Annotated in this window: 108 protein-coding genes and 1 riboswitch (2 of these 109 running past the window's edge); of the genes, 68 read left to right on the top strand and 40 right to left on the bottom strand. The window is 71.3% G+C overall.

Annotated features, from left to right (window positions below):
* Positions 1-272 carry the 3' end of a PrsW family intramembrane metalloprotease gene (locus ABZ463_RS18535; RefSeq protein ID WP_352013183.1) on the top strand. Its footprint begins 955 nt before the window's first position, so the window shows 272 of its 1,227 coding nt (coding positions 956-1,227); its start codon lies beyond the left edge, outside the window; its stop codon occupies positions 270-272.
* Here the strand turns inward: ABZ463_RS18535 and ABZ463_RS18540 are convergent.
* Both ABZ463_RS18540 and ABZ463_RS18545 read right to left on the bottom strand, forming a co-directional pair.
* A complete protein-coding gene (locus ABZ463_RS18540) occupies positions 254-967 on the bottom strand; it encodes an ElyC/SanA/YdcF family protein (RefSeq protein ID WP_352013182.1) in 714 nt (237 codons plus the stop codon). The genes ABZ463_RS18535 and ABZ463_RS18540 overlap by 19 nt on opposite strands.
* Before the next feature lie 49 nt (positions 968-1,016).
* Positions 1,017-1,985: a COX15/CtaA family protein gene (locus ABZ463_RS18545; protein WP_352013181.1), complete on the bottom strand. Its 969-nt coding sequence runs from the start codon at positions 1,983-1,985 to the stop codon at positions 1,017-1,019.
* 182 nt (positions 1,986-2,167) lie between these two features.
* Between ABZ463_RS18545 and ABZ463_RS18550 the strand changes: the two genes are divergently transcribed.
* The 6 genes from ABZ463_RS18550 (at position 2,168) to ABZ463_RS18575 (ending at position 7,993) form a co-directional block, all read left to right on the top strand.
* A complete protein-coding gene (locus ABZ463_RS18550) occupies positions 2,168-3,328 on the top strand; it encodes an FAD-binding oxidoreductase (RefSeq protein WP_362777330.1) in 1,161 nt (386 codons plus the stop codon).
* A complete protein-coding gene (locus ABZ463_RS18555) occupies positions 3,325-3,633 on the top strand; it encodes a (2Fe-2S)-binding protein (protein WP_352013179.1) in 309 nt (102 codons plus the stop codon). Before ABZ463_RS18550 ends, ABZ463_RS18555 begins: the two co-directional genes overlap by 4 nt.
* The gene (locus ABZ463_RS18560) at positions 3,630-4,997 is read left to right on the top strand and encodes an FAD/NAD(P)-binding oxidoreductase (protein WP_362777332.1); all 1,368 of its coding nucleotides are present in this window, start codon (positions 3,630-3,632) and stop codon (positions 4,995-4,997) included. Before ABZ463_RS18555 ends, ABZ463_RS18560 begins: the two co-directional genes overlap by 4 nt.
* An 8-nt stretch (positions 4,998-5,005) precedes the next feature.
* Positions 5,006-5,941, top strand: coding sequence for a dihydrodipicolinate synthase family protein (locus ABZ463_RS18565; RefSeq protein WP_362777335.1), 936 nt, complete (start codon positions 5,006-5,008; stop codon positions 5,939-5,941).
* The gene (locus tag ABZ463_RS18570; protein WP_362777338.1) at positions 5,938-6,939 is read left to right on the top strand and encodes a proline racemase family protein; all 1,002 of its coding nucleotides are present in this window, start codon (positions 5,938-5,940) and stop codon (positions 6,937-6,939) included. Before ABZ463_RS18565 ends, ABZ463_RS18570 begins: the two co-directional genes overlap by 4 nt.
* A 370-nt stretch (positions 6,940-7,309) precedes the next feature.
* Positions 7,310-7,993, top strand: a complete 684-nt coding sequence (locus ABZ463_RS18575; RefSeq protein WP_362777341.1) for a GntR family transcriptional regulator — start codon at positions 7,310-7,312, stop codon at positions 7,991-7,993.
* A gap of 6 nt (positions 7,994-7,999) precedes the next feature.
* Here the strand turns inward: ABZ463_RS18575 and ABZ463_RS18580 are convergent, their stop codons facing one another.
* From ABZ463_RS18580 to ABZ463_RS18590, 3 genes are all read right to left on the bottom strand, one after another.
* Positions 8,000-8,929 (bottom strand): EamA family transporter, encoded by a 930-nt coding sequence (locus ABZ463_RS18580; RefSeq protein WP_352013174.1) that lies wholly within the window; start codon positions 8,927-8,929, stop codon positions 8,000-8,002.
* A 55-nt stretch (positions 8,930-8,984) separates the two neighbouring features.
* A complete protein-coding gene (locus tag ABZ463_RS18585; protein WP_362777669.1) occupies positions 8,985-9,701 on the bottom strand; it encodes an ABC transporter permease in 717 nt (238 codons plus the stop codon).
* A 94-nt stretch (positions 9,702-9,795) separates the two neighbouring features.
* Complete coding sequence (locus ABZ463_RS18590; RefSeq protein ID WP_352013173.1) at positions 9,796-10,704, bottom strand: ABC transporter ATP-binding protein; 909 nt, start codon at positions 10,702-10,704, stop codon at positions 9,796-9,798.
* A 600-nt stretch (positions 10,705-11,304) separates the two neighbouring features.
* Between ABZ463_RS18590 and ABZ463_RS18595 the strand changes: the two genes are divergently transcribed.
* The 12 genes from ABZ463_RS18595 (at position 11,305) to ABZ463_RS18650 (ending at position 21,674) form a co-directional block, all read left to right on the top strand.
* On the top strand, positions 11,305-12,096 hold the full coding sequence (locus ABZ463_RS18595; protein WP_352013238.1) for a helix-turn-helix domain-containing protein: 792 nt from the start codon (positions 11,305-11,307) through the stop codon (positions 12,094-12,096).
* Positions 12,093-13,505 (top strand): Fe-S cluster assembly protein SufB, encoded by a 1,413-nt coding sequence (gene sufB / locus ABZ463_RS18600; protein ID WP_352013172.1) that lies wholly within the window; start codon positions 12,093-12,095, stop codon positions 13,503-13,505. Before ABZ463_RS18595 ends, sufB begins: the two co-directional genes overlap by 4 nt.
* Positions 13,505-14,623: a Fe-S cluster assembly protein SufD gene (gene sufD, locus ABZ463_RS18605; RefSeq protein WP_352013171.1), complete on the top strand. Its 1,119-nt coding sequence runs from the start codon at positions 13,505-13,507 to the stop codon at positions 14,621-14,623. Before sufB ends, sufD begins: the two co-directional genes overlap by 1 nt.
* Positions 14,620-14,937 (top strand): non-heme iron oxygenase ferredoxin subunit, encoded by a 318-nt coding sequence (locus tag ABZ463_RS18610; RefSeq protein ID WP_352013170.1) that lies wholly within the window; start codon positions 14,620-14,622, stop codon positions 14,935-14,937. Before sufD ends, ABZ463_RS18610 begins: the two co-directional genes overlap by 4 nt.
* A 44-nt stretch (positions 14,938-14,981) precedes the next feature.
* Positions 14,982-15,713 (top strand): Fe-S cluster assembly ATPase SufC, encoded by a 732-nt coding sequence (sufC, locus tag ABZ463_RS18615; RefSeq protein WP_352013237.1) that lies wholly within the window; start codon positions 14,982-14,984, stop codon positions 15,711-15,713.
* Positions 15,713-16,972, top strand: coding sequence for a cysteine desulfurase (locus ABZ463_RS18620; protein WP_362777347.1), 1,260 nt, complete (start codon positions 15,713-15,715; stop codon positions 16,970-16,972). Before sufC ends, ABZ463_RS18620 begins: the two co-directional genes overlap by 1 nt.
* 19 nt (positions 16,973-16,991) lie before the next feature.
* Positions 16,992-17,429 (top strand): Fe-S cluster assembly sulfur transfer protein SufU, encoded by a 438-nt coding sequence (gene sufU, locus ABZ463_RS18625; RefSeq protein WP_352013168.1) that lies wholly within the window; start codon positions 16,992-16,994, stop codon positions 17,427-17,429.
* Entirely contained in the window at positions 17,426-17,791 is a 366-nt protein-coding gene (locus ABZ463_RS18630) for a metal-sulfur cluster assembly factor (RefSeq protein WP_352013167.1), read from the top strand. The genes sufU and ABZ463_RS18630 overlap by 4 nt, the downstream gene beginning before the upstream one ends.
* A 368-nt stretch (positions 17,792-18,159) precedes the next feature.
* Positions 18,160-19,923: a DEAD/DEAH box helicase gene (locus tag ABZ463_RS18635; protein ID WP_362777351.1), complete on the top strand. Its 1,764-nt coding sequence runs from the start codon at positions 18,160-18,162 to the stop codon at positions 19,921-19,923.
* Between the two features lie 192 nt (positions 19,924-20,115).
* Positions 20,116-20,379 (top strand): phosphoribosyl-ATP diphosphatase, encoded by a 264-nt coding sequence (locus tag ABZ463_RS18640; protein ID WP_352013165.1) that lies wholly within the window; start codon positions 20,116-20,118, stop codon positions 20,377-20,379.
* Between the two features lie 58 nt (positions 20,380-20,437).
* The gene (gene hisG / locus ABZ463_RS18645) at positions 20,438-21,283 is read left to right on the top strand and encodes an ATP phosphoribosyltransferase (protein WP_352013164.1); all 846 of its coding nucleotides are present in this window, start codon (positions 20,438-20,440) and stop codon (positions 21,281-21,283) included.
* 163 nt (positions 21,284-21,446) lie between these two features.
* Positions 21,447-21,674, top strand: coding sequence for a hypothetical protein (locus ABZ463_RS18650; protein WP_352013163.1), 228 nt, complete (start codon positions 21,447-21,449; stop codon positions 21,672-21,674).
* Positions 21,675-21,847: 173 nt separating this feature from the next.
* On the opposite strand, the gene ABZ463_RS18655 is transcribed toward ABZ463_RS18650, so the two are convergent.
* Entirely contained in the window at positions 21,848-22,690 is an 843-nt protein-coding gene (locus ABZ463_RS18655; RefSeq protein ID WP_362777357.1) for a siderophore-interacting protein, read from the bottom strand.
* A gap of 249 nt (positions 22,691-22,939) precedes the next feature.
* Between ABZ463_RS18655 and ABZ463_RS18660 the strand changes: the two genes are divergently transcribed.
* Positions 22,940-23,323, top strand: a complete 384-nt coding sequence (locus tag ABZ463_RS18660) for a nuclear transport factor 2 family protein (RefSeq protein ID WP_352013161.1) — start codon at positions 22,940-22,942, stop codon at positions 23,321-23,323.
* 20 nt (positions 23,324-23,343) lie between these two features.
* Here ABZ463_RS18660 and ABZ463_RS18665 read toward each other — a convergent pair whose 3' ends face one another.
* Positions 23,344-24,477: an EAL domain-containing protein gene (locus ABZ463_RS18665; RefSeq protein ID WP_352013160.1), complete on the bottom strand. Its 1,134-nt coding sequence runs from the start codon at positions 24,475-24,477 to the stop codon at positions 23,344-23,346.
* 117 nt (positions 24,478-24,594) lie between these two features.
* Here ABZ463_RS18665 and ABZ463_RS18670 point away from each other — a divergent pair, with 117 nt between their 5' ends.
* From ABZ463_RS18670 to ABZ463_RS18690, 5 genes are all read left to right on the top strand, one after another.
* Positions 24,595-25,251 carry an acVLRF1 family peptidyl-tRNA hydrolase gene (locus ABZ463_RS18670; protein WP_352013159.1) on the top strand — a complete coding sequence of 219 codons (657 nt, stop codon included), beginning with the start codon at positions 24,595-24,597 and terminating at the stop codon, positions 25,249-25,251.
* A 228-nt stretch (positions 25,252-25,479) separates the two neighbouring features.
* Positions 25,480-27,078 carry an ABC-F family ATP-binding cassette domain-containing protein gene (locus ABZ463_RS18675; RefSeq protein ID WP_362777362.1) on the top strand — a complete coding sequence of 533 codons (1,599 nt, stop codon included), beginning with the start codon at positions 25,480-25,482 and terminating at the stop codon, positions 27,076-27,078.
* A gap of 114 nt (positions 27,079-27,192) precedes the next feature.
* On the top strand, positions 27,193-27,408 hold the full coding sequence (locus tag ABZ463_RS18680) for a helix-turn-helix domain-containing protein (protein ID WP_030507271.1): 216 nt from the start codon (positions 27,193-27,195) through the stop codon (positions 27,406-27,408).
* 129 nt (positions 27,409-27,537) lie between these two features.
* Positions 27,538-28,347, top strand: coding sequence for an enoyl-CoA hydratase/isomerase family protein (locus ABZ463_RS18685; RefSeq protein WP_362777364.1), 810 nt, complete (start codon positions 27,538-27,540; stop codon positions 28,345-28,347).
* A gap of 51 nt (positions 28,348-28,398) precedes the next feature.
* Entirely contained in the window at positions 28,399-30,285 is a 1,887-nt protein-coding gene (locus ABZ463_RS18690) for an ABC transporter ATP-binding protein (protein ID WP_352013156.1), read from the top strand.
* 4 nt (positions 30,286-30,289) lie between these two features.
* Here the strand turns inward: ABZ463_RS18690 and ABZ463_RS18695 are convergent, their stop codons facing one another.
* Complete coding sequence (locus ABZ463_RS18695) at positions 30,290-31,171, bottom strand: sulfotransferase (protein WP_352013155.1); 882 nt, start codon at positions 31,169-31,171, stop codon at positions 30,290-30,292.
* Positions 31,172-31,252: 81 nt separating this feature from the next.
* Here ABZ463_RS18695 and ABZ463_RS18700 point away from each other — a divergent pair, with 81 nt between their 5' ends.
* The 3 genes from ABZ463_RS18700 (at position 31,253) to ABZ463_RS18710 (ending at position 35,862) form a co-directional block, all read left to right on the top strand.
* On the top strand, positions 31,253-32,170 hold the full coding sequence (locus ABZ463_RS18700; RefSeq protein ID WP_362777367.1) for an LD-carboxypeptidase: 918 nt from the start codon (positions 31,253-31,255) through the stop codon (positions 32,168-32,170).
* Between the two features lie 38 nt (positions 32,171-32,208).
* The gene (locus ABZ463_RS18705) at positions 32,209-33,147 is read left to right on the top strand and encodes a hypothetical protein (RefSeq protein WP_362777369.1); all 939 of its coding nucleotides are present in this window, start codon (positions 32,209-32,211) and stop codon (positions 33,145-33,147) included.
* A 207-nt stretch (positions 33,148-33,354) separates the two neighbouring features.
* Complete coding sequence (locus tag ABZ463_RS18710) at positions 33,355-35,862, top strand: Hsp70 family protein (RefSeq protein WP_352013152.1); 2,508 nt, start codon at positions 33,355-33,357, stop codon at positions 35,860-35,862.
* A gap of 69 nt (positions 35,863-35,931) precedes the next feature.
* On the opposite strand, the gene ABZ463_RS18715 is transcribed toward ABZ463_RS18710, so the two are convergent.
* Positions 35,932-37,839 (bottom strand): dynamin family protein, encoded by a 1,908-nt coding sequence (locus tag ABZ463_RS18715; RefSeq protein WP_352013151.1) that lies wholly within the window; start codon positions 37,837-37,839, stop codon positions 35,932-35,934.
* Complete coding sequence (locus tag ABZ463_RS18720) at positions 37,836-39,716, bottom strand: dynamin family protein (protein WP_352013150.1); 1,881 nt, start codon at positions 39,714-39,716, stop codon at positions 37,836-37,838. The genes ABZ463_RS18715 and ABZ463_RS18720 overlap by 4 nt, the downstream gene beginning before the upstream one ends.
* Before the next feature lie 259 nt (positions 39,717-39,975).
* Between ABZ463_RS18720 and ABZ463_RS18725 the strand changes: the two genes are divergently transcribed.
* Positions 39,976-40,548: a sigma-70 family RNA polymerase sigma factor gene (locus ABZ463_RS18725; protein WP_352013149.1), complete on the top strand. Its 573-nt coding sequence runs from the start codon at positions 39,976-39,978 to the stop codon at positions 40,546-40,548.
* A gap of 5 nt (positions 40,549-40,553) precedes the next feature.
* On the opposite strand, the gene grpE is transcribed toward ABZ463_RS18725, so the two are convergent.
* The 4 genes from grpE to ABZ463_RS18745 form a co-directional block, all read right to left on the bottom strand.
* Positions 40,554-41,414: a nucleotide exchange factor GrpE gene (gene grpE / locus ABZ463_RS18730; RefSeq protein WP_362777376.1), complete on the bottom strand. Its 861-nt coding sequence runs from the start codon at positions 41,412-41,414 to the stop codon at positions 40,554-40,556.
* Positions 41,415-41,496: 82 nt separating this feature from the next.
* Positions 41,497-41,745, bottom strand: coding sequence for a hypothetical protein (locus ABZ463_RS18735; RefSeq protein WP_352013147.1), 249 nt, complete (start codon positions 41,743-41,745; stop codon positions 41,497-41,499).
* Positions 41,746-41,911: 166 nt separating this feature from the next.
* On the bottom strand, positions 41,912-43,672 hold the full coding sequence (locus ABZ463_RS18740; protein ID WP_352013146.1) for a glycoside hydrolase family 15 protein: 1,761 nt from the start codon (positions 43,670-43,672) through the stop codon (positions 41,912-41,914).
* Between the two features lie 33 nt (positions 43,673-43,705).
* On the bottom strand, positions 43,706-44,311 hold the full coding sequence (locus tag ABZ463_RS18745) for a hypothetical protein (RefSeq protein WP_352013145.1): 606 nt from the start codon (positions 44,309-44,311) through the stop codon (positions 43,706-43,708).
* 75 nt (positions 44,312-44,386) lie between these two features.
* Here ABZ463_RS18745 and ABZ463_RS18750 point away from each other — a divergent pair, with 75 nt between their 5' ends.
* A complete protein-coding gene (locus ABZ463_RS18750; RefSeq protein WP_352013144.1) occupies positions 44,387-45,820 on the top strand; it encodes a PLP-dependent aminotransferase family protein in 1,434 nt (477 codons plus the stop codon).
* A 3-nt stretch (positions 45,821-45,823) separates the two neighbouring features.
* Here the strand turns inward: ABZ463_RS18750 and ABZ463_RS18755 are convergent, their stop codons facing one another.
* The 3 genes from ABZ463_RS18755 to ABZ463_RS18765 form a co-directional block, all read right to left on the bottom strand.
* Positions 45,824-46,069 (bottom strand): hypothetical protein, encoded by a 246-nt coding sequence (locus ABZ463_RS18755; RefSeq protein ID WP_352013143.1) that lies wholly within the window; start codon positions 46,067-46,069, stop codon positions 45,824-45,826.
* 86 nt (positions 46,070-46,155) lie between these two features.
* Complete coding sequence (locus ABZ463_RS18760) at positions 46,156-46,767, bottom strand: TRIC cation channel family protein (protein WP_352013142.1); 612 nt, start codon at positions 46,765-46,767, stop codon at positions 46,156-46,158.
* A gap of 38 nt (positions 46,768-46,805) precedes the next feature.
* The gene (locus ABZ463_RS18765; RefSeq protein ID WP_352013141.1) at positions 46,806-48,308 is read right to left on the bottom strand and encodes an oligopeptide:H+ symporter; all 1,503 of its coding nucleotides are present in this window, start codon (positions 48,306-48,308) and stop codon (positions 46,806-46,808) included.
* Positions 48,309-48,487: 179 nt separating this feature from the next.
* On the opposite strand from ABZ463_RS18765, the gene ABZ463_RS18770 reads away from it, so the two are divergent.
* The 3 genes from ABZ463_RS18770 (at position 48,488) to ABZ463_RS18780 (ending at position 51,828) form a co-directional block, all read left to right on the top strand.
* Entirely contained in the window at positions 48,488-50,323 is a 1,836-nt protein-coding gene (locus tag ABZ463_RS18770) for an AMP-dependent synthetase/ligase (RefSeq protein WP_362777381.1), read from the top strand.
* Positions 50,324-50,400: 77 nt separating this feature from the next.
* The gene (locus tag ABZ463_RS18775) at positions 50,401-51,171 is read left to right on the top strand and encodes a hypothetical protein (protein WP_362777383.1); all 771 of its coding nucleotides are present in this window, start codon (positions 50,401-50,403) and stop codon (positions 51,169-51,171) included.
* Positions 51,172-51,321: 150 nt separating this feature from the next.
* Entirely contained in the window at positions 51,322-51,828 is a 507-nt protein-coding gene (locus ABZ463_RS18780; RefSeq protein ID WP_362777385.1) for a hypothetical protein, read from the top strand.
* Positions 51,829-51,908: 80 nt separating this feature from the next.
* Here the strand turns inward: ABZ463_RS18780 and ABZ463_RS18785 are convergent, their stop codons facing one another.
* From ABZ463_RS18785 to ABZ463_RS18795, 3 genes are read right to left on the bottom strand one after another with little or no spacing between them, the layout of a single operon-like run.
* Positions 51,909-52,922: an NAD(P)/FAD-dependent oxidoreductase gene (locus tag ABZ463_RS18785; protein ID WP_362777388.1), complete on the bottom strand. Its 1,014-nt coding sequence runs from the start codon at positions 52,920-52,922 to the stop codon at positions 51,909-51,911.
* The gene (locus ABZ463_RS18790) at positions 52,919-53,464 is read right to left on the bottom strand and encodes an isoprenylcysteine carboxyl methyltransferase family protein (protein ID WP_362777390.1); all 546 of its coding nucleotides are present in this window, start codon (positions 53,462-53,464) and stop codon (positions 52,919-52,921) included. The genes ABZ463_RS18785 and ABZ463_RS18790 overlap by 4 nt, the downstream gene beginning before the upstream one ends.
* A gap of 15 nt (positions 53,465-53,479) precedes the next feature.
* The gene (locus ABZ463_RS18795) at positions 53,480-54,544 is read right to left on the bottom strand and encodes a 3-oxoacyl-[acyl-carrier-protein] synthase III C-terminal domain-containing protein (protein WP_362777392.1); all 1,065 of its coding nucleotides are present in this window, start codon (positions 54,542-54,544) and stop codon (positions 53,480-53,482) included.
* A gap of 113 nt (positions 54,545-54,657) precedes the next feature.
* Between ABZ463_RS18795 and ABZ463_RS18800 the strand changes: the two genes are divergently transcribed.
* Positions 54,658-55,542, top strand: coding sequence for a UbiA family prenyltransferase (locus ABZ463_RS18800; RefSeq protein ID WP_362777394.1), 885 nt, complete (start codon positions 54,658-54,660; stop codon positions 55,540-55,542).
* A gap of 83 nt (positions 55,543-55,625) precedes the next feature.
* On the opposite strand, the gene ABZ463_RS18805 is transcribed toward ABZ463_RS18800, so the two are convergent.
* Both ABZ463_RS18805 and ABZ463_RS18810 read right to left on the bottom strand, forming a co-directional pair.
* Complete coding sequence (locus ABZ463_RS18805; protein ID WP_352013133.1) at positions 55,626-56,780, bottom strand: RtcB family protein; 1,155 nt, start codon at positions 56,778-56,780, stop codon at positions 55,626-55,628.
* 116 nt (positions 56,781-56,896) lie between these two features.
* Positions 56,897-57,145 (bottom strand): hypothetical protein, encoded by a 249-nt coding sequence (locus ABZ463_RS18810; RefSeq protein WP_362777397.1) that lies wholly within the window; start codon positions 57,143-57,145, stop codon positions 56,897-56,899.
* A gap of 648 nt (positions 57,146-57,793) precedes the next feature.
* Between ABZ463_RS18810 and moaA the strand changes: the two genes are divergently transcribed.
* Positions 57,794-58,783, top strand: a complete 990-nt coding sequence (moaA, locus tag ABZ463_RS18815) for a GTP 3',8-cyclase MoaA (protein WP_352013131.1) — start codon at positions 57,794-57,796, stop codon at positions 58,781-58,783.
* A 5-nt stretch (positions 58,784-58,788) separates the two neighbouring features.
* Positions 58,789-59,631, top strand: a complete 843-nt coding sequence (locus tag ABZ463_RS18820) for an NTP transferase domain-containing protein (protein ID WP_362777400.1) — start codon at positions 58,789-58,791, stop codon at positions 59,629-59,631.
* 169 nt (positions 59,632-59,800) lie between these two features.
* Here the strand turns inward: ABZ463_RS18820 and ABZ463_RS18825 are convergent, their stop codons facing one another.
* The gene (locus tag ABZ463_RS18825; RefSeq protein ID WP_352013129.1) at positions 59,801-60,076 is read right to left on the bottom strand and encodes a DUF3099 domain-containing protein; all 276 of its coding nucleotides are present in this window, start codon (positions 60,074-60,076) and stop codon (positions 59,801-59,803) included.
* A gap of 139 nt (positions 60,077-60,215) precedes the next feature.
* Between ABZ463_RS18825 and ABZ463_RS18830 the strand changes: the two genes are divergently transcribed.
* Positions 60,216-60,431: a dodecin gene (locus ABZ463_RS18830; RefSeq protein ID WP_352013128.1), complete on the top strand. Its 216-nt coding sequence runs from the start codon at positions 60,216-60,218 to the stop codon at positions 60,429-60,431.
* 57 nt (positions 60,432-60,488) lie between these two features.
* On the opposite strand, the gene ABZ463_RS18835 is transcribed toward ABZ463_RS18830, so the two are convergent.
* Positions 60,489-61,856, bottom strand: coding sequence for a metallopeptidase TldD-related protein (locus tag ABZ463_RS18835; RefSeq protein WP_362777403.1), 1,368 nt, complete (start codon positions 61,854-61,856; stop codon positions 60,489-60,491).
* A gap of 121 nt (positions 61,857-61,977) precedes the next feature.
* Positions 61,978-63,477: a TldD/PmbA family protein gene (locus ABZ463_RS18840; RefSeq protein WP_352013126.1), complete on the bottom strand. Its 1,500-nt coding sequence runs from the start codon at positions 63,475-63,477 to the stop codon at positions 61,978-61,980.
* Positions 63,478-63,554: 77 nt separating this feature from the next.
* Between ABZ463_RS18840 and ABZ463_RS18845 the strand changes: the two genes are divergently transcribed.
* Positions 63,555-64,259, top strand: coding sequence for a beta-ketoacyl-ACP reductase (locus tag ABZ463_RS18845; RefSeq protein ID WP_352013125.1), 705 nt, complete (start codon positions 63,555-63,557; stop codon positions 64,257-64,259).
* A 2-nt stretch (positions 64,260-64,261) separates the two neighbouring features.
* Positions 64,262-65,023 (top strand): enoyl-ACP reductase FabI, encoded by a 762-nt coding sequence (fabI, locus tag ABZ463_RS18850; RefSeq protein WP_352013124.1) that lies wholly within the window; start codon positions 64,262-64,264, stop codon positions 65,021-65,023.
* A gap of 8 nt (positions 65,024-65,031) precedes the next feature.
* Here fabI and ABZ463_RS18855 read toward each other — a convergent pair whose 3' ends face one another.
* Both ABZ463_RS18855 and ABZ463_RS18860 read right to left on the bottom strand, forming a co-directional pair.
* Complete coding sequence (locus tag ABZ463_RS18855; protein WP_362777406.1) at positions 65,032-66,243, bottom strand: hypothetical protein; 1,212 nt, start codon at positions 66,241-66,243, stop codon at positions 65,032-65,034.
* A 180-nt stretch (positions 66,244-66,423) separates the two neighbouring features.
* Positions 66,424-67,368 (bottom strand): aldo/keto reductase, encoded by a 945-nt coding sequence (locus tag ABZ463_RS18860; RefSeq protein WP_352013122.1) that lies wholly within the window; start codon positions 67,366-67,368, stop codon positions 66,424-66,426.
* A 65-nt stretch (positions 67,369-67,433) separates the two neighbouring features.
* Between ABZ463_RS18860 and ABZ463_RS18865 the strand changes: the two genes are divergently transcribed.
* From ABZ463_RS18865 to mshC, 5 genes are all read left to right on the top strand, one after another.
* The gene (locus ABZ463_RS18865; RefSeq protein ID WP_352013121.1) at positions 67,434-68,144 is read left to right on the top strand and encodes a histidine phosphatase family protein; all 711 of its coding nucleotides are present in this window, start codon (positions 67,434-67,436) and stop codon (positions 68,142-68,144) included.
* 10 nt (positions 68,145-68,154) lie between these two features.
* Positions 68,155-68,727 (top strand): DUF3090 domain-containing protein, encoded by a 573-nt coding sequence (locus ABZ463_RS18870; RefSeq protein ID WP_352013120.1) that lies wholly within the window; start codon positions 68,155-68,157, stop codon positions 68,725-68,727.
* Complete coding sequence (locus ABZ463_RS18875) at positions 68,724-69,485, top strand: SCO1664 family protein (RefSeq protein WP_352013119.1); 762 nt, start codon at positions 68,724-68,726, stop codon at positions 69,483-69,485. The genes ABZ463_RS18870 and ABZ463_RS18875 overlap by 4 nt, the downstream gene beginning before the upstream one ends.
* Positions 69,486-69,560: 75 nt before the next feature.
* Complete coding sequence (locus ABZ463_RS18880; protein WP_362777410.1) at positions 69,561-70,277, top strand: NRDE family protein; 717 nt, start codon at positions 69,561-69,563, stop codon at positions 70,275-70,277.
* Between the two features lie 92 nt (positions 70,278-70,369).
* Positions 70,370-71,593: a cysteine--1-D-myo-inosityl 2-amino-2-deoxy-alpha-D-glucopyranoside ligase gene (gene mshC / locus ABZ463_RS18885; RefSeq protein WP_352013117.1), complete on the top strand. Its 1,224-nt coding sequence runs from the start codon at positions 70,370-70,372 to the stop codon at positions 71,591-71,593.
* Positions 71,594-71,692: 99 nt separating this feature from the next.
* On the opposite strand, the gene ABZ463_RS18890 is transcribed toward mshC, so the two are convergent.
* From ABZ463_RS18890 to ABZ463_RS18905, 4 genes are all read right to left on the bottom strand, one after another.
* Positions 71,693-71,896, bottom strand: coding sequence for a cold-shock protein (locus ABZ463_RS18890; RefSeq protein WP_352013116.1), 204 nt, complete (start codon positions 71,894-71,896; stop codon positions 71,693-71,695).
* A gap of 210 nt (positions 71,897-72,106) precedes the next feature.
* Positions 72,107-72,583: a peptide deformylase gene (gene def / locus ABZ463_RS18895; RefSeq protein ID WP_352013115.1), complete on the bottom strand. Its 477-nt coding sequence runs from the start codon at positions 72,581-72,583 to the stop codon at positions 72,107-72,109.
* Positions 72,584-72,710: 127 nt separating this feature from the next.
* Positions 72,711-73,361, bottom strand: coding sequence for a hypothetical protein (locus tag ABZ463_RS18900; RefSeq protein ID WP_362777413.1), 651 nt, complete (start codon positions 73,359-73,361; stop codon positions 72,711-72,713).
* 191 nt (positions 73,362-73,552) lie between these two features.
* The gene (locus ABZ463_RS18905) at positions 73,553-74,407 is read right to left on the bottom strand and encodes a PAC2 family protein (RefSeq protein ID WP_352013113.1); all 855 of its coding nucleotides are present in this window, start codon (positions 74,405-74,407) and stop codon (positions 73,553-73,555) included.
* Between the two features lie 190 nt (positions 74,408-74,597).
* Between ABZ463_RS18905 and metH the strand changes: the two genes are divergently transcribed.
* The 8 genes from metH to ABZ463_RS18945 all read left to right on the top strand — a co-directional run bounded on the left by metH (position 74,598) and on the right by ABZ463_RS18945 (position 85,759).
* Positions 74,598-78,062: a methionine synthase gene (gene metH, locus ABZ463_RS18910; RefSeq protein ID WP_362777417.1), complete on the top strand. Its 3,465-nt coding sequence runs from the start codon at positions 74,598-74,600 to the stop codon at positions 78,060-78,062.
* A 21-nt stretch (positions 78,063-78,083) separates the two neighbouring features.
* Positions 78,084-78,734, top strand: a complete 651-nt coding sequence (locus tag ABZ463_RS18915) for an HAD family phosphatase (RefSeq protein ID WP_362777420.1) — start codon at positions 78,084-78,086, stop codon at positions 78,732-78,734.
* A gap of 131 nt (positions 78,735-78,865) precedes the next feature.
* Complete coding sequence (locus tag ABZ463_RS18920) at positions 78,866-79,396, top strand: cellulose synthase (protein ID WP_362777422.1); 531 nt, start codon at positions 78,866-78,868, stop codon at positions 79,394-79,396.
* A 263-nt stretch (positions 79,397-79,659) separates the two neighbouring features.
* Positions 79,660-80,670, top strand: coding sequence for an ABC transporter permease (locus ABZ463_RS18925; protein ID WP_352013109.1), 1,011 nt, complete (start codon positions 79,660-79,662; stop codon positions 80,668-80,670).
* A gap of 58 nt (positions 80,671-80,728) precedes the next feature.
* Positions 80,729-82,513 carry an ABC transporter substrate-binding protein gene (locus ABZ463_RS18930; RefSeq protein ID WP_352013108.1) on the top strand — a complete coding sequence of 595 codons (1,785 nt, stop codon included), beginning with the start codon at positions 80,729-80,731 and terminating at the stop codon, positions 82,511-82,513.
* A gap of 81 nt (positions 82,514-82,594) precedes the next feature.
* A complete protein-coding gene (locus tag ABZ463_RS18935) occupies positions 82,595-83,608 on the top strand; it encodes an ABC transporter permease (protein ID WP_352013236.1) in 1,014 nt (337 codons plus the stop codon).
* A complete protein-coding gene (locus ABZ463_RS18940; RefSeq protein ID WP_352013107.1) occupies positions 83,605-84,648 on the top strand; it encodes an ABC transporter ATP-binding protein in 1,044 nt (347 codons plus the stop codon). The genes ABZ463_RS18935 and ABZ463_RS18940 overlap by 4 nt, the downstream gene beginning before the upstream one ends.
* Before the next feature lie 61 nt (positions 84,649-84,709).
* Positions 84,710-85,759 (top strand): dipeptide ABC transporter ATP-binding protein, encoded by a 1,050-nt coding sequence (locus tag ABZ463_RS18945; protein WP_352013106.1) that lies wholly within the window; start codon positions 84,710-84,712, stop codon positions 85,757-85,759.
* A 76-nt stretch (positions 85,760-85,835) separates the two neighbouring features.
* On the opposite strand, the gene ABZ463_RS18950 is transcribed toward ABZ463_RS18945, so the two are convergent.
* Together ABZ463_RS18950 and ABZ463_RS18955 are read right to left on the bottom strand one after the other, a co-directional pair.
* Positions 85,836-86,126, bottom strand: a complete 291-nt coding sequence (locus ABZ463_RS18950) for a hypothetical protein (RefSeq protein ID WP_352013105.1) — start codon at positions 86,124-86,126, stop codon at positions 85,836-85,838.
* A complete protein-coding gene (locus ABZ463_RS18955) occupies positions 86,123-86,899 on the bottom strand; it encodes an AzlC family ABC transporter permease (protein WP_362777428.1) in 777 nt (258 codons plus the stop codon). Before ABZ463_RS18955 ends, ABZ463_RS18950 begins: the two co-directional genes overlap by 4 nt.
* Before the next feature lie 79 nt (positions 86,900-86,978).
* On the opposite strand from ABZ463_RS18955, the gene ABZ463_RS18960 reads away from it, so the two are divergent.
* Positions 86,979-87,857: a LysR family transcriptional regulator gene (locus tag ABZ463_RS18960; protein ID WP_362777431.1), complete on the top strand. Its 879-nt coding sequence runs from the start codon at positions 86,979-86,981 to the stop codon at positions 87,855-87,857.
* Here the strand turns inward: ABZ463_RS18960 and ABZ463_RS18965 are convergent.
* From ABZ463_RS18965 to ABZ463_RS18975, 3 genes are all read right to left on the bottom strand, one after another.
* Positions 87,835-88,518, bottom strand: coding sequence for a response regulator transcription factor (locus tag ABZ463_RS18965; RefSeq protein WP_352013102.1), 684 nt, complete (start codon positions 88,516-88,518; stop codon positions 87,835-87,837). The two genes, ABZ463_RS18960 and ABZ463_RS18965, sit on opposite strands and share 23 nt — an antisense overlap.
* Positions 88,518-89,696 carry a sensor histidine kinase gene (locus ABZ463_RS18970; protein ID WP_362777435.1) on the bottom strand — a complete coding sequence of 393 codons (1,179 nt, stop codon included), beginning with the start codon at positions 89,694-89,696 and terminating at the stop codon, positions 88,518-88,520. Before ABZ463_RS18970 ends, ABZ463_RS18965 begins: the two co-directional genes overlap by 1 nt.
* A gap of 104 nt (positions 89,697-89,800) precedes the next feature.
* Positions 89,801-90,673 carry a RecB family exonuclease gene (locus tag ABZ463_RS18975; RefSeq protein ID WP_362777438.1) on the bottom strand — a complete coding sequence of 291 codons (873 nt, stop codon included), beginning with the start codon at positions 90,671-90,673 and terminating at the stop codon, positions 89,801-89,803.
* 260 nt (positions 90,674-90,933) lie between these two features.
* On the opposite strand from ABZ463_RS18975, the gene ABZ463_RS18980 reads away from it, so the two are divergent.
* On the top strand, positions 90,934-92,025 hold the full coding sequence (locus tag ABZ463_RS18980; RefSeq protein WP_352013235.1) for a site-2 protease family protein: 1,092 nt from the start codon (positions 90,934-90,936) through the stop codon (positions 92,023-92,025).
* A 243-nt stretch (positions 92,026-92,268) separates the two neighbouring features.
* On the top strand, positions 92,269-93,708 hold the full coding sequence (locus tag ABZ463_RS18985) for an FHA domain-containing protein (RefSeq protein WP_352013099.1): 1,440 nt from the start codon (positions 92,269-92,271) through the stop codon (positions 93,706-93,708).
* Between the two features lie 19 nt (positions 93,709-93,727).
* On the opposite strand, the gene ABZ463_RS18990 is transcribed toward ABZ463_RS18985, so the two are convergent.
* Complete coding sequence (locus ABZ463_RS18990; RefSeq protein WP_362777442.1) at positions 93,728-95,770, bottom strand: cation:proton antiporter; 2,043 nt, start codon at positions 95,768-95,770, stop codon at positions 93,728-93,730.
* A 118-nt stretch (positions 95,771-95,888) separates the two neighbouring features.
* Here ABZ463_RS18990 and ABZ463_RS18995 point away from each other — a divergent pair, with 118 nt between their 5' ends.
* Positions 95,889-96,677: a protein kinase gene (locus tag ABZ463_RS18995; RefSeq protein ID WP_362777444.1), complete on the top strand. Its 789-nt coding sequence runs from the start codon at positions 95,889-95,891 to the stop codon at positions 96,675-96,677.
* A gap of 11 nt (positions 96,678-96,688) precedes the next feature.
* Here the strand turns inward: ABZ463_RS18995 and ABZ463_RS19000 are convergent, their stop codons facing one another.
* Positions 96,689-97,771 carry a GNAT family N-acetyltransferase gene (locus tag ABZ463_RS19000; protein ID WP_362777446.1) on the bottom strand — a complete coding sequence of 361 codons (1,083 nt, stop codon included), beginning with the start codon at positions 97,769-97,771 and terminating at the stop codon, positions 96,689-96,691.
* A 162-nt stretch (positions 97,772-97,933) separates the two neighbouring features.
* Here ABZ463_RS19000 and ABZ463_RS19005 point away from each other — a divergent pair, with 162 nt between their 5' ends.
* The 10 genes from ABZ463_RS19005 (at position 97,934) to ABZ463_RS19050 (ending at position 109,512) form a co-directional block, all read left to right on the top strand.
* Positions 97,934-98,803: a tRNA (adenine-N1)-methyltransferase gene (locus ABZ463_RS19005; RefSeq protein ID WP_352013095.1), complete on the top strand. Its 870-nt coding sequence runs from the start codon at positions 97,934-97,936 to the stop codon at positions 98,801-98,803.
* Positions 98,804-99,008: 205 nt separating this feature from the next.
* A complete protein-coding gene (arc, locus tag ABZ463_RS19010; RefSeq protein ID WP_352013094.1) occupies positions 99,009-100,772 on the top strand; it encodes a proteasome ATPase in 1,764 nt (587 codons plus the stop codon).
* A 200-nt stretch (positions 100,773-100,972) separates the two neighbouring features.
* Complete coding sequence (locus tag ABZ463_RS19015) at positions 100,973-102,139, top strand: acyltransferase (protein ID WP_352013093.1); 1,167 nt, start codon at positions 100,973-100,975, stop codon at positions 102,137-102,139.
* Between the two features lie 85 nt (positions 102,140-102,224).
* Positions 102,225-103,742: a depupylase/deamidase Dop gene (gene dop, locus ABZ463_RS19020; RefSeq protein WP_352013092.1), complete on the top strand. Its 1,518-nt coding sequence runs from the start codon at positions 102,225-102,227 to the stop codon at positions 103,740-103,742.
* Positions 103,743-103,820: 78 nt separating this feature from the next.
* Positions 103,821-104,020, top strand: a riboswitch (cobalamin riboswitch).
* On the top strand, positions 103,985-104,179 hold the full coding sequence (locus ABZ463_RS19025) for a CbtB domain-containing protein (protein WP_352013091.1): 195 nt from the start codon (positions 103,985-103,987) through the stop codon (positions 104,177-104,179). (Overlaps the previous riboswitch by 36 nt.)
* Before the next feature lie 16 nt (positions 104,180-104,195).
* Entirely contained in the window at positions 104,196-104,936 is a 741-nt protein-coding gene (locus ABZ463_RS19030; RefSeq protein WP_352013090.1) for a CbtA family protein, read from the top strand.
* Positions 104,933-105,496, top strand: coding sequence for a histidine phosphatase family protein (locus ABZ463_RS19035; protein WP_352013089.1), 564 nt, complete (start codon positions 104,933-104,935; stop codon positions 105,494-105,496). The genes ABZ463_RS19030 and ABZ463_RS19035 overlap by 4 nt, the downstream gene beginning before the upstream one ends.
* A complete protein-coding gene (locus tag ABZ463_RS19040; RefSeq protein WP_362777451.1) occupies positions 105,493-107,553 on the top strand; it encodes a putative cobaltochelatase in 2,061 nt (686 codons plus the stop codon). The genes ABZ463_RS19035 and ABZ463_RS19040 overlap by 4 nt, the downstream gene beginning before the upstream one ends.
* Before the next feature lie 43 nt (positions 107,554-107,596).
* Positions 107,597-108,199 carry a cob(I)yrinic acid a,c-diamide adenosyltransferase gene (cobO, locus tag ABZ463_RS19045; RefSeq protein WP_352013234.1) on the top strand — a complete coding sequence of 201 codons (603 nt, stop codon included), beginning with the start codon at positions 107,597-107,599 and terminating at the stop codon, positions 108,197-108,199.
* Positions 108,193-109,512, top strand: a complete 1,320-nt coding sequence (locus ABZ463_RS19050) for a cobyrinate a,c-diamide synthase (protein WP_362777453.1) — start codon at positions 108,193-108,195, stop codon at positions 109,510-109,512. Before cobO ends, ABZ463_RS19050 begins: the two co-directional genes overlap by 7 nt.
* A gap of 75 nt (positions 109,513-109,587) precedes the next feature.
* Here ABZ463_RS19050 and ABZ463_RS19055 read toward each other — a convergent pair whose 3' ends face one another.
* Both ABZ463_RS19055 and ABZ463_RS19060 read right to left on the bottom strand, forming a co-directional pair.
* The gene (locus tag ABZ463_RS19055; protein WP_352013086.1) at positions 109,588-110,382 is read right to left on the bottom strand and encodes a serine/threonine-protein kinase; all 795 of its coding nucleotides are present in this window, start codon (positions 110,380-110,382) and stop codon (positions 109,588-109,590) included.
* Between the two features lie 67 nt (positions 110,383-110,449).
* Complete coding sequence (locus ABZ463_RS19060; RefSeq protein WP_352013085.1) at positions 110,450-110,854, bottom strand: hypothetical protein; 405 nt, start codon at positions 110,852-110,854, stop codon at positions 110,450-110,452.
* 214 nt (positions 110,855-111,068) lie between these two features.
* On the opposite strand from ABZ463_RS19060, the gene ABZ463_RS19065 reads away from it, so the two are divergent.
* The gene (locus ABZ463_RS19065) at positions 111,069-111,278 is read left to right on the top strand and encodes a ubiquitin-like protein Pup (RefSeq protein ID WP_352013084.1); all 210 of its coding nucleotides are present in this window, start codon (positions 111,069-111,071) and stop codon (positions 111,276-111,278) included.
* Positions 111,279-111,865: 587 nt separating this feature from the next.
* Positions 111,866-112,597 carry the 5' portion of a proteasome subunit beta gene (gene prcB, locus ABZ463_RS19070; protein WP_352013233.1) on the top strand. The gene runs 87 nt beyond the window's last position, so only the first 732 of its 819 coding nucleotides appear in the window; the start codon lies at positions 111,866-111,868; its stop codon lies beyond the right edge, outside the window.

A 112,597-nucleotide genomic window follows, 5' to 3' on the forward strand; every position in this document is an offset into this window, starting at 1 on the left:
GCGGCGCGGGGCTGCGGGCGATGCGCGACTACCAGCTCGCCGCCACCGAGCTGGGCCTGCTGCACGAGCGGGCCAGACGACACGTGATCGACGAGCACACGTTCAACGAGGAGCAGCAGGCCCTGCTGCAGTGCATGGCCGACGCCCGCTCGGCGTTCCCGCCGCCGAGCGCCCCCGGCGGTGCCGGGCCGTACGGCGCGCAGGCGCAGCCCTGGGGGCCCACGCCGTACTCACCGCACCCCCGGCAGGCCCCCTACCCGCGTCCCGACTGAGCCGCCGTGCGGAGCGCGGTGTCCAGGGTGGTCTCGCGCGGCCCCGGGAAGACGGGGGAGGAGCGCAGCACGACCGCGTCCAGGAAGCCCTTCGCGGCGGCGCCGAACTCGCGGACGGCGCCGGCGTAGGTGGTCGCGGCCCATCGGGTGGCCGAGTCGTCGCCGACGCCGAACGTCTCCAGGCCCGCGGCGCGGCACAGCGTCACGGCCCTGGGCAGGTGGAAGAGCTGCGTCACCACGGTGACCTTGGTCGCCCCGAACACCTGGCGGGCCCGTACACACGAGTCCCAGGTGTCGAAGCCCGCGTAGTCGAGCACGAGGGCGCGTGGGGGGACGCCGCGGGCGATCAGGTAGTCGCGCATGGCGGTCGGCTCGTCGTAGTCCCTCCTGCTGTTGTCGCCGGACAGCAGCAGGGTCCGCACCCTGCCCGACCGGTACAGCTCGGCGGAGACGTCCAGCCGCCTGGCCAGCATCGGGGAGGGACGGCCACCGGGGGCGGCGGCGCCGAGGACCAGCGCCGTGGGGGCAGGGGGGACGCCCGTGGTCCAGGTGGGGGAGGAGTCGGCGACCGCCGTGTGCCCGGAGCTGGACAGCCGGGCCCAGGTCGGCGGGGCGAGCGCCAGCACGCTCAGCAGGACGAGTCCCTGGTAGAGGCGTCGCATGGTGGGGCGTGACAGTGCCAATAAGCCGGTCATACGGCCATTTTTGCCGATATTTCCGGGCTATTTGTGATCTTTGGGTGGATCAGGAGGACGCGAGGCGCTCGGCCCCGAACGGCCCCCGCGAACGCAGCGTGAACCCCACCCGCAGCGCGTAGATCCACACCAGCGTCGAGCCGAAGACGTGCAGGCCGACCAGGAAGGCGGGCAGGGCCAGGAAGTACTGGACGTACCCGATGACGCCCTGGGCCAGCTCCACGCCCAGCAGCGTCAGCGCCGCGCGCCGGGCCGCGGCGGGTGCCCCGGTGACGTACAGCGCGAACAGCAGGGCGAAGGTGAGCCCGACCACGACGTAGACCACGTCGGCGTGGATCCTGGCCACGGTCTCGATGTCGAAGGCGAAGCGGGAGGCGGCCTCGTCCCCCGAGTGCGGCCCGGTGCCGGTCACCACGACACCCGCGACGAGCAGGACGGCCACCGCGGGCACAAGCGCGAGACCGAGCGTGCGGATGGCCGGATGGACCAGCGGTTCGGGCGCCGCGTCTCCCTCCTGGGCACGGGCGAGGAAGACGACGGCGGCGGCGAGCATGCCGATGGAGAGCAGGAAGTGCACGCTCACGGTCACCGGGTTGAGCATGGTGCGCACGACCAGGCCGCCCCACAGCGCCTGCGCGGCCACCCCGGCCGGCTGGATCCAGGCCAGCGTCGTCAGGTCGCGGCGCCGGGGACGCAGCCGCGCGGCCGAGACCAGGCAGGCCAGCCCCACGATCAGGACCACGAAGCTCAGCAGCCGGTTGCCGAACTCCACGGCCATGTTGATCGGGGAGATGTCGGCGTGGGCGACCGGGATGAAGCTGTCGGCGGTGCACCGGGGCCAGGTGGGGCAGCCGAGGCCGGAGCCGGTGACCCGTACGACGGCGCCGGTCACCACGATGCCCACGTTGACGACGACGGTCGCCAGTGCCCAACGGCGCAGGATCGCGGGCGTGGGGGACAACACCCCGGGCAGGAAGCCAAGGGCACGTGGACGTGCCTGGTCGAGGAGGTGGTTCACGGCTCACATGCTAGGTGGCGTGGGCGGTGGTCCCGCCGCTGCCCCACGCGCTCGGGCCGGGACACGGCAGGGCGGGTGGACCGCGCGGCGGAGATCGGCTGAACTGGAGGGTGGCGGCCGATTGATCCCCCGAAAAGCATGTGACATGTTACTGGTGGGCCGATCCGGGAACGAGGTGGATCATGCCGGACGTCGTGGTGATCGGCGCGGGAGCCGTCGGGGCCGCCTGCGCCTACTACGCGGCGCGCGCGGGCCTGGACACCCTCGTCGTCGACCGGGGATCGGTCGCGGCGGGCACCACGGGGGCCGGGGAGGGAAACGTCCTCGTCTCGGACAAGGCGCCGGGACCCGAGCTCGCCCTGGCCCTGCTCTCCCGCGACCTCTGGCTCGGCCTGGCCGCCGAAGGCGGTGACGGGGGGTTCGAGTACGAGCCGAAGGGCGGCCTGGTGGTCGCCAGGACCTCCCGGGAGCTCACCGCCCTCACCGCTCTGGCCACGGCGCAGGCGGGGCAGGGAGCCGAGCACGTCGTCGTCCCCCCGGACGCGCTCGGAGACCACGAACCCCACCTGGCGGACGGCATGGCCGGAGGCGTGCTCTACCCGCAGGACGCCCAGGTCCAGCCCGCGCTGGCGGCGGCCGGGCTGATCCGGCGCGGCGCCGAACGCTTCGGCGGGGGCACCCTGATGCTGCGTACCGGCGTCACCGTCACCGGCCTGCTGCGCGCCGGGAGCCGGGTCACCGGCGTCGCGACCGACCACGGCGACATTCTCGCCGGAGCCGTCGTCAACGCCGCGGGCACCTGGAGCGGTGAGATCGCCGCCATGGCGGGCACCGGCCTGCCGATCCTGCCCAGGAGGGGGTTCGTGCTGGTCACGGAGCCGATCCCGGAGCCGCTGATCAGGCACAAGGTCTACACCGCCGCCTACGTCACCGACGTGGCCAGCGACTCGGAGAACCTGGAGACCTCGGCCGTCGTCGAGGCGACCCCCTCGGGGCCCGTGCTCGTCGGCGCCAGCCGGGAACGCGTCGGCTTCGACCGCACGACCTCGATCCCGGTGCTGGAACGCCTGGCCCGCCAGGCCGTCGAGTTGTTCCCCGTGCTGGCCGGGCGCAGGGCGATCCGGGCCTACTGCGGCTTCCGCCCCTACAGCCCCGACCACCTGCCCGTGATCGGGGAGGACCCCGCGGCTCCGGGCCTGCACCACGCCTGCGGCCACGAGGGCGCAGGCATCGGCCTGGCCCCCGCGACCGGTCACCTGCTCGCCCAGACCCTGGCCGGCGTCACCCCCGACCTGGATCTGAGCCCCTTCCGGCCAGGACGCTTCGAGGAGGCACGCCGATGAGACCCGAGGACCGCGGACGGCCGTACGACCTGGTGGGGGCCCGTCCCGAGGCGGAGTTCGAGATCAGCGTGGACGGCGTTCCCGTCCCCGTCGTCCCCGGGCAGACCGTCGGCGCGGCCCTGCACGGCGCGGGCGTGCGCTCCTGGCGGCTCACCCGCCGGGAGGGCAGGCCACGCGGGCTGTTCTGCGGCATCGGCGTCTGCTTCGACTGCCTGGTCACGGTCAACGGCGTCCCGTCCCTGCGGGCCTGCCTGACCGAGGCGCGGCCCGGCGACCGGATCACCACCGGGGAGGGCGACCGGTGAGCGGCGGATACGACCTCGCCGTCGTCGGAGCGGGCCCGGCCGGGGTCGCCGGTGCGCTCAGCGCCTGCCTGGCCGGGCTGGACGTCGTGCTGATCGACGGCGCTCCGCGTCCCGGCGGCCAGTACTTCCGCCATCTGCCCGAGGGGTTCCACGCCACCCGTCAGGAGACGCTCCACCACGGGCTCGGCAGGTTCGCCAGGCAGTGGGAGACGCTCACCTCCCGCGCGGCCGTACTGCTCGGGCACCGCGTCTGGGCGGTTGAGGACACCGGCGACGGGTTCGCCGTGCGCTGCCTCGAAGGCGACCGCGAGGAACGGCCCCGCACGGTCACCGCCAGGAGGCTGCTGTTGGCCACCGGCGCCCACGACAGGCCGCTGCCCTTCCCCGGCTGGGACCTGCCCGGCGTGCTCACGGCGGGCGGGGCGCAGGCCCTGCTCAAAGGCGACCTCGTCGTCGCGGGGGACAGGGTCGTGGTCGCCGGGACCGGGCCGTTCCTGCTGCCGGTGGCCGCCGGCCTGGCCAGGGCGGGAGCGGACGTGCGCGGCGTCTACGAGGCCAACGGCCGCCTCGGCCTCGCCAGGCACCCGCTGCTCGCCGCGGGCAGGGCCGCCGAGGCCCTCGGGTACGGCGTGAGCCTGGCCGGGCACCGCGTTCCCTACCTCGGCCGTCACGCGGTGATCGAGGCGCACGGCCGCGACGCCCTGACCCATGTCACGGTGGCGAGACTGGACGCACGCTGGCGCCCCCTGGCCACCAGAACCGTCGAGTGCGACACCCTGGCCTGCGGATACGGCTTCGTCCCCCAGATCGAGCTGCCCGTCCAGCTCGGTTGCCTGACCCGCCAGGAGGCCGACGGCACCCCCGTCGTGGCGGTCGACGCGGGCATGCGCACGAGCGTGTCCGGCGTCTACGCGGCCGGGGAGACGACCGGGGTGGGCGGGGCGCTGCTCGCCGAGGCCGAGGGGCGTGTGGCGGGCCGGGCGGCCGCCGCGGACCTGGGCCGCCGCGTCCCGCCGCTGCCCGCTCTCTCCAGACGCGTGGCCCGTCTGTCCGCCTTCGCCCGCGCGCTGGCCCGGGCCTACCCCGTACGGCCCGGCTGGCAGGGCTGGCTGCGCGAGGACACCCTGATCTGCCGGTGCGAGGAGGTGCCCCTCTCCGCCGTGCGCGAGGCGCGTTCCCTGGGCGCCCGCGACGCCCGCGCCGTGAAACTCCTGGCCCGGCCCGGCATGGGCTGGTGCCAGGGCCGGATGTGCGGACACGCCGTCGCCGCCCTCGCCGGCGACGGCCCCGAGCCGCCCCGGCGCCCGATCGCCCAGCCGGTACGGCTCGGCGACCTGGCGAACCCTCCCCCCGCGACCCCCTGAGGAGTCTGATGACGACGGACCGGGACAGGCCCTGGCACGGCGTGACGGTGGCCACCGCGCTTCCCCTGACGGACGACCTTTCCATCGATCTGGACGGCTACGCCGCTCACTGCCGGGGGCTGCTCGACGGAGGTTGCGACGGTGTGGTGCCGAACGGCTCACTGGGCGAGTACCAGACGCTGACCCCGCAGGAACGGGCCCGGGTGGTCGAGACGGCGGTCGCGGCCGTCGGCGGAGACCGGGTCATGCCGGGAGTGGCCGCCTACGGGGCGACCGAGGCGCGCCGCTGGGCCGAGCAGGCACGCGAGGCCGGATGCGGCGCGGTGATGCTGCTGCCGCCGACCGTCTACCGGGCCGACGAACGGGCCGTGGTCGAGCACTACCGCGAGGTCGCCGCGGCGGGCCTGCCCGTCGTGGCCTACAACAATCCCCACGACACCAGGGTGGACCTCACCCCGGACCTGCTGGCCAGGCTGTACGGCGAGGGCCTGATCGTCGCGGTCAAGGAGTTCAGCGGCGACGTCCGCAGGGCCTACCGGATCGCCGAACTCGCCCCCGGCCTCGACCTGCTCGCGGGCGCCGACGACGTGCTGCTCGAACTGGCCGTCGCGGGCGCGGTGGGCTGGGTCGCCGGATTCCCCAACGCGCTTCCCGGCCCCTGCGCCGCCCTGTACCGGGCGGCCGTCGCGGGAGACCTGGCCACGGCGCTGCCGCTGTACCGCGCGTTGCACCCGCTGCTCCGCTGGGACTCGGCGACCGTGTTCGTCCAGGCCGTCAAGCTGTCCATGGACCTGGCCGGGCTGCGGGGCGGGCCGTGCCGTCCGCCGAGGCTGCCGCTGTCACCGGAGCAGGAGGCCGCCGTGCGCGAGGCGACGCTGCGGGCCCTTACGGTCACGGGGGCCCTTACGGTTACGGGGGAGGGAACCGAGAAGGAGGGCCGATGAGGACGAGACGGGTCTTTCACGCGGTCGACTCCCACACCGAGGGCATGCCGACCCGCGTGATCACCGGGGGAGTCGGCGTCGTTCCCGGCGCGACAATGGCCGAGCGCCGCCTGCGCTTCATGGCGGAGATGGACCACGTCAGGACCCTGCTCATGTACGAGCCGCGCGGCCACTCGGCGATGAGCGGGGCGATCCTGCAGCCGCCGGCCCGTCCCGACGCCGACTTCGGGGTCCTCTACATCGAGGTCTCCGGCTGCCTGCCCATGTGCGGGCACGGCACCATCGGCGTGGCGACCGTCCTGGTCGAGACCGGGATGGTCGAGGTCGCCGAACCGGTGACGGTCGTGCGCCTGGACACCCCCGCCGGGCTGGTCGTCGCCGAGGTGCGGGTCGAGGACGGCGCGGCGACCTCGGTGACCATCACCAACGTGCCCTCCTTCGTGGTCGGCCTCGACCGTACGGTCCGGGTCGACGGCCTGGGCGAGGTCGTCTACGACCTGGCCTACGGCGGCAACCACTACGCGATCCTGCCGATCGAGTCCGTCGGCCTGCCGTTCGAACGTTCGCACGGGCGGCGCATTCTCGACGCGGGCCTGGCGATCATGGAGGCGATCAACGAACAGGACGAGCCGGCCCACCCGCTCGACCCCGCGATCAGGGGCTGCCACCACGTGCAGTTCACCGCCCCCGGCTCGGACGCCCGCCACTCGCGGCACGCGATGGCCATCCACCCCGGCTGGTTCGACCGCTCGCCGTGCGGCACGGGAACCAGCGCCAGGATGGCCCAGCTGCACGCCAGGGGTGAGCTCGCCCCCGGCGCCGACTTCGTGAACGAGTCGTTCATCGGCACCCGCTTCGTCGGCAGGATCGCCGGGGAGACGAGCGTCGCCGGGCTGCCCGCGGTGATCCCGGCCATCACCGGCAGGGCGTGGATCACCGGGACCGCGCAGTACTTCCTCGACCCCCGCGACCCCTTCCCCGAGGGGTTCCTGCTGTGAACCCGGGGGCGTCCCGGCGAGCACGCCGTACGCCCCCGGGATTCCCCTCCACGGGAGTAGGCTGACCCGCGACGGCCTACCGTGGTCACGGCCGCCCCCTCCCGAGCCGTCCGCCGGGTACGGCGGCGCGCACCGGGCGTCGGAAGCCGTCGGAGCCCGCGGAGTGGTCCCCCGAGTGCGGAGGATCGGCCCATCCCCTCTGCGGAGCGCTATGATCACCACCGGTCATCCGGCCGGGAACCCGGGAACCTGTCGCCGGTGCCTCACGGCACGGGACCCGGGCGTTCGAGAAAGTGGGCACGGAGCGGGGAGGCCTCGACGGCGTCCGCCGCCTGCAAGAGTCGACGAGTGCGAGACGAGAGGCACGGGAATGGCTCCTTCGGCGCAGGACCGGCTCGACCTGCCGGCCGTGGGCGAGCGGCAGAGCCTGCGCGAGCAGGTGGCCCACGCGTTACGGGCCGCTCTGATCACCGGTGAGATGCGGCCCGGTGTCGTCTACTCGGCGCCGGTGCTGGCCGCCCAGTTCGGGGTCTCCGCGACCCCGGTGCGCGAGGCGATGCTCGACCTGGCCAAGGAGGGCCTGGTCGAGGCGGTGCGCAACAAGGGCTTCCGGGTCACCGAGCTGTCGGAACGCGACCTGGACGAGATCACCGAGATCCGCAAACTCATCGAGGTGCCCACGGTCGCGAGGCTGGCCGACACGGGCCTGGCCGAGAGATTCGAGGCGCTGCGGCCCGTGGCCCAGGAGATCGTCGGCGCGGCCGAGCGCGGTGACCTGCTCGCCTACGTGGACGCCGACGTCCGTTTCCACGTGGACCTGCTGGCGCTCGCGGGCAACACCCACCTCGTGGACGTGGTGCGCGACCTGCGTAAGCGCGCCCGCCTCTACGGCCTGTCCGCCCTGTCGGCCCGGGGCGCGCTGGTCGGTTCCGCCCGTGAGCACCTCCAGCTCCTGGACCTGCTCGCGGCCGGTGACAGCCAGGGCTCGGAACGGCTGATGGACGAGCACATCCGGCACGTCAGGGGCATCTGGGCCAAACCCGGGCCCGAGTAGGACGGCTCAGCCCGGCGTGCCCCTGGAGGTCCGGGTGGCGCCGACACTGGCGATGACCACGCAGCCGATGGCCGCCCACTCACGCGCCTGGAGCACCTCACCGAGCACCAGCAGTCCGACCAGCGCGGCGACCGCGGGCTCCAGGCTCATCAGGATGCCGAAGACCCGCTTCGGCATCCTGCGCAGCGCCTCCATCTCGATCGAGTACGGGATCACCGAGGACAGCAGGCCGACCCCGAGCCCGATCAGCAGTATCTCGGGACGCAGCAGGTCGGCGCCCCCCGCCGCGATCCCCGCGGGGGCGGCCAGCAGAACCGAGACGATCATCGCGAAGGACAGTCCGGTCGCGCCGGGGAAACGACGTCCCGCGGCGGCGGCCAGCAGGATGTAGCCCGCCCAGCAGACCGCCGCGATCAGGGCGAACCCGATGCCCGCCCAGCCGATGCGCGAGCCGGAGGTCCCCCACGGCGCCAGCAGCACCACGCCGGAGCCCGCGAGGACGACCCACAGCAGGTCGAGACGGCGGCGAGAGGCGGCCACCGCGACCCCGAGCGGGCCGAGGAACTCGATCGCGACCGCGATGCCCATGGGCAGTTCGGCGAGCGCCTGGTAGAACGACAGGTTCATCACGCCCAGCGTCACGCCGAAGCCGATCCCGATCCCGAGGTCGGAGCGGCTGAGCCCCCGCAGCCTGGGCCGCGCGACCAGGCCGATGATCAGCGCGCCCGTCGCGATCCGCAGGAAGACCACCGCGCTCGGCGGGAGCTGGGCGAACAGGTTCTTGGCGAAACCCGCTCCCACCTGGACGGACAGGATCGCCAGCAGCACCAGCCCGGACGGCGGGATGGCGTCGGAGGCGGACCGCAGCAGCATCCCCGGCCTGGGCATGCCGGACTTGTACGGCTCGGCGGGCCCCTGCAGGGCTTCGGCGGTCATGGAACTCCTCGTGTCACGAACCACATAGGCGTTCACACCTTACCTATCCGGTGGGTCACTCCCAGCGGAATGTCCGGGATGCGAGACCGAGGGTCAGCGCGGCCCACACGGCCAGGACGAGCACCGCTCCCAGCGGCAGCCCGGCGCCCGAGGTGAGGACCGAGCGGAGCCCGCCGGTCAGCGCGCTGATCGGCAGCAGCCGCAGCGCGGGCTCGACCGAGTCGGGGAAGACCGACAGCGGGAAGACGACCCCGCCGCAGCCGAGCAGGACCAGGTAGACCAGATTGGCCCCGGCGAGCGTCGCCTCGGCGCGCAGCGTGCCCGCCATCAGCAGCCCGAGCCCGCTGAAGGCCGCGGTGCCCAGCAGGAGCAGCAGCAGCGCGGCGAACGGGGAACCCGTGGGACGCCAGCCGAGGGCGAGGGCCACCAGGCACAGGACCACGATCTGGAGGGCCTCGACGGCGACGACGGAGAGCGTCTTGGCCAGCATCAGGCCGGTCCGCGACAGCGGGGTGGCGCCCAGCCGCTTCAGCACGCCGTACCTGCGCTCGAAGCCGGTCGCGATGGCCTGCCCGGTGAAGGCCGTCGACATCACCGCCAGCGCGAGCACCCCGGGGGTGACGAAGTCGACCCGGGAGCCGCCGCCGACGTTCACCAGCGGGGCGGCGGAGAAGCCGACGAGCAGCAGCACCGGGATGACCAGCGTCAGCAGGAGCTGCTCCCCGTTGCGGAGCGTGGCTCTGATCTCCGCCCCGGTCTGCGCGAGCACCATCCGGCTCAGCGGCGCGGCGCCGGGGGCGGGGGTGAGGTCCAGGGTGGTCACTGCGTTCTCCTGCGGGTCCGACACGGGCCGTGCTCGGGAGGGGTCACCGCAGCTCACGTCCCGTCAGTTCGAGAAAGACGTCCTCCAGGGTGCGGCGCTCGATGCTCAGATCGTCCGCGGTGACCCCCTCCGCGGCGCACCAGGTCGTCACGGTCGCCAGCAGCTCGGGCACGACCTGTCCCTCGATGATGTAGTGCCCGGAGGGCGACTCCTTGGCCGCGCTGCCCGCGGGCAGCGCGGTGAGCAGCTCGTCCAGGGCGAGGCCGGGGCGGGCGCGGAAGCGCAACTGCCGTTCGGCACCGGTGAGCGAGGCGGGGGTGCCGTCGGCCACGACCCGGCCGCGGTCGATGATCACGACCCGGTCGGAGAGCTTCTCCGCCTCGTCCATGTGGTGGGTGGTGAGCACCACGGAGACCCCGGCGGCGCGCAGGTCGCCGACCAGCTCCCAGCAGGCGTGCCGCGCCTGCGGGTCGAGGCCCGCGGTCGGCTCGTCGAGGAAGACCAGCTCGGGGCGGCCGATCACGGCCGCGGCCAGCGAGACGCGCTGCTGCTGGCCGCCCGACATCCTGCGGTACGGCGTGCGGACGTGTTCGGACAGGCCGAGCCGCTCCAGCAGCGCCGGGGGATCCAGCGGACGGGCGTGGAAACGGGACATCAGGCGCAGCCACTCACCGCAGCGCGCCGCCGGGGGCACCCCTCCGGCCTGCGGCATCACCCCGACCCTGGCACGCAGCTCCGGCCTGGACGGGTCGAGCCCGAGCACCCGGACCGTGCCGCCGTCGGCCCTGCGGAACCCCTCGCAGATCTCGATGGTCGAGGTCTTGCCCGCGCCGTTCGGGCCGAGGATCGCGGTCACCGCGCCACGGTCCGCGCTCAGCGTGAGACCGTCGATCGCGGTCGCGCGGCCGTATCTCTTGACCAGATCGCTGATCTCGACGGCTGGGGATTCCATGGGCACGAGTTTAGGGACTCACCGGGGCGGTCACGCTGGCGGACCTGAGCCGGGGAACACGGCGGCGCCCGCGGGGGCGTCCCGGCCACGCCCGGCCGGAGACCCGGGGAGGATCGCGCCGAAGCTCCGGCCCCGTGACCTCGTGCGCCGCACGCGCTGACACGCCCTCCTGCCCGCCCGGGGGACGGTCGTCCGGGCCGTCCTCGATCCGGGGCGTCAAGGACGCCGGACACATGGCGTGCCGTACACGTGACGGTGCCGTACGGCGCCGCCGCCACGGCGTCACGGAGCCGGGTCCCGCGGAGAGGCTCGGCCGGGTAAAAACTTCTTTGCCGAGACTTCTCGTGACGGGGAATCGGGAGGCCCCCGGCCCGGGTTGGGAGTCCCGGGCGTTGGAGAGGACCGGGACGGTGGGCGCCGCCCCGTGCCTTCTCGCCAACGCCTGCCGTGGGTGTGCGGCCGGGCAGGCCACAGGATGACGTTTGCGCAGCTTAGGTAAGCCTTACCTGCGTGATAAATCGCATTCTTCGCAAGCCGGACGACGGTTTGTAAGCGGGGAAGCAATTACGGCACACTGATGTTGTGAAATACGTGACCAAGATGTCGGGCACGGAAGAGGCCGCCCCCGCGCGGCTCTCCGGCGTGTCCGCCGAGCGCAGCACGCGTGCGCGTGTCGCCCGGCTCATCCTGGAACGCGGACCGATCACCGCCCCCGCCCTCGGCGAACGGCTCGGGCTCACCCCCGCCGCCGTCCGCCGCCATCTGGACGCGCTGCTCGCCGACGGGATGATCGAACCCCGTACGGCACGCCCCCGGGGCCAGCGCGGGCGAGGACGGCCGGCGAAACTGTTCGCCATAACCGACGCGGGCCGCAGCGCCTTCGAGCACGCCTACGACGGGCTCGCGGGAAACGCTTTGCGCTTCCTGGCCGAGCGGGCGGGCGAGGGGGCCGTCGCCGAGTTCGCCAGGTCACAGGTGGCGGGCCTGGTCCGGCGCCTGCGCCACGAGCTGCGCGAGGTCCCCGCCGACCAGCGGGTGCGCTTCCTGGCCGAGGCCCTGTCCGCGGACGGCTACGCCGCCTCGGCGAGCAAGGCGAGCCTCGGCGGCGAGCAGCTGTGCCAGCACCACTGCCCGGTGGCGCACGTCGCCGCCGAGTTCCCTCAGCTCTGCGAGGCGGAGACGGAGGCGTTCGCGCAGATCCTCGGCACCCCGGTGCAGAGGCTGGCGACCATCGCCCACGGCGACGGGGTGTGCACCACCCACGTGAGTCCCCACCGGGGGGACGGCAGGGCCCGGGACGGCCGCGTGGCAGGCGCGGCGACGGACCCGCGGGGCACCGCCCCGGCAACCCATGAAGTGATCGACGAAACGAGCAAGGAGACCGGAAGGTGACTGTCACCGACCGCCCGGAGCTGGAAGGCCTCGGGAATTACAAGTTCGGCTGGGCCGACTCCGATACCGCGGGGGCCGCGGCCCGCCGTGGGCTGTCCGAGGAGGTCGTCCGCAACATCTCCGCGCTCAAGAGCGAGCCGGAGTGGATGCTGGACCTCCGTCTGAAGGGCCTGCGGCTGTTCGACAGGAAGCCCATGCCCAACTGGGGCTCCGACCTCAGCGGGATCGACTTCGACAACATCAAGTACTTCGTGCGTTCGACCGAGAAGCAGGCCTCCTCCTGGGAGGAGCTTCCGGAGGACATCAAGAACACCTACGACAAGCTCGGCATCCCCGAGGCGGAGAAGCAGCGCCTGATCGCCGGCGTCGCCGCCCAGTACGAGTCCGAGGTCGTCTATCACAAGATCCGTGAGGACCTTGAGGAGAAGGGTGTCATCTTCGTCGACACCGACACCGCCCTCAAGGAGCACGAGGAGATCTTCAAGGAGTACTTCGGCACCGTGATCCCGGTGGGCGACAACAAGTTCGCCTCGCTGAACACGGCCGTGTGGAGCGGTGGCAGCTTCATCTACGTGCCGCCGAACGTCAACGTCGAGATCCCGCTGCAGGCCTACTTCCGGATCAACACCGAGAACATGGGCCAGTTCGAGCGGACCCTGATCGTCGTGGACGAGAACTCCTACGTCCACTACGTGGAAGGCTGTACCGCGCCGATCTACTCCTCCGACTCGCTGCACAGCGCGGTCGTGGAGATCATCGTGAAGAAGGGCGCCCGCTGCCGTTACACGACCATCCAGAACTGGTCGAACAACGTCTACAACCTGGTCACCAAGCGCGCCGTCGCCTACGAGGGCGCGACCATGGAGTGGATCGACGGCAACATCGGCTCCAAGGTCACGATGAAGTACCCGGCCGTCTACCTCATGGGCGAGCACGCCAAGGGCGAGACGCTGAGCGTGGCCTTCGCCGGTGAGGGCCAGCACCAGGACGCCGGCGCCAAGATGGTGCACCTGGCTCCCAACACCAGCTCGACGGTGATCTCCAAGTCCGTCGCCAGGGGCGGCGGCCGTACCTCCTACCGCGGTCTGGTGCAGATCGAGGAGGGCGCGCACGGCAGCGCCAGCACGGTCAAGTGCGACGCGCTGCTGGTCGACCAGATCAGCCGCTCCGACACCTACCCCTACGTGGACGTGCGCGAGGACGACGTCTCCATGGGACACGAGGCCACGGTCTCCAAGGTCTCCGACGACCAGCTCTTCTACCTCATGAGCCGCGGTCTGGACGAGGACGAGGCCATGGCGATGATCGTGCGCGGCTTCGTCGAGCCGATCGCGCGCGAGCTCCCCATGGAGTACGCCCTTGAGCTGAACCGCCTGATCGAGCTGCAGATGGAAGGAGCCGTCGGCTGATGGGTCTCGAAACCAAACCCCTGTCGACCCTCCACGAGAAGGCCTCCTACGACGTCGCGGACTTCCCGGTCCCGACGGGCCGTGAGGAGGAGTGGCGCTTCACCCCGCTGTCTCGCCTGAAGGGCCTGCACACCGGTGCCGCCGCCTCCGGCGGAGTCGTGGTCCGCATCGAGGCGGCCCCCGAGGTCACGGTCGAGACCGTGGGCCGTGACGACGAGCGGCTCGGCAGGGCCTACGTGCCCGCCGACCGGGTCAGCGCCCAGGCCTACGCCGCCTTCGAGAAGGCGACCGTCATCACCGTGCCGCGCGAGGCGGTCGCCTCCGCCCCGACCGTCGTCACCGTGACCGGCTCGGGCGACGGCCCGGCCTACGGCCACACCCTGGTCAGGCTGGAGCCGATGGCCGAGGCCGTCGTCGTCATCGAGCACCAGGGCAGCGCGGTCTACGCCGACAACGTCGAGTTCGTCGTCGGCGAGGGCGCCACGCTCAAGGTCGTCAGCCTGCAGGAGTGGGACGACGACGCCGTCCACGTCTCGCACCACCACGCCCTGCTCGCCAAGGACGCGACCTTCCGCAGCTTCGTGGTCACCCTCGGCGGCGACCTGGTACGGCTTTCGCCCTCGGTCTCCTACGAGGGGCCCGGCGGCGACGCCGAACTGACCGGCCTGTACTTCGTGGACGCGGGCCAGCACCTCGAACACCGCCTGCTGGTCGACCACTCCAAGCCCAACTGCAGGAGCAACGTCGTCTACAAGGGCGCGCTGCAGGGTGAGGACGCGCACGCCGTCTGGATCGGCGACGTGATCATCCGGGTCGAGGCGGAGGGCACCGACACCTACGAGCTCAACCGCAACCTCCTGCTCACCGACGGCGCCCGCGCCGACTCGGTGCCGAACCTGGAGATCCTCACCGGAGAGGTCGCGGGAGCCGGTCACGCCAGCGCCTCAGGGCGTCTCGACGACGAGCACATCTTCTACCTCCAGGCCCGCGGCATCCCGTTCGACGAGGCCCGCCGCCTGGTGATCAGGGGCTTCTTCGCGCAGCTCCTGGAGAAGATCGAGCTCGACGAGCTGCGCCGGCGGGTGTTCGCCAAGGTCGAGGCGGAGCTGGAGAAGTGACGTTCGAGAAGGTCTGCAAGATCACCGACATCCCCGACGACGGGGTGATCGGCATCGAGGTCGGGGAGACACCGGTCGCCCTGGTCCGCAGGGGAGCCGAGGTCTACGCCCTGCACGACGTGTGCTCCCACGCGGAGGTGAAGCTCAGCGAGGGCGAGGTCTACGACGGCACGCTCGAATGCTGGCTGCACGGCTCGTGCTTCGACCTGCGCTCAGGCAAGCCCACCGGCCCGCCCGCCTCAAAGCCCGTCCCCGTCTACCAAGTGAAGATCGACGGCGATGACGTTCTCGTCTCGCTCTCGAAGGAGTCGTAACAGTGTCTGATTCGAGCCGAGTCCACCAGGGTTCCACCCTTGAGATCCGTGACCTGCAGGTCGCGGTCGAGGACAAGGAGATCCTGCGCGGGGTCAACCTCACCGTGCGGGCGGGCGAGACCCACGCCATCATGGGCCCCAACGGTTCGGGCAAGTCCACGCTCGCCTACGCGATCGCCGGTCACCCGAAGTACACCGTCACCGGCGGGCAGGTCCTGCTCGACGGCGCCGACCTGCTGGACATGACGGTCGACGAGCGCGCCCGCGCCGGCCTGTTCCTGGCCATGCAGTACCCCGTCGAGGTCCCCGGCGTCAGCGTCTCCAACTTCCTGCGCTCCGCGGTCACCTCGGTGCGCGGCGAGGCCCCCAAGCTCCGCGAGTTCGCCAAGGACCTCAAGGCCGGAATGGACGCGCTGTCCATCGACGCCGCCTTCGCCCAGCGCAACCTGAACGAGGGCTTCTCCGGCGGCGAGAAGAAGCGCCACGAGATCCTCCAGCTCGAACTGCTCAAGCCGAAGATCGCCGTCCTCGACGAGACCGACTCCGGCCTCGACGTCGACGCGCTGCGGGTGGTCTCCGAGGGCATCAACCGCTTCCGCTCCTCCGGTGAGACCGGTGTGCTGCTCATCACCCACTACACCCGCATCCTGCGCTACGTGAAGCCGGACTTCGTCCACGTCTTCGCGGGCGGCCGCATCGTCGAGCAGGGCGGTCCCGAGCTGGCCGAGAAGCTGGAGGCCGAGGGGTACGAGGCCTACGTGAAGGCCTCCGCCTGATGGAAACCGGATTCGACGTGGAGAGGGTGAGGAAGGACTTCCCCGCCCTCTCCCGCGAGCTGCCCGGCGGCAGGCCGCTGGTCTACCTCGACTCGGCCAACTCCTCGCAGAAGCCGACGCAGGTCATCGAGACCATGCGCGAGCACCTGGCCACGCACTACGCCAACGTCGGCCGCGCCATGCACGTGCTCGGCGCCGAGTCGACCGAGGCCTACGAGGGGGCCCGCGACAAGGTGGCCGCCTTCGTCGGCGCGCCGAGCCGTGACGAGATCGTCTTCACCAAGAACGCCTCCGAGGCGCTCAACCTGGTCGCCTACGCCTTCGGCAACCCCGCCGGCGACGACCCCAGGTTCCGGGTCGGCCCCGGCGACGAGATCGTCATCTCCGAGATGGAGCACCACTCCAACATCGTGCCCTGGCAGCTGCTCGCGCGGCGCACCGGTGTCACGCTGCGGTGGTTCTCCGTCACCGACGAGGGCCGTCTCGACCTGTCCAACCTGGACGAGCTCGTCAACGAACGCACCAGGATCGTCTCCGTCGCGCACCAGTCCAACGTGCTCGGCACGGTCAACCCGGTCGACCGGGTGGTCGCCAGGGCCCGTGAGGTCGGCGCGCTGACGATGCTCGACGCCTCCCAGTCGGTGCCCCACCGGCCGGTGGACGTCACCGAGCTCGGCGTCGACTTCCTTGCCTTCACCGGGCACAAGGCCGTCGGCCCCTCGGGCATCGGTGTGCTGTGGGCGCGTGGTGAGCTGCTCGACGCCATGCCTCCGTTCCTGGGCGGCGGGGAGATGATCGAGGCGGTCTGGATGGACCACTCGACCTACGCCCCCGCGCCGCACAAGTTCGAGGCGGGCACCCCGCCCATCGTCGAGGCCATCGGCCTGGGCGCGGCGCTCGACTACCTGACGGCGATCGGGATGGACGCCGTGGCCCGGCATGAGCGCGAGCTCACCGGCTACGCGCTTGAGGCCCTGAAGGAGGTCGAGGGGCTGAGGGTGATCGGCCCGGGGAACCTCGACGAGCGCGGCGGGGTCGTCTCCTTCACCCTTGAGGGGATTCACCCGCACGACGTCGGGCAGATCCTCGATGACAACTTCGGGGTGGCCGTGCGGGTCGGGCACCACTGCGCCCGTCCGCTGCACCTGAGGTTCGGGATTCCCGCGACGACGCGGGCCTCCTTCTATCTTTACAACACCCCGGCCGAGATCGACGCCCTGGTCCGCGGCCTCCACCACGTGCGGAAGGTGTTCGCCTAGCCATGCCGGAGCAGCCCAGATGATCGCCGAGTCCATGTACCAGGAGCTGATCCTGGAGCACTACAAGCATCCCCAGGGGCGGGGACTTCGAGACCCGTACGACACCGAGGTCCACCATGTGAACCCGACGTGCGGCGACGAGATCACCATGCGCGTGAAACTGGGCGACGGCGGCAAGGTCGAGGACGTGTCCTACGACGGCCAGGGGTGTTCGATCAGCCAGGCGGCGGCCTCGGTGCTGTACGAGCTGGCCACCGGGTCGACGGTCGAGGAAAGCCTCTCCGTCGTGGAGGAGTTCACCCGGCTCATGCAGAGCAGGGGTCAGGTCGAGGCAGACGAGGACGTCCTCGGCGACGCCGTCGCCTTCGCCGGGGTGGCCAAGTTCCCCGCGCGGGTCAAGTGCGCGCTCCTCGCCTGGATGGCCTACAAGGACGCGGTCGTGAGGAGTAGCGAATGAGCAAGCCTGTTGAGACGCCGACCTCGGCGTACGACGGGGAGACCACCCTTGACGAGGTCATGGAGGCCCTCAAGGACGTGGTCGACCCCGAACTCGGCATCAACGTCGTCGATCTCGGCCTGATCTACGGGATCAACCTGGACGAGACCGAGGCCGGCGGACCGCCGATCGCCACCATCGACATGACGCTGACCAGCGCGGCCTGCCCGCTGACCGACGTCATCGAGGACCAGGCGCACTCCGCCCTGGACGGCATGGTCTCCGATGTGAAGATCAACTGGGTCTGGCTCCCCCCGTGGGGTCCCGACAAGATCACTGACGAGGGGCGCGAGCAGCTGCGCATGCTCGGTTTCAACGTCTGATCGGCGTTCCGGTACGGTCCGCGCCCGGAAAAACGGGTGCGGGCCGTACCGGAATGTGTGAGAGAATGCCCGGGCCGGGAAGAAAGGCCCGGCGGCGGAGCGTTGACTTCGTAACGGACAAGCGTCGGCCCGTGCCGTACGCCCCGGCCGGACCCGGCACTGCGAACGCCGGGTATGCTTGATCGTGGTTTGACTGCGTGCGGGTAATATTCACCCGTCTCGTGCGGTGCGCCTCGACTTGCGCCGCACCACCGCCCCCACAGTGGGCGTAGATCGAGCGTGGCCTCAGGCCACGCGTTCCAGGCTCGTCCTTTCGCAGAAGTGACGTGCCCCCGTCCTTCTATCGAAAGGCACGAATCTTCGTGACCATGCTTGACGCTGCCCTGCCCGAAATCACCGAGGTCGCCGAGGTCTCCGCGGCCCCCTCAGAGGTGTCCGAGTTCACCCTCCTCGGCCTGCCCAAGCCGCTGGTGAACGGGCTCTCCCGTCAGGGCATCGACAGCCCCTTCCCCATCCAGCGGGCCACCATCCCCGACATCCTCGCCGGTAACGACGTCCTCGGGCGCGGCCAGACCGGTTCGGGCAAGACGCTGGCCTTCGGCCTGCCCATGATGGCCCGCATCGCCGGAGGCAAGGCCCGTCCCGGCCGTCCGCTGGCGGTCGTCCTGGTGCCGACCCGCGAGCTGGCCATGCAGGTCACCGACGCGCTTGAGCCGCTGGGCCGTGGCCTGTCGCTGCGGATGAAGACCGTCGTCGGCGGCATGTCCATGGGCCGTCAGATCGAGGCGCTGCGCCGCGGCGTCGAGGTCGTCGTCGCGACCCCTGGCCGCCTCACCGACCTGATCCAGCAGGGTGAGTGCACCCTGGACGAGGTCCAGGTGACCATCCTGGACGAGGCCGACCACATGTGCGACCTGGGCTTCTTCCCGGTCGTCAGCGCCATCCTGCAGCAGACGCCCCCCGACAGCCAGCGCCTGCTGTTCTCGGCGACCCTCGACGGTGACGTGGACAAGCTGGTGCGGCGCTTCCTCACCGACCCGATCACCCACTCGATGGCGCCGCCCGCCTCCTCGGTCGAGACCATGGAGCACCACGTGCTCGAGGTCCACCGCGACGACAAGTTCCCGGTGACCGCCGAGATCGCCAACCGTGAGGGCCGCACCATCATCTTCGTGCGCACCCAGCACGGGGTCGACCGCCTGTGCAAGCAGCTCGCCCAGGTCGGCGTCAAGGCCGGAGGCCTGCACGGCGGCAAGCGCCAGAACCAGCGGACCCGCATCCTCGCCGAGTTCAAGGAAGGCGAGATCAACGTCCTGGTCTGCACCGACGTCGCGGCCCGGGGCATCCACGTCGACAACATCAGCCTGGTGCTGCACGTGGACCCGCCGCAGGACCACAAGAGCTACCTGCACCGTGGCGGCCGTACGGCGCGCGCGGGGGAGAAGGGCACCGTCATGACGCTGGTGCTCCCCAACGAGCGCCGCTCGACCGACGCGATGACCCGCCGCGCGGGTATCAAGCCGTTCCGGCTCAAGGCCACCCCGGGGCACCCCCGCCTTGAGGAGGTCGCGGGGGCTCGCCAGCCCAGCGGCGAGTCGATCCCCGTCTGGGAGCCCGCGGCTCCGGTCGCCAAGCAGCGCGAGCGGCGCGGCGGCTTCGGCGGCGGACGCGGCCCGCGGCGCTTCCGTGACCGTCCCGGCCACGGCAGCGAGGGCTACCAGCCGCGCGAGCGTTCCGCGGGCGAAGGCGGGCGGGGCGAGCGTCCCTTCCGCGCCGAGCGTCCCGAGCACTCCGACTTCCGCACTGAGCGCCCCGAGCGTCGTTCCGAGGGCCGCGGCACCGGCGGCGGCTACCGCGGTGGTGAGCGCAGGGAGCCGTTCCGCGGCGACCGTCCCCCCTTCCGCGGGGAGCGTCCCTTCAGGTCCTCCGAGCAGCGCCCCACCGGCGACCGCGAGGGTTACCGCGGTGGCGAGCGCAGGGAGCCGTTCCGCGGTGACCGCCAGGGCGGCTTCCGCAGCGGCGGCGGTGAGTTCCGCAGCGGCGGCGGCAACGGCGAGTTCCGGGGCGGGGAGTCCCGTTCCGGCGGCCGTCCCGACAGTCGCGGCAGGCGCGGCGGCTACCACGGGCGCTGAGCGTCCCGCACCTTTCCACGACACCCCGACGGGGCCGGTACGGCACACGCCGTACCGGCCCCGTCCGGCGTTTCACGGTGATATGCCCGGGTGGGAGGGGACGCGGCCGTGTCCAGAGCGTGGACGCCCATCCGTGGTGGTCCCCGGGGCCGTTAGGCTTGGCAACGACATCCCACGACGCCGAGAGAGACCATGAAGACCTTCGAAGAGCTGTACGCCGAGCTGTCAGACAAGGCGCGGACCCGCCCCGAGGGGTCGGGCACCGTGGCCGCGCTGGACGCCGGGGTCCATGCCATCGGCAAGAAGGTCGTCGAGGAGGCCGCGGAGAGCTGGATGGCCGCCGAGCACGAGTCGAACGAGCGGGCCGCTGAGGAGATCTCCCAGCTGCTCTACCACGTGCAGGTTCTCATGCTCGCCAAGGGGATCGGGCTGGACGAGGTCTACAGGCATCTGTGAGCCGGTGCGCCCGGCTCACGTTCCCATGACCGCAGATCCGTCAAGGAAAGCCACCACCATGCTCCGTCTCGCCGTTCCCAACAAGGGCGCCCTCAACGAGGCCGCCCAGACCATCCTCAAGGAAGCCGGATACCGTCCCCGCAAGGACAGCAAGGAACTCGTGGTCGTCGACCCGGAGAACTCCTGCGAGCTGTTCTTCCTGCGTCCGAAGGACATCGCCGTCTACGTCGGCGAGGGCACCCTCGACGCCGGCATCACGGGCCGTGACATGCTCCACGACTCGGGCGCGCAGGTCGAGGAGATCATGCCGCTCGGTTTCGGCGCCTCGACCTTCCGCTTCGCGGCCAACCCGGGCGCCTTCGCCACGGTCACGGACCTCAAGGGCAAGCGCGTCGCGACCTCCTACTCCGGCCTGCTCGGCGCCTACCTGGCCGAACAGGGCGTGGACGCCCGGGTGATCAAGCTGGACGGCGCGGTCGAGACGGCGATCCGGCTGGGGGTCGCCGACGCGGTCGCCGACGTCGTCGAGACCGGCACCACGCTGCGCAACATCGGCCTTGAGGTCTTCGGCGAGCCGATCGCCACCTCGGAGGCCGTGCTGATCAAGCGGATCGGCGCCGGGGAGAGCCCCGGGGTGCAGCAGCTCGTCCGCAGGCTGCAGGGCGTGCTGATGGCACGTGACTACGTGATGATGGACTACGACATCAGGGCCGAGCGCATCGAGGAGGCCATCGCCCTGACCCCGGGTATGGAAGGGCCCACGGTCTCCCCGCTGCACCGGGAGGGCTGGGTCGCGGTCCGCGCCATGGTGCCGCGCAAGGGGCACCAGCAGGTGATGGACCAGCTCTGGGAGATCGGCGCCAAGGCCATCCTGGTCACCGCGATCTTCGCCTGCCGGGTCTGAACCGGCTCCTCTCGTCCTCGTCCGAGGTGCGGGCCTTCTGGCAGATGTCACCGTCAACGCCGGATCACCGGCACTGACGCCGTCGGCGGGCCCGCTCCCGTGAACGGCGTCAGGGGACGGGATCACCGCCGGGGCGGGTGCCCGCGCGGCCCTGCCCGGGATCGTGATCCTGACGACCTTCGGCCGTCCCGGCCGCCCGCGGCGGGCGATGGAGGCAGGAGCGGCGGCCTTCCCGGTGAAGGACGGCCCTGCCCGTGAACTCGCCGCCGCCATCCGCGGGGTCCGCGCGGGTGAACGGGTCATCGGCCCGGGACCGGCCGCCGCCACGCCGAGTGCCGGGCCCAATCCGCTCTCGCCCGGGGAGCGCGACGTCCTGGCCGTGACGTCCTGACCGCGGCGGCCGACGGCTCGGCCGTCGGTGACATCGCGCTGAGCCCGCACCCGCCAGAGGGGACGGTCGGCGACCACCTGTCCTCGGCCATCCGGAAGGCCCAGGGCCCGCGACCGCATCGAGGCGGTACGGCGCGCCCAGGCGCAGGGGTGGCTCTGATCGGCCCGCCCGCGTCAGGACGGCAGGGTCGCGGCCTCCTCTTCCTCGATCTGCCGGTTCCAGTCCTGCTTGACGGCGCGCCAGGTCTCGTCGTCGCGGCCGACGCGCCAGTAGCCGGAGATGGACAGCCGCGACAGCGGAATGCCGCGCTCGGCCCGCAGGTGACGGCGCAGCGTCCTGACGAAGCCGGCCTCGCCGTGGACGAAGGCGTGCGGGGTTCCCTCGGGGAAGTCCAGCTCGCGCACCGCGGTGACCAGCGCCTCGCCTACCGGGGCGTCGCCCCGGTGGAACCAGACGATCTTCGTGTCGCCGGGGGAGTCCAGCCGCTGCTCCTCCTGCGGGCCCGCGACCTCGACGAACACGTGGGCCGGGACACCGGAGGGCAGCCGCTCCAGGGAGGCGGCAATGGCGGGCAGCGCGCTCTCGTCACCGACGAGCAGGTGCCAGTCCGCCTCGGGGTCGGGGGCGTAGCCGCCGCCGGGACCGAAGAAGTGGATCTCCTCGCCGGGCTGTACGGCCGCCGCCCACGGGCCGGCCAGGCCGCTGTCGCCGTGGTGGACGAAGTCGATGGCCAGTTCGAGCGTCTCGGGATCCCACGAGCGCACGGTGTAGGTCCGGGTGGTCGGCCACTGCTCGCGGGGCAGTTCGCCCTGAATCCGCTCCAGATCGAATGGTGCGGAATAGGTTACCCCGTGTGGGGGGAACAGGAGTTTGACGTAGTGGTCGGTGAACGCGCCCGCGCCGAATCCCGCGAGTCCGTCGCCGCCGAGCACCACCCGGATCATGTGCGGGGTGATCCACTCGACCCGTTTCACCTGGCCACGGATGGTCTTACGCGCCGGTCTGCCCTCTGCCATGGTCGCTCTCCGATGGTCGTCAAGTTAGGTTGCCCTAAGTAGTAGCATACGGTGATTTAAGTGGCATAGCCGCTTGGCGGTTTCTCTGGATGACCCTTGGTCATGTCGCCTTAAATCCCTTTTGTGGATCAATATCCCTATTTTGGGCTCGCGACGAGTGTCTGGAGTCCGCTTCCCTGTCCTTTCTCGTCCGTGAGGTATCCAGACTGCTATTCTAGATAGCACTCTCTAGAACTATTGGAGGTTCAGGTGAACGCGGTCGACCGTCTGTACCGGGGGTTCGCCGCCCGCGACCCCGAGGGGATCCTGGGCGCGCTCCATCCGGAGTTCGTGGGCACCGTGAGCGCGGGCATGCCGCTGGGGGTCGGCGGCACGCACGCCGGCCCCGAGGCGATGCTCCGCGACTGCTGGGCGGTGGTCTTCTCGCACCTGGACAGCGTGCCCCACGCCGAGGAACAGGTCTGGCCGGAGCCGGAGCGGGCCGTGGTGTTCGGGCACTACCGGGGGACCGCCCGTGCGACCGGCAGGGCGCACGAGGCGGCCTTCGTCCACGACCTGCGCCTCAGGGACGGGCTGATCGCCGGGCTGGTCCAGATCACCGACACCGCCCGATGGGCCGAGGCGCTCGCCTGATGATCTACGGTGTAAAGATGTCAGCGCTGCGCGGCGACCTGGCGGATCAGGTCGGCCACCCGGACGATGCCCATGCATCGGCCGAACTCGTCCACGACGACCAGATCGTCGTAGACACGCTCGGCGTCGCGTCCGGCGACCTGCATGGCGGCGATCACCGGGGTGGTCTTCGGGGCGTTGCGAGGCGGGTCCGCCAGGCGTAGGGCGGGCTTCTTGCCGTACAGGGCGTGGCCGAAGCGGCTGGCGATGGACAGCAGGAACCGGCTGCGGTCGAGACTGCCCTTCGGCCGCTGGTACTCGTCCACCAGGATCACGCTGGTGATGGACGGGTCGGTGCCGAAGGCCTCGACGACGTCCTCCGCGGTCGCCTCGACGGGCAGGGTCATGGCGGGCAGCAGGAACTCCTGGACGCGGGGGCCCAGCAGCGCCTGCGACGGCTCCTGGCGCGGGGCCGCGATGGGCACGTGGACCCTCCCCGAAGGGCCGGGCACCAGCAGCGGACCCTGCGCCAGCCGTACCCCCCAGGAACGCAGCGCGGTCAGCTGGGCCTCCTCGGACACGCCGGGGGCCAGGACATGGGCGCCGATCCCGCGGGAGAACGTGGCCAGCGACTCGGTCAGGGCCGCGCGACGTGGGTCGCGGGGCATCTTGGCGACCAGGTCGGGGGAGAGCACGGCGAGGTACGGTGCCGCGTCGGTGAGCAGGTCCAGCGGGATGTGGGCGGTGCCCAGGTCGCCGACCGCGATCAGGTAGCCGATGGCGCGCAGCCCGTCGAGCCCGGTGATCAGGGACTGGCGTTCGACCTGCGCGAAGTCGCCCCTGACCATCAGGATGACCTCGCGCGGCCTGCGGCCCGCGGTGCGCAGGGCCTCATGGAGCGGGGCCAGCGCGGCCGATCCACCGATCACCGCGGAGGAGGGGATCGGAAGCACCAGGGGGAGCAGCGCCTCACTCCTGGAGATCTGCAGGACCGTGCGGACGGCGGAGGAGAGGTTGCCGTGACCGTCGCCAGGCGCCTGGAGGGCGATGACGCCTCCGGTGTCGAGGTCGACGATCGGGGTGGCGTCCATGGCGGACGCCGCTGTGGACCCCGCTGTGGCCGCTGTGGCGGCCGTCGCGGTGCCCGGCGGGAGGAGATGTGTTCTGCTCGACACGTACAGAGAATGGACCATCGTCAGCAACCGCATAAGCGACGTTCAATGATGTTCACCGATATTTCGCCGTTCGTTGAAGGCGGTTCGCCCGGACAGGAGCCGGTAGTGTCCCGTCATATGACGTCACGACCGGCGAAGGGGGGCGGACGCTGGGTCAGCGTCGGCCCGGCCCGCATCGGCCGCTGGATCGACGGCTTCGCCGAGCGGCACGGGCCGCCCTCGGTGACGGCCGGGGAGGAGGTCGTGCGGCTGCTGGGCGCGGACGGCGCCGCGGCGGAGTGTCAGGTGCCCTTCCCGCCGCTGACCACCTCGGGCGGTGGCCCGCTGGCGCGCCTCATCACCCACGCGCGCACCGAGCGCCGGGTCGGCGTCCTGCTGGTACGGCTCGGCGGCCACGCGGCGGGCGTCTTCCAGGGCGACGAGCTGTTGTCCTCCAAGGTGGGGTCGCGGCAGGTCCACGGCCGCAGCGCGGCGGGCGGGTGGTCCCAGCAGAGATTCGCCAGGCGCAGGGAGAAGCAGGTGGGCCAGGCGCACGAGGCGGCGGCCGAGGTGGCGCTGCGCGTCCTCGGGCCGCACGTGGCGGAGCTGGAGGCGGTGATCCTCGGCGGCGACAGGCGCGCGGTCGACGCGCTGCGCGCCGACCGCAGGCTCGCGCCGGTCTTCGCGCTGGAGACGGGACCGTTCCTGACGGTGCCCGACCCCCGGCTCGTGGTGCTCGCGGGGACCCCGGCGGAGTTCCGCGCCGTCAGGATAAGGGTCACCGATCCCGGCTGAGCGATCCGGCGCGGGACCGCCGGGGCAGGTCGAGGCCGCCGGACCGGCGGCTTCGGGGAGACCAGGGCTGCTCGGGTGCGCCGTACACTGATCGGTATGCGCACTTCCGATTGACGCCGCCCCCGATGAGGCGAGACAGCCGGGCCGGAGCCGGGAGACACAGGGCGGCGGCGGGTTCGGCCAGTGAGGTGAGCCCGTGTACGTCCATTCTGGGAGTGTTCTCCAACCATGATCGTAGCTTCTGACATCGAACTCCGCGCCGGGGCCCGGCTGCTCATCGAGGGGGCCTCGTTCCGGGTCGGCCCCGGTGACAAGATCGGTCTGGTGGGCCGAAACGGCGCGGGCAAGACCACCCTGACCAGGGTGCTGGCCGGTGAGGGCCTCCCCGCGGCGGGCACGGTCTCGACCTCAGGCTCCGTCGGCTACCTGCCGCAGGACCCGCGCACCGGTGACCTGCAGGTGCTGGCCCGCGACCGGATCCTGTCGGCGCGGGGTCTCGACGAGGTCCTGCGCGAGCTGCGCGAGGCCGAGCATGGCATGGCCTCGGAGGACCGGCGCACGAGGGACCGCGCGGTGCGCGCCTACGGGCGTCTTGAGGACCGGCTGCACGTCCTTGGGGGCTACTCCGCCGAGTCGGAGGCGGCCTCGATCGCCTCCAGCCTGGGACTGCCCGGCAGGGTGCTCGGACAGCCGCTGGAGACACTGTCAGGAGGGCAGCGCAGGCGGGTCGAGCTGGCCCGCATCCTGTTCTCCGGAGCGGAGACTCTCCTTCTTGACGAGCCGACAAACCACCTCGATGCAGACTCAATCGGGTGGCTTCGTGATTTTTTGCGATCGCATCAAGGTGGTTTGATCATTATCAGCCACGACGTCGGGCTTCTTGAAGCGACGGTAAACCGGGTCCTGCACCTGGACGCCAACCGCGCGGTGATCGACACCTACAACGTCGGCTGGAAGGCCTATCTGACCCAGCGGGAGACCGACGAGAAGCGCAGGAGGCGCGAGCGGGCCAACGCGGAGAAGCAGGCCTCGGCGCTGATGTCGCAGGCCGACAAGATGCGGGCCAAGGCGACGAAGGCCAAGGCCGCGCAGGACATGCAGCGCCGCGCCGAGCGGCTGCTGTCCGGCCTGGAGGCCGAGCGGCGCAGTGACAGGGTCGCCAAGCTGCGCTTCCCCGAGCCCGCCCCCTGCGGCCGTACGCCGATCAGCGCGGAGGGCCTGTCGAAGTCCTACGGCTCGCTTGAGGTCTTCACCGACGTCGCCGCGGCCGTCGACAGGGGCAGCAGGGTCGTCATCCTGGGCCTGAACGGCGCGGGCAAGACCACGCTGCTGCGCATCCTGGGCGGTCTGGAGGAGCCGGACACCGGCGAGGTCAAGCCCGGCCACGGGCTCAAACTGGGCTACTACGCCCAGGAACACGAGACGATCGACCCGGACAGGAGCGTGCTGGAGAACATGCGCTCGGCGGGCGGGGAGCTCGCGGACTCCGACCTGCGCAAGGTCCTCGGCTCGTTCCTGTTCACCGGGGACGACGTGGACAAGCCCGCGGGAGTGCTCTCCGGTGGGGAGAAGACGCGGCTGGCCCTGGCCACGCTGGTGCTCTCCTCGGCCAACGTCCTGCTGCTCGACGAGCCTACGAACAACCTCGACCCCGCCAGCAGGGAGCAGGTTCTTTCTGCACTAAGATCCTATTCTGGGGCGATTGTCCTTGTTACGCATGATGAGGGGGCTGTAGAGGCTCTCCGACCCGATAGGGTGATCTTGCTACCAGACGGAGTTGAAGACGCTTGGAGCGAGGAATTTTCCGATCTTGTGGCACTTGCCTGATCTTAATTTGAGCGGGTACGGATCTTTTCCCATGGAGTAGGTAGCCGATCTCGCAGAAATGACTGATCATGGCGTGAGTAACGCTGCGGAAGTCTGGCACTACAGGAGGTACTCGTGGCCGAGACTCTCAAGAAGGGCACCCGGGTGACCGGGGCCGACCGTGAAAAACTGGCCGCCGATCTGAAGAAGCGCTACAGCGCCGGTGAGAGCATCCGGGCGCTGGCCGCTTCAACCGGCAGGTCATACGGCTTCATCCACCGCATCCTGAGCGAGTCCGGTGTGACTCTGCGTGGGCGCGGCGGCGCCACCCGAGGTAAGTCGAAGCGCTGACCCCGCCTCGGAAACGCGCGACCGCAGCCGCTCGTCCTCCGCTGACACGTCCCGCTCGGGCCTGTAGAACCTCCTTCTAGAGAGTCGATAGGCTCGGGCGAGACGTACGAACGACAGCTGGAGCGGGCGATGGCGGAAGCGGCGATCGGGGGGAGCGCGGAGAAGGTCTCTCACGAGGAGGCCGGTCTGCGCTTCGAGGTGGACGGCGAGATCGCGACGATCACGCTGGACCGGCCGGAGAGGCGTAACGCACAGACGTTCGCCACCTGGTCCGAGCTGGCTCGCATCGGTGACTCCCTGCCGCAGCAGGTGAGGATCGTCGTGGTCCGAGGTGAGGGGCCGTCCTTCTCGGCAGGCATCGACCTGCGTCTGCTCAACCCCGAGGGCATCCCGGGTCAGGGTTCGCTCGCGACTCTCGCGGCGGCCGACGACTCGACCTTCGAACAACGGATAGCCCAGGCGCAGCGGGGATTCCTGTGGTTGCGCCGCCCGGACATCGTCTCCATCGCCGCCGTGAACGGCCACGCGATCGGAGCCGGGTTTCAGCTGGCCCTGGCCTGTGACCTGAGGATCCTGGCCGAAGACGCCACACTGTGCATGAGGGAGCCCGCCCTCGGGCTGGTCCCCGACCTGACGGGCACCAAGCCACTGGTCGACCTGGTCGGCCTGCCCAGAGCCCTTGAGATCTGTCTCACCGCCCGTGCCGTGGGGGCGCGGGAGGCGGTCGCCCTCGGCCTCGCCGAGCTGGTCGTCGCCGGGGAGGAGCTGACGCGGGCCGTACGGGATCTGGCCGCCGCGCTGCTGTCGGTCGACAGGGGCGCCGCGACCGCGACCAAACGCCTGCTCCAGGGGGCACGGGAGCGCACGCTCAAGGAACAGGGCGCCGCCGAGCGCCGGGAGCAGATCGCCCGGGTCAGGGCGTTGTTCGCCGGGAGCTGACGAGGGAATGCCAGGGCCCGCCACGGTGCTCGCACCGGCGGAGGAGGCCACATGACGATGATGGGCGGGGGGTTCGGCCCCCAGACGATGCGTTCCCTGCGGCGCGACAGCTCGGTGACCAAGGAGCGGCTCGCGCCGGGCACGGTCAGACGCATCGCGGGCTACGCGCGCCCCTTCACCCGGCACATCCTCGCCTTCCTCACGCTGGTCGTGGCCGGGTCCGTCATCGTGATCGTCAACCCGCTGCTGATGAAGGCCATCATCGACGACGGCATCACCCCGGGCCGCTCCGGCGTCGTGGTCACCCTGGCGGGGGTCATCGCGGCGCTGGCCGTCGCCGACGCCGCGCTGACGCTGGCGCAGCGCTGGTTCTCCGCCAGGATCGGTGAGGGCCTGATCTACAACCTGCGCACCGAGGTCTTCGACCACGTGCAGCGCATGCCCGTGGCCTTCTTCACCCGCACCCAGACCGGGGCCCTGGTCTCCAGGCTCAACAGCGACGTGATCGGCGCGCAGCGGGCGCTGACGAGCACGTTGTCCTCCGTCGTCTCGAACGTGGTCATGCTGGTGCTCGTCCTGGGCGCCATGCTGGTGCTGTCCTGGCAGATCACGCTCGTCGCGCTGGTGCTGCTGCCGCTCTTCCTCCTGCCCGCGAGGTGGGTCGGCAGGAAGATGTCGGGGCTCACCCGCGAGCAGATGCAGCTCGACGCCGAGATGAGCTCCATGATGACCGAGCGGTTCAACGTCGCGGGCGCCACCGTCGCCAAGCTGTACGGCAGGCCGCAGGAGGAGGCCGACGCCTTCGGACGCCGGGCCGGCCGGGTGCGTGACGTCGGTGTCGTCGTCGGCATGTACGGGACGGTCTTCCGGGTCGCGCTCGGCCTGGTCGCCGCGCTGGCCACCGCCCTGGTCTACGGCGTGGGCGGCGTGCTGGCCGTCGGCGGCGCCTTCGAGCTGGGCACCCTCGTCGCGCTCACCGCCCTCCTGATGCGCCTGTACGGCCCGCTGACCAGCCTGTCCAACGTGCACGTCGACGTGATGACCGCCCTGGTCAGCTTCGACCGGGTCTTCGAGGTGCTCGACCTGAAGCCGATGGTGGCCGAACGGCCGGACGCGGTCGCCGTCCCGCCGGGGCCCGTGACCGTCGAGTTCGAGAACGTCCGCTTCCGCTACCCCGCGGCCTCGGAGGTCTCGCTCGCCTCACTTGAGACGGTGGCCCGTCCCGAGACGTCCCCCGGCCAGGAGGTGCTGCGCGGGGTCTCCTTCACCGCGAGGGCCGGGGAGATGGTCGCGCTCGTCGGTCCCTCGGGGGCGGGCAAGACGACCGTCACCAGCCTGGTCTCCCGGCTCTACGACGCCGACGAGGGCACGGTCAGGATCAACGGCCTCGACGTCCGCGACGTCGGCTTCGCCTCCCTGCGTGAGAGCGTCGGCGTCGTCATGCAGGACGCCCACCTCTTCCACGACACCATCGGGGCCAACCTCTCCTACGCCAGGCCGGACGCGACGGAGGAGGAGATCTGGGAGGCCCTGCGCGCCGCGCAGATCGCCGACCTGGTCGAGGCGCTGCCCGAGGGCCTGGAGACCGTCGTCGGCGACCGGGGCTACCGGTTGTCCGGCGGGGAGAAACAGCGCCTGGCGCTGGCCAGGCTGCTGCTCAAGGCACCCAGGGTGGTCGTGCTCGACGAGGCGACCGCGCACCTGGACTCCGAGTCCGAGGCCGCGGTGCAGCGTGCCCTGAAGACCGCGCTGGCCGGGAGGACCTCGCTGGTCATCGCCCACCGGCTGTCCACCGTCCGGGAGGCCGACCAGATCCTGGTCGTCCAGGACGGCCGCGTCGTGGAACGGGGCCGGCACGAGGAACTGCTGGCCGGGGGAGGGCTCTACGCGGAGCTCCACCGCACCCAGTTCAGCTCCCCCTCGGGGCCGCGGGAGTGACGGCTCAGCGATAGCCGAGCCGGGTCAGCTCCTCGCGGGCGACCTTCCCGACGAGTTCGGCGTCCGTACCGCGCAGCCGGGTGTGCCAGACGCCGACCTGTGGCGCGTGCCTGCCGTACAGAGCGACCTTGGAGACCCGGGTGCCCAGGAAGTCGGACAGCCCCTGGGCGGCCTCGGCGGGGGAGGCGGCCAGGTCCTCGTAGCGCAGGGTCAGCAGCTGCTCGCGGGGCAGCTCCCGGTGGAGCGTGGCCGACAGGCGTACGGCGCTGCGCCAGCGCAGCGCGCACTTGCCCGCCGTCGGCATGGCCTTCCAGCGCTCCCCGTGCTCGCCCGAGTTGACGCCGAGGAAGGGGTTGGGGAACTCGGTCTCCTCGCTCAGCATGGCGGGCCTGAACCACGAGAGCGCCGCGGGGTCGGCCATCATGTCGGCCGCCACGTCACGGCCGTCCCTGATGAGCTGGACGAACCTGGCGTCGGGGAACGCCTGCAGCAGCACCGAGGCGCTGTAGATCAGGTCGGGACTGGCGTCGCCGAACCGGGCGACGGAGCCGGAGGTCACGCACGGGCCCTCCCCGGTCACCCCGCCCGCCTCCCGGCAGGGGGCCGGGCACTCCCGACACGCGCCGGGAACGATCTGCCACGACTCGGCCAGGGCGTCGCGCAGCACCCGGGTCGCGCCCATGCCCCTGCGGGTGATGGAGGGCCGCCTGGCGAAGGCGTACACGACATGGGTCACCGAGGCGCGTCCCATGGTGACGTGGAAGCCGGGGGAGCGTTTGAGGGCCCGGGCAAGCAGATCCGAACCGGAGTGCGGGGCGGCGAGCACGAACACCGGCTGGCGGACCTTGATGCCGTTGACCACGAGGATGTGGGTCGGAGGTCGCATATGTGAGCCCAGTGTGGCACCGTTTGGGGGGTGAGCGAACCGGTCGCGCCCGATCCCGTGCCCGATTCTGTGCCTGATCCTGTGCGTGATCACGTGACCGTCCCGCGCAGGCTCCGCCCCGGTGACCTGGTCGCGGTCGTGGCGCCCTGCGGGCCTCCCGACCCCGAGCGCCTGGCACGCGGGGTGCGGCTGTTACGGGAGCTCGGCCTGGAGGTCGTCACCGGAGCCCACGTGCTCGACCGGGAGGGCTACCTCGCGGGGACGGACGCCGCGCGGGCGGCCGACCTGCAGGCGGCCTGGTGCGAGCCGGACGTGGCCGCGGTGTTCTGCGCCAGGGGCGGTTACGGGGCGACGAGGGTGCTCGACCTGCTCGACTGGGAGGCCATGCGGGCCGCGGGGCCGAAGACACTGGCCGGTTCGAGCGACGTCACCGCGCTGCACCGGGCCTTCGCCGTCATGCTGGGTGTCGCCTCGTGGTTCGGGCCGATGCCCGCCTGTGCGACCCTCAGTGACCCGGAGGGGCCGGAACCCCGTACGCTTGAACATCTCGCCGCTGCCCTGTTCGGCACGCCCGCGCCCGTCGAGGGAGATCGGGTGATCGTTCCGGGCCGGGTCGAGGCGCCGGTGACCGGCGGGAACCTCAGCCTGCTCGCGGCGCTGTGCGGCACGCCGTACGAGCTGCGGGCGCGGGGGAGGATCGTGTTGCTTGAGGACGTCACCGAGGCGCCCTACCGGATCGACAGGATGCTCACCCAGCTGCTCATGTCGGGGGCGCTGGACGGGGCCGCGGGTTTCGCCCTGGGCTCCTGGGAGCGTTGCGGCGATCCGTACCCGGTGCTGCGGGAGCGGCTCGCGCCGCTCGGGGTGCCGGTCATCGCGGGCCTTCCCGTGGGGCACGGCACACCACAGCTGAGTGTGCTGCTAGGGGCACTTGGTGCTATTGATGCAGAATCGTGCTCTCTGACCGGCTCAAACACCGCCCCCGTGGAGGCAGTCTAGGTGCGGACCTAGGAGGAGAGCGCAGAGGGGATGGGCGTGTGAGGCTGTTCCGGCGGCGTCGCGACCGGCAGGCCAGGAGAGCCGCGCGGCCGGTCGAGGACGTCGATCTCGACTCCCTGCTCTCCCTGGTCGCCGACACCCTCGGCTACTCTTGTGCCTTCTCCGCCGACGGCGGGACGCTGACCCTGTCGGACTCCGGCGAGCGGACGGTCAGGCACGTGGTACGGCTGGCGGGACTGCGGGCCGAGGCGCGCAGGCGCTCGCGCGAGGACTGGCCGGTGCTGGTCTCCGAGCACCTGTCCCACGTCCTGGCCACGGCCGGGGAGCCGTTCGACGCCTGCGACCTGGACCAGGTCCGCCCGCTGCTGCGCACCCGGCTCCAGCCCGCCGACGACCTGGCGGGCGCCGTCGTCGGCCGTCACCTCAGCGCCGACCTGGTCGAGGTGCTGACCGTCGGGTACGGCGAGGCCGCCAGGCCGCTCCGTCCCGAGGAGGTCGGCTGCTGGCCGGTCACCGCCGCGCAGGCGCTGGAGGAGGCCGTGGGCAACGCGGCGGGTGACGGGCGGCTGTCGGCCGACGCGATCGACCTCGGCGGCGCCACCGCGCTGCGGCTGAGCGGCGCGACCGCCGGCGCCGCCGCCCACCTGCGTCGCCTGGGTGACTACCTCCGGGTGCCGGCCGACGGGGTGCTGGTCGCGCTGCCGAGCCGTTCGGAGATGATCGTCCACCCGGTCGAGGGCATCGAGGTCGTCCGTGCGATCGAACGGCTGCGGCTGTTCGCCCAGCGCGAGTGCGACCTGCGGGCCGACGGGCTCAGCCCCCAGGTCTACTGGTGGCACGAGGGCAGGCTCACCCTCATCAGGGCCGACCTCGTCAGCCAGGACGGCCAGATCCGGCTGGTCGTGGCCCCGCCCAAGGCGTTCGCGCGGGTGCTCGCCTCCCTGGCCACCCGCCCGGAGGGCGGTCCCGGAGGCTGAGACGGCCCGGGAGGCCCCCACGGGATCACTACGGGATCACTACGGGATCACCGTGAGAGCGCGGGGAACCGTAAGATGGTGCCTTCCCGCCCCGCACTCATCCCGAGGAGCCTCCCGCGCACCCCGGCCGCCCCCGGCGTGCCCGCCACGATCGGCCGCGGCCTGTGAACGTGGGACGACCGGGTCCGCATCTACGAGGAGTGGCAAATGGCGCAGTGGTGCCTCGGCGTCGATCTCGGGACGAGTTTCTCCGCCGGGGTCATAGCCGCCGAAGGGCGCTTCGACGTCCTGGAGGTCGAGGGGGAACGGCGCATCCCCTCGGCCGTCATGCTCGACGAGCGCGGCACGCTGGTCGCGGGCCGGATCGCCCAGCGGGGCATCGCGCTCAGTCCGGAACGCGTCGAGCGCAACCCCAAGCGCTACGTCGGCCGGGGCCGGATGCTGCTCGGCGGGGTGCCGGTCGCCGTCGCCGACGCCATGGCGGCGCTGCTCGAACTGTTCGTGAGCGAGGGCAGGAGGCGTTTCGACGGAGCCCCGCCCGACTGCATCGCGCTGACCCACCCCGTCGCCTGGGGTGAGGACCGCAAGGCCGTACTGCTTGAGGCGGCCAGGCAGGTCGTGCGCGGGGTGCGGATCGTGCTCGTCGACGAGCCCGTCGCCTCGGCCCGCTACTTCGCCACCGCCAAACGGGCCGACGGCTCCCACCTGGCCGTCTACGACCTCGGCGGCGGCACGTTCGACGCGGCCGTGCTCACCGCGGACGGCAGCGACTTCAAGGTCGTCGGCGAGCCCGGCGGCAGCGACGAGATCGGCGGGGAGGTGTTCGACGAACAGATCTTCGCCTTCCTCGGGGCGCAGATCGAGCGCCTGGACGCCGACTGGTGGCAGCAGGTGACCAGCAACCCGGAACGCCGCTACGTGAGCTACGCCGCCGACCTGCTCAAGATGGCCAGGGAGGCCAAGGAGGCGCTGTCGAAGTTCGACACCTCCTCCCACTACGTGGTCGGCATCAACGAGGACGTGCACATCGCCAGGAGCGACCTGGAGGACCTCATCGGGGCCGAGATCGTCAAGACGGTCGACATCCTGGAGGAGACGATCCGCGGGGCCGGGATCACGCAGGACGAACTGGCGGCGGTGTTCATGACCGGCGGCGCCAGCCGGATGCCGCTGGTCCAGGAGGCCGTGCGCGACAGGCTCGGCGACCGGGTGCGCACCTACGACGACCCGAAGATCGTCGTCGCGTACGGCGCCGCCCAGCTCGCCTGGAAGCTCAAGGTCGAGCAGCGGGACCCCGAACAGTCCCAGAGCGTCCCGGCGGCCCGCGCCGAGCCCTCTGCGCCCGCCAAGTCCTCTGCACGCCTCGGTGTCACCGGCGGCGGGCAGGTCTTCACCGGCCCGGAGGGCGGTCACACCGGCGGCCACAAGGTCGTCCCCGGGAACGGTCCGCAGGGGGCGCAGCGGGGCGCGCAGGACGGGCCGGTCGTCCCGGGCGTGGCCAAGGTGCTCGACGGTGTGCTTGAGGCCCGCGCCGAGGCGGGCAGGGTCTTCGTCCACCAGGCCTTCGACAGCGGCCACCTGCTGCGCAGGCTCGACGGAGTCGAGGGCAGGCACGACCGTGAGCTGCGCTTCGGCAGGCTGGTCGAGTGGGACGTCTCACGTGAGGGCGTCGCCGCGGTCGAGCAGGTCGGGCCCGCGCAGACCCTGGTGCGCGTCCTCACCCCCGACCTGGCCATCCGCGGCACCCACCCGCTCCAGGTGTGGGGCAACCCGACCGTGATCGCGCACGGCCGTACCGCCTGGGTCTTCTTCCAGCCACGACAGCCGGTCCCGGTGGACAGCTCGGTCGGCCTGCCCTGGGGGGAGACGGGGCAGCTGTCGGTGGTCGAGTTCGACCTGGGCGGGGGCTTCATGTTCCAGGCGCCGCAGCCGCGCGACCTGGGGCCGTACACCCAGTGGTTCCTCAACGAGGACAACCGGTCGCGGCGGCTCGTCGACCAGGAGGGGCCCAGCGGCAACGACCCCGCGCCCTCCGTCGGAGCGCCAGGCTGCACGGTGGTGCTCGGGCAGTTCAGCAGCAACAAGCCGATGTTCCAGAACAGGCACCACGACTTCAGGCCCTGGCAGGTGCTGTGCCTGATCGACCCCGGCGGTGTCGTGCGCCCGACGGTGCGGGAGCCCGGCCGTAGCTGGCTGCACCAGGTCGTCCTGCACAACGGCAGGTGGTTCACCTCAAGCTCGGCCGGTCTTGAGGCCGACACCGCCGACGGCAGGACCAAGCTCGTCATGCCCCGCCCCAGGGCGGGCGCCCTGCGCTGGGTCCCGGCGGGCGGTCAGATCTACGCGGTCGGCGCCGACCAGGTGAGTCCCGCCAGGGGCTGGTCGGTGGGGATCTTCAACCAGCGTTCGCACACGCTGGAGTTCCTGATGGGCAAGCAGTCGGCGACCCTGGCCGGTCACCTGACCTCCCGGAACCGCTGGGAGCGGCCGAGGCTGGTCGTGGACGGCGACTCGATCTGGATGACGATGCTGGACGCCGGTCGCAGCAGGCTCGTGCACGTCACCCCCTCGGGGGCGCGGGAGGTGCACCGCACGCCGGGGTTGTTCGAGCCGGTCGTCCGGGTCCCCAGCGGCCTGCTGTGCCTGCACCGGCCGGGAGACGCCACCGGTGCCACCCGTGACCAGCCGGCGGCCCTGGTGCACCTGCCGCTGTGACGCCAGGAAGACGACCGTGCCCCCGGCGGACGTCGCCGGGGGCACGGGGCGCGAACGGGGACAGGACGGTCAGGGGGCCGATCCCAGGGCGGCGACCGCTGCGGCGAGCTCCTCACGCAGCTCGTGGCCGCGCCTGGTGAGGGCGTTGATCGCGGCGATGCGGTCCTGGCCGGACTGCCGCGACCTCTGGCGGTCGGCGGCCGAACGGGCCGAGGCGGACTTCAGCTCCGCCCGCCTGCTCTCAAGGTCCTTGCGCCTTCGCATCAGGTTGTCGTCGGCGGCCTGCTCGACGCTGACCCGCCAGGTGGCGACCATCCGCTCCAGGTCGAGGGTCATCTCCCTGGCGACGACGGAGAACTGGTCGCGCAGCGCCCCCCTGATCGCGGCCTGGTTGCGCTGCACCTTCTCCAGCGAGCGCCGCCCGAAGAAGATGGAGGCCCCGATGGCGGGGGCGACCAGGAGGAAGCCGACGGGGCCGAGCATGGCCGCGGCCAGGCCGCCGAACGAGGCGGCCATCGAGATCGAGGGCAGCACGTCCCGCACCATGTCCACGTCGACCGGCGTGTCCGCGGCCTGGTCCCCCTTGACCTGGACCTGCGACAGGTTGGGCATCGCGCGCCTGTCGGAGGTCAGCTCGACCGGGTCGAGGCCCAGGTCGCGGGCGAAGGCGTCCAGCGTGGTCCTGGCCAGGTTCTCCACGTCGTAGACGATCTGCGACCAGACGGCCTCAAGTGAGCGCTGGACGCTCTCCGGCAGCTCCGCCATGTACCTGTCGATCTGCTCCTGCTTCTTCAGCGTGGCGATCGCGTTCTCGTACGGCTGGCGGATCTCGGCCACCCGGGCGGCCACGATCCCGCCGACCTCACGCCCGAGGAAGGTGTTGGCGACGGCGCCCGCCCTGCGCTTGGCCGTCAGTTCCCCGAGGGCGGCCAGCTCCGCGTCCAGCTCGGCGAGCCGTGCGGTGACGTCCCCGGCGTCGTCGGAGCCCGCGGCGACGTCGTCCTGCGCCCCGGCCGCCAGTGAGTTCAGCGCGGAGAGCGCGGCGGCGACCACGGTCGCGCCACGCGCGGACTCCCGGCCGTCGGCGAACCCGCGCAGGTACCGCTCCAGGACGTCCATGCCGCTGCGGGCCCGCAGCGCGTCGGCCCGTTCGGTGCGTCCCTCCCGCCGTTTCGCCGCGGCGGCCTCGGCGAGCTTCGAGCTCACCGGAATCCAGGGCGCCCGCAGCAGCGGGCTCAGCGTCGCCGTCCTGCCGGGGTCGGCGGCGATCGCCTCGGTGACGAAGGTCCTCAGCCGGGCCTTGTTCTCCTCCTGCAGGCTGTGCCAGTTGGTGGAGTCCTCCACCTTGGTCAGCACGAACACGATCGCCTGGACCCGCTCGGCGGCCTCGGCGAGGAACTCCAGCTCGTGCCTGAGCACCGGCTGGTCCTGCGCGCTGAGCGTGAACAGCAGGGCGTCGGCCCGCTGGAGCATGGCCACGGTCACCTGCCTGTGCCCGACCGTCAGGCTGTCCACCCCGGGGGTGTCGAGCAGCCGCAGGCCGTCCAGCAGCGGGTTGTCCAGGGTGACGTCCACGCTGACGACGTCGCGCCGCTTGCCCGCGTCACCGCGCATGGAGGCGTAGTCGGGGATCGACTCGACGGTGATCGGGGTCTCGACGAGCCCGGTGTCGGTGTTGCGGTGCACGACGGCGGTGAGGCGGGGGCCGCGCCGCAGGGAGAGGAAGCAGTTGGTCGCGACGTCGGCGTCGACGGGCAGCAGGTCGGGGTGGCCGACCAGGGTGTTGAGCAGGCGGCTCTTACCGCGTTTCTGCGCGCCCGCGACCACGATGTCGGTGCACTCGTCCTTCCACCTGGCCGCGCTCGCGGCCAGCACCTCGGCCAGGTCCGGCCTGCCGCACCGGCCTGCCAGGCCGTGGACCTCGTTGGCGTAACGCAGCAGCCGGGCCACCGGGCCCGCCTGGTCGGGGGTCGTCAACTGACGTTCTCCTGTCGGGATCGTGCCGGTGAGGGGGTGCCGGAGGGGCCGTCCGGCCGGTCGCACCACGCCCAGACGGCCTCGTAGGCCTCGCAGAGGGTCTCAGCCGCCCTGCGCTGCCTGATGGGCAGGGGTCTGTGGGTCAGCACGCGGAACCTGGCGGCCAGCGCGGCGGCGTAGCCGGCCAGTTCGGCGCGGGGGGCCGAGGGCGGCGCGCCGAGCTGGAGCGCCAGTTCGGTCCCGGTCAGCAGCAGCTCGACGGAGCGCCGCTCGTCCGCGGGGACCATCGGGGACGAGCGCAGCGCCTCGGCCGCCGCCCGGTCCACGGAGACAGGGGGCAGCGGGCCCGCCCCCGTGGGGGTGGCCGGGCCCCGGTCCTCGGTGAGCGCCGCGCCGACGACGTCCTCAAGGACGGTCAGCACGTCCCTGGCCCGGTGCCCGCCGGTGCGGCCCTCGCTCATCATGGCCAGGGTGCGCCAGCGCATCGAGGCGGCGGTGGCCGCGGCGGCGATCTCCGGCTTCGGCGCCCCGGCGGCCAGGCCGAGCTGCTCGGCGGGGTCGTCGTGGCGGGCCATGCGCAGCAGCTCCGCCGTCATCTCCTCGTTCAGGACGAGCGTGCCCCTGCCGAGCGCCTCGGCCGCGGCGAAGATCCGCAGGCCGCCGAGCGCGGTGGCGATCGGCTTGTTCTCGTCGAGTTGGGCCGCGAGCGCGTCCAGGGTGACGCGGTCCGAGCCGAGCGCCGGGGTGCGGGCGAGGGCGCGCAGCCTGGTCAGGGCGTCGAGGGCCTTCAGGTGGTCGGCGCGGCGGGCGAAGTGGGCGATGCCCGCGGCGACCGAGCCGGTCGCGGCCTTCCCCGCGGAGGCGTATCCCGACCGTTCCAGCAGGTGCGCCGCGAGTGCCCCGGCGTCCCCGGCGACGCCCTCACGCAGCGCGCGCACCGCGGTCACGATGCCGTAGCGGTGCAGCTTCGCGACCAGGCGGTGCCGTACCTCGGCGGAGACGGGAAGGTCGGCAGCGGTGCGGAAGTCCTCCAGGTCGAGGAGGTAGTCCTCCAGGTCGTCCTCGTCCATCCGGGCCAGTTCGGACAGCGCCGCGAACTCCTCGGCGTCCGGCGGGCACGCCCGCGCGGTCTCGGCCAGCAGGCCGATCACCGGGACCACGTCGAAGACGGAGGTCCGCAGGTCCTGGTAGCCCTTGGCCGCCAGGCGGCGCGCGGTGGGCCAGGGGTCGTCCTCGTCGCCGCGCCGGTCGACCTGGCCCAGCACGGCCAGGGTGTTGACGCAGCTCATCCCGCAGGCGCCGGTGAGGCCGCGGAACTCGGCGAGGGTGGTGTCGTCGAACTTCTGGACGTAACGCAGCACGTAGATCATCGCCTGGGCGCGGTCGTCCTCGTCCCCGGAGCCGAACAGCATGCTCCTGGCGGCCTGTTCGTTGGCCGCCGTCACCGTGTTCATGCCGGGGGTGTCGACGATGGTGACCGTGCGCAGGGAGGGCTGGTCCAGCGTGACGCGAAGGCGCCTGATCCGGGCGACCTCGACCCCCAGGTCCGAGGGCAGCCGGTGGCCGGGCAGCAGCCGCGAGTGGGCGACGCCCCCGTCCTTCAGCTCGATCGTGACGAGTCCGTCGTCCTCGCCGTACTCGTACTGGGTGACGACGAAGGTGCACTCGCCCGCGTCGACCGGGGCGACGGGCAGCCCGAGCAGGGCGTTGACCAGGGTCGACTTGCCGCTGCTGACCGCGCCCGCGACCGCGACCCGCAGCGGGGCGTCGAGGCTCGCGCGCACCTGGGCGATCCGCTCGCGCAGCTCGGGCCCGGCGAGTCTGGCCGAGGTGGAGTCGCAGAGGTCGCGCAGCAGGTCGGCGGGGCCCGCCGTCACGCGTCACCGCCGGATGCGGGCCGTGGGCGGGGGGTGGGCGGGAACGTCCGCGGCACCATGGGCAGGTTCTCCTCCTGTATCGGTTTCCCGGCCCTCCCTGAGGGAGTCGACGCAGGTCGGTCAGGCCGTCTGACTCGTGATGGGACGACCGGGAATGGGGATTATCACGGTCCAATATCATGGCGGACCACCACATACCGGGCGGTCGCGGAACGTGATGTCATTGGCTGATTTTCCGCTCCCGGACGATGGGTGACCGATGACGAGCGTGTCGCTGGGCGGGGCCGTCGAGGACAGGACCGAGGACGCCGCCGATGGTGAGAGCCTGCTCGTGGCGGCGGCCCGCGGGGGTGACGAGAGGGCCTTCGCCGAGCTGTGGTCGATGGCGCGGCGCCCGGCCTTCGGCGTCTGCTACCACCTGACCGGCAACCGCGCCGACGCCCTCGACGCGCTCCAGGACACGCACCTGGCGGCCTGGCGCGGCCTGCCGGCCTTTCAGGGCAGGTCGCCCTTCAGGGCCTGGGTGCTGGCCATCGCGCGCAACGCCTCCCACTCGGTGATCAGGCGCCGTCCTCCCCGGGACGCGCTCATGGCCGAGGTCGCCGAGGAACTCCTGGTCGCCGACCCCTTCGAGGACTCGGTCGCCAGGCTGGCCGACCTGCGCAGGGCGCTGACGGGGCTGCCCGCCTCCCATCGGGAGGCGCTGCTGCTGTGGGCGGGCGGACTGACCTACGAGCAGGTCGCGCTCTCGCTCGGGGTGCCGCTGAACACGGTCCGGGCCTGGATCCACCGTGCCAGGAGGCGGCTGCAGACCGGCCTGGCCGACGGCTGAGCGCCTCACCCCACACCCTCGCCTCCGGGCGCCGGGTGACGGTAGACGGCGACCTGCGGCACGCGGATCACCCGGCCGCCGTCGGCGTACCCCCTCTTGACGGTCTCCGCCACCGTGTCGTGCAGTTCGGGCCGGTCGGTCGGCTCGGAGCCGAACGCCTCGTGCAGGCGTGGGTCGAACCGCTGCCCGTCCGGGACGATCTCCCGCACCCCGGCCCGGTTCAGACCGTCCCCCAGGGTGTCGGCCAGCCGGGGGTGGCGTTCGGCGATCTGGTCCCGGTAGCCGATGCAGGCCTCGACCAGGGTCTCCCTGCCCGGATGCCCTCCGGAGAACAGTCGCTCGACCTGCTGGGTGAGCGCCTGGCTGATCCCGCTGCCCGCCACCTCGGTGAGCGCCTCGGCCAGCGGGTCACGATCGGGTGCCCACGGGTGCGGCGGCGCCTCGGCGGCCATCGTCCCAGGGGGAGCCTGGGGGGTCAGGGGCATCTGAGGGGTCTGAGGGGCCTGGGGGGCCGTCTGCCACGGCGGCGCCGGGGACGGTGTGGCGGCGGCCGTCCGCCGGCCGCGCGACCACAGGTAGAGCCCTCCCGCGCCCGCCACGGCGACCCCGCCGCCGATCGTGAGCATCAGGGGGAGGGGGAGCGGGAACGGTCCGCCCGGCGTCCCCGTTTCGCCGGGCGTCACCCCCCGCCCCTTGCGCAGGGGCCGTACGGCCTCTTCTTGGGAGACACCCGGCTCGCCGGGCTCCGATGACGTGGCGACGGTCCGCGTCTGCCCGCCCGTCTCCCCTCCCACGAGGCCGCAGGCGGTCAGTGCCGCGCAGGCCAGCAGGAGCATCAGGGGCAGGAGCGCGCGTCGATCTTCCATCGGTTGTCTTCCTCGTCATTCGCCCGTGTGGTCCGCGACGGGATCACACGTGAGGACACACGGGCTCACGCTGCTCGTGCGGTCAGGCGGTGGGGAAGGGGCCCGAGGTCTGGGTGTAGTCGGCGACGCCGTCGCCGTCGTAGTCGACCCGGGCCTCGTCGATGTAGCCGTCACCGTCGTTGTCGAGGTAGACGACGTCGGTCACCCCGTCACCGTCGGTGTCGTAGCGCTCCTCGTTGGCGTAGCCGTCGCCGTCGGTGTCGATCAGCTGGGCGTCGGCGCTGCCGTCGCCGTCGTAGTCGACCAGGTCGGAGGTAGCGAAGTCGCTCATGTTTGTTCCTTTCGGGTGGTGTTCAACAGGTGAGAGTGACCTTGGCCGTGTTTAGTTGCACCCGAGGGGAAAAATTTTTTCACGACTTTTCTGGCCTTCCGGATCCGCCGCATTTTGGCTCGTCGGCGCCCTCCCGGGGTCCTCCCGAGGAGTACGGCGGGCGGGGTCAGCTCAGCGCGCGGGCCGTGTGGATCAGCGGGACGTGGCTGAAGGCCTGCGGGAAGTTGCCGACCATGCGGCCGTAGCGGGGGTCGTACTCCTCGGAGAGCAGGCCGACGTCGTTGCGCAGCGCCAGCAGGCGCTCGAACAGCTCGACGGCCTCCTCCTTGCGCCCGATCATCGCCAGCGCCTCGGCCAGCCAGAAGCTGCACGCCAGGAACGCGCCCTCACCCCCCGGCAGGCCGTCCACGTCGTTGTCCTCGTCCAGCGGATAACGCAGCACGAAGCCGTCGACCATCAGCTCACGCTGGATCGCCTCGACGGTGCCGACCACCCTGGGGTCCTCGGGGGGCAGGAAACCCACCATGGGGATCAGCAGCAGGGAGGCGTCGAGCTCCGCCGAGCCGTACGACTGGGTGAAGGTGCCGCGCGCGGAGTCGAACGCCTTGTGGCACACCTCGGCGTGGATCCGGTCGCGCAGTTCCCGCCAGCGCGCCACCGGCCCCGTCCTGCCGAACTCCTCGACCTGCTTGACGGCCCGGTCGAGGGCGACCCAGCACATCACCTTGGAGTGGGTGAAGTGCCTGCGCGGCCCCCTGACCTCCCACAGTCCCTCGTCGGGCTCGTCCCAGTGGGCCTCCACGTATCCGAGCAGCTCGCGCTGGATGGTCCACGCCCGGTCGTCGGGCTCCATGCCCGAGGCGCGCGACAGGTACAGGGCGTTCATCACCTCGCCGTACACGTCGAGCTGGAGCTGGGTGACGGCGTCGTTGCCGATCCTGACGGGGCGGGAGGCCTCGTAGCCGGGCAGCCAGGACAGTTCGAGCTCGGTCAGCCTGCGCTCTCCGGTCACGCTGTACATGATCTGCAGGTCCTGGGCGCGGCCCGCGATGGCCCGCAGCAGCCACGCCCGCCAGGAGCGGGCCTCCTCCAGGTAGCCCGCGCCGATGAGGGCCTCAAGCGTCATGGTCGCGTCGCGCAGCCAGCAGTAGCGGTAGTCCCAGTTGCGGACCCCGCCGAGGTCCTCGGGCAGCGAGGTGGTCGGGGCGGCGACGATGCCGCCGGTGGGGGCGTAGGTGAGCGCCTTGAGCGTGATGAGCGAGCGGACCACGGCGTCCCGCCACGGACCCTGGTAGGCGCACTGGCCGAGCCACTCCTCCCACAGCTGCTCGGTCTGCGTGAGCTGCTCGAAGGGGTCGATCTCGACGGGCCTGGCCTCGTGGGAGGGGTGCCAGGTGAAGACGAAGGCCAGGCGTTCGCCCTCGGCGACCTGGAACCTCGCCTTGTGGGCGTAGTCGCCGCCCTGCAGCGGGATCGGGGAGTGCAGCCACACCGAGTCGGGGCCGCCCACGGCCTGCAGCAGCCCGTCGGTACGGCGCACCCAGGGCACGATGCGGCCGTAGTCGAAGCGGACGCGGATCTCGGTGGCCATCTCGACCGTGCCGGAGACACCCTCGACGATCCTGACCAGGTCGGGGTTGACGTGCCTGGTCGGCATGAAGTCCGTGACGCGGACCGTGCCGCCCGGGGTGTCCCACTCGCTCTCCAGCACCAGGGAGTCGCCCTTGTAACGGCGCCTGGTGGCGTCGGGCCGCCGGGCGCCGGCGGGACCGAGCCACCACTGCCCGTGGTGCTTGTCGCCGAGCAGTGCCGCGAAGCACGCGGGCGAGTCGAACTTGGGCAGGCAGAGCCAGTCGATGGAGCCGTTGCGGCCGACCAGTGCCGCCGACTGCATGTCGCCTATGAGGGCGTAGTCCTCGATCCGCATGTGCTCGACGCTAACGCCTCCGCGGCGTCCCGATCAGTCCTTGGGGCGCATCAGCGGCATGAAGAACTGGCTCAGCGGGCCGATCGCCAGGGCGAAGACCACGGTTCCCAGGCCCACGGTCCCGCCGAGCAGCCAGCCGACGGCCAGCACCGTCACCTCGATGAGGGTCCTGGCCGAACGGATGGACATGCCCAGGCGGTTGAGGCCGGTCATCAGGCCGTCGCGCGGTCCGGGGCCCAGGCCCGCGCCGATGTAGAGCCCGGTGGCCGCGCCGGTCGCGACGACGCCGAGCACCAGGTAGACCCACCGCAGGGCCAGCGGTCCCGGCTCGGGGGCCAGCCACATCGCGGCGTCGGCGAACAGCCCGAGGAACAGGACGTTGCTGAGGGTGCCGATGCCGGGCCGCTGCCTGAGGGGGATCCACAGCAGCATCACCGCCGCGCCGACCACGATGATCCAGGTGCCGATGGACAGGCCGAGATGGATGGACAGGCCCTGGTGGAAGACGTCCCACGGGCTGCCGCCGAGCCGTGACTCGATCTGCAGGCCGATGCCGACGCCGTAGAGCGCCAGTCCGGCGTACAGGCGCAGGAGGCGGCCGGGGAACGACCCGAGGGTGGGAAGTGTTGCCTCGCTCATAATGGCACTTATCGTCCATGCCATTACTGCCATCCAAAAGGGCCAATCACGAAAAGTGGCCTTATAGTGGGGTGGGTGGACCGCTATCTGAGTGGCGTCCAGCTCGCTCGCCTCCTGGCGATCGACCCCGGCGCCAAGCCGTACTACCGGACCCTGGCCGCGACCGTGCGGTCGCTGATCCTCGACGGGCGGCTGCCCGTGCGGGTACGGGTCCCGGCGGAGCGGCACCTCGCCGAGGCGCTGGGCGTCAGCCGTACGACCGTGACCTCCGCCTACGACCGGCTGCGCGAGCAGGGATACCTGGAGAGCAGGCAGGGGGCGGGGAGCTGGACGGCGCTGCCGGACGCGGGCTCGCTCGGCGCGGAGAACCCCTGGATCGCCGCAGAGGACGACGGGCTGCTGCCGCTGCACTGCGCGGCGCCGTCGGCGGCCAGGACACTGCCCGCCGCGATCGCCGCCGCGGGGGAGGGCTATCCGCGCTACACCCTGGGCATGGGCTACGACCCGGTCGGGATCGCGCCGCTGCGCCAGGCCGTCGCCGCCCGGTACTGCGCGCGGGGGCTGGCCACCAGGCCGGAGCAGATCCTCATCACCGCGGGCGCCCAGCACGGCCTCCACCTGCTGGCCATGGCGCTGCTCGCGCCGGGCGACCCGTTCCTACTCGATTCGCCGACCTATCCGCACGCCATCGATCTGGCCAGGGCGCGGGGCGCCAGGATCGTCCCGGTCGGCATCCCCGACGACGGCTGGCACCTGGACCTGCTCACCAGCGCGATGCGCCAGTCAGGGGCCCGCCTGGCCTACGTCATCCCCGACTTCCACAACCCCACCGGCCACCTGATGGACGACGCCACCCGGGCCGGGCTGGTGAGCGCGGCCAGGAGGCACGACACCACGCTGATCGTGGACGAGACCTGGAGCGAGCTGGACATCGACGAGGTGCCCAGGACCGCCCCGCTGGCCGCCTTCGACACCGACGGCAGGGTGATCAGCCTGGGATCGGCCTCCAAGCTGTGGTGGGGCGGCCTGCGCATCGGCTGGATCCGCACGGGCGCCGCCATGGTGCGCCGCCTGGCCGCCCTGCGCGCCTCGGTCGACATCGCGAGCTCCCTGTTCGAGCAGCTCGTCGTGGCCAGGCTCTTCGAGGACATCGAGGAGACCAGGGCCGAACGCCGCCGCAGCCTCGGCGCGTCACGGGCCGCCCTGACGACCGCGCTGGCCGAGCACATGCCGGACTGGGACTACACCGTGCCCAGGGGCGGCGGCTCGCTGTGGATCAGGCTGCCCGACCACTCGGGCAGCCTGCTGGCCGAGGCCGCCGCCTGCCAGGGCGTACGGCTGGCCCCCGGCACCTGGTTCGGCGTCGACGGCACGCTCGAAGGCAGGCTCAGGCTTCCCTTCACCCAGTCCCCGCAGGTCGTCACCGAGGGAGTGGCCCGCATCGCGGAGGCCAGGATCAGGGGCCCGTACGGCGCCCGCCCGGCTCCGCCGCTCACCCCCGCCCTGTGATCGTCAGGCGGCCTCCGCCGCCTCTCCGGCCTCCTGCAGGAGGCCGGAGCGATGCTGCTCGGAGAGCAGGTGACCGGCCCCGACGACGATCGCGACGGGCCAGTCGATGACCTCAAGGGCGCCGAGCACCCCCAGCACCGCGTAGAAGGCCAGCCGTTCGGGTGGCGGCACCGCCACCGTCCCGACCAGCGGCAGACTGACGGTGCAGGGCCGTCGCCCGTGGCCCGCGGTCTTCTTCCCCTTGGCCATGGTGGCCTCCCGTGAGTTGGACGCCTACCGCCGCGATGCCCGGGCCGTACGCCGTGTAACGCGACTTGACCAGGGTTTTCACCGGGCTACTCCGGTGCGACCCCCCTGGCGAGCGGGGCGCGCCAGCGCAGCCGCATCGCGGCGATGCGCAGCCCGAACCCGAGTACGGCGGCGGCCAGCGTGGCGGGCCAGCCGTGCAGGTCCAGGATGTAGAGCACGGCCATCACCGCCGAGCAGAACAGGGCGGGCACCGCGTAGAGCTGGCGGTCGTAGAGCAGGATGGGGATCTGCCCGGACAGGACGTCGCGCAGCACGCCGCCGCCGACACCGGTGGTGACCCCGAGCAGTGTCGCGTGCAGCGGGCTCAGGCCGTAGCTCAGTGCCTTCTCAGTGCCCACCACGGAGAACAGGCCGAGGCCCGCCGCGTCGAACACGTTGACGGCGGGCATCACCCGCTCCACGTGCGGGTGCCAGAAGAACACGATGGCCGTCGCGATCACCGGGGCGAGCACGTATCCGGTGCTGGAGAAGGCAGCGGGCCGGACGTTGAGGATCAGGTCACGCAGGATGCCGCCGCCGAGCGCGGTCATCTCCGCCAGTACGGCCATGCCGACCACGTCCAGTCGCCTGCGGACGCCCACGAGTGCGCCTGAGAGAGCGAAGACGAAGATTCCGACGAGGTCAAGCCATTGGTTCACTGATAAATCATCCCATGACCGGCTCTATGGGTCTTACGTCATATTTCTTGGCGTCCGGAAGGCGCGTGGTCGTGCTCCCGCATCAGGACGCGCAGCCGCGGCACGAACAGGAACAGCAGCACGCCCGCCACGACCGCGATCGCCGCCAGCGTGAGGAAGTAGGCGGGATCGGACATGTGCTCCCTGAGCCTGCCCGTCTGCCCGCCGACCGCGTCACCGACCGAGACGGCGATGAACCAGACGCCGAGCATCTGTCCCTTGAACGCCTGGGGGGCGAGCTTGGTGGTGACCGAGAGCCCGACCGGGCTCAGCGCCAGCTCCCCGAAGACCTGGACGAGGTAGACCGCCACCAGCCACCACACCGAGACCCTCCCGTTCCCGGCCAGGGCGGAGGCCGCCGCCATGATCACGAAACTCAGGCCGACCATGACCAGCGCGAAGGCGAACTTCTGCGGGGCCGTGACCCGGTTGCCCAGCTTCACCCACAACGCCGCGAAGACCGGTACGAAGATCATGATGAACAGCGGGTTGAACGACTGCGTCGCCGCGGCGGTGATGCGCACACCGGACAGCGAGAGGTCGGTGTGGTCCGCGGCGAAGAACAGCAGCACGGTCGGGGCCAGGTCGTAGATCATCCAGAAGACGGCCGCGGCGGCGAACAACCAGATGTAGGCCCGCATCCCGGCGCGCTCCTCCGGCGTCAGGTTGTGGCTGCCCAGCAGGATGTAGCCGAAGTAGACCACCGGAACGATCACGATCACCACGGTCAGCGCCAGCGCGAAGGCGTCGAGGCTGAAGGTCCCGGAGAGCGCCCAGAGCGTCAGGGCCACGACGATCACGGCCGTCGAGCCGAGCGCGACGAGGGTGAAGTGCCGGTGCTCGGCGGGGGTCAGCCGGTGCCCGGGCTCGTCGCCGGCGCCCCGGAGGCGGGAGCGGCCCGCCACGTACTGGACCAGGCCGAGGGCCATCCCGACGGCCGCCGCCCCGAAGCCCAGGTGCCAGCGGTCGCCGTCGGCGAGCCAGCCGACCACGATGGGGGCGACGAAGGCCCCCAGGTTGATGCCGAGGTAGAACAGGGAGAAGCCCGCGTCCCTGCGCGCGTCGGCGTCCTCCGGATAGAGCTTGCCGACCATCGCGGAGATGTTCGGCTTCAGCAGCCCGGTCCCGGCGATGATGAGCAGCAGGCCGAGGGCCACGAAGAGGCCCGTCCTGGCCGGTATCGCCATGCTGATGTGCCCGAACATGATGATCAGACCGCCCCACAGCACCGCCCTGCGGGCGCCGAGGACGCGGTCGGCGACCCAGCCGCCGGGCAGGGCCACCAGATAGATCAGGGCGCCGTAGACGCCGACGAGCGCCTGCGCGGTCCCCTTGCCCATGCCCAGCCCGCCGACGGCGGGGGAGGCGGCCATGAAGGTGGCCAGGATCGCGCGCAGGCCGTACCAGCTGAAGCGCTCCCACATCTCGGTGCCGAACAGCGTGGCGAGGCCGCGTGGATGCCCGAAGAAGGATTTCTCCTCCGCCTTTGTCGCCGATGTCATAGCGCCCCCCGACCTCAGTGTGTGATCGAACTGTAACTCTGCGTGTTCGTTCCGGCGAGGGCGGACCGAAAGGTCGTGCGTCGTCGGTCCCTTAACGCCGAAGGTCTTGTCCCCCCGTATCCCGTGTGATGCGATGCATGCCTCACGAAGGCAAGTGAGCACTTCCAGGAGGCGCTTCGATGGCCGGTGTCCTTGAGGAACGGGCCGCGATCGAGCGGGAGATCGCGGGCCGTACCGTCTGCGCCCAGTTGAGGGAGGCGGCCGAACGGGACGCGGGAGCCCCCGCCTACTCCGACCCCTCGGGGCAGGGCTGGACGACCATGACCTACGGCGAGGCCAGGCGGAGGGTGCTGGAGATCGCCGCGGGCTTCGCCGCCCTCGGCCTGCGCACAGGCGAGGCCGTCGCCCTGATGATGGTCAACCGTAGCGAGCACGTCCTGGCCGACCTGGGCGCGGTGCACGCGGGCGGCGTCTCGTGCTCGGTCTACCCCACCTTCGCCCCCGAGCAGGTCGCCTTCGTCGCGGCCGACGTGGGCGCGCGGATCGCGGTGCTCGGCGGCCCGGCCGACCTGGCCAGATGGGAGCCGATCCTCGGGGACCTGCCCGCGCTGCGCAGGATCGTCATGCTGGAGGGCGCGCCCCGGGACGACCGTTTCGTCTCCTGGGAGGACCTGCTGTCCATGGGCCGCGAACGGCTGGCCGCCGAACCCGGCGAGGTCGAGGCCCGCTGGCGCGCGGTGACCTCCGACGACATCCTGACGGTGCTCTACACCTCCGGCACGACCGGCGACCCCAAGGGCGTGCCGCTCACCCACGCCAACGTGTTCTACGAGGTCGTGGCCACCGACCGGCTGGCGCGGGTGCCCGAACGCGGCACCCAGATCTCCTATCTGACCTACGCGCACATCGCCGAGCGGGTGCTCAGCCTCTACCTGCCGCTCTTCAAGCTCTCCCACACCTACTTCTGCACCGAAATGTCCCAGCTCGGCGCGATCCTCGGCCAGGTCAGGCCGGTGCTCTTCTTCGGCGTGCCGCGCGTGTGGGAGAAGATGATGGCCAGGCTCCAGGCCCTGCTGTCCATGCAGCCGCAGGATCGGCGCGAGCAGGCGCGTCTGGCGATGGCCGCCGGTCTCGCCCACGTCGAGGCCTGCCAGTACGGCCGCACGCCCTCACCCGGGGTTCGCGAGGCCTACGAGCGGGCCGACGCCGCGCTGCTGTCCGGCGTGCGCTCGCTGATCGGCCTGGACAACGCGGGCTGGCTCGCCACCGCCGCGGCGCCGATGCCGCGCGAGGTCCAGCGCTTCTTCGCCGGTCTCGGCCTGCGCGTCCTGGACGTGTACGGCATGACGGAGACGACGGGCGCGTTCACCGCCAACGCCCAGGACCGCTTCAAACTCGGCACGGTCGGGCAGGCCGGGCCCGGGGTGGAGATCCGCGTCGCCGAGGACGGGGAGATCCTCACCCGCAGCCCGGCCAACGCCGTCGGCTACCTCAACCGGCCGGGGGAGACCGCGGAACTGCTGGACGAGGACGGCTGGCTGCACACCGGCGATGTCGGCGTGGTCGACGAGGACGGCTTCGTCAGCATCCTCGACCGCAAGAAGGAGCTCATCATCACCTCGGGGGGCGAGAACATCTCCCCGGCCAACATCGAGGGCCTCCTCAGGGAACACCCCATCGTCGGCCAGGCCCTGGCCTACGGCGACGGCAGGCCGTACCCGGTGGCGATCCTCACCCTCGACGGTGAGACGGCTCCCGGCTGGGCGAAGGAGCGGGGCATCGGGTTCACCTGCCTGGCCGACCTCGCCGAGCACCCCGAGGTCCTGCGCGAGGTCGCCGGGGCGGTCGCCGCGGCCAACGGGCGGCTCGCCCGGGTACAGCAGGTCAAGCGCTGGCGGCTGCTGCCGGTCGAGTGGACGCCGGAGAGCCAGGAGCTCACGCCGAGCCTGAAACTCAGACGCCGGATCATCCACACCAGGTACGCGGAGGTGATCGACGGCCTGTACGCGTCCTGACCCGTGCCTGTCCCTTTGCCCAACGGGCGCGTGTCCGTCCCCCGGCCATTACCGCGCCGTTCCTAGCGTCCTGGGTCATGAGATTCCTTTTCGCGTTGCTGGCGGCGGCGACCGTCGTCCCGCCCGTCCCGGCCGGGGCGGGCGTGGCCGGGGAACCGGTGATCCGCTCGGTGACCGTGACCCCGGGCGCGCCCGTCGTCGGGCCGTCCGGATCGGTGCGGGTGGTGATCGAGGTGGTCGCGGGCGGGGTCGCGGGGCCGGACGGGGTGACGATCGAGGTCGAGCCGGGCGCCCCGGACGCGGCCGACGAGCCGGCCTCCCCGCCGATCCAGGAGGACGCCGAGGACACCGGGGTCACCGGGACCGCAGACGGTCAGGGGGCGCAGGCGCCTGCCCCGGCGCCGGAGTGGGAGATCTGGAGGTTCGTGCCCGACAAGGGTCTGACCCGCTGGTACCCGACGGGGCGCTGGACCGTCACGGTGACCGCCAGGGGCGCCGGCGGTGAGGTCGTCACCGGGCACACCGTCTTCAGGCTGCGCAGGGAGACCAGGTTCGGCGCGGTGCGGGTGGCCGCGGGGGAGACGGGCGCGCGGGTTCGCGGTGTCCTGAACCGGGTCGACCCGCAGGGCTACCTGGACTACGCCCCCTTCCCCGGCCAGCCGGTGGGCATCCTGCACCGGAGCGAGCCCGGGGAGCCCTGGCAGAGCGTGGCCTCGGCGACCACCGACGCGCAGGGCCGCTTCGCCAGGGACGTTCCGGGGATCAGGGACGGCCAGTGGCGCATCCTGTTCGCCGGGACGGGACACTACGCGGGCAGACGCAGCATCATCCACCCGACCACCGCATAAGTGCATTTAATAGGACAAATCACCATATCGTTATTCCATTTGGAGTGGCTAATTTCCTATTTACTGTGACTTTTCCTTATGTTGAAGCGTCTTTGACGGTAGGCGCGCCCCACCGCGGGGCGCGTCCTTCAACGGGGAAGGAAGTTCCAGATGCTGCGACGCATCGCGACCGTCCTGGCCACGGCGGCGCTGAGCGCCTCCGCGCTCGCGGTCACCGCACCGGCGCAGGCCGCGACCGCCCAGGCCGTGTCCGCGCAGGCCGGGAGCCGGGCCTACACCGAGACCAGGATCGCCGGCTTCAACGCCGACCCCAACCCGGCCCGCAGGTTCCAGCGCATCACGCTGAGCGGCCAGCTCCAGGTCGGCGAGGACTGCAACCCGCACGAGCGCGGTCCCGGCCTGGCCACCCGCCACAACCCCTGCGACAACGGCAGGACCCAGTGGGCGGGCTCCGCCGGCTGGCAGAAGATCGTGGTGCTCTTCCGCGCGAGCGGCAGGAGCAAGTGGGAGTTCGTCGACGCGATCGAGACCGGCCGTGACGGGCGTTTCGCCACGGACGTCCGCGTCTACACCTCCGGCACCTGGCGCGTCGTCTTCGAGGGCGCCAGGGGCCTGGCGCCGTCCGAGGACAGCGACTGGGTCAGGGTCTTCCGCTGACCGACCGGTGAGCGAGCCCAGGACCGCCCCGCCCGCGTGGGGCGGTCCGCCGCCCGCCGTAGGCGCGACCGCCGGGACCCTCACGAGAGCGCGTGCACCGCGGCCCCGAACAGGACGGGCAGCCGCCGGGCGGCCGGGACGATCAGCCGCGCGGCCCCGCGGTACCGCCGGGTCCCCAGCAGCGCTCCGGTGAGCAGCCTGTGCCTGCGCGACAGGCGCAGCCAGGCCTCCTCGTAGGAGTCGGGGTCCCCCGCCCGCAGGCAGCCGACGAGCGCCCGCGCGGACAACAGCGCCAGGGAGAGCCCCTCACCGGTGAGGGCGTCGATGTAACCCGCGGCGTCGCCGACCAGCAGCACCCGCCCCGAGACCCGGCGGCGCACCCGCTGGCGCAACGGCCCCGCCCCCCGCACACTGGTCGCCGCCGGTCCGGTGAGCCTGGCCGCGAGCTCGGGGAAGTCCGCCAGATGTTCCTGGTAGCCCCGCCGCCGTGAGCTGAGCACGGCCACCCCGACCAGGTCGTCGCCGACCGGCGTCACGTAGGCCTCGGACTCGTCGGCCCAGTGCACCTCGACGAAGTCCGTCCAGGGGGCGACGAGATAGTGCCGCCGCAGGCCGTACCTGCGGGGGCGGGTGTCGGGAAGCCGGAGCCCGAGCATGGCGCGCAGCGGGGAGTGCAGACCGTCGGCGGCCACCAGCCACCTGGCCCGCAGCCCCGCGGCCTCGACGCGGTCGTGGTGCTGCCGTACCTCCTCGACCCTGCCGCGTACGACCCGCACGCCCACCTCGGCGGCACGTCGCGACAGCGCGTCGTGCAGGGCGGTGCGGCGCACCCCGAGCCCGCTTCCCCTCCTGAACTCGGCCTGGACCCGGTCGCCGCCGTCCACGTAGCGGATTCCCGCCAGAGGCCTGCCCTTGGGCCGCACGCCCAGCCCCAGCAGCGCCGCCGCGCCGCTGGGCATCAACCCCTCGCCGCACGCCTTGTCGACCGGGCCCGGCCGGGGCTCGACCACGACGGCCTCCATCCCGGCCAGCGCCGCGTGGATGGCGGTGGCGAGACCGGCGGGCCCCCCGCCGGCGACCAGGACGTCGATCACGCGGGGGCCCGCCCGGCGGACGGCGCGGGGGAGAGCGTGGCCAGGGCGGCCTCCTCACAGCGGATCCGCACCACCATGAGCGCGGCGTTCAGCACCGTGAACGTCACCGCGGTGACCCAGGCGCCGTGCACCAGAGGAAGGGCCACCCCCTCGGCGGCGACCGCCACGTAGTTGGGGTGGCGCAGCCACCGCAGCCGGTACGGCCCGCCCGTCACCGGGGACAGGCCGGGGACCACGATCACCTCGGTGTTCCACTGCCTGCCCAGCGTGGTGACGCACCACCAGCGCAGCCCCTGCGCCGCGACGACCAGGGCGAGCATGGGCCAGCCGAGCGCGGGGACGAAGGGCCGTCCCGCCAGACCGGCCTCCAGCGCGCACCCGGCCAGCAACCCGGTGTGCAGGGCGACCATCCACGGATAGTGGCCGCGCCCGTGGACGATCCCCCCGCGGGCCAGGCTCCAGCGCGCGTTGCGCCGGGCGACCACCAGCTCCGCCAGCCGCTCCACGCCGACGAGCAGGACGAGCGACAGATACCAGGACACCGTTCCCCCCACGGGTCACCAGCGCAACAGGACGAGTTCGGAGCAGAAACCGGGGCCCATCGCGATGAGCAGCCCCGGAGTCCCCGCGGGAGGCGGGCGAAGCGCGAGGGTGTCCCGCAGCACGTGCAGCACCGACGAGGAGGACAGGTTGCCGACCGAGGCCAGTGAGCGCCAGGTGAGTTCGAGCGTGTCCTGCGGCAGCCCGAGCGTCTCGGCGACGGCGTCGAGCACCTTCGGGCCGCCCGGGTGGCACACCCAGGCCGTGATGTCGTCCCTGGTCAGCCCATGGTCGGCGAGGAAGCCGTCCACGTCGTCGGCCAGGTAGGTCCGCACCACGTCGGGGACGCCGGCGTCGAGGACCACCTGGAACCCGGTGTCGCCGACGTCCCAGCCCATGACGTGTTCCGAGTCGGGATACAGGTGGCCACGGGTCGCCACGACCGTGGGCCCCCCTCCTGGCAGGGCGGCGGCCCGTTCGGCGCCGCAGGCGACCACGGCCGCCGCGCCGTCGCCGAACAGCGCGCCCGCGACCAGGTTGGCGACCGAGGAGTCGCCGCGCTGCAGGGTCAGCGAGCACAGCTCGACCGAGAGCAGCACCGCCACGTGCCCGGGCCAGCCGCGCAGGTAGTCGTGCAGCCGGGCGATCCCCGCCGCCCCCGCCACACAGCCGAGCCCGAAGATCGGCACCCGTTTGACGTCGGGACGTAACCCCAACCGGCCCGCCAGCCTGGCGTCGACCGAGGGCGCGGCCAGGCCGGTCACCGAGGTGAACATGATCATGTCCACGTCCCCCGGGGTGAGCCCCGCGGCGTCGAGCGCGGCGCCGACCGCCTCCGTGCCCAGTTCCACGGCGCACTCGACGAAGACGTCGTTGGCCGCCCCGAACCCGTCGAGCTTGGCGTAGCGGTGCAGGGGCAGCGCCAGGTGGCGGAAGCCGACCCTGGCACTCGCGTGCAGCCGGTCGAGCACCCGCCGGTCGGCGCCCTCGGGCAGGCACAGCCGCGCGATGGCGTCGGTGATCTCGGCCTGGGGGTGGCGGTTCGGCGGAAGCGCGCCGCGGACGGCGGCGATTCGCGTCATGAAAGGGTCACTCCCGGGCCTCGTGGGAAAGGGGGGTGCGGACATCTGGCTTCTGCCCGTCCGTGTCCGTGGCAAGCCTTCTTCCCGCCGCGGGTGTGCCTAACATCGACTCTGTGACGAGCCGGTGGGCGGGGCGGGTGCGGACGGCGGGCAGGCCGGGGACCGGGTTCACGACGGTCGTCGCGCTGGCGCGCGCCTGCCATCCCGGGCCGACCGCGGCCGTCACCGTCCTGGTGGGCGCGCTGGCCCTGGTCTGCGGGCACGACGCGGCCGGATGCGCCCTGGTGGCCGCCGCCGTGCTGACCGGCCAGCTGTCGATCGGCTGGTGCAACGACGCGGCCGACGCGGCCAGGGACACCGCCGCGGGCCGTACGGGAAAGCCGGTCGCGGAGGGCCTGCTCTCCGCGCGCACGGTGTGGGCCGCGGCGTGGACGGCCCTGGCGCTCTGCGTGCCGCTCTCCCTGGCCTTCGGTCCCGTCGCGGGGGGCGTCCACCTCACGGGCGTCGCCGCGGCCTGGGCGTACGACCTGGGGCTCAAGGCGACGGTGTTCTCGTGGCTGCCGTACGCGGTCGGGTTCGGCTCCCTGCCGCCGTTCGTGACGCTGGGGCTGCCCGGCGCGCCGTGGCCCGCGTGGTGGGCGGTCCTCGCCGCGGCCCTGCTGGGCTGCGGCGCGCACCTGGCGAACGTGCTGCCCGACATCCAGGACGACCTGGCGGCCGGGGTCAGGGGCTGGCCGCAGCGGCTCGGCGCCGCGCGGGTGCGCGCGCTTGTCCCCGTCCCCCTGCTGCTGGCGACCGTGACGCTGGTCCTGGGACCGCCGGGGGCGCCCGGGCCCGGGGAGTGGGCCGCGCTCGCCGTCGCCGTGGCGCTCGCCTGCGCCGGGCCGCTGGCGGCGAACCGGTCGCCGAAGGCCCCCTTCGCGGCAGCCGTGGCCGTCGCGGCGCTCGACGTCCTGCTCCTGCTCGCCACGACCACCACGATCACCGTCGTGCCCTGAACCGCGTCCCGCCGGAGGCAACCGCGCATACTGCGATCTTGCAGAAGAACGGCGGGCGGGGCAAGATCCCGCCCGCCGTACGATCAGCCCTTGTAGTTGAAGATCTGGCGCAGGGTGTGCCGGACCTCGACGAGGTCCTTCTGGTCGGCCATGACCTGGTCGATGGGCTTGTACGCCTCCGGGTGCTCGTCGACCAGCGAGGCGGCCCTGTCGGAGTTCCACGTACGGCCCCGCATCGCCTGGGCGAGCGAGTCGGCCGAGAGCTCCCGCTTGGCCTTCGTCCGTGACATCCGGCGTCCCGCCCCGTGCGAGCAGGAGGTGTAGGACTCCGGGTTCCCCAGGCCGCGGACGATGTACGAACGGGTGCCCATCGAACCCGGGATCACGCCCTCGTCGCCGGTGTCGGCCTTGATGGCGCCCTTACGGGTGATCCACAGGGACTTCCCGTAGTGGGTCTCCCGCTGGGTGAAGTTGTGGTGGCAGTTGATCGTGCGGACCCGCTGCCCGCCGCCGACGACCCGGAACAGGGCGTTGACCAGCACCCGGTCCATCCGGGCCCGCGAGGCCATCGCGTAGCGCTGGGACCACAGCATGTCCTCGATGTAGGCGGTGAACTCCGGGGTGTCCTGGACGAGGTAGGCCAGGTCCGGGTCCTCAAGACCGACGGCCTGCTTCCTCATCATCCGCTTGGCGCCCGTGATGTGCATCGTGGCCAGCTGGTTGCCGATGCCGCGTGACCCCGAGTGGAGCACCGTCCAGACCCGGTCACGCTCGTCGAGGCAGACCTCGACGAAGTGGTTGCCCGAGCCGAGGGTGCCGAACTGCTCGGCGACCTTCTTCTCCTGCCTGGGGTTCAGGTCCGTGTACGGCAGGCCGAGGTCGTCGAGCGCCCGGTCGATGGACGGGTCGCTGTGCCCCTTGCCGACCCCGGCCGGGATGCGGTGCTCGACCATCGGCATCAGCGCGGCGAGGGTGTCCGGCAGGTCGGCGGCGGTGAGCGTCGTCTCGGTCGCCACCATGCCGCAGCCGATGTCCACTCCGACGGCGGCGGGAATGATGGCGTTCTCGGTGGGGATGACCGAGCCGACCGTCGCCCCGATGCCGACGTGCGCGTCTGGCATGAGAGCGACGTGGCCGGAGACGAACGGCAGACGGGCGGTGCGTGCGGCCTGCATGATCGCGCCTTCGTCGATCTCGCTGGCCCACGACAGCAGGTTCGGTGCGGGCTGGTTCGGCATCGTGTGAATCTCCTTGGACCGGCTGTCGATCAGTGTGGCGAGCCCAGAAAGGAAATCCCACTTATTTTACCGTTCGCCGGATTCACCCGCCGGGCCACGGAGCCGGGACCGGCGGCTCAGGCGGGGGAGCCGGGCTCGGGTTCCGGGCCGTGCTCCTCCTGGGGGACGGCCCGGCGCCTCGAACGTTCCAGACGGGATCTCCGGTCCCGTTCCGCGCGCAGGTCGGCCCGCAACGTCCCCCGGAAGAGCAGGGCGACGGCCAGCAGGATCACTCCGGAGCCGACGAGGAAGGGGGCGGCGGGGATCGCGTCCTCCCCGGACTCCTGCGGCTTCTCGGACGGCTTTCGCGGCCCGGCCGCGTCCACGCCGGCCGCCCGGAACGCGGCATGTGGAAACGGGTGAAGAACTCTCTCCGGAATCGGCCCGGTCGAAAACCCGGAAGGCGGATCCGGGATTTTCTCCATAAATCCGCTTCCGTTACCTTCCGGTGGTGTTCGGCGGTCGGGGAATATGGCGTTCCCGGCAGTTCTCGCGGGGATGACGGCCGGGCCTGACGCGAGGCCGGCCACGCCCTGGGGCAGGCAGGGGGCGGTCATGAGCAGGGGCGCCGCGAGGATCAGCGCGCTCAGGCGGTTGTCCGCTACCGGTCTCACGTGGGTCCGGCTCCTTTCGTGATCCCGGGGTCGTCGCTACGGATTATCGGCGCGGTTCCCAGGGTCTCCCCGGCGCGCAGGGGCCTTGGCATCAAAGCGTTATGTGCTAATTAGGCATATATCCATGAATCGCCTGAATTTTTCTGTGATTTATGGAGGTGTTTGTGACCTGCATGACGCCTCGGAAGTCTGATCGCGCAGATGAGAGCGCTCCCAGAAGCCGGACATGTCCTCCTATGGAGGAATCAACCCTTCGATGGTGATGTTGTCGCCAGGAGGAGACCCGTGGGAGGTCCCGGTGGGTACCGGCCGTAGGCTGGGCCCCTGCCGGAGCAGACGGATGTGAGGAGGTGGCGCCCCGTGCTGCGGGACTCGTTCGGCCGGGTGGCGACTGATCTGCGGGTGTCCCTCACGGACCGCTGCAACCTGCGCTGCTCCTACTGCATGCCCCCCGAAGGGCTGGAGTGGCTGCCCAAACCCGAGCTGCTGACCGCCGACGAGATCGTCAGGCTGGTGACCGTCGCCGTGGAGCGGCTGGGCGTCACCGAGGTCCGCTACACCGGCGGTGAGCCGCTGCTGCGCCGCGAACTGGTCGACATCGTGGCCCGTACCTCTGCCCTGCGCCCCGCGCCCCAGGTCTCCCTGACCACGAACGGCATCGGCCTGGCCAGACTGGCCGCCCCCCTGGCCGAGGCGGGCCTGAGCCGGGTCAACGTCTCCCTCGACACCCTCGACCGGGAGACGTTCAGGAGACTCGCCCACCGCGACCGGTTGCCCGACGTGCTCGACGGCCTGGCCGCCGCCGACGCCGCGGGCCTGCGCCCGGTGAAGATCAACTCCGTGCTGATGCGCGGCGTCAACGACCACGAGGCCGCCTCGCTGCTGCGCCACTGCCTGGAACGGGGCTACGAGCTGCGCTTCATCGAGCAGATGCCGCTGGACGCCCAGCACGGCTGGCGCAGGCAGGACATGATCACGGCCGAGGAGATCCTCGCGGGACTGCGGGAGAGCTTCGACCTGACAGAGGCCGACCCGGGAGAGCGCGGCAGCGCCCCGGCCGAGCTCTTCCTGGTCGGCGGCGGGCCGGCCAGGGTCGGTGTGATCGGTTCGGTCACCCGCCCGTTCTGCGGCTCCTGCGACCGGGTACGGCTCACCGCCGACGGCCAGGTCCGCAACTGCCTGTTCGCCACGGACGAGTCCGACCTGCGTGCGGCGATGCGCGCGGGCGCGGGCGACGAGGAACTGGCCGAGCGCTGGCTGGCCGCGGTGCGCGTCAAGAAGGCCGGGCACGGCATCGACGACCCGTCCTTCCTGCAACCGTCCCGCCCGATGTCCGCCATCGGCGGATGAGCGGGATGAGCGTCCGTCACGACGCCTGCATCCTGGCGGGCGGCATGGCGAGAAGGCTCGGCGGACAGGACAAACCAGGCCTCCACGTCGGCGGACGCCCACTGGTCGAGCGGGTCGCGGCGGCCGTACCGGACGCGCGGCGGCTGATCGTCGTCGGCTCCCCCCGTCCCGGCCTGCCCGGGGCCGTCTTCCTGCGCGAGCGCCCGCCGGGCGCGGGGCCCGTCCCCGCGCTGCGGGCGGGGATGACCGCCGTGACCGCCCCCTGGGTCGCCCTGCTCGCCGCCGACCTGCCGTTCCTGACGGCCGGGCACGTCTCGGCGCTGTTCGCCGCCGCCAAGGGGGCCGCAGGGGCGGTGCTCCTCGACGAGGAGGACAGACAGCAGTGGCTCGCCGGAGTCTGGCGTACGGCGGAGCTCACCCGGGCACTGGACGGCTACGAGGGACGGTCGCTGCACGGACTGCTCGGCCCGCTCGGGCCCGTCGGGCTCCGCCTTCCCGGGAAACCGTGGTTCGATTGCGACACACCGGATGATCTGCTGCGTGCCGGAGACGGTGAGCCGGACGCGGCGGAGAACGCCGACAAGGCCGTCGACGAGGAGCGAGCGATGAACGTGCTGGAGGAGTGGACCGAGCTGGTCTGCCGGGAACTGGGCGTCGATCCGGCGCGGGTCGACAGGGACGCGGTGCTCGACCTGACGAAGGAGGTCGCCCACGGGGTGGCACGCCCGGCCGCCCCGCTGACGGCCTACCTGCTGGGCCTGGCCCAGGGAGCGGGAACCGCGGGCGACGACACGCTCAAGCGGCTGATCGAACTCGCTCAGGAATGGGAGAGAAAGACCGGAGACTGAGATTCCGGAGAAAAGGGCGACGCCGGGTGGTTACGGGGGCAAACCACCCGGCGTCGCTTCATCGGCGTTCCGACGGGGGCCCGGAACGCCGGCACCAGTGCCCCGACGGGGGACCAGGGCACTTGCTTAAAGCGTACACCTCCAACCCCTGAGATGCGTCAAGAGTTAGTCACGACCCGATCTCGCGTCGGTGGCGTGGGATCTCGTTCTGGCTGTCATCCGTAATGCCGAAGCCACTTTCCGCCTCGCGACGTGGTGCGTTGGCCCCGATCACGGCAACATACGGTAAAAAGATCGCGCCGGCGAAGAGCAGCAGCCTCACGGGCAGCGGGGCGGGCACGGTGAAGGCGAGGATGAGGCAGAGCAGCCGGATCCCCATCTTGATGAGGTAGTTCCTCTCGCGCCTGCCGATGTCCTCGCTCAGGGAGGGCTGCGCGTCGGTCACCTGGTGGACCTGTCGGCGCCTGTGCCATTTCCTCACATCTCCAACCTAGACCTCGCCTCCGGCGGGCGGGAAAGCGCGTGCGACCCTGGCCTCCAGGGGCCTACGGGGGTCTCCGGGGCCTTCGGGCAAGGAGGACACGATGACGGATCGTACGTACCGGGTGACCGAGATCGTGGGCACGTCGGGGGAGAGCATCGAGGCGGCCGTGCGCAACGGCGTCCGGAGGGCCGCGCAGACCCTGCGTCACCTCGACTGGTTCGAGGTGACCGAGGTCAGGGGGCACATCGTGGACGGCGAGATCGGGCACTTCCAGGTCGGCCTGAAGGTGGGCTTCCGCCTGGAGGACGACGCCTGAGGCCGCGCGGCGCCCGGGGACGTCCGTGAGGGACGGTCCGCGGGCGCCGCGGAGGGCTCAGCTGGCCTGGCTGACCGTCGACATGTTGAAGTCGGGGACCCGCACCGCGGGCATGACGGCGCGGGTGAAGTAGTCGCTCCACTCACGGGGCAGCGTCCGCTCGGCGGCACCGACCTCGGTGAGGCGGCCGAGCAGGCCGACCGGGCTCTCGTTGAAGCGGAAGTTGTTCACCTCACCCACGACCTCACCGTTCTCGACCAGGTAGACGCCGTCGCGGGTCAGGCCGGTCAGCAACAGGCTCTGCGGGTCGACCTCGCGGATGTACCACAGGCACGTCAGCAGCAGGCCCCGGCCGGTCGAGGCCACCATCTCGTCGAGTGAACGGCCGTCCCCGGGACCCGTCATGATCAGGTTGTCCGTCGCCGGGGTCACGGGCAGGCCGGTCAGCTCCGCCGAGTGCCTGGTCTGCAGCAGGTTCGCCAGCCTGCCGTCCGAGATCCAGTCGGTGGGCGCCAGCGGCAGCCCGTTGTCGAAGACCGAACTCTGCCTGTTCGAGGAGTGCGCCACCACGAAGGGGGCGGACTCGACGCCGGGCGCCGCGGGGTCGCTGCCCAGGCGGACGGGCAGCGGGCAGAGCGTGTCCCCGACACGGGTGCCGCCACCGGGCCTGGAGAAGACCGTGCGGCCCTCCATCGCGTCCCTGGCCCCGGCCGTCCAGTACAGGTAGATCATCAGATCGGCGACGGCCGAGGGCGGAAGCAGTGTCTCGTAGCGGCCCGCGGGCAGGTCGATCCGCCTCCTGGCCCATTCGAGGCGGGTGGCCAGCGAGGCGTCGAGCGCCGCCACGTCGACGTCGGAGAAGTCCGGGGTCGCCACCCCCGCCCAGGCCGAGCGCCGCATGTCCGGCGACTTGGCGTTCAGCTCCAGGCGCCCCGTCGGCTGCGTGTGGCGGAGCCTGGTGCCCGCCGAGGTGCCGACGAAGGTGGTGGTGACGAGGTGCTCGGCGAAGCCGTACAGCCTGCGCCCGCCCGACTCGGCGGCGGCGAACGTCTCGCCGAGCGCCGGGGCGAACGCGCCGAAGACCCCGATGGAGGTCGGCTCGGCCGCCTCCTGCCAGTCGGCCGACTGGGCGCCCTCGGCCAGCGGCCTGGCGTCCTCGGACGGCCTGGCGTCCTCGGCCGCGTGGTCGGCCGCCGCGACGATGTCGGCGAGCTGCTCGGGGCGGGCCGCCGCCCGCGAGACCACGCCGACCCCCCGTCCCGCGACCGAGATCACGGTGAGCTGCGACGAGCGGGTCACGCCGTTGGTCGTGAGCGTGTTGCCCGCGAACCGCAGGTTGGCGCTTGAGGTCTCGTCCACGATCACGACGGTCTCGTCGGCCGTGGACAACTCCAGTGCCCTCTCGATGATTTCCTGGGGACTCATCCCACTCCTTGCCCGGTGGTCCGCAGGGGCGTCCCCCGGCGTGCGGTGTTCGTCGGTTGCCCGCTCGTGGGCGTGCTCTCCAGGCCCGGGCCAGAGAGGGCGTACCCGTCTGCCCACCGGCTCACGTGCCACTCTCCCGCAGGGTATTCAGGACGCGCACATCCCGGAAGAGCGCCGTGGGGCAGCCGTGGCTGACCGGGGCCACCTGGCCGGGCTGGCCCTTGCCACAGTTGAACGCGCCGCCCAGCACGTAGGTCTGCGGTCCGCCGACGGCCGCCATCGACCGCCAGAAGTCGGTGGTCGTCGCCTGGTAGGCGACGTCGCGAACCTGGCCGGCGAGCCTGCCGTTCTCGATCCGGTAGAACCGTTGCGCGGTGAACTGAAAGTTATATCGTTGCATGTCGATCGACCAGCTTTTGTCACCGACCACGTAGATGCCGCGTTCGACCCCGGAGATGAGCTCCTCGGTCGAGGGGCCCTCGGGGGCGGGCAGCAGCGAGACGTTGGCCATGCGCTGGATCGGGGGATGGCCGGGGGAGTCGGCGAACGCGCAGCCGTTGGAGGAGCCGAGCCCCTTCAGCAGCGCCATCCTGCGGTCGAGCTGGAAACCGGTCAGGACGCCGTCCGAGACGATGTCGAACCGCCTGGCCGCCACACCCTCGTCGTCGTACCCGATCGTGGCCAGGCCGTGCTCGGCGGTGCGGTCACCGACGACGTTCATCGCCCGCGAGCCGTACACCAGGGTGCCGAGCTGGTCGAAGGTGGCGAAGCTGGTCCCGGCGTAGGCCGCCTCGTAGCCCAGGGCCCGGTCGAGCTCGGTGGCGTGCCCGACCGACTCGTGGATCGTCAGCCACAGGTTCGACGGGTCGATCACCAGGTCGTAGCGCCCGGCCTCGACGGAGGGGGCGGCGAGTTTCTCCGCGAGGTGCTCGGGGATGCGGGCCAGCTCGCCGGGGAAGTCCCAGCCGGTGCCGGTGAGGTACTCGTAGCCGCGACCGACCGGAGGGGCGAGCGTGCGCATCGACTCGAACCTGCCGTCCTGGGTCCGTGTCGCCTCAAGCTGGGGGTGCACGCGCACCCGCTGCTGCGTGATCGAGGCGCCCGCCGTGTCGGCGTAGAACTTCTGCTCCTTGACCTGCATCAGCGAGGCCTGTACGTGATCGACCCGCGGGTCTCGCAGCAGCCCCTCCGACCAGGCCGCCAGCAGGGCGACCTTGTCGCGCATCGGCACCTCGAACGGGTCGACGTCGTAGGAGGAGACCCAGGTGACCTCCGAGTGGACCGGCTCGGGGGCCAGTTCGACCGGCTCGCGGTTGACCGGCGCGCAGACCACGGCCACCTCGACCGCCTGCTCCGCGACCCGCGCGGCCGCCTCCGCGGTGAGCTCGACACCGGCCGCGAACCCCCAGGTGCCGTCCTTGACGACCCGTACGGCGTAGCCGAGGTCGTCGGCGTCGGAGGACCCCTCGGGCAGCGCGTCGGACAGGTTGAGTGTCTCCGCGCGGACGCGCTCGAACCGGAAGTCGGCATGCTCGGCGCCGAGGTCGCGGGCGCGCTGCAGAGCCGCGTCCGCCAGTCGCCTCATCGGCAGGGCGAGGAAATCGGGATCGATCTGGCGCATGTCAACGATCCTAACCCTGTGATCTTGTCCCTCACGGACAAGAGGTTTACCGCCGGGTAGCCGCTAGCGTCGGGTGCATGGCTCGATCTGTTCTCGTAACCGGCGGCAATCGCGGCATAGGCCTCGCGATCGCCCGCGAATTCGCCAGGGCCGGTGACTCCGTCGCCGTGACCTACCGCTCAGGGCAGCCCCCGGAGGGTCTGTTCGGCGTGCGCTGCGATGTGACCAGCATGGCCGACGTCGACGCGGCGTTCGGGAAGATCGAGGCCGAGCACGGCCCGGTCGAGGTGCTCGTCGCGAACGCGGGCATCACCAAGGACACGTTGCTGCCGACGATGAAGGAGGAGACCTTCACCGACGTCATCGACGCCAACCTGACCGGCGCCTACCGGGTCGCCAAGCGAGCCACGCGCGGCATGCTCAGGCTCAAGCGCGGCAGGATCGTGCTCATCTCCTCGGTGGTCGCCATGCTCGGCTCGGCCGGCCAGAGCAACTACGCCGCCTCGAAGGCCGGGCTGATCGGCTTCGCCAGGTCGGTGGCCAGAGAGCTGGGCTCGCGCGGCATCACGGTCAACGTGGTCTCGCCCGGGTTCGTCGAGACCGACATGACGGCCGAGCTCGAAGAGGCCTACCAGGAGCAGATCCGTAAGAACATCCCGCTGGGACGCTACGCGAGCACCGAGGAGATCGCGCGCGTGGTCGGGTTCCTGGCGAGCGAGGACGCCGCCTACATCACCGGGGCCGTGATCCCCGTGGACGGCGGCCTGGGAATGGGGCACTGACAATGGGAATTCTCGAAGGCAAGCGCATTCTGGTCACCGGTGTCCTGACCGAGGCCTCCATCGCGTTCTCCGTCGCCAAGCTGGCCCAGCTGGAGGGCGCGCAGGTCGTGCTGACCGGCTTCGGCAGGCTCAGCCTGGTCGAGCGCATCGCCAAGCGGCTGCCCGAGACGCCGCCGGTGATCGAGCTGGACGTGCAGAACACCGAGCACCTCGACTCGCTGGCCGACCGGGTCGGCGAGCACCTCGACGGCCTCGACGGCGTGGTGCACTCCATCGGCTTCGCCCCGCAGAGCTGCCTCGGCGGAAACTTCCTGAACACCTCGTGGGAGGACGTGGCCACCGCGGTGCACGTCTCGACCTACTCGTTCAAGTCCCTCGCCGTGGCCTGCCTGCCGCTGATGAAGGAGGGGGGCGCGGTCGTCGGGCTCGACTTCGACGCCAGCAAGGCCTGGCCGGTCTACGACTGGATGGGCGTGGCCAAGGCCGGGCTTGAGTCCTGCTCCCGCTATCTGGCCCGTGACCTGGGCAAGCACAACATCCGGGTCAACCTGGTGGCCGCGGGGCCGCTGCGCACGATGGCCGCCAAGAGCATCCCGGGCTTCGCCGAGTTCGAGGACAGCTGGCCGGAGAAGGCACCGCTCGGCTGGGACCTGCGCGACACCGTGCCCGCGGCCAAGGCCTGCCTGGCACTGATCTCCGACTGGTTCCCCGCGACGACCGGGGAGATCGTCCACGTCGACGGCGGCGTGCACGCGATCGGCTGACCGGCGGCTCAGGCCGTCCTGTGCCGCTTCATCCGCAGCGGCTCAAGCGGGATGGACTTCTCGCCGATCCGCCTGACATACAGCAGGCGGACGGCGAGGATCGCCGCGAGCAGCAGCACGGCGGTGAACGCCGTGCCCAGCGGGTCCGGTGTCTTGGTCGGTGTGACGGCCCGCTGGAACCTGCGCATGACCGGGCCCGCGGGCCACAGCAGTTCGAGCCGGGGCGCCTCGGCGTCGACCGTGGGCGGCGGGGTCTCGGAGCCGGTGGCCTCCCCACGCCTGCCGCCGCGTTCGCCGCCCCCGTCGGTCTCCGCCACGCGCCTGCGGGTCTGCGGAGGACGCGCCTGCTCGCCCGCCGGCCGCCGCGTGGCCTCCTCCGCGGGCACGGTGCCGCCGGAGTGGGAGGGCCGGGGGCTCGGGGAGGCGTGCGGGGACGGTGTCGTCTTGTGGGCCGGGTTCGCCGAGGTGCCCGCACATCCGGGGGAGTCGGACAGCGGGGAACAGGCGCCGCCCGGGTTCTGGGACGGCAGGACGTCGTTGTCCGCCGGATCCTGGATGTCGGGGACGTCCTGGACGTCCGCGGTGTCCTCACCCCAGGGGGTCACGAGGATCTCGGGGACGGTCTCGGGAAGGACGGACGGCTGGGGCTGGTCCAGAACGCTCTCCGCGTCCAGCACGTCGGCCCCGCTCTGCGCCTTTCCGATTTTATCGCTTTTTTTGGCGTTATCGTCTTTCTTGCTTTTTCCGGCTTTTTCGGTATGCGGTGGGGTTTCCGCGTTCTGTCCGTAGCCGTAGCCCTCCCCGCCGGGGGAGGGGCCGCCGGCCGGTCCGTTCGCGGGGCCGCTCGTGGCACTGCTCATGGCGCCGCCCGGAGTGGCGCTCACGGTGTCGTCCGGCGGGCCCCCCGCCGTGTCGCTCACAGTGGTGCCCGCGGTGGTGCTCATGGTGACGTTCACGGTGTCGTCCACGACGACGCCGCCGAGCAGGGCGCCGCCCACAGCGTCACTCACAGTGTCGCTAACGGTGTCGTTCGCGGTGGCACTCACGGTGTTGCCCAGAACGCCGACCGCCTCGCACAGACCGCCGGTCACCCCGCCGAGAAGCCCGCCGCCCTCACAGTCACCCGCCTGGGTGACGGCGCTCACGGGGGCGGGTGCGACGGCGAGCAGTACGCCGCCGAGTGTCAGCGCCAGGGCGCCGACGGAGATCGCGGTTCGCAATTGTCCCCCTTGTGCATCGGTGACGGAACGTCGCTGACACCTGAGTGCCCCTCCTGTCACCATTGACAGTTTTGTGGGGAGGCCAGGGTTTTCCACGTAAAGTTGCCATTCGGTATCGAGTAGTGATACGCGAGATGGATTCTCGTTCTGTTCGGGCTCGCTTTCCTCGTTCCGAGTTCCTCAGTCCGCCGAGACGTCGTCAAGAGCCTCTCTGATCTCCACCGGCAGGACGAGGTCCTCCGACTGGAGCACCCCGGTCAGCTGGGCACAGGTCCTGGCGCCGACGATCGCCGCCGCGACCCCCGGCTGGTCCCGCACCCAGGACAGGGCGACCGACAGTGGCGAGACCCCCAGCCCCTCGGCCGCGGTCGTCACCGACTCCACGACCCGCCGGCACCTCTCGTCCAGGTACGGCGTGACGAAGTCGGCGAAGTGCGGGGTCGCGGCCCGGGAGTCGGCGGGGATGCCGGTGCGGTACTTGCCGGTGAGGACCCCCCTGCCCAGGGGCGACCAGGCCAGCACCCCCGCGCCGACGTGCTCGGCCGCCGGGACCAGCTCACGCTCGGCCTCCCGCGCCAGCAGCGAGTACTCGACCTGGGCCGCGACGATCGGCGTCCGCCCGGGGACCGCCCGCTGGCTGACGGCCGCCGCCGCGAGCTGCCAGCCCGTGTAGTCGCAGACACCCGCGTAGGCCGCCCTGCCCGAGGACACGATGGCGTCCACCGCGGCCAGGGTCTCCTCAAGCGGCACCTCCTGGTCGAAGGCGTGCAGCTGCCACAGATCGACCTCGTTGATCCCGAGGCGACCGAGGGAGGCGTCGATGGCCGCGATCAGGTGCCTTCTTGAGGCGTCGCGCGGCCTGTGCCCGGCCGGGGTGAGCACGGCCTTGGTCGAGATCACCAGCTCGGAACGGGGCACCGAGTCCCGCATCATCCGTCCGAGCAGCCGCTCCGCCTCGCCGCCCGAGTAGACGTCCGCGGTGTCGATGAGGGTGCCCCCGGCATCGGCGAACGTCCGGAGCTGCGCCGTGGCCTCCTCCGCGCCGGTGTCGCGTCCCCATGTCATCGTCCCGAGTCCGAGGCGGGACACCGACAGGCCGCTCCGGCCCACATAGCGCTGCTCCATGATCCGGCCAGGGTACCGCCCGGCCGGTTAAAAGTAGTGGAGCGAGGCCTGCAAGACTTGCCCGCGTGACGACCCTGTTGCTGGCCAGACACGGCCTGACCCCTCTCACCGGTCCCGTGCTGGCGGGCTGGACACCAGGACTCCACCTCAGTGACGCGGGCCGGGCCCAGGCCGAGGCTCTGGCCGTACGGCTGGGCCCGCTGGAGCTGGACGCGATCGTCTCCAGCCCGCTGGAACGCTGCCAGGAGACGGCCGGAGCCGTGGCGGCCGGGCGGGAGACCGAGGTGGTGACCGACGAGCGGTTCGGGGAGTGCCGCTACGGAGACTGGACCGGCCGCCCGATCGCCGAGCTGGCCAAGGAGCCCCTGTGGCGGGTCGTGCAGACCCATCCGAGCGCCGTGACCTTCCCCGGCGGGGAGTCGCTGGCCGCCGTACAGCACCGGGCGGTGAGCGCCGTCAGGGAGTGGAACGAGCGGCTCGGCCCGAAGGGGGTCTATCTCGTCTGCAGCCACGGAGACGTGATCAAGGCCATCGTGGCGGACGCGATGGGCCTGCACCTTGACCAGTTCCAGCGGATAACCGCCGACCCCGCCTCACTCACCGCGATCCGCTACACCCCCCTGCGCCCCTTCGTGCTCAGGCTCAACGACCTGGGCGGAGAGGTCGCCGGGCTGCGCCCGCCAGAGGAAACCCAGGACGGAGCGGGGGAGAAGGACGGGGGACAAAACCTCACCGAGAGCGACGCCGCGGTCGGCGGCGGTGCCGGGACCACGTAAGGTCAGGGCTATGCCGGTCTTCGACTACGACCCACCTGAGAGATTCGTGGCCGGTGCCGTGGGGCAACCGGGATCGCGAGCGTTCTTCCTGCAGGCCCGCGGGCAGGGCCGGCTGACCACGGTCGGGCTGGAGAAGTTCCAGGTCGCCGCGCTGGCCGACCGGCTGGACGAGCTGCTCGACGAGGTGCTGCGGCGCGGAGGGGCCCAGGTGCCCGCCGCCGCCCCCGCCGCGCTGACGGACAACGACCCGCTCGACGTGCCCATCAGCGAGGACTTCAGGGTGGGCGCCATGGCCCTGGCCTGGGACGCGGAGACCGCCCAGGTGGTCATCGAGGCGCAGGAGGCCGTCGCGGAGGACGAGGAGGACTTCGAGCCCTCCCCGCTGTCGGAGCCCGCGGTGCTGCGCGTGCACATCAGTCCCGCCGCCGCCAGGGCCTTCACCAGGCGCGCCATGGCCCTGGTCGCCGCAGGACGCCCACCGTGTCCGTTGTGCGGCCAGCCTCTCGACGCGGATGGGCATATTTGCGTGCGTCTCAACGGTTACCGGGGTAGGAGCGCTTCACAGGCAGAAGGAGGCGAATGAGTGCCGAGGGCGAGTTCACGCTGAGCGCGGCTCCCATGGCGGGACTGGACGACGAGACCGCTCTGCGTCTGCTCCGCGACGGGCACCTGGAGGTCGAGGGCCGTCTGGTCGAGGCGAGCAACATGACGCTCTACTGTTCGGTCCGGCTCGGCGGCCTGTCCGCCGCCTGCGTGTACAAGCCGGTGCGTGGAGAACGCCCGCTGTGGGACTTTCCCGACGGCACTCTCGCCGCCCGCGAGGTGGCCGCCTTCGAGGTCTCCGCGGCCACCGGCTGGCGGATCGTCCCGCCGACGGTCTACCGTGACGGCCCGTTCGGCCCGGGAATGTGCCAGATGTGGATCGACGCCGACCCCGACGCCGACCTGATGGTCCTCATCCGCAGCCGCCAGCCCTCCCTGCGGCGGATGGCGGTCTTCGACGCCGTCGTCAACAACGCCGACCGCAAGGGCGGCCACCTGCTGCCGCTGCCCGGGGGGCACGTCCACGGCGTCGACCACGGGGTCTGCTTCGCCACGGAGAACAAGCTGCGCACCGTGCTGTGGCAGTGGCGTGGCAAGCCGCTGTCGCGCGAGGCCGTGAACGTCCTGGCCCGTCTCGAACGTGACCTGGAACAGGGAGGTCTCGGCCGCCGGCTGCGCGAGCTGCTGACCCCCGCCGAGGTCCAGGCGACGGGCGAACGGGTTCGCAGGCTCCTCGACACCGGCCTGCACCCCCTGCCCTCCCAGGACTGGCCCGCCATTCCCTGGCCCCCGATCTGAGGTTCTTGATCCGAGGCCCTGATCCGAGGGACCCCGGTCCGGCCCGTCCGGCGGCGGGGGCGTAGCCTGCCGGGCATGTGCACGGTTGTGGTCAGCGTCGATCCCGGCGCCGACGTTCCCCTGATCATGGTCGGAGTGCGAGACGAGTTCGTCGACCGGCCGTGGTCGCCCCCGGGGCCGCACTGGCCGGGCCTGTTCGGCGGACGCGACCTGCTCGCGGGCGGGACCTGGCTCGCCGTGCATCCGGCGGAGGGCAGGATCGCCGCGCTGGTCAACGGGCAGGGCGTGCCCGCCCCGCAGGAGGGCAGGATCTCGCGTGGGGGGCTGCCGCTGACGGCCGCGGCCGAGGGCGGTCTCACGGGCCTCGACCCCGCGGGCTACGACCCCTTCCACCTGGTCCTGGCCGACCGGAGCGGAGTCCGGCTGTGGCACTGGGACGGGACCGGGCTGTGGGACGAGGAGCTCCCCGGAGGAACGCACATGATCGTCAACAGCGGCTGGGAGCGCGGTGAGGAGAACGAGCGGGTCGCCTTCTTCCGCCCGCTGTTCGCCAAGGCCACCAGGCCGGACACCCTCGGCGGCCCCTGGCGGGAGTGGCGGGAGGCCGCCACCGGTGCGGGCCTGGCCAGGGACGATCCCCGGGCCATGATCGTCCGGCATGAGCTGCCCGACGGACGCGTCTTCGGCTCGCTGTCGGTCTCCCTGCTCGGGCTGTCCGCCGAGGGCGTCCGCTACGACTTCACCGGCGATCCGCGGGACCCGGCGGCCTTCCGCCGCGTCCTGCCGGAATGATCCACGGGGTCGCCGAGGTTGAGAAAGTGCCCCTGTACCACCCACCGTCCCTGCCTGACCGGGACGGTCTGTCTGCTGGATAGGCTCATCACATGAGATCGTGGTCTGCGCCGAAGGTCCCTCGGCTTCCCGGTGCCGGTGTCCCGTTGCGGTTGTTCGACACCGCCTCCGGGGAGACCGGCCCCACCAGGCCGGGCCCGACGGCGCGGATGTACGTCTGCGGCATCACGCCGTACGACGCGACCCACCTCGGGCACGCCAACACCTACCTCGCCTTCGACCTGGTCAACCGCGCCTGGCGGGACGCCGGTCACGAGGTCCACTACACCCAGAACGCCACCGACGTCGACGACCCGCTGCTTGAGCGGGCGGAGCTGACCGGCGTCGACTGGCGTGAGCTGGCCGAGCGTGAGATCGAGCTCTTCAGGACCGACATGGAGGCGCTGCGGATCCTCCCGCCGCGCGAGTACGTCGGGGTGACCGAGGTCGTCGACCAGGTCGCCGAGCTGATCGAGCGCCTGCGCGACAAGGGCGCGACCTACGAGCTCGACGGTGACGTCTACTTCGACGTCGCGGCGGCGCCCAAGTTCGGCGCCGTCTCCGGATATCCGGAGGAGCTGATGCTCACCCTGTCCCGCGAGCGCGGCGGCGACCCGGACAGGGCGGGCAAGAAGCACCCGCTCGACTGGCTGCTGTGGCGCGCCGAGCGTCCCGGTGAGCCGTCCTGGTCCTCACGCCTCGGCAGGGGCAGGCCGGGCTGGCACATCGAGTGCACCGCCATCGCGCTGGCCAACCTGGGCAGCGGGTTCGACGTCGCGGGCGGCGGCTCCGACCTGATCTTCCCGCACCACGAGTGCGGCGCCCACGAAGGCCATGTGGCCTGCGGGGAGTGGCCCTTCGCCAAGGCGTACGTCCACGCGGGAATGGTCGCCCTCGACGGCGAGAAGATGTCGAAGTCCAAGGGCAACCTGGTCTTCGTCTCCAAGCTCCGCAGGCAGGCCGACCCGATGGCCATCCGGCTGGCGCTGCTGGCCCACCACTACCGCGCCGACTGGGAGTGGACCCCCGACCAGCTGGCCTCCGCGGAGGTACGGCTGGCCCGCTGGCGCTCGGCGACCGGGCTGCAGACCGGTCCCCAGGCGCGTGACCTGCTTGAGGAGGTCAGGGCCAGGGTCGCCGACGACCTGGACGCCCCGGGGGCGCTGGCGCTGATCGACGGCTGGGCGGAGCGGGCGCTGGCGGACGGCGGCACCGACCCGCAGGCGCCCGGGCTCGTCAAGGACATCACCGACGCGTTGCTCGGCGTCGAACTCTGAGAACGCGCAGGCCCGTGCCGCGGAGAGCGGCACGGGCCCGAGGCCGGGACGTGCGACCGGAAGGCATCCGGTGCTCCGGCGGGAGACCTGAGGTCAGGGTCAGACGATCCGGACCTGCTCGGCCTGCAGACCCTTCTGGCCCTGCGTGATGACGAAGCTGACCCGCTGGTTCTCCTCCAGGGAGCGGTAGCCCCTGGAGTCGATGGCCGAGTAGTGCACGAAAACGTCGGCGCTGCCGTCATCCGGCGCGATGAATCCGAAACCCTTTTCGGCGTTGAACCACTTGACGGTACCTTCGGACAAAACCCACTTCTCCTCGTCGGGAGCCTCACCGGACCGCCAAGCCGGCGGTTCGGGGCTGCGTTGCGGGCCTCGCCTGCACCCACGAAACCATCGGGAGAAACCGGAAAGCCCGCCGTCGGCGGACCTCATTGAGCACTTGAGATGATAAGGCTTGCTGAGAACTACGACTGCAACCGGGCGACCTTATCAGAAGGGTTACCGTCTGACAAGTCACGAGTTGGCGGCGAAGAACCGTTCCTGCTCCTCCTCGGGGAGCCGGTCGACGAACAGGACGCCGTCGAGGTGGTCGGCCTCGTGCTGCAGGACCCGGGCGAGGGTCCCCAGGGCGCGGACGGTCACAGGCTTGCCGAACATGTCGCGGCCACGGGCCGTGACCATGTAGGAGCGTTCCAGCGGCCACCAGAGGCCGGGCGCCGACAGGCACGCCTCATCGGCCACGATTCTGCGCTCTGACGCCTCGATGCGCGGATTGACCAGATGCCCGGACCTGCCGTCGAGCTCGTAGACGAGGACCCGCAGCGAGACGCCGATCTGCGGGGCGGCCAGACCGGCTCGGCCCGAGCCCGCGCGCAACGTCGCCTGGAGCGACTTGACCAGGCCGCGCAGCTCGCGGTCGAAGTCGGTCACCGGCTCGGACGCGGTCCTGAGCACCGGGTCTGCGAACAGTCGGATCGGCTGGACGGTCACGCGCACTCCCCGGGTCGGCGGGCGGACAGGCACACGATTCCCATTGTCGCCTCCGGCCAACCCCCGTGGGGGCCGCTTGGCCGTATGGGCGAAGGGGGAGCACCGGCCCTCCGGCCGGTGCGCGGGCTCACTCCGGCGGGGTGCCGCCGGCGGGGTCATCACCGGGGGCGCGCTCCAGGCGCAGCTCGCGGATGATCTCCTCGGCGCTGTCGTCCCGCGACGGCAGGAAACCGGTGCCGACGAACATCTCGTAGTAGGCGTGGCGGAAACACCCGGCCAGCAGCAGCCGGGCGCTGGCCAGCGGGTCCGCGTCCGCCGAGATCCGGCCTATCCGCTGCTCGGCCGCGAGGTACTCGGCCAGGGGGACGACCTCGGACATGGGGCCCATCTCGCTGTCACGCATCGCCTCACGGAAGCGGACGGTGACCGAGGGGGAGGTGAAGGCGGGCAGCGCCGCGGCCTGGACCTCCAGGTAGTAGTCGATGCCCGCCCGCGCGATGGGCAGCAGGTTGTCGTTCACCCGCCCTTTTCCGACGAGATACATGAGGTCGTCGAGAATGCGCACCCAGACCGGAAGCCGGTCCTGCAACAGGGCGAGGAACATGTCGACCGCCTGCCCGGGGGTCGTGCCCCGCACCTGAGGGTAGGAGGGGACGTTCTCACCGTCCTCGCGTTTCATGATCACGGCCATCTCGAGGACACGGCGTCGCGCCTCCTGTGCCTTCTGGTGCGGATCGAGCTGTGGAGTGGCCATGATCGCCCTAACGTGCGCTGTCACGTGGACAATGTTCGGCGCGGTGACGGGCCCGTTCACCGGTGTTTACAGAACGGTGTTTCTCCTGGTCGTCCAAACGTCGTGAACCGGTTTCCCAACCCGGTGCGACCCGAAGGAAGACCCGGATGGTCACCGATTATCACTCTAAATCAGTGGAGAAAGGAGTAAACGATTATAACTATGTCGCGGGCGTCTCAGCCATCGCCGTCGCGATCTCTGCGCCGGAGATAGCGTTCGAACTCCGCGGCGATGGCGTCGCCGCTCGCCTCGGGCAGCTCGGCGGCGTCCTTGCGCTCCTCGAGCTCCTTGACGTAGTCGGCCACCTCGCTGTCCTGTGAGGCCAGCTCGTCCACCCCGTGCTCCCAGGCCCGCGACTCCTCCGCCAGGGCGCCCATCGGCATCGGGATGTCGAGGAGGTCCTCCATCCGGCTGAGCAGCGCCATGGTTGCCTTGGGGTTGGGCGGCTGCGCCACGTAGTGCGGCACCGAGGCCCACAGTGAGACCGCGTGCACCCCGGCGGTGCCGAGCGCGTGCTGGAGCACGCCGACGATGCCGGTCGGCCCCTCGTAGCGGTTCAGTTCCAGGTTGATCGCCCTGGCCAGCCCCTCGTCGGTCGCCGAGCCGACGATCGGCACGGGCCGGGTGTGCGGGGAGTCGTTGAGAAGCGCGCCGAGCAGTACGGCCAGCTCGACGCCCAGTTCGCGGCAGATCACGACGATCTCCTCGCAGAACGAGCGCCAGCGCATGTTGGGCTCGATGCCGCGCACCAGCACCACGTCGCGGTCGGCGCCGGGAGGACGGGCGAAGGACAGCTTGGTCGTCGGCCACGTGATGGACCTGGTCAGGCCCTCACCCATCTCCACGATGGGGCGCGTCACCTGGAAGTCGTAGTACTCCTCCGGATCGAAGGAGACCAACGGGGTGGCCTTCCACTCCTCCTCAAGGTGTGCGATCACTCCGCTCGAAGCCTCGCCCGCGTCGTTCCACCCCTCGAACGCGGCGATCAGCACCGGGTCGACGAGCTCGGGTAGACCTTCGAGTTCGATCACGCGCGGCCTCCTCCTGGTTTCCTCGCCGTACTGTCTATCCCGCTAAGCCTATGCTGTGAGGGGGCCTTTACGTCACCTTCCCAGGGGTGCGCATGATCAGGACGGCCACGGCACGTTCGCCCCGTCCTGCCCGCCGCGGTGCCGTACGGCGGGGCGGTGACGGTCGCAGGGGCCCCAGTAGTCTTGTCCCATGACGAGCACCCCGTCTTTCCGTGAGGCTCTGGCCGAGCGGGTGATGGTCGCCGACGGGGCCATGGGGACGATGCTCCAGGCCCACGAGATCACCCTCGACGACTTCGAGGGGCACGAGGGCTGCAACGAGGTCCTCAACGTCACCCGCCCCGACATCGTCCGCGCCGTGCACGACGCCTACTTCGAGGTCGGCGTCGACTGCGTCGAGACCAACACCTTCGGCGCCAACCTGGCCGCGCTGGGCGAGTACGACATCCAGGAACGCGTCTTCGAGTACTCGGAGGCCGGGGCCAGGGTCGCCAGGCAGGCCGCGGACCACTGGTCGGCGCCCGGCCGTCCCCGATACGTGCTCGGATCCATCGGGCCCGGCACCAAGCTGCCCACTCTGGGGCATCGGCCGTACGGTGTGCTGCGCGACGCCTACTACGACAACGCGGCCGGTCTGATCTCCGGAGGGGCCGACGCCCTCATCGTCGAGACCTGCCAGGACCTGCTCCAGGTCAAGGCTGCCGTCGTCGGGGCGAAGCGGGCCGTGGCCGACGGGGGCAGGGACGTGCCGATCATCGCCCAGGTGACGATCGAGACCAACGGCGCGATGCTGCTCGGCTCCGAGATCGGCGCCGCGCTCACCGCCGTCGAGCCCCTCGGCGTCGACGTCATCGGGCTCAACTGCGCCACCGGCCCGGCCGAGATGAGCGAGCACCTGCGCCATCTGGCCAACCACGCGCGGGTGCGCCTGTCCTGCATGCCGAACGCGGGCCTGCCCGTGCTGACCTCGGACGGCGCCTACTATCCGCTCTCGCCGGAGGAGCTGGCCTCCGCCCACGAGACCTTCGTCCGCGACCACGGCCTGTCCCTGGTCGGCGGCTGCTGCGGCACCACGCCCGAGCATCTGCGCCAGGTGGTCGAGCGGGTGCGCGGCCACGAGGTGCCCGTCCGCCGTCCCCGTCCCGAGCCGGGTGCCTCCTCGCTCTACCAGAGCGTCCCCTTCCGCCAGGAGACCTCCTACCTGGCCATCGGTGAGCGCACCAACGCCAACGGCTCCAAGGCCTTCCGCGAGGCGATGCTCGCGGGCGACTGGGAGGAGTGCGTCGAGATCGCCAGGGCGCAGGCCCGAGACGGCGCCCACATGCTGGACCTGTGCGTCGACTACGTCGGCCGTGACGGCGCCGGCGACATGCGGGAGCTGGCCTTCCGGCTGGCCACGGCCTCGACGCTGCCGATCGTGCTCGACTCGACGGAGCCCGCCGTGATCGAGGCGGGACTGGAGATGCTCGGCGGGCGCGTGATCGTCAACTCGGTCAACTACGAGGACGGCGACGGCCCGGACTCGCGCTTCCACAGGATCATGCGGCTGGTCCGCGAGCACGGCGCCGCGGTGACCGTCATGACCATCGACGAGCAGGGCCAGGCCCGCACCGCGGCCGACAAGGTCAGGATCGCCTCCAGGATCATCGACGACCTGCGCCGGGACTGGGGGATGCGGATCGAGGACATCGTCGTCGACACCCTCACCTTCCCCATCGCGACCGGCCAGGAGGAGACCAGGCGCGACGGCGTCGAGACCATCGAGGCGATCAGGGAGCTCAAGCGGCTGTACCCCGGCGTGCAGACCGTGCTCGGCCTGTCCAACATCTCCTTCGGCCTCAACCCGGCCGCGCGGGTGGTCCTCAACAGCGTCTTCCTCAACGAGTGCGTCAACGCGGGCCTCGACGCGGCCATCGCGCATGCCTCCAAGATCCTGCCGATGTCACGCATCCCCGACGAGCAGCGCCAGGTCGCCCTGGACATGGTCTACGACAGGCGCAGGGAGGGCTACGACCCGCTGCAGCGGTTCATGGAGCTGTTCGAGGGGGTGGACGCCGCCTCGGTCAAGGCCGACAGGGCCGCCGAGCTGCTCGCCCTGCCGCTGTGGGAGCGGCTCAGGCGCCGCATCGTCGACGGTGAGCGCAAGGGGCTCGAAACCGACCTCGACGAGGCCCTGGCCCTGCGCCCGGCCCTGGAGATCGTCAACGACGTGCTGCTCGACGGCATGAAGACCGTCGGCGAGCTGTTCGGCTCCGGCCAGATGCAACTGCCGTTCGTGCTCCAGTCGGCCGAGGTGATGAAGAGCTCCGTCGCCTACCTCGAACCCCACATGGAGCGGGTCGAGGGCGAGAGCAAGGGCCGCATCGTGCTGGCCACCGTCAAGGGCGACGTGCACGACATCGGCAAGAACCTGGTCGACATCATCCTGTCCAACAACGGCTACGAGGTCGTCAACCTCGGCATCAAACAGCCGGTCTCGGTGATCCTCGAGGCGGCCGAGGACAAGGGCGCCGACGTGATCGGCATGTCCGGCCTGCTGGTCAAGTCCACGGTCGTCATGAAGGAGAACCTGGAGGAGATGAACTCCAGGGGCATCGCCGAGCGCTATCCCGTGCTGCTCGGCGGCGCCGCGCTCACCCGCGCCTACGTCGAGCAGGATCTCGCCGAGCTCTTCCAGGGTGAGGTCCGCTACGCCCGTGACGCCTTCGAGGGGCTGCGTCTGATGGACGCCTTCATGGCGGTCAAGCGCGGTGAGGAGGGCGCCAGGCTGCCCGAGCTGCGCGAACGGCGGGTCAGGACCGGGGCGAGACTGGTCAGGACGCCGGAGGAGGAACTGCCCGCCCGCTCGGACGTGGCCGCGGACAACCCCGTGCCGAGGGCGCCCTTCCACGGTGAGCGCGTCGTCAAGGGCATCCCGCTCGCCGACTACGCCGCCTTCCTCGACGAGCGCGCGACCTTCATGGGCCAGTGGGGCCTGAAGGCCGCGCGGGGCGGGGAGGGCCCCTCCTACGAGGAACTGGTCGAGACGGAGGGCAGGCCCCGCCTGCGCATGTGGCTGGAGCGGATGCAGACAGAGGGCCTGCTTGAGGCGGCCGTCGCCTACGGCTACTTCCCCTGTGTCAGCGAGGGGGACGCGCTGATCGTCCTGGACGAGGCGGGCGGGGAGCGCACCAGGTTCACCTTCCCGCGTCAGCGCCGTGACCGGCACCTGTGCCTGTCGGACTTCTTCAGGCCCAGGGAGTCCGGTGAGACGGATGTGGTCGCCTTCCAGATCGTCACCATGGGCGGCCGGATCTCCGAGGCGACGGCCGAGCTGTTCGCCAAGGACGCCTACCGTGACTACCTGGAGCTGCACGGCCTGTCGGTGCAGCTCACCGAGGCGCTGGCCGAGTACTGGCACGCCCGGGTCCGTGCGGAACTCGGCATCGGTGGCGACGAGTCGCTTGAGGACATGCTGAAGGTCAACATCACCGGGTGCCGTTACTCCTTCGGCTACCCAGCCTGTCCCAACCTGGAGGACCAGGTCCAGCTGACCCAGCTGATCGACCCGGCCAGGATCGGGGTGAGCCTGTCGGAGGAGTTCCAGCTCCATCCGGAGCAGTCGACGTCCGCGCTGGTCGTCCACCACCCTGAGGCCAAGTATTTCAACGTCTGACGTGTAAGGGGTTTTCAGGGTATGGACGCGGTTCTCTTCGACATGGACGGTCTGCTCGTCGACAGCGAGAAGATCTGGTTCCAGGTCGAGAGCGAGGTGATGGAACGGCTCGGCGGCGACTGGAGGCCGACCGACCAGGAGAACCTGGTCGGCGGTTCGATGCCCTCGACCGTCGCCTACATGCTGAAGGCCTCCGGCTCCGACGCGGACCCCGCGGACGTGGCGGCCTGGATGCTGGAGGGCATGACCTCCAGGCTCGCCGATGGGGTCGAGATGATGCCGGGCGCCGCCGAGCTGCTGGCGGCCGTACGGCGGGCGGGGCTGCCGACCGCGCTGGTCACCTCCTCGCTCAGGCCCATCGCCGAGGCCTGTCTCGACGGCATCGGCAGGCACAACTTCGACCGGGTCGTCACCGGGGACGACGTGACGAGGACCAAGCCGGACCCCGAGCCCTACCTGCTGGCCGCGAGCCTGCTCGGGGTCGGCCCGGCCCGCTGCGTCGTGCTTGAGGACTCCCCGAACGGTGTGACCTCCGCCACCGCGGCGGGTTGCCGGGTCGTGGCCGTGCCCAGCGTGCTGCCCGTCCCGCAGGCCCCCGGGCGCCTGGTCGTCGGCTCGCTGCGCGAGGTCGGCGTCGAGACGCTGCGGGAGCTGTCCGCCGCGAGCCTGTGACCCACCCGGACTCTTCCCTGAGAGGGTCCCCGGCGGCCCCCTAGGGGACGTTCCCTCCGCTGGGAGGAGGAACGGTCCTCGCGCGACATGCCAGGATGGATCGGGTAAGCCGACTTTGAGGGGCGGTCCGCATGTTGTCGTACGGTCAGATCGCGTGGTTGCCGCTGTGCGCCGGGGTCACCGGGGTGGGGCTGGTGCTGAGCTTCCTGGCGCTGCGCCGCAGAGGCGCGGCCGCGGGACTGAGAGGGGCGGCCTGGTCGCTGCTGCCCATGGCGGCCTACCTCACCGGTGCGCTGCCCGCGCTCTGGCAGGCGGGTACGGCCATCGCCGGATTCCTCACCGGCCTGGTCTTCAACCCCATCGTGTGGTCGGGGGTCGCCGTCACGGGGCTTTCCGCGCTGCTGTTCCTGGTGTCCGGCGTGCTGCGCCGCCGTGCCGCCCCCAAGGCGGCCGCGGCTCCCGCGGCCTCCGCCGCCCCCGCCGCGCCGGGGGTCACCGCCGGGTCCCCGGCCACCCAGCCCCTGCCGCGGCGCCAGCCCCAGGCCGGAGCGAAGCCGGGCGCCCAGACCGGTGCCAAGCCCGGCGCCCGGGGGGCCTCGCCCGCCGCCGACGACGACTTCTCGGATATCGAGGCCATTCTCAAGCGCCGCGGGATCGGATGACCCAGCGTCACCCCTTGGGTGCAATGTCACAAATCTGAGACACAAGCCGAACGGCTTCTGGACATTCGCTTCAAGATCAAAACAAATGAATTTCGCATGAATCACAGTTGAGCCACATGGTGTGCCAGGGGACTAGTCAGCGCAGATCAGCCCATAGATTCTGCGTCACGGGACCGTCAAACGGCCCATAGACTTCAGGCGCGCTACCCGACCCGGGCACGCGTAATAGGACAATGTCGTCTGGGACCCAGGGGGCCACTGGTATGACCGCACCGCTCGATGTCTCCGGGCAGGCCATGGAGGCCCAGCCCGAGGCCGTTCTCGAAGGGGCGGGCGGAAAGGCCATCGAAGGCCGTTCGCTCGGGCGGATCGCGTGGATTCGCCTCAAGCGCGACAAGGCGGCGATCATCGGCGCCTTCATCGTGGCCTTCCTGACCTTGGTCGCCATCTTCGCCGAACGTCCCTTCGGGGGCCTGATCGCGCTGTTCGGTGACAACCCGAACATTCCGAACAACGACCTGATCGACCCGCTCACCAGCGCCCCCAGCGGCGCCTGGGGCGGCATCAGCCTGGAGCATCCGTTCGGCCTCGAACCGGTCAACGGGCGCGACCTGTTCGCCAGGGTCCTGTCGGGTGCCCAGATCTCGCTGCTGGTCGCCTTCCTCGCCACCCTGATGTCGGTGGTGATCGGCTCGCTGATGGGTGTGCTGGCCGGCTTCTTCGGGGGCTGGGTCGACACGCTGATCAGCCGCCTGATGGACATCTTCCTGGCCTTCCCGCTGCTGCTGTTCGCCATCGCCATCGTGGGCGCGCTGCCCGACTCGGCGCTCGGCCTGACCGGCAACGGCCTGCGGATCGCCGTGATCGTGTTCATCATCGGTTTCTTCAGCTGGCCGTACATCGCGCGTATCGTGCGTGGTCAGACGCTGTCGTTGCGTGAGCGGGAGTTCGTGGACGCCGCGCGTTCGCTCGGCGCGGGCAACGGCTACATCATCTTCCGCGAGATGCTGCCGAACCTCGTGGCGCCGATCCTGGTGTACGCGACGCTGCTCATCCCCACGAACATCCTCTTCGAGGCCGCGCTGTCCTTCCTCGGAGTGGGCGTGAACGAGCCGCAGGCCTCGTGGGGCGGCATGCTCACCCGGGCGGTGGACTACTACCAGATCGCCCCGCACTTCATGATCGTTCCGGGCCTCGCGATCTTCATCACCGTCATGGCCTTCAACCTGCTGGGCGACGGGCTCAGGGACGCCCTCGACCCGCGCGCCCGATAGCGGAACACGACCGTTTCTCCATATCACTGTCACTCATGACAAGGGGTGTACCACCACGATGAGGAAGACCAACGTCCTGGCGCTCGCGGCGCTGGGCACCGTGCTGACGATGGGGCTCGCCGCCTGTGGCGGCACAGCCGGTGGCGGTGGCAGCACGTCCCCCGCGAACAACGGCTCGACGGGCACCGGTAACGCCTCGGCCGCCAAGCACAACGACGGCTACACCAAGGTCGTCAACCCGTCGGACGCCAAGGGCGGCACGCTCAAGTTCGCGCTGACCGACGAGCCGGACTCCGCCGACCCGGGCAACACCTACTACGCCTGGAACTGGAACTTCACCCGGCTCTACGCCCGCCCCCTGATGACCTACGCGGCCAAGCCCGGTCCCGAGGGCCTGAAGCTGGTCCCCGACCTGGCCGAGGCCCCCGGTGAGGTCAGCGCCGACGGCAAGACGTGGACCTACAAGCTGAAGAAGGGCATCAAGTACGACGACGGCACCGAGGTCAAGGCCGCGGACGTCAAGTACGCCATCGCCCGCAGCAACTTCACCGCGGAGCTCACCGACGGTCCGAAGTACTTCGCGCAGTACCTCGACGCCGGCGACTACAAGGGTCCCTACAAGGACAAGAACCTCGACGACTTCAAGGGCATCGAGACCCCCGACGACTACACGGTCGTCTTCAAGCTCAAGGCGCCCTTCTCCGAGTTCGACTTCCTGGTCGCCAACCCGCAGTCCGCCCCGGTGCCGCAGGCCAAGGACACCGGTGTCGACTACGAGAAGGCCGTCGCCTCCACCGGTCCCTACAAGTTCGAGAGCTACGAGGTCGGCAAGCAGCTCAACCTCGTCAGGAACGAGAACTGGGACCAGGCGACCGACACCACCCGCAAGCAGCTGCCTGACCGCATCGAGGTGCAGTACAAGCAGAACGCCGAGGACATCGACAACCGCCTGATCGCCGGGCAGATCCAGGTCGACCTGGGCGGCACCGGTCTGCAGCCCGCCGGCCGCGCGAAGGTCGTCAGCAACCCGCAGCTGAAGGACTCGACGGACAACCCGTTCACGCCCTTCAACCGCTACGCGATGATGTCCACCAAGGTCGCGCCGTTCGACAACGTCGAGTGCCGCAAGGCCGTGCAGTACGCCACCGACAAGGTCGCCACCCAGGCGCCGTGGGGCGGCCCGCTCGGCGGTGACATCGGCACCACCGCGATGACCCCGACCACGGTCGGCTACAAGCCGTTCGACCTCTACCCGAACGGCGCCGACCACAAGGGCGACCTGGCCAAGGCCAAGGAGGCCCTGGCGGCCTGCGGTCACCCGGACGGCTTCTCGACCAACATCGCGGTCCGCGGTGACCGGACCAAGGAGGTCCAGGTCGCCGAGGCGATGCAGGCCTCCCTCGACCGGGTCGGCATCAAGCTCACGATCAAGAAGTACCCCTCGGGTGACTGGAGCGCGCAGTACGCCGGCAAGCCGGACTTCGTGCACAAGAACAACCTGGGCATCATGATCGCCGGCTGGGGCTCCGACTGGCCGTCCGGCTTCGGCTTCCTGTCGCAGATCGTCGACGGCCGGGCCATCAAGCCCTCCGGCAACTACAACATGATGGAGCTCGACGACAAGTCGATCAACGAGCTGCTCGACAAGGGCGTCCAGACCTCCGACGCCGCCGCCCGCAACGAGATCTGGGCCCAGGTCGACCAGAAGGTCATGGAGTCGGCCGCGTTCATGTCCTTCGTCTACGAGAAGACGCTGATCTTCCGTCCCGCCAGCCTCACCAACGCGTACGTGCACCCCGCCTGGGGCATGTACGACTACACGTGGCTGGGTGTCAAGCAGTAGTCCTTCTCTAGCTAGCCAAAGGCAGGTGAAGGCCTGACGATGCCCGGGAGTGACCCTCCCGGGCATCCCGGCCGAACGATCGTGGTCGCTTTCATCGTCCGCCGCGTGATCGCCGCCGTGCTGATGCTCGCCGTCGTCAGCATGGCCACTTTCGCGATCTTCTTCCTCATCCCGCGCGCCCTGGGACAGACCCCTGAGGGCATGGCGTCGCGTTACGTGGGAAGGGACGCCACACCCGAGGCGATCCAGGGAGCCGTCAAGCGGCTGCACCTGGACGACCCGCTGCTCGTGCAGTACGGGCGTTTCGTCAAGGGCATCGTCGCCGGTGAGGATTACTCCCTCGGCCCCAAGAAGGCCGAGTGCCCCGCGCCCTGCTTCGGCTTCTCGTTCAACAACAACCAGCCGGTCTGGCCGACGCTGCTCGACCGGTTGCCCGCGACGCTCTCGCTGGCCCTCGGCGCCGCCGTCCTGTGGCTCGTCACCGGTGTCAGCATCGGTGTCATCTCCGCGCTGAAACGCGGCACCGCACTGGACAGAGCGGCCATGACGATCGCCCTGGCCGGAGTGTCGTTGCCGATCTACTTCACCGGCCTGGTCTCCCTGTCGGTGTTCGCCTACACGCTCGGGATCTTCCCCGGCGGCGGCAGCTACACCCCGATCACCCAGGACCCGGTCATGTGGTTCCAGGCGCTCGTGCTGCCCTGGATCACCCTGGCCTTCCTCTACGCCGCCCTGTACGCACGGCTCACCAGGGCGGGCATGCTGGAGACGATGGGTGAGGACTACATCCGCACCGCCCGCGCCAAGGGGCTCAGGGAGCGCACGGTCGTCACCAAGCACGCCCTGCGCGCCACGCTGACCCCCATCCTCACCATCTTCGGTCTCGACCTCGGGCTGCTGCTGGGCGGTGCGGTGCTCACCGAGAGCACCTTCTCCATCCAGGGAGTCGGCAAGCTGGTGATCGACGCGATCCGCGGCAACGACCTGCCGGTCGTGCTGGGGGTGACCCTGTTCGCGGCGTTCTTCATCGTCCTGGCCAACCTCATCGTGGACATCCTGTACGCGGTGGTCGACCCGAGGGTGAGGCTCTCATGACGACTCAGCCACCCGAGTCCTTCCTCGAACTGCGCGACCTGCGCATTCACTTCCCGACCGAGGACGGCCTGGTCAAGTCCGTCGACGGCCTGTCGTACAAGCTCGACCGGGGCAAGACCCTGGGCATCGTGGGCGAGTCCGGCTCCGGCAAGAGCGTGACGAGCCTGGGCATCCTCGGCCTGCACAAGGGCGGCAGCGCGAAGATCTCCGGTGAGATCTGGCTCGACGGCGAGGAACTCGTCAGCGCCAGCGCCGACCACGTGCGGACGCTGCGCGGCAAGAAGATGGCGATGATCTTCCAGGATCCGCTGTCGTCGATGCATCCCTTCTACTCCGTCGGCGCCCAGATCGTCGAGGCCTACCGGATCCACAACAAGGTCAGCAAGGCCGTCGCGCGCAAGCACGCGATCGACATGCTCGGCCGGGTGGGCATCCCGCAGCCCGACAGGAGGGTCGACGACTTCCCCCACCAGTTCTCCGGTGGCATGCGCCAGCGCGCGATGATCGCCATGGCGCTCTCCTGCGACCCCGAGCTGCTGATCGCCGACGAGCCGACCACGGCCCTCGACGTGACCGTCCAGGCGCAGATCCTGGACCTCATGACCGACCTGCAGCGCGAGTTCAACTCCGCGCTGATCATCATCACCCACGACCTCGGCGTGGTGGCCGAGCTGTCGGACGACATCCTGGTGATGTACGGCGGCAAGTGTGTCGAGTACGGCTCCGCGGAGGACATCTTCTACCGGCCGGAGCACCCCTACACCTGGGGCCTGCTGGGGTCGATGCCCCGTCTGGACCGTGATCGGACCGAGCGCCTGCTCCCGATCAAGGGCACGCCGCCCTCCCTGATCAACGTCCCGAGCGGTTGCGCCTTCAACCCCCGGTGCGCCTACGCGGGCCGTACCGAGGGCAAGTCCACCACACAGGTGCCCGAACTGCTGGAGACCGAGGGCGGTCACCTGGTCCGCTGCCACATGCCCCGCGCGGAGCGGCGGTCCATCTGGGACAACGAGATCAAGCCGATGATGGAGAGCACGTGAGCGAGCGTAGCCAGCGAGCCGGTGGGCACACCGTATGCCCGCGAGTGACGGGAGAGGGCGCGTGACCTCGCACGAGGACCACAAGAACGAGGCCGAGGTCCTGCTGTCCGTCCAGGGGCTCCAGAAGCACTTCCCGGTGACCAAGGGGCTGCTGCGCCGCCAGGTCGGCGCGGTCAAGGCCGTCGACGGGGTCTCCTTCGACGTCCGCAAGGGGGAGACGCTCGGCCTGGTCGGTGAGTCCGGCTGTGGCAAGAGCACCACCGGCAGGCTGATCACCCGGCTGCTCGAACCGACCGGTGGGAAGATCCACTTCGAGGGTCACGACATCACCCACATGTCGGCGTCGCGGATCCGCCCGCTTCGCCGGGACATGCAGATGATCTTCCAGGACCCCTACTCCTCGCTCAACCCCAGGCACACGGTCGGCGCCATCGTGGGCGCCCCCTTCCGCATCCAGGGGATCGAGACCGAGCAGGGTACGAAGAAGGCGGTCCAGGACATCCTCGAACTGGTCGGCCTCAACCCGGAGCACTACAACCGCTATCCGCACGAGTTCTCCGGCGGCCAGCGCCAGCGCATCGGCATCGCCCGCACACTCGCGCTCAAGCCCAAGCTCATCATCGCCGACGAGCCGGTCTCCGCGCTGGACGTGTCGATCCAGGCCCAGGTGGTCAACCTCCTGGAGGACCTGCAGGACGAGCTGGACCTGACCTACGTCATCGTCGCGCACGACCTGTCGGTCATCCGGCACATCAGCGACCGGGTCGCGGTCATGTACCTCGGCAAGATCGTCGAGCTGGCCGACCGCAAGTCCCTGTACGACACGCCGATGCACCCGTACACCAACGCCCTGATGTCGGCGGTGCCGATCCCCGACCCGGCCAGGCGTAACGACCGCGAGCGCATCCGGCTCCAGGGCGACGTGCCCAGCCCGCTCAACCCGCCGCCCGCCTGCCGCTTCCACACCCGCTGCTGGAAGGCGCAGGAGGTGTGCAAGACGGTCGAGCCGCCGCTGGTCGAGCTGGCCCCCCGGCACCAGGTGGCCTGCCACTTCCCGGAGAACGCCCCGGAGACAGGCCGGGCGACCCCGGCCGAGACGGTCTCCGCCTGAGGCGCCGACGCGCCGGGGTGCCGAGGCATCCGGACCTCCCGCCCCGTACGGCCCCGCCGTACGGGGCGGTCGGCGTTCAGGGGAGCAGGGCCCCGGCGAGGGTGCCCAGCAGCACGGCGGGCAGGAACCCGGTACGGCGGGCGCACAGCCCGGCCACCGTGGCGGCGACGGCCAACCGGACCGAGGGAGCGCCGCCGGGCGCCGCCTGGACGGTCACCACGGCGGCCAGCAGGGCCACCGGCAGCGCCGCGGCCGCCGCGCCGAATCCCGGGCCGCCCACGCGTCCCGAGGCCGCCGCGCTCACACCGGCCAGCCGCAGCAGGTAGGTCGTCACCGCCAGCCCCGTCACGAACAGCACGACGCTCACGCCCGTCTCACCGCCCCCGGCAGTACGGCCAGCGCCGCGAGCGCGACCGGCAGGCCCGCGGGCAGCCACCACGAGGACACCAGCGCCGTCGCCGCGGCGCCCGCCGCGACGGCCAGGTCGGCACGGGTGCGCAGCAACGGGGCCAGCAGCGCCGCGAAGGCCGCGACCGCGGCGCCGTCGACGGCCCGCCGGGCCTCGTCGGGCAGCGCGGCTCCCAGCGTCGCGCCCACGACGGTCCCGGCCACCCAGCCCGTGAAGAGCACCGACCCGACGACGAGGAAGGTCCGCCTGCGCGCGCGGGGGGACTCACGCGTCACCGCCGCGGCCACCGACTCGTCGGAGACCAGGTGCGCGGCGAGCGCACGCCCCCACCGGGTCGGGAAGACGTCGCCGAGCGCCAGGCCGAAGGCGGTCAGCCGCAGGTTGACCAGCGACGCCGTGGCCACCGCGGCGGCCACTGAAACGGCCACTGAAACGGTCACTGAAACGGACGCTGAGAGGGCCACCGAGGCGGCCGCCGTGGCCCCCGGGACCGCCGGAGCCCGCGTTCCCACGTCGTCCAGCGCGGCCAGCCCGACGATCTGGCTCCCGCCCGCGTGCACCGCCACGCTGGCCAGCACCGCCTCCCAGACGGACCAGCCTCGCTCGACCGCCGCCGCGCCGAACACCGCCGAGTAGACGGCGGCCCCGCCCGCCGCGCCCAGCGCGAGCCCGAGGTCCTCCCGGAGGCCGCCCCGTCGTCCGGGAGGGGGTGTGCCCGTTCGTCGTCCCATGCGCCGATCCTCGGCGAAGGACCCCCGTCCTGTTCAACAGCCTCCGGCTATGCCCATAGCCGGAGGCTATCGTTGCGGGATGGAGGTTACGCTGCCCGCGGTACGGGCCTTCGTGGCCGTTGTCAGGGAGGGCTCGTTCGGCGGGGCGGCCGCCCGGCTCGGCGTCAGCCAGCCCACGGTGAGCGCCGCCGTCAGACGCCTGGAGACCGCCGTGGGACGGCCGCTGCTGGTCCGCGACCGCGACGGTGTACGGCCGACCGAGCTGGGCCACCGGCTGCTGGCCCACGCGGTGGCCGTGGTGAGCGCCGCCGACGACTTCGAGGCGCTGCTGGCGGGGGAGACCCCGGAGGTGACGGTCGGCTTCATGGGCGAGGCGGCGGGCCCGCTGACCTCCCGGCTGCTCGCCGTCGTGCGCCGCGCCCGCGGCGGAGAGGTACGACTGCGCCGGTTCGACTTCGACGACCCGTCCTGTGGTCTGCTGACCGGGGCCAGCGACCTGGCCGTGGTGTGGCCGCCGCTGGAGGCGGGTGACGCCCTGGAGACCCTGCTCTTGGGCACCGACCGGCGTGCCGTGGCCGTACCCGTCGGAGACCCTCTCGCCGGGCTCGCCACCGCGGGGCCTGCCGAGCTGGCGGGCCGCGTCTGGGTGGTGCCGCGCAGCCGGGACGAGGTCTGGCGGGCCTTTCGCCGTCCTGAGGCGGTCGGGGTGACGGACGTGGCGGGGGAGGTCGGCTCGGACGCGATCGAGGAGACCCTGGAGCTGGTCGCGGAGGGACGGGGCGTCGCTCTGCTCTCTGAGGGGACCGACGAGCACTACGCCCGTGCCGGAGTGGTCTTCGTCCCCCTCACCGGCGGTCCCAGGTGCGCCACCGCTCTGGCCTGGCGGCGCGCGGACACCCGCCCTGTGCTGGCCGGCGTCCTGCGGGCGCTCGGGGCTAGGGAATGGCGCCCGGAGTGATCAGGCCGGTCTCGTAGGCCAGGACGACGGCCTGGACGCGGTCGCGCAGGCCGAGTTTGGTGAGCACGTTGCCGACATGGGTCTTGACCGTGGTCTCGCTGACCACCAGCTCGGCGGCGATCTCCGCGTTCGACATGCCTCTGGCGATCAGCTTCAGCACTTCGAGCTCCCGCTCGGTCAGCCGGTCCAGACGGGCCGGAGTCGACTGCTGGTAGGCCGAGGGCAGCCGCGCTCCGAAACGGTCGAGCAGCCTGCGCGTGACGCTCGGCGCGACGATGGCGTCTCCCGCGGCGACCACCCGGATGGCCTGCACCAGCTCGTCGGGCGGGACGTCCTTGAGCAGGAAACCGCTGGCCCCGGCGCGCAGCGCCTCCACGATGTACTCGTCGAGGTCGAAGGTCGTCAGCACCAGCACCCTGGGAACGTGCGCCCCACCGGTCGCCTCCCGGACGATCCTCCTGGTCGCCTCGATGCCGTCGACCCCGGGCATCCTGATGTCCATCAGCACCACGTCGGGCAGCAGAGCCCGCGACTGGTCCTGGGCGGCCTTGCCGTCCCCGGCCTCGCCGACCACGGTGACGTCGGGCTCGGCCTCCAGGATGAGACGGAAGCCGGTGCGCAGCAGTGGCTGGTCGTCCACCAGCAGCACTCTGATCGTCATCACACGTCCTTGAGGGGGAACCGGGCATTGACCTCGAACCCGCCCTCTGGGCGCGGGCCGATCCTCAGGACTCCACCATAGAGGGCCACACGCTCACGGATGCCGACGAGGCCGTGGCCGCTGCCCTCCCCGGGGGCGGCGTCGCCGTCGAGGCCCCGGCCGTCGTCCTCGACCTCGACGGCCAGCTGGCCGTGCTCGTGCCGTACCGTCACCCAGGCGCGGGCCGTGGGACCCGCGTGCCGCAGGCTGTTGGTCAGCGCCTCCTGGACCAGCCGGTAGGCGGCCAGGTCGACCCCGGGCGGCAGCGTCCCCGGGGTGCCCTCGACCCACAGCTGCGCGCGCAGGCCCGCCTCCCGCATCTGGTCGACCAGCGCGGGGATCTCGGCGACCCCGGGCTGCGGGTTGCGTTCGGCGGGGGAGGCGTCGGTCCTGAGCACACCCACGATGTTGCGCATCTCCGCCATCGCGGTACGGCCCATCTCCTCGATCGCGGACAGGGCCTCCCGCGCCCCCTCCGGGTTGGTCGCCAGCACCCGGCGCGCCGCGGAGGCCTGGACGGTCATCACGCTGACGTGGTGGGCGACCACGTCGTGCAGCTCCCTGGCGATGCGGGAGCGTTCCTCCGCCCTGGCCGCCCTGGTGTCGGCCTCCCTGGCCCGTTCGGTGCGCCGGGCCCGGTCGCGCAGCTCCTCCAGGTACGCCCTGCGCAGCCGTACGCTCCGGCCGGTGAGCCACATGGTGACGGTGAGGACCGTGACCGGCAGGTGGACGCCCCAGTCGCCGAGCGTGCCGCCGGGAACCGTCGTGACGAAGTGGCACACCAGGCTCCACACCAGCGCGCACAGGCTCAGCGCCAGGCCGCGGTGGGCGGCGACCGTGTAGACCAGCAGCAGCACCGCGGGCCACAGCGGCAGCCCGTCGACGCCCAGCGTCGCCAGGGCGATCCCCGCCAGGCAGGTCGTCAGCAGCATGGAGAAGGGCGCGCGGCGGCGCAGCACCAGGGACAGGCACCAGGCCACGGTCAGCGCGGCGACGAGGCCCTCCTGCGTCCCCTCGCGGGGCGGGACGGCGCGCAGGAGGAGCACGGCGACCCCCGCGAGCGCCACCGCGAGAGCCGTGTCGGGGACCAGTGGACGGTCGTTGAGCCAGGCCCGCAGGACGCCGGAGGGGTTGCGCACACAATCAATTTAGGCGCCCAGTCTCCGCCGCCGCCCTGCTGCGGGTGGATATCGCACTCATACCCACGGATGACGCGGAACGCCTCGGAGGGCTGCGGAGGTGCTCAGAGCTCGTCGGTCGCGGCCCTGGCAGGACGTCTTCTCGTGCTGCGCACGGTGTCGCCGGGCTGCCGCTCGGGCAGCGGCGGGGGAGTGCCGCCGAACTGCGGGCACAGCTCCTGGTAGTTGCACCAGTCGCACAGGCGGCTCGGTCGCGGCGGCCACTCGCCGGTCTCCATGGCCCGCTCGATGGCCGTCCACAACGCCCGCACCTTGCGCTCCGTCGCCAGCAGGTCGGCCTCGTCGGGGGCGTAGCGCAGGACCTCTCCCTGGCCGCCGAGGTACATCAGCTGCAGCACGCGCGGCACCGAGCCGTGCAGCCGCCACAGCGCCAGCGCGTAGAACCTCATCTGGAACAGCGCCTTGGCCTCGAAGGCGGGGCCGGGCGCGCTGCCGGTCTTGTAGTCGACGACCCGGACCTCCCCGGTCGGCGCGACGTCGAGCCTGTCGATGTAGCCCCGTAGCACCAGGCCGTTGTCCAGCGTCGCCTCGATGTAGAGCTCCCTCTCGGCGGGTTCGAGGAGGGTCGGGTCCTCAAGGGTGAAGTAACGCTCGACCATGACGGCCGCCTGGGAGAGCCACGCGGCCAGCTCCGCCTCGTCGGTGAACATGTCCTCGTAGGACGGCTCGGCGGCCAGCAGCCTGCGCCACTGCGGTTCGAGCAGGTCGAGCGCCGCGGCCCGGGTGCGTTCTGCGGCCGGCAGGTCGTAGAGGCGTTCGAGCACCGAGTGGACCATCGTGCCGCGCACCGCGGCGGGTGACGGCGGCTCGGGCAGCCGGTCGATCACCCGGAAACGGTAGAGCAACGGACATGTCATGAAGTCGCCCGCCCGGGACGGCGACAGCGCTCCGATGATCGTGGGCTCGGTCGGTGGCATGTCCGCACTGTAGGTCACGGTGGCGACAGTTCGGGACGGCTCGCGGAACCCCACGCGGACCTCACAGGTCCTTCCGGGGGCCTCACGGGTGGGAGGTCTCGGGGAGATCTCGGAGGGGTCTCGGGAGGACCAGGTTGGCCGCGGGCGGCTGCGGGTGGCCCGATGGCGCGTAGCATCGAGGCCTGAAGACGATGTGAGCGAGGAACGGTGAGCCAGCGGTGAGCAGCGACAGCCCGCGCCAGGACAAGCCAGGACTGCGGATGGGACGGCCCTTCGGCATTCCCGTCTACGTCTCGCCGACCTGGTTCATCGTCGCGGCGTTCATCACCTTCACCTTCCAGGGGTCGGTGAGCGCCCAGCTGCCCGAGCTGGACGTCCCGATGACCTACGTCGTCTCCTTCGTCTTCGCGGTGCTGCTGTACGTCTCGGTGCTCCTGCACGAGCTGGCCCACTGCGTGGTCGCCAGGATGTACGGCCTGCCGGTCCGCCGCATCACCCTCTACCTGCTCGGCGGCGTCTCGGAGATCGAGCGTGAGCCGGAGACCCCCGGCAGGGAGTTCATGGTGGCCTTCGCCGGGCCGCTGCTGTCCCTGGGCCTGGCGGTCATCGGGTTCCTGGCCTACCGGGTCATCGACCCCGGCACGGTCGCGGGCGTCCTCGTCTTCCAGCTGTGGCTGGCGAACCTGATCGTCGGGGTGTTCAACCTCCTGCCCGGCCTGCCCCTGGACGGCGGCCGCATGCTCCGCGCCGGGGTGTGGAAGCTCACCAAGAGCTCAGGCTCGGGCACCGCGACCGCCGCCTGGGTCGGCCGGGCGCTGGCCGTCCTCCTGGTCGCGGTGCCGGTCGGCCTCGCGCTGATCAGCGGGCAGGCGCCGAACACCAGCATGCTCATCTGGTCGATCCTGCTGGCCTCCTTCATCTGGCTCGGCGCCACCCAGTCGCTGCGCAGCGCCCGGGTGCGCGCCCGCATCCCGCAGGTCAACGCCCGGGCCCTGGCCAGGCGCGCCATCCCGGTGACCGCGGACGTGCCGCTGGCCGAGGCGCTGCGCCGGGCCACCGAGGCGCAGGCGGGGGCGATGGTCGTCGTCGACCACGACGGCCGCCCGACCGGGATCGTCAACGAGGTCGCGGTCGAGGCGACCCCGGAGAACCGCCGCCCCTGGGTGAGCGCGGGCTCACTGGCGCGCAACCTCGAACCGTCGCTGGTGCTGGCCGCGGACCTGACGGGAGAGGCCCTGATCGACGCCATGCGTGAGAGCCCCGCCGGGGAGTACCTCCTGGTCGAGCGCGGCGGTGAGATCTTCGGGGTGCTGGCGACCTCCGACGTGAACCGTGTGTTCAGCGGGGTCTAGACGGTACGGTACGGGCCCGTCCCGCGGTTCCCGGGGGAGAGGCGCCGTTCGGGTTCGCCGGCCCTCGTTCCTGAAGGTCTTCTGCTGTACTTTTTGCTACGGTCCGATGCGGTTGATTTGATTGACCCGGTCCCACCTGCCGTGTTCCGGACGCGCACAACCGTCCGGGCTGGGTGCGGCTGGTGACGGACGGGCCGATGCGGGTTCCGTTCATCGGGTGGCGTTTCCGGGAGGGAGAGTTCTGTGACCGACGAGGGCTTCGGAGTGGTGCGTCCACTTCCAGGCAACGGGCTGGTCGCCCATGTGGGGGGCCTGCTGCTGGTGTGTGACGCGGCTGAGCCCGTCGTCGAGGACCTTCTGGGCGCGCTCAGGGAGACGGCGGCCTCCGGCGGCGACGGCCGGGCCCTGGCCCGCCGCGTCGCCCAGGTGCTCGCGGTCGTGATGGGCGAACCCGTGGCGTGCGCCGTCGCCGGTCCGGTGGCCTCCGGGGTGGCCGTGCTGGTCAGCGGCCCGGCGTTCGCCTCGGTCACCGGTCAGGGCGGTGAGGTGCAGCTCGCCGGGCGCGACGCCCTCACCTGGTCCGACCGGCTGGTGCCCGGCCCGGTCACCCGGGTCGAGCTGCGCCTTCCCGAGGCGGGGCAGGCGCATCCGCTGACCCGGCTGGACAGCGGTGTGGTCACCGCGGGCGGCGTCCTGTGCGACCCCGCCGAGCCCGGGCAGGAGCCCGTAGGGGTCCCGCGCCGTGAGCCGGTGGCCGAGGCCCTCCCGCAGGCCGCGCCCGCCGTGGAGCCGATGCCCTCAACGGGAGCTCAGGCGGCGCCCCCGCCGGTCCCGGCACCCGCCGAGTGGGCCGAGCCCGCGCGGTCCCAGCCGTCGGTGGACTGGTCCGTGCCCGAGGCGGCGTCACCGCCCTCCGCCTCCCCTGAGCCCGCGGTGTCCCCGATGCCCCCGGGGCCGCCCGCTCCCTATCCGATGGGCTCCCCGGACCACTACGCCTCCGGCCCGCCCGCGCACCAGTCCGCTCCCCAGGGTTGGCACTCCGATCCGGGGCCGCAGATTCCCGCCATGGCCCAGCACGAGGAGCCGGAGCCCGTCCCCGACATCCGTGACCAGCCCTTCGAGTACGAGCTGCTGACGCCGGGAGGTCTCCAGGGCACGGCGGAGTCCCCGCTCTCCCCGGCGCCCGCGGACCAGCAGGCCGAGTCCCGCCCGCTGGTCTACGGGGTCGACTGCAAGAACGACCACTTCAACGACCCGCGCGTGCCGTACTGCGCGGTCTGCGGCATCGCGCTGGTCCAGCGCACGCTCGTCCCCTACAAGGGACCGCGCCCGCCGCTCGGCGTGCTCCTGCTCGACGACGGCATGACGCTCCGCCTCGACAGTGACTACCTGGTCGGCCGTGACCCCGAGCGGGCCCCCGAGGTCGCCGACGGGTCGGTGCGTCCCGCGAAGGTCACCAGTCCCGACGGGTCGGTCTCGCGCCGTCACCTGCGGGTCGCGCTGGACGGCTGGGACGTCAACCTGGTCGATCTGGGTTCGGTCAACGGCACCCAGATCCAGCCTCCGGGCGACCCCAACTTCTACGACATCCCGCCGAACGAGCCGGTCGCCATCCTGCCGGGCACGACCGTGCGGATCGGCGTCTCACGCACGATGCGTTACGAGTCGCACCGTAACCGCTGACGACCGGCGCGGGCCGCGCTCAGCTCCGTACGGAGACCTCGACAGGGCTTTCCGCAGGGGTCTGGCGCAGCGCGGAGACGAGCGCGGGCCAGTCCACCGGGTCGGCGTCGCGCTCGGCCCGGACCAGCAGATGCGCCGCCGGCCCCGTGGCCTGCCCGGCGCCGTCCCCGGCCACGGTCAGGGCGTCCTCGGGCACCGGGCCGCCGGTCACCTCGACCCCGAGCCGGGTCAGCCGCCTGACGAGGGCCGGGGCCCTGCCGCCGCCCTCGACGACCAGCGGGCGCCCGCAGGTCAAGGCCAGGGTGAGCGCCACGCGGACGGTGTCCTCGCGGGCCTGCCCATGAGGCACCGCGACCGGCCCGGCGGGCGGCGGGCCCGGCGGACCGGGTGAGGCCACCGTCACCACGGGGCAGGCGACCCCGTCGCGGATCGCGGCGTGCCCGGGGGTTCCCCGGGGCAGCACGACGAGGCCCGGAGCGGCCTCCACGGCCAGCTCGGCGAGCTCGGCGCCGACGGAGGCGCTGAAGCGGCTCACCACCCTCACCTCGGGGCCGTGCGCGCGCACGGCGTCCGCGAGGACCTCAAGCTCGTGGAGCGTCTCGGTCAGCTCGGCCAGCTCCGACGACAGGCCCCCGCCGAGTTCGAGCCGGCCGCCGGGATAGGGCCGCAGATGGGCGAGGATCACCTCGGCGGGCGCGGCGGAGCGGGCCAGGAGGGCCGCCAGCTCCGCCAGCGGGACCTGCTCGGCGGGGGAGCCGGGTACGACGACCAGCACGCGGGTGGCGGCGCGCGTGCCGAGGGCCTCGCGTCCGGCCTGCTCGATGTCGCGCGCGACCCGCCGCCCGGGGTAGACCCTGCGCAGCAGCGGCTCCGTCATCGCCGTGGTCAGCAACGCCATCACCACCATCAGCGAGTACAGCTCCTCGTCGAGGACGCCCTTCTGCAGCCCGACGGACAGGATGACGAGTTCGGTGAGCCCACGGGTGTTGAGAAGCGTGGCGATCGCCAGCGCCTGCCGTCCGGGAAGCCGTGTGCGGGCCGCGGCGTAGGAGCCGAGCAGCTTGCCGCCGATCGCGACCACCAGGATCGCGGCCAGAGTTCCCAGGCTGGACAGGTCGAGCGTGCGGAGGTTGACGTCGAGCCCCGCGACGACGAAGAACATCGGCAGCAGCAGGAGCACGGCGAGCTGTTCGAGGCGCTCCAGGATCTCGTGGTTGAGCCGTTCCGCGCCCTCACGGGGCATCACGGCGCCGAAGACGAACGCTCCGAAGATGAAGTGCACATGCATCCACTCGGTGGCCCAGGAGGAGGCCAGCAGGCCGATGAGCACCAGGGAGAGCAGCCCCGGGGTCAGCCTGCCCGCCCGCTGCCTGGCGGGCACCAGGCGGGCCAGCAGCGGCCGGACGACCAGGAACATCAGCAGCCCGTACGGCAGGGCCAGCGCGACCCGCCACTGGTCCGCGCCCTCGCCGACGCCTCCACCGGCGCTCCCGCCGGCGCCCGCGAGGCCCGCCACGACGGCGAGCGCGGTCCAGGCGAGCACGTCGATCACCGCGGCGGAGGCCAGCGAGAGGCCGCCGACCGTGGAGCGCTGCATCCCCCGGTCGGTGATGATCCTGGCCAGCACGGGGAAGGCCGTCGCCGCCATCGCCGCGCCCATGAACAGCACGAACGGCAGCGTCCTGGCCCCGTCGACGTGGTCGCCCGCGATGCCGAGCGCCAGCGCGCAGCCGAGCACGAACGGCACGAGCGTCGAGCCGAGCGCCACGGTCACCGCGGTCCTGCCCCGGCCCCTGACCAGCTTCTGGTCGAGTTCCATGCCGACGACGAACATGAACAGCACGAGCCCGACATCGGCCAGGGCGCGCAGCGGGGGCATCATCCCGTCGCCGAACAGCCGGTCGCCGAGAAGCGGCCCGAGCAGGGTCGGGCCGAGAAGAATGCCGGCCACGATCTCCCCGACGACCGGTGGCTGGCCGAGCCGCCGGGCCACGGCCCCCAATAATCGCGCGGAGATGAGGACGATCACGAGGTCGAGCAGCAGCAAATCAACGTGGAACACTGGGACACGCTTCCCCGTAAGTAATGAAAGTAATGAAAAGCCCCGAGAGTGACCAAGGCGACGTTACCGTCTTAATAGATCATCGCGAGCGTCGCGGGGCACGTCGAAGGGAACGCCGGTGGAGGGTATCGCCGACTACGAGTTCGTCCGCCCGCTGGGAACGGGCAACCATGGCGAGTTCTACCTGGCGAGGAGACCGCGGCGGCTGCCGGTCGAGGCCGACCTGGTGGCGGTGAAGGTGGTCGGCGGCACCGGCAAGGACGCCTTCCGGCGGGCGACCAGGGAGCTGAAGGCCTTCGCCACGGTGCGCTCGCCGTACCTCGTGACGCTCTACGACGCGGGGCAGCAGGGTGGGGTCTTCTACTACTCGATGGAGTACTTACCCGAGGGCTCGCTGAGACTGCCCGCCGGGACGCCCTCGCGGGAGCGGGTCCTGCGTTCGGTCGCGTGCGCGGCCCAGGCCGTCCAGGCGCTGCACGAGGGGGGCATCCTGCACCGGGACGTCCATCCGGGCAACGTGCTGCTCACAGAGACCGGGGGCAAGCTGTCGGACCTGGGCCTGTCGCAGGTGTTCGCGCCCGGCGCGACGGTGACCGGGATGGGCGGCATCGGGTCGGCCGAGTTCACCGACCCCGCGCTGCTGCGGGGCGGTGACCCCTCTCCCGAGGGAGACGTGTGGTCGCTCGGGGCCACACTGCACTGGTCGATGACCCGCACCGGCCTGTACGGCGAGCTGCCCGTCCACGACCCGCTGCTGACCCTGCGCAGGGTCAGCACGACGCCGCCGTCGGTCAGCGGCGATCTGGAGCCGGAGCTGGCCGACCTCGTCCGGGCCTGCATCGGGGACATGGCCGCGCGGCCGACCGCCAGGGGGGTCGCGGACCGCCTGCACGCGCTGCTCGACTGAAGGGGCCGGTCCTACCCTCGCAGCCTGTACCACTGCAGGTCGTCCAGGCGGGTGCCGTCAGGGCCGGGCAGCAGGCCGTGCACCAGGCCCTCCCTGGTGAAGCCCGCGCGCTCAAGCACCCGGTGCGAGGCGTGGTTGTCCGGGGCGGTGCCCGCGACGACCCTGGTCAGCGGGGTGTGCTCGAAGGCCCACTCGACGAGCAGGTTCACCGCCCGCGCGGTGAACCCCCTGCCGCGGAAGGCGGGCAGCAGGCTGTAGCCGGTCATCGCCTGGCCGAGCACCGGGACGATCGAGGTCAGCTGGATGTGCCCGGCGAAGGCGTCCGTCGCGGCCTCCCTGATGGTCAGCTCGACGCGTTCGCCCGCCAGCCAGTGCGCCCCCGCCTCCCGGCACAGTTTCTCGACCCTGGCCATGTCCGGCCCCTCCGGGGGGACGCTGTAGCGCACGACGTCGGGCAGGTTCTCCAGCGCGTGGTGGTCGGCGGCATCCTGGGGGCCCAGGGGCCTCAGCCGTACCACGCCGTCGGACAGCGAACCGTCCGGCAGGGCGGGCAGGAAGGGCTGGACGCGTTCGCCGGACTCGCCGTACAGGCGGGCGAAGGCGATCAGGTCGCTCCTGCCGCCGTCCCTGCGGGCCTCGGCCGAGCGCCTGACGCCCTCGCGCTGGAAGCCCGCGGCGAGCGCGACCCGCTGGCTGGCCAGGTTCTCGACATCGGTCAGCAGTTCGAGCCGCCGCACCCCGAGGGCGAAGGCCCATTCGGTGAGCGCCCTGGTGGCCGCCGTCGCGACCCCCCGCCCCTGCGCCCACGGAGCGACCAGGTAGCCCACCTCGCCGTTGCCGCGCGCGTCGAGCGGCCTGAGGCCGATGTTGCCCATCCACTCGTCCGTCTCGGTGTCGGCGATGGTGAAGGAGGCGCCGCCGTCCCGCCAGGACCGCTCGGCCGCCCTCAGGTAGGCGAACGCGTCGTCACGGGTGTACGGCACCGGCAGGGTCGGCAGGAAACGGCTGATCCGAGGGTCGTCGCAGGCGCGGGCGATCGACTCGACGTCGGTCTCGGCCGGTGGGCGCAGGACGACGTCCCGGGAAAGGATCACGTCTTGTGGGAGCATCCCCAAGTGCTATCAGTTCCCCATGAAGGGGGACCAATCATTTCGGTCCGATCACGCTCTCCGGCGTGCGTCGAGGCCTTCATCGGGCCTTCATCGGGTCCTCGCCGGCGGGACGGGTGGCGGCCGGGCGCCGATAACCTTGCGGGCATGGGTTTTCGCAGGCATGGGCCGTTTCAGGCCGGGGATCAGGTTCAGCTCACCGATCCCAAGAACAAGCGTCACACGGTGACGCTGAAGGAAGACGGGGTCTTCCACACGCACAAGGGCGGCATCCCGCACAGCGACCTGATCGGCCGGCCCGAGGGGTCGGTGGTGCGTTCGTCCGGCGGCACCCAGTATCTCGCGTTCCGGCACCTGCTCCAGGACTACACGCTGTCCATGCCGCGTGGCGCCGCGGTCATCTACCCCAAGGACTCGGCGCAGATCGTCGCCATGGCCGACATCTTCCCCGGCGCGCGTGTCGTCGAGGCGGGGGTCGGCTCGGGCGCGCTGACCTGCTTCCTGCTGCGCGCGGTCGGCTCCGAGGGCCGGGTCACCTCCTACGAGCGGCGTGAGGACTTCGCCGAGGTCGCCACCAAGAACGTGGAGAAGTTCTACGGCGGCCCGATGGACCAGTGGCGCCTGGTCGTCGGTGACTTCGTGGACGCGCTCGACGAGAGCGACGTCGACCGGATCATCCTGGACATGCTCGCGCCGTGGGAGTGCGTCGACGCCGCGGCCAAGGCCCTCACTCCGGGTGGTGTCATCTGCTGTTATGTGGCGACAACCACCCAATTGTCCCGCACGGTGGAAACTCTCCGCGAACACGGGAGTTTCACCGAGCCTCATGCGTGGGAGACCCTGGTTCGCGACTGGCATGTCGAGGGCCTCGCCGTACGGCCGGACCACAGGATGGTCGGGCACACCGGGTTTCTCGTCACCGCGCGTCGCATGGCGGACGGGGTGACCCCACCACCGCGTCGCAGGCGTCCAGCAAAGGGGGCATATGGCGAAGAGTCCACCTCTTCCACCAGTTGATGACGATTCAGCCACGAGGGTGCGCCGGAGAGTGACGCGGGAACAGAACTCCGTGTTCTTATGCTCCAAGGACTAAACGCACCATAAGGGATTGTTAAGTGCCTACTTAATGTAGGCATACGAACACTGCTCGGCCAGGTAAGGGACAGCCCCCAGATGGGTAGGGTTTTGAGTAGTCGGTCTCGACTGGGAAGGAGGTGACGCCGTGGCAGCTCGCGACGACGCCGAGGCTCGTGCCGCGCAGCGCGAACGGGAGGTCGCCGACCTCACAGCACAGGTCTCCTTCCTGCAGGAGGAGATCACCACGCTACGTCGGAAGCTGACGGAGTCTCCCCGGCAGGCCAGGATTCTCGAAGAGCGTCTCCATGAAGCACAGGCGAACCTCGCGGCCGTAACCGGCCAGAACGAGCGGCTCGTGGCCACCCTCAAGGAGGCCAGGGACCAGATCGTCGCGCTCAAGGAGGAAGTCGACCGGTTGGCGCAGCCGCCCTCCGGCTTCGGCGTGTTCCTTGAGTCCAGGGAAGACGGCACGGTGGAGGTCTTCACCGGCGGTCGCAAACTTCGAGTGAACGTCAGTCCAGCGGTGGACGTCGACTCGCTGAAGCGTGGCCAGGAGGTCATGCTCAACGAGGCGCTCAACGTCGTCGAGGCCCTCGGATACGAGGAGGTCGGCGAGATCGTCATGCTCAAGGAGCTCCTTGAGGACGGCCAGCGCGCGCTGGTGATCTCGCACGCCGACGAGGAGCGGGTGGTGAGACTGGCCGAGTCGCTGCTCGACCAGCCGATCCGCGCGGGCGACTCGCTGCTGCTTGAGCCGCGCTCCGGTTACGTCTACGAGCGCATTCCCAAGTCCGAGGTCGAGGAGCTCGTCCTGGAGGAGGTGCCCGACATCTCCTACGAGGAGATCGGCGGGCTCATGCGGCAGATCGAGCAGATCAGGGACGCCATCGAGCTTCCCTACCTGCACGCCGACCTCTTCCGCGAGCACAAGCTCCGTCCCCCGAAGGGCGTGCTGCTGTACGGCCCGCCCGGATGCGGCAAGACGCTCATCGCCAAGGCGGTGGCCAACTCCCTGGCCAAGCAGGTCGCGGAGAAGACCGGCCAGTCGGGCAAGAGCTTCTTCCTCAACATCAAGGGTCCCGAGCTTCTCAACAAGTACGTCGGCGAGACCGAGCGGCACATCCGCCTGGTCTTCCAGCGCGCCAGGGAGAAGGCCTCCGAGGGCACCCCGGTGATCGTGTTCTTCGACGAGATGGACTCGATCTTCAGGACCCGTGGCTCCGGCGTCTCCTCCGACGTCGAGAACACCATCGTTCCCCAGCTGCTGTCCGAGATCGACGGTGTCGAGGGCCTGGAGAACGTCATCGTCATCGGCGCCTCCAACCGTGAGGACATGATCGACCCGGCGATCCTGCGGCCCGGCCGTCTGGACGTCAAGATCAAGATCGAGCGGCCGGACGCCGAGGCGGCCAGGGACATCTTCTCGAAGTACCTCATCGAGGACCTTCCGCTGCACACCGACGACCTTGCCGAGCACGGTGAAAGCCGTGGCGGCACGATCTCGGCGATGATCCAGCGGGTGGTCGAGAGGATGTACGCCGAGAGCGAGGAGAACCGCTTCCTTGAGGTGACCTACGCCAACGGTGACAAGGAGGTCCTGTACTTCAAGGACTTCAACTCCGGCGCGATGATCCAGAACATCGTGGACCGCGGCAAGAAGATGGCCATCAAGCAGTTCCTGGACACCGGGCAGAAGGGGCTGCGGATCCAGCACCTGCTGGCGGCCTGCGTGGACGAGTTCTCCGAGAACGAGGACCTGCCCAACACCACCAACCCCGACGACTGGGCCCGCATCTCCGGCAAGAAGGGCGAGCGGATCGTCTACATCCGCACCCTCGTGACGGGCAAGCAGGGCACCGAGGCAGGCCGGTCCATCGACACGGTCGCCAACACCGGTCAGTACCTGTAGAAGCACCACCAAGGCGGCGCGTGCCCTTTCGAGGGCGCGCGCCGCCTTCGCGTGTCCCCTCCACGGGCCCTCGGAAAACCGCCGCGAGGCCCGGAAGGAGGGTCACGGAAAACAGCGGGAACAAGATCCGGGCCGAGGGAACCCGGTTGATCGAAACACCGTCCAAGTGGCGTGCGTGAACACTTCGCCCCGGCGGGCACATGACCGGCACGGCCGCAAAGGGAACCGGCCGCCTCGCCGAACTCGACCTCCTGCGTTTCCTCGCCGCCGCCGGGGTCGTCTCCTTCCACTACCTCATCGCCTTCGCCTCGGTCTGGGGGGAGCGTCCGGCGAAGTTGTTCCCGGAGACGGCCACCCCGGCGGGCCTGGGCATCCTCGGCGTCGAGCTGTTCTTCATGATCAGCGGCTTCGTGATCCTGATGAGCGTCTGGGGGCGGGGGCTGGGCGCCTTCGCCCTGTCACGCCTGGTGCGGCTCTTTCCCGCCTACTGGATCAGCGTGGGCGTCGTCGCGGCCGTCTACGGCCTGGGCGCGGCCACCGCCCTGGACCCCAAGCTCGGCCTGCGCGACTACCTGGTCAACCTGACCATGTTCCAGCGCGCCTTCGGCCTGACCGACGCCAACGGCGTCTACTGGTCGCTCTGGGCCGAGCTTCGCTTCTACCTGCTGATCTCGATCCTGGTGATCGTCGGGGTGACGTTCACCCGCTGCCTGGTCTTCATGGGCGTGTGGCTGCTGGCGGCCGGGATCTTCACCGGCAACGAGAACGAGTGGGTACAGCTGATCGTGATGCCGAAGTACGCGGCGTACTTCGTCGGCGGCATGGCCTTCTTCCTCATGACCAAGCACGGCCCCAGGCCGGTGCTGTGGTGCGTGGCCGGGCTCAGCGGCGGACTGGCGGTCTACGCGGCCCTGGCCAGGGTCGAGGGCCGCATCGACGCGGTGGGCTACGCCGCGATGCCGGTGCCCGGCTGGACGGTCGTCGTGACCGTCGTGATCTTCTACGTGCTCATGGCGCTGGTGGCGCTGGGCGCCCTCGGCTGGCTGCGCTGGCGCGGGCTGGTCGTGCTCGGCGCGCTGACCTACCCCCTCTACCTGTTCCACTCGACGGTCGCCGCCGTGCTCGTGCCCGTCCTGCGCGACACGCTCGCGCCCTGGCTGACCGTCGCGGTCACCGTGCTGGTCACGCTGGTGCTGTCCTACCTGGTCCACCGGCTCGTCGAGCGGCCCATCCAGGAGTTCGTCAAGGCCAGGCGGCGGCGGGCGGCCGTACCACAGGGGAGGCACGGACGCGGTCCCGGCGGGGGAGCGGTTCCCGCTCCGGGGGCCCCGGGAGAAAACGCCTCAGAAAAGGCCTCTGTGCCATAACTGTCTGGTCACCGGGGATAGTGAAGGGTCTAGGGTCGGGGATATATACGGCGGAGTAGTCGTCCTGGATGAACAGAGGGTGCGCATGACGGTACGGCGGGTGATGGGCATCGAGACCGAATACGGCATCTCCGTGCCCGGACAGCCGGGGGCCAACGCGATGGTGACCTCCTCCCAGGTGGTGAACGCCTATCTGGCGGCCTCGGCGGCCAGGGCCAGGCGGGCACGCTGGGACTTCGAGGAGGAGAACCCTCTGCGCGACGCCCGGGGCTTCGACCTGTCCAGGGAGGTGGCCGACCAGAGCCAGCTCACGGACGAGGATCTGGGCCTGGCCAACGTGATCCTCACCAACGGGGCCCGGCTGTACGTGGATCACGCCCATCCCGAATACTCGACTCCCGAATGCACCAATCCACGAGCCGCGGTGATCTGGGACAAGGCGGGGGAGCGCGTCATGCACGACGCCGCGACGCGCGCCTCGGCCGTCCCCGCCAACGCTCCGATCCAGCTCTACAAGAACAACACCGACAACAAGGGCGCCTCCTACGGCTGCCACGAGAACTACCTGATGCGGCGCGCCACGCCGTTCGCCGACATCGTCAGGTATCTGACCCCGTTCTTCGTCTCCCGGCAGGTCGTCGTCGGTGCCGGCAGGGTCGGCATCGGCCAGGACTCCCGGGGCGAGGGCTTCCAGATCAGTCAGCGTGCCGACTTCTTCGAGGTCGAGGTCGGCCTGGAGACCACGCTCAAGCGGCCGATCATCAACACCAGGGACGAGCCGCACGCCGACCCGGAGAAGTACCGCAGGCTGCACGTCATCATCGGCGACGCCAACATGTCGGAGATCTCGACCTACCTGAAGCTGGGCTCGACCGCGCTGGTCCTCGCCATGATCGAGGACGGCTACTTCACCCGTGACCTCGCGGTCGACAACCCGGTCCAGGCGCTGCGCGCGGTCTCCCACGACCCCACGCTGAAGTACGAGATCGCGATGCGCGACGGCCGCAGGCTCACCGCGGTGCAGCTGCAGATGGAGTATCTGGAGCTGGCCCGCAAGTACGCCGAGGAGCGCAGCGGGAACGGCGTCGACGAGATCACCAAGGACGTCCTCGACCGCTGGGAGTCCGTCCTGACCCGTCTGGCCGAGGACCCGATGCAGCTGTCGCGGGAGCTCGACTGGGTGGCCAAGCTCGAACTGCTGGAGGGCTACCGTACCCGTGACGGCCTGGCCTGGTCCCACCCGCGGCTGCAGCTGGTGGACCTGCAGTACTCCGACATCCGCCCCGAGCGCGGCCTGTACAACCGGCTGGTCGCCCGGGGCAGGATGCAGCGCCTGGTGACCGAGGACGAGGTGCGGCGGGCCATCGAGGCGCCGCCGAGCGACACGCGGGCCTACTTCAGGGGTCGTTGCCTGAGCCAGTTCAGCGAGTCGGTCGCCGCCGCGTCCTGGGACTCGGTCATCTTCGACATCCCGGGCAGGGAGTCCCTGCAGCGCGTTCCGACCATGGAGCCGCTGCGCGGTACGAAGGCCCATGTCGGAGAGCTGTTCGACCGCTGTCGCACCGCCGCCGACCTGGTCACCGCTCTCACCGGCGATCAGTGACCTCCCGTGCGGGCGGGTGCTCCCGCCCGCACGGTTTATGGCTTTGTGTCCGCTATCGCATGGATTGACGGACGCTGTGAACCGGTATACATTCCGGGTGTTTTGTGGCGGTGCGAGGGAAATCCGGTGAGATTCCGGTGCGGTCGCGCCACTGTAACCGGCCCGAGAGGGTGGGGAGCCAGGTCACTCGGCCGCCACCGACCTACGAAAAGGGGCGCGTCAATCCCCTGAAGGAGGTGGCCGTGAGCCAGATCTCTGCTCCGCCGGTCAAGCCCATCCCGCTCGGTTCGCTCACCCGCTGGCTTCTCGCCGTACCGGTGCTGCTGCTCCTCGCCTACCTGGTCGCCTTCGACCAGGGCGCGATCTCGCAGGCCGGTAACTACCTGCACGAACTCATGCACGACGGGCGTCACCTGCTCGGTGTTCCCTGCCACTGAGCGCACCGAGCCACACGTGATCACCAAACTCATCGTCAGAGGCATGCTCGTCGGCCTTCTCGCAGGACTGCTCGCCGGAGTGTTCGCCTACACCGTGGGCGAACCCCGCGTCGAGCGGGCCATCGCGCTGGAGGAGGCCGCGGCGGCCTCCTCCGGCACCGGTGCCCACAGTCACGAGGCGGCCGAGCCCGCCCACTCCCACGGGGAGGAGGCGCCGGTCAGCAGGAACGGCCAGCGCTTCGGCCTCTTCCTCGCCTTGGCCCTGTACGGCCTGGCTCTCGGGGGCCTGTTCGCCCTCGTGTACGCGGGGGTGCGCGGCCGGGTCGGCCCGAGATCGGAACCGCTGCTGGCGGTCTCCCTCGCGGCGGCGGCGTTCGTCGCGATCGTCCTTATCCCTTTCGTGAAATATCCCGCCAACCCACCGGCCGTCGGTGACCCGGAGACGATCAACCAGCGCACGGTGCTCTACCTGGTCGCCGTCGCCATCGGCATCCTCTCCGTCGGCGCCGCGGCGGCCGCGCACCGCTACGTCTCCTCCGAGGAGGCGTGGCCGCGCTGGCTCGCGGGCGGTGCGGCGCTGCTGGTGCCGGTCGCGGCGGCCTGGATCCTGCTGCCCGGGATCGACGAGGTGCCCGAGGGGTTCCCCGCCGGTCTCCTGTGGGACTTCCGCCTGGCCTCCCTCGGGACACAGGCGGTGTTCTGGCTGGGCGTAGGAGCCCTGTTCGCCTTCGCCGCGCGCAGGCGCAGCCCGGCGTGACGGCCCCCTCGGGGGTCGCGCGCCTGCTGCTGGTCTGTCACGCCTCGACACGGGCGACGGCACGGGCGGCCTTTCCCGGAGACGAGCCGCTCGACGGGAACGGCCTGCGCCGCGCCCGGGCGCTGGCCCCGCGGATCGGTCCGGGCCGGGCCGTCCGCGGAGCCGAGCTGCGTTGCGCGCAGACGGCCGAGGCGCTCGGCCTGCGTGCCGGGCCGGAGCCGTCGCTCGCCGACTGCGACTACGGGCGCTGGCGCGGCATGACGCTGGCCGAGGTCGAGGCGGCCGATCCCGAAGGACTCGCGGCCTGGCTCACCGACCCGGCGGCGGCCCCCCACGGCGGGGAGCCGATCACCGGACTCGTCGGCCGGGTCGCGGCCTGGCTCGCGGTCCTCGGCCCGGGGCGGACGGTCGCCGTCACCCACGCTCCGGTGGTCAGGGCCGCGGTCGTGCACGCCCTCGGCGCCCCGGCCCATGCCTTCTGGCGCGTCGACGTCGCGCCCCTCGCCCTGGTGACGCTCACCGGGCGGGGCGGACGCTGGCGGCTGAGTTACCCCGTATGACGAGAGCCGAGGAGGCAGTCAAGGTGCGCGACCCGCGCTATCCCTTCACCGCGATCGTGGGGTCGGAGGACCTCAAGCTCGCCCTGATCCTGAACGCCGTCTCCCCCGGTGTCGGCGGAGTCCTGGTCAGAGGGGAGAAGGGCACGGCCAAGTCCACGATCGTGCGGGCGCTCGCGGCGCTGCTCCCGCCCGTCGAGGTGGTGCGTGGCTGCCGCTTCTCCTGTGACCCCGCCGCCCCGGACCCCGGCTGCCCGGACGGCCCGCACGAGGCCGCCCCCGGCACCGTACGGCCCGCCAGGCTCGTCGAGCTGCCGGTCGGCGCCTCAGAGGATCGCCTCGCGGGCTCACTCGACCTGGAACGGGCGCTCACCGAGGGGGTGAAGGCCTTCGAGCCCGGCCTGCTCGCCGACGCGCACCGGGGCGTCCTCTACGTCGACGAGGTCAACCTCCTGCACGACCACCTGGTGGACCTGCTGCTCGACGCCGCCGCGCTCGGCACCTGCTACGTCGAACGCGAGGGCGTCTCGGTACGGCACGCCGCCAGGTTCCTGCTGGTGGGGACCATGAACCCGGAGGAGGGGGAGCTACGTCCCCAGCTCCTCGACAGGTTCGGGCTGACCGTGGAGGTCAGGGCGTCGCGGGAGGTGTCCCAGCGGGCCGAGGTGGTCCGGCGGCGCCTGGCCTTCGAGGCCGACCCGGTCGCCTTCGCCGCCTCGTGGCAGGCGCGGGAACGGGAACTGGCCACGCGTGTCGCCGAAGCCAGGGCCAGGGTCGCCGAGGTCACCCTGCCGGACTCCGCGCTGCGGAGCATCGCCACGGTCTGCGCCGCCTTCGAGGTCGACGGCCTGCGGGCCGACCTGGTCACCGCGCGGGCGGCCATCGCGCACGCCGCGTGGCGGGGCGGGACGACCGTGACGGCCGAGGACGTCCGCGAGGCCGCCAGGCTCGCCCTCCCGCACCGCCGCCGCCGCGACCCCTTCGACGCGCCGGGCCTGGACGAGGCCAGGCTGGACGAACTCCTCGACCAGACGCCCGAGGACCCGGAGGAGCCGGACGACCCCGGTGACGGTCCGGAGGGCGGTCCCGGCGACGGTCCGGAGGGCGGTCCCGGAGGAGGCCCGGACAGCCCGGGGAGCGGCCCCGGTGGTTCCGGCGAGGACGTCCCGGGGACGGAGCCGGCCGAACCGGCGAGCCGGGAGGGCGTCCCCGCGCCCGCCGGGGGAGACGCCGCGACCGGGCGGACGGGAGACGACCGGGTCGCCGAGGCCGACCCCGCGAGGCGCGCCAGGCTGTTCACCGTGCCCGGTCTCGGCGCCGGGGCCCCGGGCCGCAGGTCCAGGGCCGCGACCCCGCTGGGCAGGGTGACCGGGGCCAGGGTCCCGGGGGGACGGCCCGCCTCCCTGCACCTGCGGGCGACCGTCGAGGCCGCCGCGCCGTACCAGGTGGGACGGGGCAGGAACGGGCCCGGCCTGCTGCTGCGGCGCGAGGACCTCAGGGAGGCCGCGCGCGAGGGCAGGGAGGGCAACCTGGTGCTGTTCGTCGTGGACGCCAGCGGATCCATGGCGGCCAGGCGGCGCATGAGCGCGGTCAAGGGCGCCGTGCTCGGCCTGCTTCTCGACGCCTACCAGCGCCGTGACAAGGTAGGCCTGGTCACCTTCCGGGGCGCCCGCGCCGACCTGGTGCTGCCGCCGACCTCCTCGGTCGAGGCAGGGGCCGCCCGGCTGCGCGAGCTGCCGACCGGCGGACGCACCCCGCTGGCGGCGGGGCTGCTGCGCGCGGCCGAGGTCCTGCGGGTCGAGCGCCTGCGTGACCCGTCCCGGCGTCCGCTGCTGGTCCTGGTGACCGACGGGCGGGCGACCTCCGGCACCGTCGAGGAGGCCCACAGGGCGGCGGCGCTGCTGGCCGGGGTCGCCACGGTCGTGGTCGACTGCGAGACGGGGCACATCCGCCTCGGGCTGGCCGCGTCCCTGGCCCGGCGGATGGGCGCGCGGGCCGTGCGCCTCGACGACCTCACCGACCTCGCCGGAGTGGTCCGTGACAGGCGGGCCGCCGCGTGAGAACCGCTCCCGCGAGCCGTACGAGAACGAAAGGCTGATGACGATGCCCCAGGGGAAACCGGTCAGCGTGCCCGACGACGGGCTGACCACCAGGCAGCGCCGCACCCGGCCGTTGCTGATCGTCCACACCGGGCCGGGCAAGGGCAAGTCGACCGCGGCCTTCGGCCTGGCGTTGCGGGCCTGGAACCAGGGCTGGCCCATCGGCGTGTTCCAGTTCGTCAAGTCCGCCAAGTGGCGCATCGGCGAGGAGCGGGCGCTACGGGTGCTGGGTGAGTCCGGTGAGGGCGGCACGGTGTCCTGGCACAAGATGGGGGAGGGGTGGTCCTGGATCCAGCGGCCGGGCGCCGAGGAGGACCACGCCGCGGACGCCAGGGAGGGCTGGGAGCAGATCAAGCGTGACCTGGCCGCGCGGACCTTCCGGCTGTACGTCCTCGACGAGTTCACCTATCCGATGAAGTGGGGCTGGATCGACGTCGACGAGGTCGTCGCCACGCTCACCTCCCGCCCCGACGGCCAGCACGTCGTCGTCACCGGGCGGGACGCCGACCCCCGCCTGGTCGCCGCCGCCGATCTGGTGACGGAGATGGGCAAGGTCAAGCACCCCATGGACGCCGGGCAGAAGGGGCAGAAGGGCATCGAATGGTAGCCCGGCTGGTGATCGCGGCCCCCGCGTCCGGTGCGGGGAAGACCACGGTCGCGACCGGGCTGATGGCCGCGCTCACCCGGAGAGGCACCCGGGTCTCCCCGCACAAGGTGGGGCCCGACTACATCGACCCGGGCTACCACGCCCTGGCCACCGGCCGTCCCGGACGCAACCTCGACCCGTGGCTCGTCGGTGAGGAACTGATCGCCCCGCTGTTCCTGCACGGCGCCGCCGGGGCCGACCTGGCGGTGGTCGAGGGGGTGATGGGCCTGTACGACGGGGCGGGCACGAGCGAGTACGCCTCGACCGCGCACGTCGCCAGGCTGCTGCAGGCCCCGGTCGTCCTGGTGGTCGACGCGGCCAGGCAGAGCCGGTCGGTCGCGGCGCTCGTGCACGGTTTCGCCTCCTACGACACCCGGATTCGCCTCGGCGGGGTGATCCTCAACCGGGTCGGCTCCGCCAGGCACGAGGAGTTGTGCCGCGCGGTCCTGGCCGAGAGCGGCGTCCCGGTGCTCGGCGCGATCCACCACAGCGACCTGGTGAACACCCCCTCCCGCCATCTCGGCCTGGTCCCCGCGGCCGAACGCGCCACGCAGGCGGCCGGTGCCATGGACGCCGTCGCCGACCTGGTCGCCGCCTCGTGCGACCTGGGGGAACTGCTGCGGCTCGCCCGTACCGCCCCCGCCCTGTCCGCGCGGCCGTGGAGCCCGGGGCCCGCCGTACCGGCGACCAAGAGAGTCGCGGTCGCCGCAGGGCAGGCGTTCACCTTCGGGTACACCGAGCAGGCGGAGCTGCTGGCGGCGGCGGGGGCCGAGGTCGTCCCCTTCGACCCGCTGGCGGACGAGGCCCTGCCCGAGGGGACGGGCGGCGTCGTCATCGGCGGGGGCTTCCCCGAGGTCTACGCCGCCGAGCTGTCGGCGAACGAGCCGCTGCGCAGGGAGGTCGCCGCGTTCGGCGGGCCGATCTCCGCCGAGTGCGCCGGTCTGCTGTATCTCGCCAGGCGGCTGGACGGCAGGCCCATGTGCGGGGTCTTCGACCTGGAGGCCAGGATGACGGGGACCCTCACCCTGGGCTACCGCGACGCGGTCGCGGTCGAGGACTCGGTGCTGACCCGGGCGGGGGAGCGCTACCGGGGGCACGAGTTCCACCGCACCGCCGTCGACCCCGCGCCGGGAAGGCCGCTGTTCCGCTGGAGGGGAGGGGCGGACGGGTTCGCCTCCGGCCCGGTCGTGGCCTCCTACCTCCACCTGCACTGGGCGGGCACCCCCCGGCTGGCCACCCGGTTCGTCGAGGCCTGTATCCGATCTACATCGTAAAGGCGTCGGCTCCGGAAAGCACGACGCCATGGGACCCGCACAGGGCGGGTCCCATGGCGGACGACGGAAAACGGTTCAGGCGGCGCTGAAGCAGCGGACCTTGGCCAGCATGGCCGAGGTCTGCTCGGCGCTCAGGCGCGCCCTGGGGTCCTTGCGCAGCAGCCCGCGCAGGACGGGTTCGAGCGCGCCCGCCCGCTGCGGGGCCCGCGCGGGCTCGCGCAGCGCCTCGACCAGCGCGGGCATCGAGTTGACCGTCCTGAACGGGGTCCTGCCCTCGACGGCCATGTAGAGGGTCGCCCCGAAGGACCACATGTCCGCCTCGCGGGTGCCGCCCCGGCCGTGCAGGGTCTCCGGGGCGATGAAGGCCGGGGTGCCGCGCATCGAGTTGCCCGCGGTGCCCTCGGGGGCGGCGAAGCCGAAGTCCGCGAGCACCACCCGGTCGCCCGTCAGCATGATGTTGGCGGGCTTGATGTCACGGTGGATCACGCCGCCGTCGTGCGCGTGCCGCAGCGCGTCGAGCAGCCTGCGGCCCATCCCCGCCACCAGATCGACCGGGAGCGGCCCCGCCTGGACGAGCGTGTCGTGCAGGGTGAGGGCTTCGAGGAACTCCATGACGATCCAGAGCCGTTCGGCCTCCTCGGCCAGGTTGTGGACCGTCACGATGCCCCGATGGCTGAGCCTGGCGGCCATCCGGGCCTCGCGCACCACCCGCCGCCGCTGCTCGGCCGCGGCCGGACCCGGTGGCAGGGCGATCTCCTTGAGCGCCACCTTCCGTTCGAGTAACAGGTCATAGGCGCGCCATACCACGCCCGTCGCACCCCGGCCTACGGGGGAGTGAAGCTTGTAACGGCTGGCGACGATGGTGCTCACGGTCCAATGATCGCAGTTTTACACCGGGTTGGCCTACTCGGAACGGTCCTGACTCGCCGGAGCGGCCTCAGATCAGGCCGATGCCGAGCAGCAACGTGCCCGCGGCGAGGAACACGCCGCCGAGGACCGTGAGCCAGATCAGCTTGTTCGGCTTGGTGTCCGACGGGCGTACGACCGACAGGAAGAAGCCGAGCGGCATCAGGATCGGTGACGAGACGATCAGGAGCCTGGTCAGCCTCTGGAGGCCCTCTCCCCAGTGGGTCTGGTCGATGTAGAACAGCGCGACGAGCGAGAACAGGACCAGGACGCCGGCGTGGGCGTGCCCGGCTCGCCACAGGTTCTGCCGTACGGGGTTGTCGAGATAGCCGGGGACGTTGCGCATGATGTGCGTCAGCAGCATGAGCCCGCCGAAGGCGATGGTGGGCACGGTGATCAGGAGCACTCCGGCGGTGCTCAGCGTCTCGGGGGGCATTGGGCTCCTTCTGGAAGGCCGATGTCGGCCCATCATTGGATAGAGTAGCTATCTAGTCAAGTGGGATTTGCCGCCGGAGGCTTCGGGAGGGTTGTCTTGGGGCGAGTCCGGGGAGTTCGCGGTCCTCGTAAAGATCGAGGACGATCCACGCGAAATGTCCGCCGGTTCGGGGAAGATATGGGACAACGACGTCCCCCATGTGGAGGTGCCACAGATGGCTAGCAAGGACACCGGAGGCCAGAAGCAGACCGGGCGGACCGACAAGGAGGTCGAGGAGACCGCGCAGGCCGACTCCACCGACGTCCAGGACCGCCACGAGAAGCTCTCCGACGACGTCGACGCCATTCTCGACGAGATCGACGAGGTGCTTGAGGAGAACGCGGAGGAGTTCGTCAGGTCCTACGTCCAGAAGGGCGGCCAGTAGCCGGTCGTCCGCGTCCGCGGTCCGGAGGCGGAAGTCCGGAGGCGGCGGCTCCGCGGGTGAGAGCCCGGGATCGGCGCCTCCGGGGTGAGCGTCCGGAGACGAGAGGGGAAGTCAGACAGGCCCGGGGCAGAGCGGGGTGAGGCCGCGCGCGGCGGCACCGGCCCCCCGGGTGGTTCGACGGCGTTGGTGAACGTGGGAAGACGAGAGGCGGACCGGCTCAGGGTACGGCCGGGCCGCGCGACGACAGGCCGATCGGCCGTCGCCGGTCCCGCCGCGCCCTGACGGCGCGGACCGGCGCGGGCGGACGGGTGAGACGAAACAGCCACCCGTCCCCTTTTTTCTGGGTTCTCCGGCCGCCCGAAGGGCCCTCCCGTCCGTGCGGAGAGCCGGGCAGGAGACCCCCGCGTGTGGGCGCGGAACGCGGCGCCCGCGCGGATGTAAAGATTCGAAGACGCTCCCGGAGAGGGTTCGCGCTGAGCTGATCCAGGGAAGTGCATGCAGCACGACAAGATGAGTAAGGTCGGGCCTTATAGGACCGCACCTTTGGAGGGAGTCGCGTGGGATCGCACAGGGACCTGCCCGCCGGCATGGTGAATCACATCTTCACGAACAGCGGCATTTCCTCGTTCACCGAGTTCGTCGGCTCCTACGCGCCGGACTTGTTGCCCGGCAGAAACGAGACCCTGGCGGCCCCGGTAGGAGACCACGTCCCGCATGCGACCACGATCGTCGCCGCGACCTGCGCGGGCGGTGTGGTGATGGCCGGTGACCGCAGGGCGACCTCGGGGAACATCATCTCCCAGCGGGACATGGAGAAGGTGTTCCGCACCGACGACTTCTCGTGCATGGGCATCGCCGGGGCGGCCAGCACCGGCCTTGAGATGGCCCGCCTCTACCGGGTCGAGCTGGAGCACTACGAGAAGATGGAGGGCAGGACGCTCTCCGTCGCCGGGAAGGCCAACCGCCTGGCCACGATGATCCGCGGCAACCTCGGCATGGCGATGCAGGGCCTGGCCGTCGTGCCGTTGTTCGCCGCCTACGACCCGGAGATCGACGGCGGGCGGATCTTCGGATACGACGTCGGCGGCGGGCCGTACGAGCAGCACCAGCACCACGCGATCGGCTCGGGATCGATCTTCGCGCGTGGTTCGCTGAAGAAGCTCTACCGGGAGAACTCCTCGCCGGAGGAGGTCGTGCGGGCGCTCGTCAACGCGCTGTACGACGCGGCCGACGACGACTCGGCGACCGGCGGCCCCGACGTCACCCGCAAGATCTGGCCCGTCGTAGCGCAGATCACCGCCGACGGCTTCCGCCGTCTG

The organism is Streptosporangium sp. NPDC020145 (assembly GCF_040631275.1).
In the GTDB taxonomy this organism is placed as follows: Bacteria; Actinomycetota; Actinomycetes; order Streptosporangiales; family Streptosporangiaceae; genus Streptosporangium.

What these genes read in the sequence shown, in the direction of transcription:
- ABZ463_RS18540 (WP_352013182.1), bottom strand. Translation starts at nt 967, where the DNA reads ATGACCGGCTTATTGGCACTGTCACGCCCCACCATGCGACGCCTCTAC.
- ABZ463_RS18550 (WP_362777330.1), top strand. Translation starts at nt 2,168, where the DNA reads ATGCCGGACGTCGTGGTGATCGGCGCGGGAGCCGTCGGGGCCGCCTGC.
- ABZ463_RS18555 (WP_352013179.1), top strand. Translation starts at nt 3,325, where the DNA reads ATGAGACCCGAGGACCGCGGACGGCCGTACGACCTGGTGGGGGCCCGT.
- ABZ463_RS18565 (WP_362777335.1), top strand. Translation starts at nt 5,006, where the DNA reads ATGACGACGGACCGGGACAGGCCCTGGCACGGCGTGACGGTGGCCACC.
- ABZ463_RS18570 (WP_362777338.1), top strand. Translation starts at nt 5,938, where the DNA reads ATGAGGACGAGACGGGTCTTTCACGCGGTCGACTCCCACACCGAGGGC.
- ABZ463_RS18575 (WP_362777341.1), top strand. Translation starts at nt 7,310, where the DNA reads ATGGCTCCTTCGGCGCAGGACCGGCTCGACCTGCCGGCCGTGGGCGAG.
- ABZ463_RS18580 (WP_352013174.1), bottom strand. Translation starts at nt 8,929, where the DNA reads ATGACCGCCGAAGCCCTGCAGGGGCCCGCCGAGCCGTACAAGTCCGGC.
- ABZ463_RS18585 (WP_362777669.1), bottom strand. Translation starts at nt 9,701, where the DNA reads ATGGTGCTCGCGCAGACCGGGGCGGAGATCAGAGCCACGCTCCGCAAC.
- ABZ463_RS18590 (WP_352013173.1), bottom strand. Translation starts at nt 10,704, where the DNA reads ATGGAATCCCCAGCCGTCGAGATCAGCGATCTGGTCAAGAGATACGGC.
- ABZ463_RS18595 (WP_352013238.1), top strand. Translation starts at nt 11,305, where the DNA reads ATGTCGGGCACGGAAGAGGCCGCCCCCGCGCGGCTCTCCGGCGTGTCC.
- sufD (WP_352013171.1), top strand. Translation starts at nt 13,505, where the DNA reads ATGGGTCTCGAAACCAAACCCCTGTCGACCCTCCACGAGAAGGCCTCC.
- ABZ463_RS18620 (WP_362777347.1), top strand. Translation starts at nt 15,713, where the DNA reads ATGGAAACCGGATTCGACGTGGAGAGGGTGAGGAAGGACTTCCCCGCC.
- sufU (WP_352013168.1), top strand. Translation starts at nt 16,992, where the DNA reads ATGATCGCCGAGTCCATGTACCAGGAGCTGATCCTGGAGCACTACAAG.
- ABZ463_RS18630 (WP_352013167.1), top strand. Translation starts at nt 17,426, where the DNA reads ATGAGCAAGCCTGTTGAGACGCCGACCTCGGCGTACGACGGGGAGACC.
- ABZ463_RS18635 (WP_362777351.1), top strand. Translation starts at nt 18,160, where the DNA reads ATGCTTGACGCTGCCCTGCCCGAAATCACCGAGGTCGCCGAGGTCTCC.
- ABZ463_RS18640 (WP_352013165.1), top strand. Translation starts at nt 20,116, where the DNA reads ATGAAGACCTTCGAAGAGCTGTACGCCGAGCTGTCAGACAAGGCGCGG.
- hisG (WP_352013164.1), top strand. Translation starts at nt 20,438, where the DNA reads ATGCTCCGTCTCGCCGTTCCCAACAAGGGCGCCCTCAACGAGGCCGCC.
- ABZ463_RS18655 (WP_362777357.1), bottom strand. Translation starts at nt 22,690, where the DNA reads ATGGCAGAGGGCAGACCGGCGCGTAAGACCATCCGTGGCCAGGTGAAA.
- ABZ463_RS18670 (WP_352013159.1), top strand. Translation starts at nt 24,595, where the DNA reads ATGACGTCACGACCGGCGAAGGGGGGCGGACGCTGGGTCAGCGTCGGC.
- ABZ463_RS18675 (WP_362777362.1), top strand. Translation starts at nt 25,480, where the DNA reads ATGATCGTAGCTTCTGACATCGAACTCCGCGCCGGGGCCCGGCTGCTC.
- ABZ463_RS18685 (WP_362777364.1), top strand. Translation starts at nt 27,538, where the DNA reads ATGGCGGAAGCGGCGATCGGGGGGAGCGCGGAGAAGGTCTCTCACGAG.
- ABZ463_RS18690 (WP_352013156.1), top strand. Translation starts at nt 28,399, where the DNA reads ATGACGATGATGGGCGGGGGGTTCGGCCCCCAGACGATGCGTTCCCTG.
- ABZ463_RS18695 (WP_352013155.1), bottom strand. Translation starts at nt 31,171, where the DNA reads ATGCGACCTCCGACCCACATCCTCGTGGTCAACGGCATCAAGGTCCGC.
- ABZ463_RS18710 (WP_352013152.1), top strand. Translation starts at nt 33,355, where the DNA reads ATGGCGCAGTGGTGCCTCGGCGTCGATCTCGGGACGAGTTTCTCCGCC.
- ABZ463_RS18725 (WP_352013149.1), top strand. Translation starts at nt 39,976, where the DNA reads ATGACGAGCGTGTCGCTGGGCGGGGCCGTCGAGGACAGGACCGAGGAC.
- grpE (WP_362777376.1), bottom strand. Translation starts at nt 41,414, where the DNA reads ATGGAAGATCGACGCGCGCTCCTGCCCCTGATGCTCCTGCTGGCCTGC.
- ABZ463_RS18735 (WP_352013147.1), bottom strand. Translation starts at nt 41,745, where the DNA reads ATGAGCGACTTCGCTACCTCCGACCTGGTCGACTACGACGGCGACGGC.
- ABZ463_RS18740 (WP_352013146.1), bottom strand. Translation starts at nt 43,672, where the DNA reads ATGCGGATCGAGGACTACGCCCTCATAGGCGACATGCAGTCGGCGGCA.
- ABZ463_RS18745 (WP_352013145.1), bottom strand. Translation starts at nt 44,311, where the DNA reads ATGAGCGAGGCAACACTTCCCACCCTCGGGTCGTTCCCCGGCCGCCTC.
- ABZ463_RS18755 (WP_352013143.1), bottom strand. Translation starts at nt 46,069, where the DNA reads ATGGCCAAGGGGAAGAAGACCGCGGGCCACGGGCGACGGCCCTGCACC.
- ABZ463_RS18765 (WP_352013141.1), bottom strand. Translation starts at nt 48,308, where the DNA reads ATGACATCGGCGACAAAGGCGGAGGAGAAATCCTTCTTCGGGCATCCA.
- ABZ463_RS18770 (WP_362777381.1), top strand. Translation starts at nt 48,488, where the DNA reads ATGGCCGGTGTCCTTGAGGAACGGGCCGCGATCGAGCGGGAGATCGCG.
- ABZ463_RS18775 (WP_362777383.1), top strand. Translation starts at nt 50,401, where the DNA reads ATGAGATTCCTTTTCGCGTTGCTGGCGGCGGCGACCGTCGTCCCGCCC.
- ABZ463_RS18780 (WP_362777385.1), top strand. Translation starts at nt 51,322, where the DNA reads ATGCTGCGACGCATCGCGACCGTCCTGGCCACGGCGGCGCTGAGCGCC.
- ABZ463_RS18795 (WP_362777392.1), bottom strand. Translation starts at nt 54,544, where the DNA reads ATGACGCGAATCGCCGCCGTCCGCGGCGCGCTTCCGCCGAACCGCCAC.
- ABZ463_RS18805 (WP_352013133.1), bottom strand. Translation starts at nt 56,780, where the DNA reads ATGCCGAACCAGCCCGCACCGAACCTGCTGTCGTGGGCCAGCGAGATC.
- ABZ463_RS18820 (WP_362777400.1), top strand. Translation starts at nt 58,789, where the DNA reads ATGAGCGTCCGTCACGACGCCTGCATCCTGGCGGGCGGCATGGCGAGA.
- ABZ463_RS18830 (WP_352013128.1), top strand. Translation starts at nt 60,216, where the DNA reads ATGACGGATCGTACGTACCGGGTGACCGAGATCGTGGGCACGTCGGGG.
- ABZ463_RS18835 (WP_362777403.1), bottom strand. Translation starts at nt 61,856, where the DNA reads ATGAGTCCCCAGGAAATCATCGAGAGGGCACTGGAGTTGTCCACGGCC.
- ABZ463_RS18840 (WP_352013126.1), bottom strand. Translation starts at nt 63,477, where the DNA reads ATGCGCCAGATCGATCCCGATTTCCTCGCCCTGCCGATGAGGCGACTG.
- ABZ463_RS18845 (WP_352013125.1), top strand. Translation starts at nt 63,555, where the DNA reads ATGGCTCGATCTGTTCTCGTAACCGGCGGCAATCGCGGCATAGGCCTC.
- fabI (WP_352013124.1), top strand. Translation starts at nt 64,262, where the DNA reads ATGGGAATTCTCGAAGGCAAGCGCATTCTGGTCACCGGTGTCCTGACC.
- ABZ463_RS18860 (WP_352013122.1), bottom strand. Translation starts at nt 67,368, where the DNA reads ATGGAGCAGCGCTATGTGGGCCGGAGCGGCCTGTCGGTGTCCCGCCTC.
- ABZ463_RS18870 (WP_352013120.1), top strand. Translation starts at nt 68,155, where the DNA reads ATGCCGGTCTTCGACTACGACCCACCTGAGAGATTCGTGGCCGGTGCC.
- ABZ463_RS18875 (WP_352013119.1), top strand. Translation starts at nt 68,724, where the DNA reads ATGAGTGCCGAGGGCGAGTTCACGCTGAGCGCGGCTCCCATGGCGGGA.
- ABZ463_RS18880 (WP_362777410.1), top strand. Translation starts at nt 69,561, where the DNA reads ATGTGCACGGTTGTGGTCAGCGTCGATCCCGGCGCCGACGTTCCCCTG.
- mshC (WP_352013117.1), top strand. Translation starts at nt 70,370, where the DNA reads ATGAGATCGTGGTCTGCGCCGAAGGTCCCTCGGCTTCCCGGTGCCGGT.
- metH (WP_362777417.1), top strand. Translation starts at nt 74,598, where the DNA reads ATGACGAGCACCCCGTCTTTCCGTGAGGCTCTGGCCGAGCGGGTGATG.
- ABZ463_RS18915 (WP_362777420.1), top strand. Translation starts at nt 78,084, where the DNA reads ATGGACGCGGTTCTCTTCGACATGGACGGTCTGCTCGTCGACAGCGAG.
- ABZ463_RS18920 (WP_362777422.1), top strand. Translation starts at nt 78,866, where the DNA reads ATGTTGTCGTACGGTCAGATCGCGTGGTTGCCGCTGTGCGCCGGGGTC.
- ABZ463_RS18925 (WP_352013109.1), top strand. Translation starts at nt 79,660, where the DNA reads ATGACCGCACCGCTCGATGTCTCCGGGCAGGCCATGGAGGCCCAGCCC.
- ABZ463_RS18930 (WP_352013108.1), top strand. Translation starts at nt 80,729, where the DNA reads ATGAGGAAGACCAACGTCCTGGCGCTCGCGGCGCTGGGCACCGTGCTG.
- ABZ463_RS18940 (WP_352013107.1), top strand. Translation starts at nt 83,605, where the DNA reads ATGACGACTCAGCCACCCGAGTCCTTCCTCGAACTGCGCGACCTGCGC.
- ABZ463_RS18955 (WP_362777428.1), bottom strand. Translation starts at nt 86,899, where the DNA reads ATGGGACGACGAACGGGCACACCCCCTCCCGGACGACGGGGCGGCCTC.
- ABZ463_RS18960 (WP_362777431.1), top strand. Translation starts at nt 86,979, where the DNA reads ATGGAGGTTACGCTGCCCGCGGTACGGGCCTTCGTGGCCGTTGTCAGG.
- ABZ463_RS18965 (WP_352013102.1), bottom strand. Translation starts at nt 88,518, where the DNA reads ATGACGATCAGAGTGCTGCTGGTGGACGACCAGCCACTGCTGCGCACC.
- ABZ463_RS18975 (WP_362777438.1), bottom strand. Translation starts at nt 90,673, where the DNA reads ATGCCACCGACCGAGCCCACGATCATCGGAGCGCTGTCGCCGTCCCGG.
- ABZ463_RS18980 (WP_352013235.1), top strand. Translation starts at nt 90,934, where the DNA reads ATGGGACGGCCCTTCGGCATTCCCGTCTACGTCTCGCCGACCTGGTTC.
- ABZ463_RS19005 (WP_352013095.1), top strand. Translation starts at nt 97,934, where the DNA reads ATGGGTTTTCGCAGGCATGGGCCGTTTCAGGCCGGGGATCAGGTTCAG.
- ABZ463_RS19015 (WP_352013093.1), top strand. Translation starts at nt 100,973, where the DNA reads ATGACCGGCACGGCCGCAAAGGGAACCGGCCGCCTCGCCGAACTCGAC.
- dop (WP_352013092.1), top strand. Translation starts at nt 102,225, where the DNA reads ATGACGGTACGGCGGGTGATGGGCATCGAGACCGAATACGGCATCTCC.
- ABZ463_RS19040 (WP_362777451.1), top strand. Translation starts at nt 105,493, where the DNA reads ATGACGAGAGCCGAGGAGGCAGTCAAGGTGCGCGACCCGCGCTATCCC.
- cobO (WP_352013234.1), top strand. Translation starts at nt 107,597, where the DNA reads ATGCCCCAGGGGAAACCGGTCAGCGTGCCCGACGACGGGCTGACCACC.
- ABZ463_RS19050 (WP_362777453.1), top strand. Translation starts at nt 108,193, where the DNA reads ATGGTAGCCCGGCTGGTGATCGCGGCCCCCGCGTCCGGTGCGGGGAAG.
- ABZ463_RS19060 (WP_352013085.1), bottom strand. Translation starts at nt 110,854, where the DNA reads ATGCCCCCCGAGACGCTGAGCACCGCCGGAGTGCTCCTGATCACCGTG.
- ABZ463_RS19065 (WP_352013084.1), top strand. Translation starts at nt 111,069, where the DNA reads ATGGCTAGCAAGGACACCGGAGGCCAGAAGCAGACCGGGCGGACCGAC.